We start from the raw sequence: 115,343 nt of genomic DNA on the forward strand, positions 1-115,343 counted from the left end.
CTTTTAGAGGTCATGGCTTTTTTACGTAAGCTACCTAAACCTTATTCCATGCTGTTTGACCTGCATGGCGTAGACGAGCGCTTACGCACCCACCGTCAGGGCCTTCCTGCGGCGGACTTTTCCGTGTTCTACCACCTGATTTCCGTTGAGCGCAACAAAGACATCATGCTGAAAGTCGCGCTGGCGGAAAGCGACCTGCACGTGCCGACGGTCACTAAGCTTTTCCCCAACGCGAGCTGGTATGAGCGCGAAACCTGGGATCTGTTCGGCATCGTTATCGACGGCCACCCGAACCTTCGGCGCATCATGATGCCGCTGACCTGGGAAGGGCACCCGTTGCGTAAAGACTACCCGGCGCGCGCCACCGAATTCGATCCGTTCGTGCTGACCAAGGCGAAAGAAGATCTGGAAATGGAGTCGCTGACCTTCAAGCCCGAAGAGTGGGGCATGAAGCGCGGCACCAAAAACGAAGACTTCCTGTTCCTGAACATGGGGCCGAACCACCCGTCTTCTCACGGCGCGTTCCGCATTATTCTGCAGCTTGACGGCGAAGAGATCGTCGACTGCGTGCCGGACGTCGGCTACCACCACCGCGGTGCCGAAAAGATGGGTGAGCGTCAGTCGTGGCACAGCTATATTCCGTTTACCGACCGCATCGAGTATCTGGGCGGCTGTGTTAACGAGATGCCTTACGTGCTGGCGGTTGAAAAACTGGCGGGTATCGAAGTACCGGATCGCGTGAAAACCATTCGCGTCATGTTGTCCGAGCTGTTTCGCATCAATAGCCACCTGCTGTATATCTCCACCTATATTCAGGACGTCGGCGCAATGACGCCGGTGTTCTACGCCTTTAGCGACCGCGCCCGTATCTATGACATCGTTGAAGCCGTTACCGGTTTCCGCATGCACCCGGCGTGGTTCCGTATCGGCGGCGTGGCGCACGATCTGCCGAAAGGCTGGGACAAGCTTTTGCGCGAATTCCTCGACTGGATGCCCAAGCGCCTTGACTCCTACGTGAAGGCCGCGCTGAAGAACACCATTTTGAAAGGCCGTACCGTCGGCGTCGCTCAGTACAGCGCAGAAGAAGCGCTGGCCTGGGGCGTTACCGGCGCCGGCCTGCGCGCCACCGGCGTGAACTTCGACGTTCGTAAGGCGCGTCCTTACTCTGGCTATGAGAACTTCGAGTTCGAAGTGCCCATCAGCTATAACGGCGACTGCTACGACCGCGTCATGCTGAAGGTGGAAGAGCTGCGTCAGAGCTTGCGCATTCTTGAGCAGTGCCTGAAGAACATGCCGGAAGGGCCGTTCAAGGCTGACCATCCGCTGACGACGCCGCCGCCGAAGGAAAGAACCCTGCAGCACATCGACACTCTGATTAACCACTTCTTGCAGGTGTCGTGGGGTCCGGTGATGCCGGCTAACGAGTCTTTCCAGATGGTGGAAGCCACCAAAGGGATCAACAGCTACTATCTGACCAGCGATGGCGGCACCATGAGCTATCGCACGCGGATACGTACGCCAAGCTTTGCGCACCTGCAGCAGATCCCCGCCGTCATTCGTGGCTGCCTGGTATCGGACCTTATCGTCTACCTGGGCAGCATTGATTTTGTTATGTCAGACGTGGATCGCTAACTATGACCGATAAAGAAATTTTCACGCTGAGCGCGGAAGAGCTCGACGCCATCGAGCATGAGAAGCACCACTATGAAGATCCGCGCGCGGCGTCCATCGAAGCCCTGAAGCTCGTTCAGAAGAAGCGCGGCTGGGTGCCGGACGGCGCAATAACCGCCATTGCCGAGGTGCTGGGCATTCCCGCCAGCGACGTCGAGGGCGTAGCGACGTTTTACAGCCAAATCTATCGTCGCCCGGTTGGGCGCCACGTTATTCGCTACTGCGACAGCGTGGTGTGCTACATCAATGGCTATCACGCCATTGAAGCGGCACTGCAGAAAAAGCTGAACGTCAAGCCGGGGCAAACCACGTTTGACGGGCGTTTCACCCTGCTGCCTACCTGCTGTCTGGGCAACTGCGACAAGGGGCCGAGCATGATGATCGATGAGGACACTCACGAACAGCTGAAGCCGGAAGATATTGATAAACTGCTGGAGCAATATCAATGAGCGGGCCAAATTTCCTGGGAACTCAACGCGTTCTTACCGAAGAGCAGCATCCGCTGACCTGGCGCCTGCGCGCTGACCATCAGCCGGTCTGGTTTGATGAATATCGCGCCAAGAATGGCTACGTTGGCGCAGAAAAGGCGCTAAAGGGCATGGCCCCCGATGAGATCGTGGCGACCGTCAAGGACTCCGGTCTGAGCGGCCGCGGCGGGGCGGGCTTCTCCACCGGTCTTAAGTGGAGCCTGATGCCGAAAGACGAAAGCATGAACGTCCGTTACATTCTGTGTAACGCCGACGAGATGGAACCGGGCACCTATAAGGACCGCCTGCTGATGGAGCAGCTTCCCCACCTTTTAGTGGAAGGGATGCTTATCGGCGGCTTCGCGCTGAAAGCCTATCGCGGCTATATCTTCCTGCGCGGCGAGTATATCGAAGCGGCGGAGAACCTGCGTCGCGCCATCGAAGAGGCCAAGCAGGCCGGCTTCCTCGGTAAAAACATTTTAGGCAGCGGCTTTGACTTTGAGCTGTTTGTCCACACCGGCGCCGGTCGCTATATCTGCGGTGAAGAAACCGCGTTGATTAACTCGCTGGAAGGCCGCCGCGCCAACCCGCGCTCCAAGCCGCCGTTCCCGGCGACCGTGGGCGCCTGGGGCAAGCCGACCTGCGTCAACAACGTCGAAACTCTCTGCAACGTGCCGTCTATCGTTCAGCACGGTCCCGAGTGGTATCGCGGGCTGTCTGCCGGCAAGAGCCAGGACGCGGGCACCAAGCTGATGGGTTTCTCCGGTCGCGTGAAGAACCCCGGCCTGTGGGAGCTGCCGTTCGGCATCACCGCGCGCGAGCTGCTGGAAGACTACGCTGGCGGCATGCAGGACGGCCTGAAGCTGAAGGCCTGGCAGCCAGGCGGCGCGGGCACTGACTTTCTAACCGAAGCGCACCTCGATCTGCCGATGGAATTCTCCAGCATCGCTAAAGCGGGCAGCCGTCTGGGCACCGCGCTGGCGATGGCGGTAGACGATAAGATCAATATGGTCGGGCTGTGCCGCAATCTGGAAACGTTCTTTGCGCGCGAGTCCTGCGGGTGGTGTACGCCGTGCCGCGACGGCCTGCCGTGGACGGTAAAAATCCTGACGGCGCTGGAGAAGGGCGAAGGTCAGCCGGGGGATATCGAAACCCTCGAGCAGCTGTGCCGCTTCCTGTCGCCGGGCCACACCTTCTGCGCACTGGCGCCGGGTGCGGTCGAGCCTTTGCAGAGCGCAATAAAGTATTTCCGAGAAGAGTTTGAGGCCGGCATCAAAGTGAAGACCTTTAATAACCTCAGCTCAATTGCCGGTATCCAGCCGAACCTGCTGAAGCAGCGCTGGTAAACGAATTTTTTTTAAGTTATCTGCCCGCGGTTGCGGGCTACAGGAAGCATGCTGACTATGGCAACGATTCATGTAGACGGCGAAGAATACGAAGTTGACGGCGCGGAGAACCTCCTGCAGGCGTGTCTCTCGCTCGGACTCGATATTCCTTACTTTTGCTGGCATCCGGCGCTGGGTAGCGTCGGCGCTTGCCGCCAATGTGCGGTTAAGCAGTTCCAGGGGCCTGACGATAAGCGCGGGCGCCTGGTTATGTCGTGTATGACCCCGGCATCTGACGGTAGCTATATTTCTATCGAAGATGAAGAGGCCGTTAAGTTCCGCGAAGCCGTGGTGGAATTCTTGATGGTCAACCACCCGCACGACTGTCCGGTGTGCGAGGAGGGGGGCAACTGTCACTTACAGGATATGACGGTCATGACCGGCCACAGTTTCCGTAAGTACCGTTTTAACAAGCGTACCCACAACAATCAGGATCTCGGACCTTTCATTAATCATGAAATGAACCGCTGCATCGCCTGCTACCGCTGCGTTCGCTACTATAAAGACTACGCGGGCGGCGAAGACTTCGGCGTCTACGGCTCTCACGACAACGTTTACTTCGGTCGTCCGGAAGACGGCGTGCTGGAGAACGAGTTCTCCGGCAACCTGGTAGAAGTGTGTCCGACCGGCGTATTCACCGATAAGACTCACTCCGAGCGCTATAACCGCAAGTGGGACATGCAGTTTGCTCCGAGCATTTGCCAGCAGTGCAGCGTCGGCTGTAACACCAGCCCCGGCGAGCGCTACGGCGAGCTGCGTCGCATCGAGAACCGCTACAACGGCACGGTAAACCACTATTTCCTGTGCGACCGCGGCCGCTTCGGCTACGGCTACGTCAACCTGAAAGACCGTCCGCGCACGCCGCTACAGCGCCGCGGCGAGGACTGGATTTCTCTGAACCCCGATCAGGCCCTACAGGGCGCGGCCGACCAGCTGCGCCAGTCTAAAAAAGCCATTGGCATCGGTTCTCCTCGCGCCAGCCTGGAAAGCAACTACGCGCTGCGTCAATTGGTCGGCGCGGAAAACTTCTCCACCGGCATGAGCGCGCAGGAGCTGGCTCGCGTGCAGCTGATGCAGAAGATCCTCAAAGAGAGCGGTCTGCACACGCCGTCGCTGCGTGAAATCGAAAGCTACGACGCGGTGCTGGTGCTGGGCGAAGACGTCACGCAAACCGGCGCACGCATCGCGCTGGCCATCCGTCAGGCGGTGAAGGGCAAGGCGCGCGACATCGCCGCCGCCCAGCGCGTAGCGGACTGGCAGATTGCCGCCGTGCAGACTATCGGTCAGCACGCCAAGCATCCGCTGTTCGTCACCGGCGTGGATAAAACCCGCTTAGACGACGTCGCCGCGTGGAGCTACTGCGGAAGCGTAGAAGAGCAGGCACAGCTAGGCTTCGCCATTGCCCACGGGCTGGACGCTTCGGCTCCGGCTGCGGACGTCTCTTCCGACCTTAAGAAGAAAATCGACATCGTCGTTCAAGCGCTGTCGGGCGCCAAGAAGCCGCTGATTATCACCGGCAGCGGCGCGGGCAGTGAGGCAGTGATTCAGGCCGCCGCCAACGTCGCTCTGGCGCTGAAAAAGCGCGAGCAGGACGTCGCGATTACCTTCGTCGCCGCCGAATCCAACAGCATGGGCGTCGCCATGATGGGCGGCAGCTCCATCGACGAGGCGCTGGCGCAGGTTGAGCGTGGAGACGCCGATACGCTTATCGTGATGGAAAACGACCTGTATCGTCACGCGCAAAAATCGCGCGTAGACGCCGCGCTGGCAAAGGTTGAGAACCTAATCGTTCTCGATCACCAGCGTACGGACGTGATGGAAAAGGCTAACCTGATTCTGTCAAGCGCGAGCTTCGCCGAAAGCGACGGTACGCTGGTCAACCAGGAGGGCAGGGCGCAGCGCTTCTTCCAGGTTTACGATCCCGATTTCTACAATAAAGATCCGGCTCATCCGGCCCATATGCTGGAAAGCTGGCGCTGGCTGCACTCGCTGGAAAGCGTCTACAACAGCCGCCGCGTTGACTGGACTCAGCTTGACCACGTGGTCGACGCCGTCGCCAAATCCTTCCCGGAAATGGCCGCCATCGTCGACGCCGCGCCGGACGCCACCTTCCGCGTGAAGGGGCAGAAGCTGGCTCGCGAACCTCACCGCTACAGCGGCCGCACCGCCATGATGGCGGACGTCAGCGTCCACGAGAAGCGTCAGCCGCAGGATAAAGACACTGCCTTTACGTTCTCGATGGAAGGCTATAACGCGCCGGAAGCGGACCGCCAGCAGGTTCCGTTTGCCTGGGCTCCGGGTTGGAACTCACCGCAGGCCTGGAACAAATTCCAGGCGGAAGTGGGCGGCAACCTGCGCGCAGGTGACCCGGGCGTCCGCCTGTTCGAGAAGGCGCAGGACGCGTCTCTTGGTTACTTTGACGCCACCGTGGCCGCGGACGCTCAAGGGCTGCGCGTCGCGCCTTACTATCACCTGTTCGGCAGCGATGAAACGTCGCAGCGTTCAGAGGTGATCCAAAGCCGCATGCCGCAGGCCTACGTCATGCTTAACGCACAGGACGCCGCCGCGCTTAACCTTGGCGCAGACGCCGTGGTCAGCTTCAGCTGCGCGGGAAGCGAGCTAAAGCTTCCGGTTCGCCTGAGTGATTCGCTGGGTAAAGGACTGGTTGGCCTGCCGCTGGGCCTGCCGGGTATTTCGCCGGCGCTTATCGGCGAGCGCGTTGAAAACCTGAAGGAGGCGACGCTATGAGTCTGATATCTCCGGAAGCCGTTGAGGTTTTAGCCTCGGTCGGCAAGGCGGTGGTCATCCTGCTGGTGGTCGTCACCTGCGGCGCGCTGATGAGCTTTGGCGAGCGCCGCCTGCTGTCTTTGTTTCAGGACCGCTACGGGCCAAACCGCGTAGGGCCGTTCGGCTCGTTGCAGATTGTTGCCGACATGATCAAGATGTTCTTTAAAGAGGACTGGGTCCCCAACTTCTCTGACAAGACCATCTTTACGCTGGCGCCGATGATTGCCTTTAGCTCCATGCTGCTGGCGTTTTCCATCGTGCCGGTCACGCCGACCTGGGGCGCGTCCGACCTGAACATCGGCATCCTGTTCTTCTTCATGCTGGCCGGGCTGGCGGTGTACGCCGTGCTGTTCGCCGGCTGGTCGAGTAACAACAAGTATGCGCTGCTGGGCGCCATGCGCGCCTCCGCGCAGACGCTGAGCTATGAGGTGTTCCTCGGACTTTCTCTGATGGGCATCGTCGCGGTGACCGGCTCTTTCAACATGCGCGACATCGTTGAAGCGCAGGCCGACGTATGGTTTGTCATTCCGCAGTTCTTTGGCTTCCTGACCTTTATCATCGCGGGCGTTGCGGTGACTCACCGCCACCCGTTTGACCAACCGGAAGCGGAGCAGGAGCTGGCGGACGGCTACCACATCGAATATTCCGGCATGAAGTTCGGCCTGTTCTTCGTCGGCGAATACGTTGGTATCGTAACCATCTCTGCGCTGATTGTGACGCTGTTCTTCGGCGGATGGCAGGGACCGTTTCTGCCGCCGGTGCTGTGGTTTGCCTTAAAGACCGGCTTTTTCATGATGATGTTTATTCTGGTGCGCGCCTCATTGCCTCGTCCACGTTACGACCAGGTGATGGCGTTCGGCTGGCGGGTTTGCCTGCCGCTGACGCTGCTGAACCTGCTGGTGACGGCCGCCGTTATTCTGTACAGAGCGCAGTAAGGGAGAGAGAACCATGACCTTAAAAGACATAGTGGTTGGGTTCGGCACCCAGGTTCGCAGCCTGTGGATGATCTTTACCCATGCGTTCCACAAGCGCGATACCCGAATGTATCCGGACGTGCCGATTTACGTACCGCCCCGCTATCGCGGCCGCATCGTGCTGACGCGCGACCCCGACGGCCAGGAGCGCTGCGTTGCCTGTAACCTGTGCGCAGTCGCCTGCCCGGTAAGCTGTATTTCGCTGCAAAAGGCGGAAACGGAAGACGGGCGCTGGTATCCGGAGTTTTTCCGCATCAACTTCTCTCGCTGCATTTTCTGCGGCATGTGCGAAGAAGCCTGTCCGACGACCGCTATCCAGCTGACGCCGGACTTCGAAATGGCGGATTTCAAGCGTCAGGATCTGGTGTATGAGAAAGAAGATTTGCTGATCTCCGGGCCGGGCAAATATCCCGACTATAACTTCTACCGGATGTCCGGTATGGCGATCGAAGGCAAGGGCAAAGGCGAAGCCGAGCACGAGTCCGAGCCGGTCGATCTTAAGAGCCTGTTACCCTAAAGGAGCCGAACGTGGAAATTGCATTTTATGTTGCAGCGGCCATTGCCGTTTTGGCGACGCTCCGGGTGATAACCCATACCAATCCGGTACACGCGTTGCTGTATTTAATCGTCTCTCTGTTGGCTATTTCGGCGACGTTTTTCTCGCTGGGCGCCTACTTCGCAGGGGCGTTGGAGATCATCGTTTACGCCGGCGCCATCATGGTGCTGTTCGTGTTCGTCGTCATGATGCTTAACCTGGGCGATTCGGTCGCCAATCAGGAGCGCGAGTGGCTTAAGCCCGGCGTTTGGATTGGCCCGGCCGCGCTGTGTCTGGTGCTGCTGGTCATTCTTGGCTACGGCATATTCAGCGTCTCCGGCCAGTCTATTACCGGCGAGCTGATTGACGCCAAGCGCGTTGGCGTGAGCCTGTTTGGCCCTTACGTGCTGGCGGTGGAGCTTGCGTCCATGCTGCTGTTGGCTGGTCTGGTGGTGGCTTACCACCTGGGCCGTGAGAACAAGAGCCTTGACGGCGCGCTTTCTAAAACGGAGGAACAAGCATGATCCCATTGGAACATGGTCTGATACTGGCCGCGATACTGTTTGCGCTAGGGCTGACCGGGCTGCTGATTCGCCGTAATCTGCTGTTTATGCTGATAAGCCTCGAAATTATGATCAACGCGGTAGCGTTGGCGTTCGTCGTGGCGGGGAGCTACTGGCAACAGCCGGATGGACAGGTGATGTACATTCTGGTGATAAGCCTTGCGGCGGCGGAGGCCAGCATCGGCCTGGCGCTGTTGCTACAGCTTCACCGTCGTCGTCAAACTCTGAATATCGACACAGTCAGTGAGATGCGCGGATGAATAACTTACTCTTTTTAACCATACTGTTTCCGCTGCTGGGCTTTTTGCTGCTGGCGTTCTCACGCGGCCGCTGGTCTGAAAACAACTCTGCCGTTATCGGCGTGGGTTCGGTCGGGCTGTCTGCGTTAACGACGGCGTGGATTGTCTATCAGTTCCTGTCTCAGGGCAGCCATACGGCGGTATCCCATCAGGCGCTGTGGACCTGGATGCAGGTCGACGGCTTCCACATCAGCGTTACGCTGACGCTTGATAGCCTGTCTGCTACCATGCTGTCCGTTGTGACCGGCGTAGGCTTCCTTATCCACCTGTACGCATCGTGGTACATGCGCGGTGAAGAGGGCTATTCCCGCTTCTTCGCCTATACCAACCTGTTTATCGCCAGCATGGTGGTTCTGGTGCTGGCCGATAACCTGATGCTGATGTACCTCGGCTGGGAAGGGGTGGGGCTGTGCAGCTACCTGCTGATTGGCTTCTACTACACTAACCCGAAAAACGGCGCGGCGGCGATGAAGGCGTTTATCGTTACCCGCATCGGCGACGTGTTCCTGGCCATTGGCCTGTTTATCCTTTACACCGAGCTGGGCACCCTCAACGTGCGCGAGCTGCTGGTGCTGGCGCCGCAGAAGTTTGCCGTCGGCGACAGCGCCATGTACTGGGCGACCCTGATGCTGATGGGCGGCGCGTTCGGTAAGTCGGCTCAGCTTCCGCTGCAAACCTGGCTGGCGGACGCGATGGCGGGCCCGACGCCGGTTTCTGCGCTTATCCACGCGGCGACCATGGTGACCGCGGGCGTTTACCTTATCGCCCGCACGCATGGCCTGTTCCTGCTGGCGCCTGACGTTCTGAACATGGTGGGCATCGTCGGTGCGGTTACGCTCCTGATGGCGGGTTTCGCCGCGCTGGTGCAAACCGACATCAAGCGCGTTCTGGCCTACTCAACCATGAGTCAGCTGGGCTACATGTTCCTGGCGCTGGGCGTACAGGCGTGGGATGCGGCGATTTTCCACCTGATGACCCACGCGTTCTTCAAGGCGCTGCTGTTCCTGTCGTCCGGTTCGGTCATTCTGGCCTGTCACCACGAGCAGAACATTTTCAAAATGGGTGGCCTGCGCAAGAAGATCCCGCTGGTTTATGCCTGCTTCCTGGTGGGCGGCGCGGCGCTGTCGGCGCTGCCGCTGGTGACCTCCGGCTTCTTCAGTAAGGACGAAATCCTGTTTGAAGCTTACGCATCCGGCCACGTTAACCTGATGCTGGCGGGCTTAGTCGGCGCCTTCCTGACGTCGCTGTATACCTTCCGCATGATCTTCATCGTTTTCCACGGCGAAGAGAAGACCCACGCGCACTCGGTCGGCGGCATTTCCCATACTCTGCCTCTGGTCGTGCTGCTGGTGCTTTCCACCGCGGTCGGCGCGTTCCTGGCCATTCCGCTGGACGGCGTGCTGCCGGTTCGCCACGTGCCGGAAGAGGGCAAGATGATGCTTGAGATGGTGTCCGGCGGCGTTGCGATTGTCGGTATCCTGCTGGCGATGGTTCTCTACCTCGGCAAGCGTCAGGCGGTCGAGTCCGTAGCGCAAAGCGCGCCGGGCAAGTTCCTGTCTACCTGGTGGTACAACGCATGGGGCTTCGACTGGCTGTATGACAAAGTGTTCGTTAAGCCTTATTTGGCGGTGGCGAAGCTGATTGCACGCGATCCGATGAACGCAATGATGAATCTGCTCGGCATGTTCGTCAGGCTGTGCAACCGTACGCTGGTCGTCAGTGAGAACGGTATGCTGCGCTGGTATGCCGCATCCGTAGGTATGGGCGCAGTGGTCGTATTGGCTCTGTTGTTGTTGGTTTAACTGAATAACTTAGATGAGTTTTTCAAATAAAGGATACAAAACGCCATGCTACTACCTTGGCTAATACTTTTACCCTTTATCGGCGGCTTCCTGTGCTGGCCGGGCGAGCGTCTGGGTAAACAGGCGCCCCGCTGGATTGCGCTGATTTCGATGGGGCTGACGCTGCTCCTTTCACTGTACCTGTGGATGGACTCAGGGTTTACCGTAACGTCCGCCCAAAACCTGTGGCTGGGCGAGCCGTTCCGCGTTAACTGGATCCCGAGCCTCGGCATCCAGATCCATCTGGCGCTGGACGGTCTCTCGCTGCTGATGGTGGTGCTGACGGCCTTTCTGGGCATTCTCGCCATCGTCTGTTCCTGGACGGAAGGACAGCGCTCTCAGGGATTTTTCCACCTGAACCTGCTGTGGATTCTGGGCGGCGTCATGGGCGTGTTCATGGCCGTCGACATGTTCCTGTTCTTCTTCTTCTGGGAAATCATGCTGGTGCCGATGTACTTCCTTATCGCCCTGTGGGGGCACAAGGGGTCTGACGGCAAAACCCGCATCAGCGCGGCGACCAAGTTCTTTATCTATGCGCAGGCCAGCAGCCTGTTCATGCTGATAGCCATCGTCGGCTTGGTGTTCGTTCACTTCAGGGCGACCGGCGTGCTGACCTTCAACTACGAAGACTTGCTCAATACGCCGATGTCTTACGGCATGCAGTATCTGCTGATGCTGGGCTTCTTTATCGCCTTCGCTATGAAGATGCCGGTGGTGCCGCTTCACGGTTGGCTGCCCGATGCGCACAGTCAGGCGCCGACGGCGGGCTCCGTCGACTTGGCCGGCCTACTGTTGAAAACGGCGGCCTACGGCCTGCTGCGCTTTACGCTGCCGTTCTTCCCGGAGGCCTCCCACGCGTTTGCGCCAGTGGCCATGTGGCTGGGCGTTATCGGCATCTTCTACGGCGCGTGGATGGCGTTTGTTCAAACCGACGTTAAGCGCCTTATCGCCTACACCAGTATTTCCCACATGGGCTTCGTGATGATCGCTATCTACAGCGGCAGCGTGCTGGCCTATCAGGGCGCGGTGGCGCAGATGATTGCCCACGGCCTGTCGGCGGCGGGGCTGTTTATCATCAGCGGCCAGCTGTATGAGCGCCTGCATACGCGCGATATGCGTGAGATGGGCGGCCTATGGAAGCGCATTCGCTATCTGCCCGCGCTGTCTCTGTTCTTCGCCGTAGCGACTCTGGGTATGCCGGGAACCGGCAACTTCGTCGGCGAATTTATGATTCTGTTCGGCAGCTTCCGCGTGGTTCCGGCCATTACGGTTGTCGCCACCTTTGGTTTGGTATTCGCATCGGTGTACTCACTGATTATGATGCAGCGTGCCTATTACGGCGCGCCTAAGTCAGACCAGCCGATTGCGGGATTGAATGCGCGCGAGTTCATCATGATCCTGCTGTTGGTCGTGCTGCTGGTTCTGTTAGGCGTTTACCCTCAGCCGGTTCTGGATACGTCACACTCCGCCGTCAGCACCATCTCTCAGTGGTTTAGCGCTGCGGCTCCCGTATCACCAGACATGTCTATAGGAAAGTAAATCGCCATGACACTCACTGCACAACATATGCTTGCTCTGTTACCGCTGTTAATCGTTGGATTGACCGTGGTGGTTGTGATGCTGTCCATTGCGTGGCGACGCGATCACTTCCTGAATGCGACGCTTGCGGTTATCGGCCTCAACGTCGCGCTGTTTTCGCTGTTCATCGTTGGGCAGCAGCCAGCCATGGATGTGACGCCGCTGCTGAAAGTGGACGGTTTCTCGGTCTTCTTCATCGCGCTGGTGCTGTTGGCAAGCCTTGCTACCTGCACCTTTGCCTATCCGTGGCTTGCGGGCTATCCGGACAACAAAGAAGAGTTTTACCTGCTGGTGCTGATTGCGGCGCTGGGCGGCGTGGTTCTGGCCTGCGCCAATCACCTGGCCTCGCTGTTTATCGGTATCGAGCTGCTCTCCTTGCCGCTGTTTGGCCTGGTGGGATATGCCTACCGCCAGCGGCGTTCGCTGGAAGCGTCCGTGAAGTACATGGTGCTGTCCGCTGCGGCGTCCTCCTTCCTGCTGTTCGGTATGGCAATGCTGTACGCCGGTACCGGCGCGCTGTCCTTTGAGGCGCTAGGCCGCAGCATGAGCGACGGTGCGATGCATCAGCCGCTTCTTATCCTCGGCTTGGGCATGATGCTGGTTGGCTTTGGCTTTAAGCTGTCTCTGGTGCCGTTCCAGCTGTGGACGCCGGACGTCTATCAGGGCGCGCCTGCGCCGGTATCGACCTTCCTGGCGACCGCCAGCAAAATCGCCATCTTCGGCGCGCTGATGCGGATGTTTATGTACGCGCCGGTGGCCGATAGCGAATCCGTACGTACGGTGTTGGCGATTATTGCTTTCTGTTCGATCCTGTTCGGCAACATGCTTGCCATCAGCCAGAGCAACATCAAGCGCATGCTGGGCTACTCTTCTATCGCGCACTTGGGCTACCTGCTGGTGGCGCTGATCGCGGTTCAGGGCAACCAGCTTTCCGTCGAAACGGTGAACGTCTATCTGGCCGGCTACCTGTTTGCAAGCCTCGGCGCATTCGGCGTAGTGAGTCTGATGTCCAGCCCCTATACCGGGCCGGACGCCGAGTCGCTGCACGCCTATCGCGGCCTGTTCTGGCACAAACCCATCCTGTCGGCGGTGCTGACGGTGATGATGCTGTCTCTGGCCGGCGTGCCGATGACGTTAGGCTTCATCGGTAAGTTCTACGTTATCGCCATCGGTGTGAGCGCAGACCTGTGGTGGCTGACGCTGACGGTCGTTGCGGGCAGCGCCATCGGCCTGTACTACTATCTGCGCGTTATGGTGAGCCTGTATCTGGAAGCGCCGCAGGAGCTTAAGCGCGACACGCCGAGCAACTGGGCATTGACGGCGGGCGGCGTGGTCGTTCTGCTGTCTGCGCTGGCGGTGCTGTTCTTCGGCCTGTATCCGGAGCCGCTGGTCGCATTGGCGAAATATGCGTTCCCTATGATGCTTTAATCAGGTATATGGCATAGAGGCTTTGGCCTGACGAATTATGCAATAACCACTCCTATGGCCGGTCAGTAAATACTGACCGGCTATTTTTTTATTTTAGCGTTTTCACTCTTTTACCTTCTAATTGCATCCCTACTTCAAGCCTATAAAACGCAGATTTTTTCCTTCGCGAATAGGCTTACTTGATTTCTGCTCAATGATTATCCATCGATCTATAATATTATTTAACGCAATAAAATTAGAATTTAAGCCATATTTAATGGATAATCCTAGAGATACGTTTCGGTAGCGAGCTAGGTCACTATGTATAACTTATCGTTTGCTGCCGCAAGAGTGAGACAACTTAGAAAAAGCATGGACGCTTGCCAATGAATTTACCTACCTTTTCACGTACTGCCGTTGCCGTATGGATGTGCCTGTTCTCGGCAGCGGGAAATGCTGCCAATGTCGACTGGAAATATAGCGAATCAACGGATTGGGGAAACCAAAATAACTGGAACGGCGGAGTGCTTCCCGGCGTTTCCGATTTTGTGCGCATTTCGGAAGATGGAGATAAGGGCCCGGCTATTGACGGCGGCGCATTTAATATTGGCGGCCTGTCCATAGGCAACGGCGGCGCTAACGGCGCGTTGAGCATTTTAAACGGCGGCGAGTTAACCAGCGGCGTCGGCTATCACATTAACTATATTGGTAACGATGAGGGTACTACCGGGAGCGTGACCGTTTCGGGCTCTGGCTCGACGTGGAATATCGCCGACGGCAGCGTGCTGTATTTGGGAGGCAGCGGCAGCGGGTCTCTACTCATCGAAAACGGCGCGTCGGTTAACCTGTTGCCCAGCGCCGCCCCGGTTGTCGGCGGGATTTATTCCAATATCTATATGGGCGCTAATAATCCTGGCGGTACCGACTCTTTAACCGTTACCGGCGCAGGTTCCAGCCTTAATATTGCCTCCTGGCTGCTGCTGGCCTACGGCGGCAACAACACCTTTCACAATACGACGTCTATCGTTAACGTCAGCAACGGCGGTGCCATTACGGCGGACGGTATCGACGTCGGCTATGGCGGCCACGGCATTATGACCATCAGCAGCGGAGGCGTCGTCACTACGGAGCACGGTCTGGTCTCGCCTTACGCTGGTTCCAAGGGGGAACTGACTATCACCGGCGCAGGCTCTCGTTGGACGGTGGCGCAGAAGATGACGCTCGCCAGCCAAGGGGATGCGACTTTAGTTATTAATGACGGTGGTCAGTTGATCGACAGTTCAAGCTTCGCTGCCGTGGCCTCTGGCTCGAACGCAAAGATGCTTGTTAGTGGCGCAGGCTCAAGCTGGCGCACCGCAAACGATCTGACCGTCGGCTACGGCGGTGATGCCCGCCTGACGGTCAGCAACGGCGGATTGCTTGAAAGCGGGCAGGGCTACGCGTCGCTCATGGCCGGCTCGACGAGCCAAATTATGGTGACCGGCGCCGGTTCCCGCTGGAACAACGACAGCCTGCTGGTCGTTGGCTATTACGGCGATGCGGCGCTGACCGTCGCCAACGGCGCGGCGGTTTCCGTGAACGGCGATTTATACGTTGCGGCGGCCTCCGGCAGCCGCGGCGTGATCAATATAGGCGCAGCGCAGGGGGATGCTCCAACGGCGCCCGGCACGTTGGAAGCGAAAAACCTCACGTTTGGTGACGGTGACGGCGCCGTGGCGTTTAACCACAGCGACGTCAGCGGCGCGTACCTGTTTGAAACCGCGATGGCGGGGCAGGGGCGGGTTGACGCCTACAGCGGTATTACCGTGATGTCGGGGCAAAACGAATACAGCGGCGAAACGACGATCTACGGTGGCGAAATCGCCGCTTCCGGCGCTCAAACGCTAAGCCCGAATTCCGCCTATGCGGTCAAATCGAACGGCCGCCTGAACCTGGCGGGATATAGCCATACGCTGGATAGTCTGGACAACGCCGGCGCAGTCGGGCTGATGGGCATACCGGGCGGCGGGGGCAATCGCGCTTTTTATAACGCCGCCGATGAGAACGCGATGCTTACCGTTGAGCACGACGTGAAGAACTCGGGCGCAATCTATCTCGGCGATACTGAAGGCCGCTCTCGCGTCGGCAACAGCCTTATCGTGAAGGGCAACTATCAGGGCGACGACGGCAGCCTGCATTTCAATACGACTCTGGGCGACGACAGTTCGCCGACCGATACCATGACGGTACAGGGCAATACCTCCGGGCTCACCTACGTCAGCGTCAGTAACGCGGGCGGCAGCGGCGCCAGCACGCTGGACGGCATTAAGCTGATTCAGGTTGACGGCCAGTCTGAGGGCGAGTTCGTTCAACGCGGGCGGATCGCTGCCGGCGCCTACGACTATACGCTGGGAAGAGGGCTGAACGGCAAAGAGAAAAACTGGTATCTGACCAACGCAGGCGTGCGCCCAGAGGGGGGCGAGTATGCAGCAAACCTGGCGGCGGCCAATGGCATGTTCGTTATGCGCCTGCACGACAGGCTGGGAGAAACCCAGTATACCGACGCATTGACCGGTGAGAAAAAGGTCACCAGTCTGTGGCTGCGCAACGTCGGCGGGCACAATCGCTCTCGCGACGACAGCGGGCAGTTGAAAACCCAAAGCAACCGCTACGTGGTTCAACTGGGGGGCGATGTCGCCCAGTGGGGCAACGACGGCGACTCGCGTTTGCATCTGGGGCTGATGGCGGGCTACGGCAGAGCGGAAAGCAGAACCCGCTCCGGCGTTCTGGACTATCGCGCCAACGGGACCGTGGACGGCTACAGCGCCGGGATGTACCTCACCTGGTACGACAATCAGCCGGATAAGTCCGGCCTCTACGTTGACAGCTGGGTTCAGTACGGCTGGTTCAATAACACCGTCAAAGGAGACGACGTTGCCGAGGAAAGCTACGATTCCAGCGGCGTGACCGCCTCTGTTGAAAGCGGCTATACCTTTAAGCTGGGTGAAAGGCAGCGCGGCCCTCAGAACAAAGAGCAGTTCTTCATTCAGCCGAAGTTCCAGGCGGTTTGGATGGGCGTTGGCGCAGACGACCATAAAGAAAGCAACAGCACCCGCGTGACGGGAGAAGGAAAGGGTAACCTGATGACGCGCCTGGGCGTCAGGCTTTATGCGCAGGGGCATCACGAAATAGATAACGGAAAAAATCGCCTGTTCGAGCCGTTTATCGAAGCCAACTGGATCCACAACACCAAGCAGTTCGGCGGAACGATGAACGGCGTGACCGTCTATCAGGCCGGTACCAAGAACATCGGCGAGCTGAAGCTGGGCGTAGAGGGAATGCTGAACCCTAACTTCAACCTGTGGGGCAACGTCGGCCAGCAGCTTGGCGATGACGGGTATAGCGATACGTCGGTGGTGTTAGGCGTGAAGTATTTGTTTTAGAATGACAGCTGCGTTTACGTTTAGAAGCTAGACCTGAACGCATTACTTGCTGTAAAAACGCCCAAATGCGCACAACCGCCGTTTGGGCATTTTTTTTACCTGTTTTTGTGCGCGAAGCGCCGTATAATCCGGTGTTTTAGTTTTTAGGCTCAAGAGGTCGTTGTGAAGCAAATATCTGAACTGGTCACGCAGCTGCATCAACGTTTACAGGACGTTGCTCGCCCTGAGCCGGGGTGGGATCGCGTTGAGCTGCCGCTGTCTTTTACGGCGCGCTCGCTGCTTGGCTGGCTGTCGGCCCAGTCTTTGTTTCCCCAGTTTTACTGGCGTCAGCGCGATGGCCGTGAAGAATTCGCCGTTTGTGGCGAAGTGGTGCGCTTTCACGACGCGCGCGCGGCCTATCGCTTTCTGGTACAGAGCGAGCGCTCTGACATGCGCGTCTGGGGGCTGAACGCCTTTGACCGGGTCGATGCGTCCGAAACGGCGGTGCCGAAGGGGGCACTGTTTCTGCCCCGCATTGAGCTATTGCGCGATGAGCTGGGTGTGCGGTTGGCGGTTAATCTTTACAGCGAAAGCTCGCTGGCCGACGACGTGAAGCGCGCGCAGCAGACGCTCGCTTCTCTGGTTTCCTCCAAACCTTTGGCGTCCTTAAGCGCTGCCGTGCTTGACGTCCACCATCAGCCTGAAAAAGAAGGCTGGTGTTCGCTGCTGCGTCAGGCCCTGTCGACTATTGCCGCCAAGCAGTTTGATAAAGTGGTGCTGGCGCGCAGGTCCACGCTGACGCTCAGCAAGCCGCTTAATCCGGCGGCGTTTTTAAACGCCAGCCAGAAGGTCAACCACCGCTGCTTTCATTTTATGATGCGCATGAATGACGAAACCGCTTTTTTGGGCTCGTCCCCCGAATGCCTGTTTTTGCGCGAAGGTAATCGTCTGACCACCGAAGCATTGGCCGGTACGGTAGCCGGTTCGCCGGACGACGAAAAGGCGAAGGCGCTCGGCGAATGGCTGATGCAGGACAAAAAGAATCAGCATGAAAACCTGCTGGTGGTCGATGATATCTGTCAGCGCCTGCAAGGGGGAACGGAAGCGATCGACGTGCTGCCGGCGGAAATCGTGCGGCTGCGCAAGGTGCAGCACCTTAAGCGCGCCATCCACGCGCAGCTTGCCGACGTCGACGACGCCGATACGCTGCAGCGCCTGCAGCCCACGGCGGCGGTGGCCGGCCTGCCGCGTGAAGCGGCCCGGCAGTTTATCGTACAGAACGAGCCGTTTACCCGCGGCTGGTATGCGGGCTCTGCGGGCTATCTCTCCCTTGGCCGCAGCGAGTTTGCCGTATCTCTGCGCTCGGCGCTGATTGAAGACGACAAAATTCACCTGTACGCCGGCGCGGGCATCGTCGCCGGCTCCGATCCTGAAGAAGAGTGGCTGGAGATAGAAAACAAGGCTGCGGGACTGAGGACGCTGCTGGAGCAGGAGGAGTAAGCGCACGCTTGCCGATATGAAAAAGGGATCGTTTCATTTCGCCGTACTCATTTCACTCACGCTGTTTGGCGTGCTTCCCGTGCGAGCGGCGTTTGAGGGCTATCTGCCCATGCCTCGCGCCGAGTTTGCTAAAAAGCGTGCGCTTAAACACCTGTTATTCGTTCCTATACCGGAAGACGGCCCCGAGGGGCCAACGCCGCTGTCTGGATGGCGTTTTCCTGAGGTTGGCGTCTCAGGCGTGACGCTGAAGCCCGTTAACCAGCAGGGCGATTACCCGCAAGAATGGGTGTTTGAGGGCCGCGACGGCAGTGGAAGGATTTGGACGGTCTATACCGGCGGGTTTTATTCTGCCGCCGGGAACGCGGAAATCTATCAGGCTGACCTCGACCGCAACGGCGTTCAGGATCTGATCGTCTTTGTTCCCAACGCGGGCAACGGCATGGCGCCCACATCACGGTTGGAAATCATCACCTTTGAGCGCGGCGGCAGGCCGGTGCTGTTGGAAACCTGGGGGTTTTATCGCGCGAGCGAAAAGGGCGTTGACGACCTGCTCGACCTCAAAAAAGACGGACGCGCGCAGCTGTTGACGATGAAGTTTAGCGACGGCTATTGGATTACCGATCTGTATCAGGTCAACGACGCCCGCTGGCAGCGCGTCAGCGGGCGATTTGGCCGCTTGACCTATCCTGCGCTTACGCGTTTTACCCATCGTGACAACCGGCGCGTTGTTCACACCATAAAACCGGGGATAAATCCCGTTGTGCCCGATTTGTCCAACGTGCGGGCGGTTAATTCGATGCGCTATCGCCTGCTGGACGCCGAAAATATGCGCTTTGAGGCCGATGACGGCAGCGTGCTGTCGGCGTGGGACCGCTCGCCGGTATTGGTGATAGACTCTCCTCAAGAGCGACAAATTTATAGCGGTTCGGCTGATGAGCAACGCCGTGAAGCAGCCCTGCGTCAACTGATGCAGGACAAGCGCACGGTGTGGCTTTACGGCTCGCCGCAGAACAGTAACGGCAATGAGCCTTTTACCCTTTGGGCAGGGCAGCTGGACGAGGCTTTGAGTTGTTCTGCTAAATAGATCGTTTTTGAGGCGCAGTATCGCTGCATTCGTAATTATCAATGCGTCATAACTCAATTTTAATAACATGAAGCGTCTGTTTAAATTTATAAGGCATAAAAACGGCCGCTGTTCGTTTGTCGGCATAGAGCTTGAGCGCATAGCGCCTGAAGAGGCTCTGCTCGTATGGAGAAAGAGGATAACTTTATGAATCTTACCTTCTTTGAACTCCGCGTTCTCCCGCCGATTATCTTTATTTTCTGCGCGCTGCTGGCGCTTTTCCTTAGCTGGCTTATCCCCGTTCATTTTCCGCTTGAGGCGCTAGCCTGGCTTTTATGCGCGCTCTGTTTCGTGGCATCCGGCGCTATCGGCATCGTTAGCCTGATTTCCTTCTGGCGAGCAAAAACGACGGTTAATCCAGTACGGGTGGACGCTGCAACCACGCTGGTCGAAGGCGGTCTGTATGCCTTTTCCCGTAACCCGATGTATCTGGCGTTTGCCTTGCTGCTGCTGAGCCTCTGTTTTTATCTCGCCAATCCCCTTACGTTTCTTGCCGTAGCGCTGTTTGTCGTCTATATCACCCGCTTTCAGATCGTGCCGGAGGAGCGGGCGCTGGAAGCGCGCTTTGGCGAGCGCTATCGCCTTTACCGGCAGCGCGTGCGGCGCTGGATTTAAGCTCGCTGTAATCGATTTTTCACCCGATCGTCATCAAAGAGAAATGTGATCAATGTTTAATTCTACGCGGGTAGACTTGATCTATCTACGCGAGTAGATACACTCGCATTAAAAACGTGTTGGTCGTTTAGCCGCGCTGAGCTGCCGAACGGTAGCCAGCGCATAGGTTGGATCAAAAGTAAGGATCGTAATAATGACAATAACGCATGATTCTGGCACCGCCGCTCAGTCCGAGCGGCTCGCTGCGGACGAACGCCTGTCCACGGAGGAGGGGCGCAAAGACTTTTGGCGAGCGACCCTTTCCTGCTGGCTGGGAACTACGATGGAATACGCTGACTTTGCGCTCTACGGCCTGGCGGCGGGGATTATTTTCGGCGACGTCTTCTTTCCTGACGCGACGCCGATAGTAGCGCTGATTTCCAGCTTCGCTACCTACTCGGTCGGCTTTATTGCCCGCCCGATAGGCGCTTTACTGTTCGGCTGGCTGGGTGACCGCAAGGGGCGCAAGCTGGTGATGGTGGTGACAATCACCCTGATGGGGGCATCGACGACGTTTATCGGGCTAATTCCCAGCTATGCGACCATCGGCCTGTGGGCGCCCGCCTGCTTGGCGTTTCTGCGCTTTATGCAGGGGCTGGGGGCCGGCGCAGAGCTTTCCGGCGGTGCGGTGATGCTGGGCGAGTACGCGCCTTCCGAACGCCGCGGGCTGGTTTCCTCTATCATTGCGCTGGGTTCCAACAGCGGCACGCTGCTGGCCTCGTTGGTATGGCTGCTGGTGCTGCAGATGGATCGCGAAACCCTGTTGGAGTGGGGCTGGCGGGTGCCGTTTCTTTCCAGCATTCTGATTGCCGCCGTGGCGCTGTTTATCCGCCGCCACATGCGCGAAACGCCGGTATTCGAACGCCAAAAGCAACTGCTGGCAGAACAGCGCCGCGCGGCGATGGAGGAAGGGCGCAAGCATGAGCAGGAGTCCGGCGAGCAGAAGAGCTTCTGGAAGCGCACTAAGGCCTTCTGGATCATGGTGGGGCTTCGCATCGGTGAGAACGGCCCGTCCTATCTGGCGCAGGGCTTTATCGTCGGCTACGTGGCCAAGGTGCTGATGGTCGACAAGTCGGTGCCGACGATGGCGGTGTTTATCGCCTCTTTGTTGGGATTTCTTATCATTCCTCTGTCGGGCTGGCTGTCCGATCGCTTTGGCCGACGCATTACCTACCGCTGGTTCTGCCTGCTGCTGGTGCTGTATGCCGTGCCCGCATTTATGCTGCTGGATACCCGCGAGCCGATTATCGTTATCCTGACGATTATCGTCGGCATGCTGATTGCCTCATTAGGCATCTTCGGGGTGCAGGCCGCATGGGGCGTTGAGCTGTTCGGCGTCACCAATCGCTACAGCAAAATGGCGGTCGCTAAAGAGCTGGGCTCGATAATGTCCGGAGGTACTGCGCCGCTGGTGGCGTCCTTCATGCTGTCGTTTGCCGGCCACTGGTGGCCGATCGCCGTCTACTTTATGCTGATGGCGGGCATTGGACTTGTAACCACGTTCTTTGCGCCGGAAACGCGCGGGCGCGATCTGAACCTGCCGGAAGACGCGATTTAAGCTCGCCATCTAGTGAAAAATGCCGACCGGAGCACGAGTTCTTGCTTTAGTCGGTATTTTTCAGCCCTGGGGTTCGGTATGCTGTACAACGGTTTGATTACTGGGTGTTTTGTACCCGTCATGCTTCGAGCTGCCTGTGCGTTGGCTTTGAATACTCGGCCCATCCGTGGGCCTCGCCCTTACGGGCCGCCGCAAGCGGCGTTCAAATCTGCTCCAGACAGATTTGTCGCTCACCCTAGTCACTTACTATTGTAAGCTCCTAGGGATTCGCTGCGTCGCCGCGTGATTCGGCCTGAAGGCCTCACCCTTACAGGGCCAGCGCAAGCGCTGTTCAAAACGCCACAGGCGTTTTGTCATACAACTCGAATTATTTAGGGTATATCTCTGTCCGTTAAGGTAGGTGGATACGCTGTGCTAAATCAACATCCTCGTCGCGTTACCCGCGCCGACGTCGCCAGGGAGGCGGGAACCTCCGTTGCAGTCGTTAGCTATGTGATTAACAACGGGCCTCGCCCGGTTGCTGAGGCGACCCGTCAGCGCGTTCTCGATGCGATTAAAAAGACCGGTTATCGCCCTAACGGCATCGCGCGCGCGCTGGCGTCGGGCACTACGCGCACCTACGGGCTGATTATCCCCAATATCGCCAACCCGTTTCTTTCCTCGATGGCGCATTCGCTTCAGCAGGAGGCCTTCGAACACGGTCAGGTGCTGCTTTTAGGAGACGCCGGCGACAACCGCCAGCGGGAGCTTGAGCTTATCAATAACCTGCTGCATCGACAGGTTGACGGCCTGCTGTATACCAGCGTCGACCGCCACCCCTATATTGAGTTGATTCAGGCGTCGGGTACGCCGTTCGTCATGCTGGACCGCGTCGATCCGGCGCTCAACGTCAGCGCTATCCGCGTCGACGAAAGGGCGGCGGCGTTCCAGGCGACCCGCCACCTGACGGAACACGGCTACCGCGATATCGCCATTATTTGCGGCCCCAGAGAGATGCTGAACACGCAGGACCGCATCAGCGGCTGGCGAGAGGCGCTGCAAACAGCCAGGCTTCCGGTGAAGGAGGAGTGGATATTCTCTACTACCTATACCCGAGAGGGCGGCTATCAGGCCGCCTGCCGAATGCTTGAAGGTACGCTTCCCAGAGCGCTGTTCGCCACCAACGAACTTCAGGCGCTGGGCTGCCTGAGGGCGCTTTCCGAGCGCGGCATCAAGGTTCCCGAGGAGGTGGCGCTGGTGTGCTTTAACGGCACCGTCGAATCGGAGTTCAACGTGCCTTCGCTAACTCATGTACGCCAGCCGGTTAAGGCGATGGCGAAAGCGGCGATTGAAATGCTTAAGAACTGGAACGGCACGCCGGAACTGAGGGAATTTTCGTTTGATTTGCTGATTGGCGAATCATGTGGGTGCTGCCCGACCTCGATAAAGTGAATCGACCAAGTGAAAAAACAAACTATGCGTTTAATAATTGATTGCGATCCCGGCAACGGCGTCGCCGGCGCCAACATTGATGACGGGTTGGCCCTGGCGGTCGCTATGGCCGCGCCAGAAATCAGCCTGGAGCTGATTACCACGGTGGCGGGAAATACGCCGAGCGAAGTGGGCTTCTCGGTGGCGCGCACGCTGACCGAGCGGATGGGGCTGGATATCCCCGTGCGTAGGGGAGCCTCCCGCGCGCTGGTGGAGCCTTCAGGGCCGTGGCGCGACAGGCTGGACAACGGCGCGGCGCGTGCGGGCCTGACGGACCTCTGGCACAACGTGCCGACGCCCTACGCGGTGAGCAGCGAATGTCCGCTGGCGGCTCACGCCATGGGCGAGCTTATCTGCAATAATCCCGGCGAGATAACCCTGATTGCTATCGGCCCGCTGACCAACGTTGCCCACGCGATGCACCTGTATCCTGACTTGGCGGAAAAGGTTAAAGAAATCATCATAATGGGTGGCGTATTCAACGTTGAGGGCTATATTAAAGATACTAACTTCGGCGTTGATCCCGAGGCGGCGCACGTCGTCTTGACCAGCGGCGCCAACGTTACGCTGGTGCCGATGGACGCCACCGTGCAAACCCAGATGGTGTTTGAAGATTTGGATCGGATTGCTGAAATCGGCTCGCCGCTGACCGACTATCTGGCGGAAACCGTTCGCCCCTGGATCCACTATTCGATGAAAACGCGCCGTTTGCCGGGCTGTTGGATCCACGACGTGTTGACAGTGGCCTGGCTATTGGATAAAAGCGTTGCAACAAGCCTGCATCAATACGTTGACGTTGCGCTGGAAAGGGGACTCGCGCGCGGAACGACCTGGCGCTGGGATCCCGATAGCTTGAGGCTGGACGTCGGCATTGCGCTCCCTCAGGGAAGGCCGGTAAAAATACTGCATCAGGTGGATAACCAAAAGCTGCTGTCCATTATTTATCATGCGCTGAGCCAGACTCGAGGTTAGTTGTATTTAATGTAGATTCTCCCTTCTGTTTCGTAACGAGGGGAAACGGGACGCCATTATGCTAACGCTGTTGCACTTACTCTCTTCCGTCGCTCTGCTGGTATGGGGAACGCATATCGTTCGTACCGGCGTAATGCGGATATTCGGCGCCGACCTGCGCCGCGCCCTCGGCGCCAGCGTGCGCCGAAAGGGGAGCGCCTTTGTGGCGGGGCTGGGCGTGACGGCGCTGGTTCAAAGCAGCAACGCGACGGCGCTGCTGGTCATTTCGTTTGTCGCACAGGGGCTGATTGGCCTGTCTCCAGCGCTGACCATCCTTCTCGGCGCCGACGTGGGTACGGCGCTGATGGCGCGCGTGCTGACCTTCGATCTTTCCTGGCTGTCTCCTCTGCTGATCCTGTTTGGCGTGATTGCCTTCCTAAGCCAAAAGAAAACCCGCGCGGGTCAGGTGGGCAGAGCGGGGATCGGCCTTGGTCTTATCCTGCTGGCGCTTCAGCTTATCGTCATTTCGGCCAAGCCGATGACGGAAGCCAGCGCGGTGCAGGAGGTGTTTTCATCGCTGGCGGGGGATGCGATCCTCGCGCTGCTGATTGGCGCGCTGTTCGCCATGCTCACCTATTCCAGCCTGGCGGCGGTGCTGCTGACGGCAACGCTGGCTGCGACGGGGTTGGTGCCGCTTAATATTGCGCTCTCGCTTGTGATTGGCTCTAATCTGGGCAGCGGCGCGCTGGCGGTGATCAGCAGCCGGGGGCAGGGTACGACCGCCAGGCGGCTGGTGTTGGGCAGCATGCTGTTTAAGGTTATTGGCTGCCTGCTGGTCGCCCCCTGGGTGACGATGCTGGCCCAGTGGGTGAAGCCCTATGGGCTGCCCGCTGCGGACGTCGTTATCTATTTCCACGTGGTTTACAACCTGGCGCGCTGCCTGGTCATGCTGCCGCTGGTGCAGCCGGTCGCTCGCCTGATGGAGCGCCTGTTGCCCGATGAGCCGACGACCGAGACGCGGCTTACGCCGCGCTATCTGGACCGCTCGGCGCTCGATACGCCGTCGCTGGCGCTGGCCAACGCAGTGCGAGAAACGCTGCGGCTGGGCGACGTTATCAGCCAGATGCTGGAGGGCTTTCAGCAGGTATTACAGGGCAACGCCCAGCACAAGCGGGTAGTGACCCACTTGAAGGACGAAAGCGACATGCTGTATGAGGCCATCAAGCTCTATCTGGCCCGGCTGCCGCAGGAAAGCCTGAGCGACAGCGACTCTCGTCGCTGGGCGGAAATTATCGGCACGGCGGTCAATCTGGAACAGGCGGGCGACATTATCTACCGCATGGCCGCGGAAGTATCGTCAAAATCGCTGAACGCCCAGCGCTTTTTCTCCCAAAAGGGCATTGAGGACTTAACCACGCTGCACGCGCGGCTGGTTAAAAACCTCGATTTAGCGATGTCGGTGTTCCTGTCCGGCGAGGTGGATAACGCCAGGCGCCTGCGTCGCGCCAAGCACAGGTTTCGCCTGCTCAATCAGCGTTATTCTTTGGCTCACGTCGAAAGGCTGCACCAGAATAATTTACAAAGCATGGAGACCAGCTCACTGCACATGGGGCTTTTGGCCGACATGAAGCGCCTGAACTCGCTGTTTTGCGCTGTAGCCTATTACGTGCTGGAAGTGCAGGACGAAGAGAACGCAGACGCGGAGGCGGGAACGGCCTGATTTGTCAGCTTTGTAAGCCGTGGGTAAAGGTTTGTTGCTCAGATTGAATTTACCCATTCAACCGGCTAATTTTATAGGAAATAACGGGATATCGCTTTGTAACGTGAAGGAGCCACAAAATGCGAGCAGACTACCCTACAAACTATGAAGTTGGCGACGTTGTCTTTACCTGTATCGGTCACCCCCTGTTTCGCCAGATCTCAGCGGCCTCTCTTTGTTGGAGCAACCACGTCGGCATTATCGTCGGCCACGACGGCAGCGACTATATCGTGGCGGAGAGCCGCGTGCCGCTGTCCTGTACCACGACCCTCAGCCGCTTTATCAATCGCTCCGTCGATGGCCGCTACGGCATTCGCCGACTGAGCGGCGGGCTTTGTGAAAAACAGAAGCAGGCGATCGTCGAGCAGGTGCCTTCCCGACTGTGGAAACTTTACCATACCGGATTTAACTACGACTCTGCGCGTCAGTTTTGCTCAAAGTTCGTATTTGATATTTATCGCGACGCGTTATCGATTCCGGTGGGCAAGATCGAAACTTTTGATCAACTACTCAACAGTAATCCAAACGCTCGGTTACAATTCTGGAACTTTTGGTTTCTGGGCTCGATTCCTTGGGAACGCAAAACGGTGACGCCGGCCAGCCTGTGGTTTTATCCCGAGCTTGAGTCGGTATACAGCAGCCACCCGGATGCAAGCGAAGCCGAGCCGGACTGGTATTATCATTAGGCCGCGTCCTGTAACTGCCCTCGGTGGCGATGCGGAGTCGACATGGCCTGGAGGAGTAACAACGTTGGGATATTATGCCGAAGAGACTGCCGACGAGATCGCGCAGTTTGTGAAAAATGAAGTCAGCCGTTTTGTTGAGGCGCATCCCAAAGAGATTTTTTCGGCCTTTGCGTTTGACTGCAATATCCATGAAGAGGTCGAGCTCAACCTGTGCTTGACCACTTCTGAACACCTGAATGAAATCCTGCATTATTACCAAACCGGCGCTAACGGCGCATACTACCTTTCCGATGAGGGCATCTTAAGCCTGAAGTACAACACCGGCGACTGGAAGTACCCATGTTTTAGCTCTATGAACTGCATTCGCGATGAGGAACATGACTACTTTTCCGTCAACGGTGAAGAGAAGTACCACTACTGGATAAGCCTGCTGTCGGGCATCATGGCTGACTTTATGAGGTCGCCGACGTTTGCCGCCATTCCCAAATGCGAGGACTTCAAAGTGCTGGTTTACGATCGCGAAGAAGAGCCGCACCATAGCCAGAAGCGCCTGAACGCCGCCGGCGACAGCGCCTTTTTCCGCCTTGACTAAGCGGTATCCCGCAACGGCCTCATTAAATTAAGTGTTTCTAACTGTGTCTAAAAATGCGAAAGAAAGCGCTTTTCGTTCTCTTCAGCAGATTTTCTTTGATGAAATCCCGCCATTTTTCTTCATAACTTTCTAATAAACAATGCGTTGTGGCTATTGGAGCCTCATCGGGCGCATTCATTGTCGCCTGGGCTGCCTTAGTGTAAAATAACTGCCGGTTATGAAACTTATCTTCATAAAAATCAAATAATTAATGGGTTTCGATAGGGCTATGTCAAATAGTGTGTTTAATCGCCGTTGGGCTTCGGTCGTGCTGGAAGCCTTAACGCGCCACGGAGTCGAACACGTCTGCATCGCGCCCGGCTCTCGTTCTACGCCGCTGACGTTGGCGGCCGCGGCGAATTCGAAACTGACCTGCCATACCCACTTTGATGAACGCGGTTTGGGCCATCTTGCCCTCGGCATGGCGAAAGTCAGCCACAGGCCGGTTGCGGTTATCGTCACGTCCGGGACCGCCGTCGCCAACCTTTATCCTGCGCTAATCGAAGCGGGCCTGACCGGCGAACGTTTGGTATTGTTAACCGCCGACAGGCCGCCGGAGCTTATTGACTGCGGCGCCAATCAGGCTATCCGCCAGACGGACATTTTTTCTCATCATCCTTCCGCGACGCTTTCTCTACCGCGCCCGACGCCCGATATTTCCGCCGCCTGGCTGGCTTCTGCGGTTGACGAGGCGGTGGCCGGGCTGTCGCAGGGGGCGCTACACGTTAACTGCCCGTTTGCCGAGCCGCTCTACGGCGGGGACGAAAGCGCCTATAGCGCGTGGTCCGACGCGCTGGGCGAGTGGTGGAATGAAACCTCTCCTTGGCTAAGTTTGCCCGGTGCGCTAGCGCTGCGCGCCGAACCCGACTGGGATTCGTGGCGCGTTCGCCGAGGCGTGGTGGTGGCCGCTCGCCTGACGGCATCGCAGGGTAGGGCCGTTGCCGCTTGGGCGCAAAAATTAGGCTGGCCTCTTCTCGGCGACGTGCTTTCCAGCTGCGGTCAGCCGCTTCCCTGTGCCGACCTGTGGCTGAATAATCCGCAGGCCAAGGAACGGCTGGCGCAGGCAGAGATCGTCATTCAGTTCGGCGGCAGCCTGACCGGTAAGCGCATGCTTCAGTGGCAGGCGGGGTGTTCTCCCAAAGAGTATTGGATTGTCGACGGCGTTCGCGGCAGGCTGGATCCGGCCAACCATCGTGGTCGACGCATCACGGGCGACATTGGCGAATGGCTGTCGATGCATCCGGCGACCGATGCCGCGCCCTGGGCCCCCGAGCTGGGAACGCTGGCTCAGAAAGCGCAGCGGCACGCGCAGGGCTATCTGGCCGAGCGCTTCGGCGAAGCGCAGTTTGCCAGCCGTTTACCTGAGCTGCTGCCCGAAGGCGGCCTGTTCTGGGCCGGAAACAGCCTGATCGTTCGCCTGATTGACGCGTTGGCGCAGCTGCCTGCGGGATATCCGGTTTATAGCAACCGCGGCGCCAGCGGCATTGACGGCCTGATTTCTACCGCGGCGGGCGTTCAACGCAGCGCGGATGCTCCGATGCTGGCGGTTATCGGCGATATCTCCGCGCTCTACGATCTCAACGCGCTGTCGTTATTTAGTCAGACCTGCCGACCGGCGGTGCTGGTGGTGGTGAATAACGACGGCGGTTCGATCTTCTCGCTGCTGCCAACGCCGGAAGTTGAGCGCGAGCGCTTCTACCGCATGCCGCACGGCTTCGGCTTTGAGCACGCGGCGGCAATGTTTGGACTGGACTACGTCCGCCCGGAAAGCTGGCAGGAACTAAAGCAGGCGGTCTCTGAACATTGGCGTCAGCCGAACGGAACGCTGCTGCTGGAGCTTCGCGTTGCGCCCCACGACGGCGCTCGGGCCTTGCAGCAGTTGGTATCCGACGCGGAGCGGCTTTAGTGCTGGGCTTGACGCGCTACCCCGCCGAACGTCCGTTGGACGACGACGCTCCTTGGCTGGTGTTTATTCACGGCCTGCTGGGGGACGGTCAAGACTGGGCAAAGGTGCTTCCTTACTTTAGCCGCTATTCCTGCGCTACGCTGGATTTGCCCGGCCACGGCGCATCCCGCTCCGTTGGCGTTGAAAGCTTTGACCACCTCGACCATTTACTGGCGCAAACCCTGCTGGCCTATAATATTAATCGTTATATACTCGTCGGCTACTCTCTCGGCGGCCGAACGGCGATGTATCATGCAGCCCTTGGCCAGAACGGCGGCCTGTGCGGCCTGGCCATTGAAGGCGGCAACCCCGGCCTTGACGACCTGGCCGAGCGAGACGCCCGACGGGCCCACGACGCCCAGTGGGCCGCACGCTTTCGGCAGCTTCCCTTCGATGAAGCGCTGGACGCATGGTATCGACAGCCGGTGTTTGCCGATTTGGACGACGATGCGCGCGGGCGCATGATTGAAAAGCGCATACAGAACAACGCCCTTACCGTTGCCGATATGCTTGAGGCCACTTCGCTTGGCCGCCAGCCCTGGTTAACGGCGCGGCTAAACGACGCGGTTGAAAAGCGGCGTCTCCCGTTTTGCTATCTTTGCGGCGAACGGGATCTCAAGTTTCAGCGCATTGCGTTGGAAAACCATTTTCCGCTGCGTATTGTCCCCGCGGCGGGTCATAACGCACATAGCGGCAACCCTGAGGGGTTTGCCAAAAGTTTGCTTACATTTTTAAAGGAATGCTAACCATGCTGTATCCAAGTGAAGAAGAACTGTACGCCCCGATCGAGTGGCAGGACTGCTCAGAAGGATTTCAAGACATTCGCTACCACAAGTCGGCCGAAGGGATTGCAAAAATCACCATCAACCGCCCCGAGGTGCGTAACGCATTCCGTCCGCTGACGGTCAAAGAGATGATCCAGGCGCTGTCTGACGCGCGCTATGACGACAACATCGGCACTATCGTCCTGACCGGCGAAGGTGAAAAGGCCTTCTGCTCCGGCGGCGACCAGCGCGTGCGCGGCGACTACGGCGGCTATAAGGACGACAGCGGCGTTCACCACCTCAACGTGCTGGACTTCCAGCGCCAGATCCGCACCTGCCCGAAGCCTATCGTTGCGGCGGTCGCCGGCTATTCCATCGGCGGCGGCCACGTGCTGCACATGATGTGCGACCTGACCATCGCGGCTGAAAACGCAGTTTTCGGTCAAACCGGCCCGAAGGTCGGCTCTTTTGACGGCGGCTGGGGCGCGTCCTACATGGCCCGCATCGTCGGCCAGAAGAAGGCGCGCGAAATTTGGTTCCTGTGCCGTCAGTATAACGCTCAAGAAGCGCTGGACATGGGGCTGGTCAACACCGTTGTGCCGGTCGCCGAGCTGGAAAGAGAAACCGTTCGCTGGTGCCGTGAAATGCTGCGCAACAGCCCGATGGCGCTGCGCTGCCTGAAGGCGTCGCTCAACGCCGACTGCGACGGTCAGGCCGGTCTGCAGGAGCTGGCGGGCAACGCCACCATGCTGTTCTACATGACCGAAGAAGGACAAGAGGGGCGCAACGCGTTCAACGAAAAGCGCCAGCCGGACTTCAGCAAATTCAAGCGTAATCCGTAATGCGCCGGGTCGAACTCTACCGCTTTAGCCTGCCGATGGAGGCAGGCGTTATCCTGCGCAATCAGCGGTTAAAAACGCGCGACGGCCTGCTGGTGTGTCTGGAAGAGAACGGCAGGCAGGGGTGGGGAGAAATCTCCCCGTTGCCGGAGTTCTCTCAGGAGACGCTGGATGATGCGGAAGCGGCCACCTTAGGTTGGCTGCACAGCTGGGTTAATGGCGAACAGGCGTTCGACTGCGCGCTGCCTTCGGTTTCTTTCGGCCTGAGCTGCGCGCTGGCGGAGCTTGAGGGGACGCTTCCCGAAAAGGCGGACTATCGAAAGGCGCCGCTGTGCAACGGCGACCCGGACGAGCTGTTTCCCGCCCTGGGCGCGATGCAGGGCGAGAAGGTGGCGAAAGTGAAGGTAGGGCTGTATGAGGCGGTGCGCGACGGCATGATCGTCAACCTGCTGCTGGAAGCTATCTCTGACCTTAAGCTGCGTCTGGACGCCAACCGCAGTTGGACTCGCGCCAAGGCCGACGGCTTTGTGAAGTACGTTGCCCCCGAGCTGCGTCCTCGCATCCAGTTTCTGGAGGAGCCCTGTAAAACTCGGGAAGAGTCCCGTCAGTTTACGCGGGAAACGGGGATCGCTATCGCGTGGGATGAAAGCGTGCGCGAACCGGACTTCGTCGTAGAGGCCGAGCCGGGCGTAGCGGCGATTATCATCAAGCCTACGCTGGTGGGTAACTTACAGCGCTGTCAGCGTCTGGTTCAGCAGGCCCATGAAGCCGGTATGATGGCGGTCATCAGCTCTTCCATTGAAAGCAGCTTTGGCTTAACCCAGCTGGCCCGCATCGCCGCGTGGCTGACGCCGAATACCATTCCGGGGTTGGATACGCTTTCTCTGATGCAGTCCCAGCTGGTTCGCTCATGGCCGGACAGCCCGCTGCCGATACTGGGCCTTGACTCGCTGGACGTCGTATGGCGCCGTTAGACTGCCCGGAGTTTTTTGACTGGCCGTGGCGGCAGTGGGCAACCCAGCGTCCTGACGCGATTGCCCTGATCCGCGGCCAACGGGAGATCTCCTGGCTGCGGCTGGCGGAGGAAGTCAACGCCCTGTGCGCTCGCTTTTACCAAAGCGGCGTGCGCGAAGGGCAGGGCGTCGCTCTGAGAGGAAAAAACGGCGAAGAGCTGCTGCTGGCCTATCTGGCCGTGCTGCAGCTCGGTGCCAGAGTTTTACCCCTTAATCCTCAACTGCCGGAATCTCTGCTGGCGGAGCTGCTGCCTTCTCTTGATATTCACTATGGCTGGTGCGCGCACAACGGCGTCTGGAGTTCAGATATCGCGCCGCTGTCGCCGTTTTCCGCCGAGCTTTTGAGCTGTGACTACCAGGATGAGCATGCCCCATGGCCGTGCGACAGCGCGCTGACCATGACGCTAACCTCCGGCTCCAGCGGCCTGCCCAAGGCGGTAGTGCATCGCCCTGGCGCCCACCTGGCGAACGCGAGAGGGCTGCTGCAACGGATGCCGTTTGAGGTCGGCGACCGCTGGCTGCTGTCTTTGCCGCTGTTTCACGTGTCCGGCCAGGGTATCCTCTGGCGCTGGCTGTTTAAGGGCGCGACGCTGGTTCAGCGAAATATGCACCCTTTGGGAGACGCGCTTTCGGGCTGTACTCACGCTTCGCTGGTGCCAACTCAGCTTTGGCGCCTGCTGGAGCAGCCCGCGTCCGGACTGGCGTTAAAGCAAGTATTACTTGGCGGCGCGACTATCCCCGTAGAGCTGACCACCCGCGCTATGAATGTGGGCATCAGCTGCTGGTGCGGCTACGGCATGACCGAGATGGCCTCTACCGCCTGCGCCAAGCCGGCGGACGCCAGCGCGGGCGTAGGCGTGCCGCTGCCGGGGCGGGAGCTTCGCATCGTGCGCGATGAGATTTGGCTTAAGGGCAGCGGTCAGGCGCTCGGCTACTGGCAAAAGGGGCACGTGCGTGAGCTTACCGATGCCGAAGGCTGGTTTCACACCCGCGATCGCGGTGAAATCAGAGACGGCGAGCTGTTCGTTCAGGGGCGTCTGGATAACCTGTTCTTCAGCGGCGGAGAGGGCATCCAGCCGGAAGACATCGAACGGGCGCTGGCCACGCATCCCGCCGTTCATCAGGCTTTTGTTGTACCCATCGACAGCGCTGAGTTCGGCCAGCGGCCGGTAGCGGTGATCGACAGCGACATCGGTTTTGATATCGCTAAGCTGTCTACCTGGCTTGAGGGTAAGGTTCCGCGCTTCCAAATTCCCGATGCGTACTATCTGTTGCCGGAGCGCCTGAAACAGGGGGGGATTAAGATCTCCCGGCAGGCGGTGAGGGAGTGGGTGAGGTTGGGGGCGGGGAGTTAATTCAAACGAAAGATATAGTAATTTTTCTCAATTAATCAGCTTGTTACATCAATAAAATATTGCCAAGCCTACCACTTATTTAAAGAGGGTGAAAGATGTCGTCATACCAATTGTGTGACCAAACCCTCTATTCCTTTTCGACCTTCGTGATACTGTTTCTATTATATAGTTGTATTATGCAACCAATAAAAACAATAAGAGACTCCCATAATGGCGAGCAACACAAACCTGGTCGAAAAAATACGTTCCGCTTCCCGCCTGATGGTGCGTGAATTGGGCTTCATGAACGCAACGCTGGCGGCGACGGACTACTCTCCCTCTGCGGTGCATGCGCTGCTTGAGATCGAATCGAACGAGACCATGACGGCGGCCAGGCTTGCACAGGCGCTCTGCCTTGAAAAGTCCAGCGTGAGCCGGATGCTTGGCAAGCTGATTAAAGCCGGGGAGCTTGAAGAGTTGCCCGTCGACGGCGACGGCCGGTTTAAGCAGCTGCGCCTGACGGCCAAGGGCCAGCGTACCGTTGAAGAAATCCACGCTTACGGACGCATGCAGGTGGAAACGGCGATGCAGCGCCTTAATCCTGCCCAGCAGCAGGCGGTTGCGCAGGGCATTTTCTGCTACGCCCAGGCGCTTAAATCTCGCCGAACGGGGGAAGCAGGCGCAGCGCCCAGCGAAATAAGAATTGAAGCAGGCTACCGCCCCGGCCTTATTGGTCGGGTAGCGGAAATGCACGCGGCGTATTATTCAACGCATTCCGGCTTCGGCCAGTATTTTGAAAGCAAGGTCGCTTCCGGCATTGCCGAATTTGTCGGTCGTCTTGATGAACCCTGCAACGGCGTTTGGGCTGCGATGCTTAACGACAGGATCGTCGGTTCCATTGCGATCGACGGTCAGGACTTGGGCAACGGCGAGGCGCATTTACGCTGGTTTATTCTGGACGACGGATGCCGCGGTAGCGGCGTGGGAAAGATTTTGATTGAGACCGCGCTAGCGTTTTGCGATAGGCACGAGTTCAAGGCCACCCAGCTTTGGACGTTTAAGGGGCTGGATGCGGCAAGGCGTCTGTATGAATCGCACGGGTTTGTTCTCGTTCATGAGGAAGAGGGCAGCCAGTGGGGGAGCGTGGTGACGGAGCAGCAGTTTACGCGCAAGAGGCCGTGATGCGTTTATCGTTCTCGAACGAGGACACGTTAAATCGAAGTCAATCCACCGGAGAGAGGCGTTTACTCCACCCACTCCACCTCTCTCCATCCCCTAACGCTGTTAAAAAACGCCACCCCCCGCGCCTGCGCAAGCAGCCTACGGGGGATGACCGCTTCTTCAATCTTCCCCGCCGCAAGCAGCGCTTCACGCTCCGTGCCCGGCAGCAGGCCGCAGGTAAGCGCGGGCGTTAGCCAGCGGCCATCGAGCAGCAGCGCGACGTTGCCGTTGACGAACTCGGTGATTTCGTCGCGCTCGTTGTACAGCAGATATTCATCGTCCAGAGAGGCCTTGGGATAAGCGTCCCGCAGGATGGTTTTATGGTAGAGCAGCCGGTTTTGGCTGTTGACCGGGAAGGGCGACCAGCGGGCGGACAGCGGAGTCGTGAGCGGCGTGACGGCTTCTGCACTGAGTTCAAGCTCACCGTCGGCGTCGAGCAGCAGCCGAACCTTATGGCTGCCATCAGCGTTGGCTGAAGCCAGTTCCCGCAGGGCGCGTTCTGTTTCTTTCTTATCGAAACAAAAGTTGAAATAGCGAGCCGAAGCGGCCAGCCGGCTAAGGTGTTTGTCCAATAGTGTGTAGCCGCCGTTTTTCAACAACAGGCTTTCCAGCAGTTGCTCAGGCTGCTGGAGGCCTTTAAGCACGCGCGTTTTGTCGATGACTTCCTGATACTCGTTTTCCGCGCTGGAGTCCCAGGTGATGCCGCCTCCTACGCCGTAGCGGGCGACGGAGGTCTGCGTGTCGATAACCACGGTACGGATAGGTACGTTAAACAGCGCTTCACCCTGTGGCGTAACGTAACCAATGGCGCCGCAGTAAACCTCTCTCGGCAGCGGTTCAAGCTCGGCGATAAGCCTCATGGTGCTGGCTTTGGGCGCACCGGTGATAGAGCCGCAGGGGAACAGGGCGCGAAAGACGTCGGTCAGCCCAACGTCGCTACGCGTTTTGGCGGTAACGGTAGAGGTCATCTGCCAGACGGTAGGGTACTGCTCAACGTCGAACAGGCTAGGGACTTTCACGCTGCCCGGTTCGGCTATCTGGCTCAGGTCGTTACGCAGCAGGTCGACGATCATGACGTTTTCCGCCCGATCCTTTTCCGATTCCATGAGCTTCGCGCGCTGAGCCAGATCGCCCTCGGCGTCCAGCCCTCTGGCGGCAGTGCCCTTCATCGGACGCGTGGTGATGCTTCCCGCTTTCCAATGGAAGAACAGTTCGGGTGACGCGGACAGGATTTTAAAGCGGCCGCAGTTCAGAAGCGCGCAATAGTCAGCACGTTGAGCGTCTTTTAACTGTGAGTAGAGCGCGTTAAGCGCCGCCTCGTCGCATCCATCCAGACAGCTTTCAAGCCTAATGGTGTAGTTGGTCTGATAGGTGTTACCGGCCCAAATCTCTTGCTTAATGCGCGCAATGGCGCTGCGGTAGCTTTCAACGTCGGTTAACGGCGACCACGCAAGCGGCGGGGCGATGGCGCTTTTATCCTTTTCGTCGTCCGACTCTGCGTTCTGATAAATACCGAACCATAACAGAGGCATCTCTCCCTGCGGCGGCGAGCGATAAAACGGCTGAAAGGCCGGAGCGGCCTCATAGGCGATAAAGCCTGCGGCGTAATAGCCTTGGGCAACGGCCTGCTCCACGTCATGCAGGCATCCAACGACTTCATCTACGCGGGACGTTTGAATAATGCGAATGGGGCGACGAAACAGCGTTGTCCGTTGGTCAAAGTCAAAGCGCAGCGTCACGTCAAACAACCTCATTCGTATAGTTGGCCAGAAAGTTGTGGATTATTTGCTTTCCGCTGTCGGTCAATATGGCTTCCGGATGAAACTGTACGCCCTCAATCGGCAGTTCGACGTGGCGAAGCGCCATCACGATACCGTCCTGCGTTTGGGCCGTAATGCAAAGCGCGTCGGGCAGTGTGGCCGCGTCTACCATCAGCGAGTGATAGCGCGTGACGCGAAGCGGGTTTTGCAGGCCGTGAAACAGCGTTTGCCCATCGTGGTCGATAAGCGCCGTTTTGCCGTGAGTCGGCGTCGGGCAGGACACGATGCGGGCGCCTAAGGCGCTGGCGATGGCCTGATGGCCTAAGCAAACGCCGAGCAGGGGGATATGCCCAGCGAACCGTTTAATCACTGATAGCGTAATCCCTGCGCCTTCTGGCCTGCCGGGGCCGGGGGACAGCACGATGGCCGATGGCGCAAGTGCGGCGATTTCACTGAGCGACAGCGCGTCGTTTTTACCGATATGCACCCGTACGCCGGACTGGCGCAGGTAGTCGTACAGGTTATAGGTAAAGGAGTCGTAGTTGTCGAGAAGCAGGATCATACCGGGCCGCTTTTGCTTAAAAGAGCGGTCATTCTAGCGAATAGGAGATGAATGGAAAGTGGAAAATGCCCCGCCGAGCGGCGGGGCGGGCAGAGGTGAGGGATTACATCATCTCTTTTACGGCTTTGGCGACGCCGTTGCCGTAGTCAGGATGCACCTGTGTAAACAGGTCTATCTGACGCTGGCGGATGTGCTCTGGCACCTGAATCAGCTCGCCGGCGATGCGTTTAAACATGCGCTCGTGCTCCTGCGGGCTAAGCAGATTAAACAGCGCTCTCGGCTGGCTGAAGTAGTCAGTATCTTCCCGATGGTTCCAGTGATCGGCTGCACCTTCCAGCGTCAGCGGCGGCTCTCTGAAGTCCGGCTGCTCTTTGAACACGCCGAAGCTGTTTGGCTCGTAGGTTGCGCCACTGCCGCTGTTGCCGTCCACGCGCATCGCGCCGTCGCGATGATAGTTATGGAACGGGCAGCGCGGAGCGTTGACCGGGATTTGGTGATGGTTAACGCCTAAACGATAGCGGTGCGCGTCGCCGTAGGAGAACAGGCGGCCTTGCAGCATTTTGTCCGGCGAGAAGCCGATGCCGGGCACGACGTTGGCTGGGTTCATCGCGACCTGCTCCACTTCGGAGAAGTAGTTTTCCGGGTTGCGGTTGAGTTCAAGCACGCCGACTTCAATCAGCGGCGCGTCTTTATGCAGCCAGACCTTGGTCAGATCGAACGGATTGTAAGGCAGCTTGCTTGCGTCTTTTTCTTCAATGACCTGCACGAACAGCGTCCAGCGTGGGAAGTCGCGTTTTTCAATGGCTTCGTACAGATCGCGCTGAGAGCTTTCACGGTCTTGGCCGATAAGCTTTTCCGCCTCGTCGTCCATCAGGTTTTTGATGCCCTGCTGGGTGCGTAGATGGAACTTCACCCAGTAGCGCTTGTTGTCTGCGCTGATAAAGCTGAAGGTGTGGCTGCCGAAGCCGTGCATGTTGCGATAGGAATAGGGCAGGCCGCGGTCGCTAAAGTCGATGGTCAACTGGTGCAGCGATTCCGGAAGCTGAGAGAAGAAGTCCCACTTGTAGGTCGGATTGCGCAGGTTGGTGCGTGGGTCGCGCTTAACGACGTGGTTGAGATCCGGGAACTTCAGTGGGTCGCGTAGATAGAAGACCGGCGTATCGTTGCCGACCAGGTCCCAGTTGCCCTCTTCGGTATAAAACTTGATGGCAAAGCCGCGGATGTCGCGCTCTGCATCAGCGGCGCCGCGCTCACCGGCAACGGTTGAGAAGCGGATAAAGAGATCGGTTTTTTTGCCAATCTCTGAAAAAATCTTGGCTCGCGTGTACTTGGTAATATCGTGCGTTACGGTAAAGGTGCCATAGGCGCCGGAACCCTTAGCGTGCATACGGCGCTCGGGGATCACTTCACGGTCGAAGTGGGCCAGCTTTTCGAGAAACCAAACGTTTTGCAACAGCATCGGGCCTCTGGGGCCAGCGGTCATTACGTTGTTGTTATCAACGACCGGGGCGCCAGATCCGGTTGTCAGTTTTTTATCGCTCATCATTTTCTCCTGTAGAAGTTACAAGTCCTGGGTACGCCTAATCTCGGTGTACCCCTTTATTGTTATGCCTATCGTTCTTTTATATCCAATCGCTAGGTTCTATTAACTCAATCAGATAAACCGATGCATAGCGGTTTGGTCTCCCGTCGGTCTCAAAAGGCCAATGAACGGGCCAAGCGCGGGTTTAAAGAAAAAGATGAATGTCTTATTTATTATTTTTTCTCCGAGCAAATGCGCTGTTTTAATTAGAAAATTTCTGGAATGGGCTGCGAATCGGATAATGATAAGCATTAAATCACTGTTCCTATTGAATGATAAGTCCTTATCAATAGCAGTGGCTTTATAACAAGAGGGATTTCTTCAGATAAGCCGGTCGGCTCACAGTTTAGGAATATTTATGACGAAAGTCCGTGGCGAAATGCAGAAGTTTGGTCTACGCACTTGAGGTGCAGGCGACGTACGGGCCGCAGGGGCCCGTACGGTAAGGATATAGGCGGTTAGCCGACCTGCGGCAGCCAGCCGAACACGATGCCGAACTGGATGACGATAATCGCCACGCCGAAGACCAGTGCGGTCATTACGCCGAAGTTCCCACCCGCGACGCGGTAGGTTTGCTGGTGCAGCTTTCGCGTTTGAAGCACCAGCAGAGCGGGAAGCAGCAGCGCCAGAACGGATAGCGCGATAGCCGCAAAGCCAAGAGCGATAATGAATCCCTTCTGGTAAAACAGCGCAAACATCAGCGGTGGTAAAAAGGTCACGAGGCCGGTTTGCAGCCGTCCTGAAGCGGTGTTGCTGCGCTTTAAAATATCGGCCAGATAGTCAAACAGCCCCAGCGCAACGCCGAGGAACGAGGTGGCCAGCGCAAGAGCGGAGAACAGGCGTACCGAGATCTCCACGCTCGGCGTGCTGACCACTTCTTTCACCGCCTGCAGCAGACCGTTAAGGCCGGACTCGGCGGCGATGATGCCGACGAAGGTGTTGGAATCAATCGAGCCCAGAGTGGCAAGCTGCCACAGCACGTAAGCAACCAGCGGAATACCGCTGCCGATGATGAAAATCTTGCGCAGCTTCGCGATATCGCCGTTCATGTACTTCACGACGCTAGGAATGCTGCCGTGAAAGCCGAAGGAGGTAAAGATGAGCGGAATAGCGGAAATGGCCAGCCCCTTTTCTAACGGCAGCGTCAGCAGGTTGACGCTTTTCACGTGCGGCAGCATCAGCGCCAGCATAATGACGAGAAAAACGATTTTGGCGCTGAACAGCATGCGGTTGATTAAATCCACCGTATGGGTGCTGATGCAAACGATGCCGCCGCCGATAACGGTAAAGGCCAGCGGGCCGAATACGTGGGGCAGGTTAAGGCCGAGGCCGTCGTTAAGGCTAATCAGCAGCAGTTCTCCTCCGCCGCTGATATAGGCGGCAACCAGCGCGTACATCAGGAACATGACGACAAAGCCGGTTACCAGATTGCCGCCTGCGCCCAGATAGCGCTTAGCCAGTGTGCCTAGACCGTCGTCGGCGCTGTTATGCTGGTAAACTTCTACCAGCAGCAGAGCGGTGTAGCACATCATAAGCCAAAGGATAACCAGCATGGCGAACGTAACGCCGAAGCCTACGCCAGCGGCGGCCAGCGGCATGGCGAGCATGCCGGCGCCGATAGTGGTACCGGCCACGATAAGGATACTGCCTAAGGTGCGATTTCTCACACGGACCTCGTTCTTATTCATTATGTTATGTGGGGGCGGTAAACGCGTAAGTCGGCGCTTGCCTGCGACTTAGCGGCTGCCTTTCATCCAAACGGAAACGGGACGAGAGGGCCGGAATGTTCGCTAGGGTATGTGAGATAGTTATGGCTGTCAAACTATTGATACATGTGTAATTTTTAATTTACACGCGAGCGAAAAATAGACAGGTCGTGCTGAATCGATACGTGAAGATAATACCTGCAGGCCATACTCTTTTAGCTGATTATCAATAACAAGCGGCGTAACATAGCAACGCGGATAAAAACGGATGGGAGTGGCACATGCTGGTAGTTGAGATGATGAGTACGGGAGATGAGGTTCTGCACGGCCAAATCGTGGATACCAACGCGGCCTGGCTGGCGGACCTCTTTTTTCAACAGGGGCTGCCGCTGTCGACGCGCACGACGGTAGGGGATGACCTCGATAGTCTGGTTTCCACTCTGCTGCAGCGCAGCCTTTACGCCGACGTGCTGATCGTTAACGGCGGCCTGGGCCCGACCAGCGACGATCTGAGCGCGCTGGCGGCAGCGACGGCGGCAGGCGTGACGCTGGTGGAACACCCGGAGTGGATAGCCCGCATGGAGAGCTACTTTGCCGATCGCGGGCGTCCGATGTCGGACGCTAACCGCAAGCAGGCCATGCTTCCGTCCAATGCCGAGATGGTGGACAACCCGGTGGGCACCGCCTGTGGGTTTTCGCTGGTGATTAACGACTGCCTGATGTTTTTTACCCCCGGCGTGCCGTCCGAATTTAAGGTGATGGTGAAGGACCAAATCCTGCCCCGACTGCGCGAGCGCTATACGCTGCCCCAGCCTCCGCTGTGTCTGCGCTTAACGACCTTCGGTCGGACGGAGAGTGGCCTTGCCCAGCAGTTTGACGCGCTGCCGCTGCCGGAAGGCTGTGTGATGGGCTATCGTTCCTCGGCGCCGATTATCGAGCTGAAGCTGACCGGCCCGGCCGAGCATAGAGAGGATATGGAGGCCGCCTGGCAGCTGGTAAAGCAGGGCGTTGCCGACAATCTGCTGTTCGAGGGAACGGAAGGGCTGCCCGCTACCGTCGCCCGCAGGCTGAAAGATCGCGGGCTTACGCTGGCTCTGAGCGAGCGCTTTAGCGCCGGGCTGCTCAATTGGGCGCTATCATCGGCCAACGCGCCGCTTTGCGGCGGCGAGGTGGTTCATAACGTCGAGCAAAGCGCACTGGAAGCGCTGCTGGCGAAGGCAAAAAGTTTTGCTGACGCCCGTGGCGCTCAGATTGGGCTGGCGGTTGGCGAATATGAAAACGGCGAACTGTCGGTCGCGCTTCATACGCCGGCGGGCGCTTTTGCGCAGCGCGTTCGCTATATGCCACGCAATCACAGCGTGAAGGTGCAGCAGGAGGTTAGCGTTACGCTGGCGCTGGACATGCTTTCCCGCTGGCTTTTGGGGCAGAGCGCGTTTGGCAACCACGAATGGCTGGAAAAGCAGGAAACGATTTCCCGCTGATGTCCTTCGGGCCGTACTGGCGACGGTGCGGCCTTGCTCTTGCTTTACAGGTTTTTAATCTCTTCCGGCATGCCGCTCTTCAATATGTTCCAAAAGTGTTCTGCGGTTTTGTTCAGGCGGGTGTCCATTCTGTACACGTAGGCCTGGATGGGGATCGTCAGCTCCGGCGTATCCAGACACACCAGCCGTTTTTCCCTCAGTTCGTTAACGATAGAGTAGATGGGCAGCCAGGCGACGCCGTGGCCGTCCAGCGCCATGTTTTTCAACAGCTCGCTCATCGACGACATAAACAGCGTTTTCGGATCGATGGCCTTCACCTCGCCCAGGCGGCGGTTGACCAGCCGCCCCATGTAGGAGGCGCTGGTGTAGTTGAGCAGCGGCACCTGAGGCTGATAGATGTCAAAACGGGGAAGCCCGTATTTATCGGTCGCGCACACCGGGTACAGCTCCGACTCAAAGATTTTCAGGTGGCAAAAGGGGGACTGCATCAGGTCTTCGTCATAAAAGGAGATGCTGAAGTCGTTCTTTCCTTCCCTCAGCGTGCTGACCACTTGCACCACGTCGATCGCCTCGACGTGGTAAACGAATTCGCCGCCAACGCCTGAGAGCGAGTGGATAAGCTTAGGCATCAGGGCGGTTGCCAGCGAGTGGGCCGCGGCGATTTTAATGTTGGGCAGGCTTAACAGGTTGCGGCCGGACAGTTCGTTGAGGTTGCATTCCAACTGCTGGAGCAGGCTGCGGGTTTGGGAATGAAACAGCTTTCCCTCTTCGGTAAGCTGCAGCGGCGTAGTGGTGCGATCAAACAGCTCTACGCCCACGGCGGACTCCAGCGCCTTGATGCGGCGGCTGAAGGCCGGTTGAGAAATATTTCGCTCTTCGGCAGCGTGGGAGAAATGACGGCTGGCTTCGAGCGTCAAAAAATCGTACAGCCACTTTGTCTCTATATTTTTCATTTTTCTGTTTCCGTTGTTCGCTATTTTTCCAACGCCTAAGTTTCTTGTTTATTTCTTCTTGGATTTATTTTTATTCATGAAAAGAAAATAAGCGATCGCTGCCGTAGAGTGATTAAGAGGCCGCACCTTAATCCCATTCGCTACCTGCCTTTAGTTTTACACCGCTATTTGATTTTTGCATAGCCCCTTCGTTTCCGACATCGTAACTGAATGCATTGCCAAAGCCGCAATGGCAGTGAGGTTGCCTAGCCTTGAGGTCATATTGCCACAGGTTTTTTCCTTCGTTGAGCCTCTTAAACGCAGAGTGTGATCGATGGTTATGCAGATTTTGCATCGACCCATACATACTTGCATTTCTTTTCCCGAATGGGCGTAGTTATATAGTCGACAGTGAATTGAGTAATTCAGCTATGCAGTAAATAGGCATTAATTCAGCGATAAAAGAAAAATTAATGTTAACAAGGTTAATTGATGTGGTGCTTTTCTTCATTATTAAGCATCAGGGGATCCTTTATATCCAAATTAAGGAAGCCAGCCCCGTTCTCATTAATTAATTGCGTTATCTGGAGGCGTTAACGTGAAAGGTTTAATAGGCGTTCTGGGCGGCATGGGGCCGGCGGCAACGGTGGATATGTTCAATAAGTTTGTGACGTTTACCTCGGCCGGAAGCGATCAGGAGCATATCCCATTAATTATCTCCTCTATCCCCGATATTCCTGACAGAACCACGGCGCTGATGCACGGCGGCGCGTCGCCGTTCCCGGTCATGGCCGACTACATGAAGCGGCTGGAGGTGGCAGGCGCCGAGTGCATCGTTATCCCCTGCAATACCGCTCATTACTGGTTTTCAGAACTGAAAGACGCCTGCGACGTGGAGCTATTAAGCATCGTAGAAACCACCATGGATGAAGTGGTGGCTTCCGGAAAGCGGCGCATCGGGCTTTTGGCGACCAACGCCACGCTCTATATGGGGCTTTACCAGAAAGGCATTGAGGAGCGAGGACTTGAGTGCATCCGTCCTGATGAAGAGAGCCAGAAGCAGGTGATGGAAAGCATTTACGCTCTGAAGGCGGGAGAGCTTCCCCGCGCCAAGCAGATGATGGTTGAGCAGGCGAATGCGCTTTTTGCCCGCGGGGCGGAAATTATCGTGCTGGGCTGTACGGAAGTGCCGGTGATCCTGGCGGACGCCGTGTCGGCCAATCCGGAAAAATACGTCGACTCTACCGGCGCTTTAGTCAGGGCGGGGATTCGGTGGTACGAGGAGCGGGTGGGGAAGCGCTGTTTGCTTACGAAGTAGAACAATAAAGAAAGACCGATACGCACTAACGTTTTTATTTTCATCATATTAATAACATTACAAGGTGGAGTTCGTTATGGTTTGGTTAGAGATAATCGTTGTTCTGGGTGCGATATTTTTCGGCATCCGCTTAGGTGGGATAGGCATCGGTCTGTGCGGCGGGCTAGGGCTGGCGATACTGACGCTGGGCTTCGGCCTTCCTATCGGTTCGCCGCCGGTTGACGTTATTCTGATTATTATGACGGTAGTGGTCGCCGCGTCCGCTCTACAGGCCGCAGGCGGTATGGACTACCTGGTTAAGGTCGCCGGCGCGTTTATGCGGCGCAACCCGAAGTACATCAACATCATTGCGCCTATCATCACCTGGACGATGACCATCATGGCGGGCACCGGCTTTATCGTGTTCTCTACGCTGCCGGTGATTGCCGAGGTGGCGAAGGAGTCCGGCATTCGTCCGTCAAGGACGCTGGCCGGCTCTGTCGTTGCTTCGCAAATCGCCATTTCCGGCTCGCCCATCAGCGCTGCCATGGCGGCTATGCTGACCATTATGGAAGGCAACGGCGTCACCTTTATTCAGGTAATGGCGGTGTGCCTGCCCGCATCGTTCGTTGCGGCGATGGTAGCGGCGTTTATCGCTTCACGTCAGGGCTGTGAGCTGGAGGATGATGAGGTCTACCTTGAGCGCCTGCAAAAAGGGCTGGTGCGCAAGTATGAAGAGAAGCAGGACTGCGGCTCGCCGAGCGCCAAGCTTTCCGTCGCGCTGTTCCTGCTGGCGACGGTGGCTATCGTGGTGCTGGCCGCGTTCCCGTCCCTTCGTCCGGGCTTTGACATCGGCAAACCGATGGGAACGCGGGATATCATCATTATCTGCATGATGTCCGCCGCCTGCCTGATGGTGGTCTTTTGTAAAACCTCGACCGACTCGGTTGTGTTAGCGCCCACTTTCCGTGCCGGCATGAGTTCGGTGGCGGTTATTCTGGGTATCGTCACGCTGGGTACGACCTTTGTTGATGCCCACATGGTGGAGATCAAGGCGATCGCCGGCGACGTGCTTGCTGCCTATCCGATGCTGCTGGCGCTGGTGCTGTTTGGCACCTGTGCGCTGCTGTACTCGCAGGGCGCCACCACGCCGTTGATTATTCCTCTGGCGGTTGCGCTCGGCGTGCCGACCTGGGCGATTCTGGCGTCCTACGTGGCGGTGACCGGGGTGTTTGTGCTGCCGACCTACCCGACGTCGCTGGCGGCCATGGAGTTTGACACCACCGGCACGACGCGGGTCGGTAAGTACGTGCTTAACCATCCGTTTATGCTGCCGGGCCTTGGCGGGATTGCGGCAGGCGTGGCGTTCGGGTTCCTGCTGGCGCCGATGGTGGTGTAAAGCAGAATTAGAGAGCGTTATACTGACGGGCCTCGCGATTTATCGCGGGGCCTTTTTTGTATATTTGGTCTCGTTGGTTTGAACAGGAACCTTGATGAAAAGAGCGTTTTGCGGTTTTCTGGCGCTGGCGGCGCTTTTATTGCTTGGCGGCTGTGGCGATAAAGACATTAGAAGCCCTGAAAGCAAAGTGTTGCAGTCATCACCGGAGCAGCGGGAAAAGGCGAGAAATCTTCCCCACAGGTTTGAAGATAAAGACCTGCGCTATGAGGTTCGCTATGCGGACAATTGGGGCGATGCGACGGTTGACGACGGTGACCTTATTTTATACCGACTGGATGACGAGGGTGAAAAATACGGCCCCGTCGTTTTGGTGTCGATAAGCGATTATGACTCTTTGCTTTTTACGTCTGCTGCTTCCTTCGGTAAAGAGGTTAAAAAGTCACTGCAGGCAGAGCATGGATTCAAAGCGGTTAAACTGCTGACTTCAGAAAGCGTCAGCTGGTATTCAAGCAAAGCTATTCACTTGGAATATACGGCCATTCAGGACGACGACCCTCTGAAGTATTTTGAACAGATGTATATTAATGACGATAAAAACAAGAAGTCAGTGATATTAGTCTTCACGTGTCAGGTGGATGAATGCGATGCGGCCAGGGATGAGGCGATGCTGATCTTTCATTCGTTTCGGTTTATTAGGTGAGCAGTACAAATACCGAATAACGACGGATCGAGATAATATCCACTAACGGAGGAACGGCATGAATTATAAAGTCATAAAGCCTCATCGGAGCGAATTCCCAAACCCTATCACCTTTTCCAAGGGCGACAGGCTAGCCGTAGGGGAAAAATATGAGGGAGATGAAGGCTGGGAAGATTGGTATTACTGTGAAACAGCATTGCAAATCGCAGGCTGGGTGCCTAAGCAGGTTATTCGCTGGGTGAGCGACAGTGAAGGCGAAGCGCTGGAAGACTACACGGCGAAGGAAATGGACGTCGATGAAGGGGACGTTTTGACGGGGGTAAAAGAGCTTAACGGCTGGGTATGGTGTCGGAATGATTCTTCCAAGGAGGAGGGGTGGGTGCCGGTGGAGAATCTTGTTCCGGTTTGAGCTTCGCTATGTCTAATAGGGTAAAACCAATGACTGTCGAATTATATCAGGGAACGTACTCTCCGCTTACCGCTGAAATTGGTTTTCTGAAATGCGATCTTAACGTTGCTGCTAATGCCTATATTCAATGGATGAAGAAAGTTCACCAGCCACGGGGCGTTGATATTTCAGGCGTTTTCATGTCTAAAGATTCGCTCGATATGCTGTTGCCGGAGCTGCTGCCGTTAACAAGCATTGAGAGGCGAAGAATACTGTTTGTATCTACTGTCGGTGGTTGGACCGCCTATTTTGACAACGGATGGAGAGGTGCAGATGCGTTCAGTTCAGTGAGCTATCTTGCCAAACTTATTGGATGTACCGGCGTGCGCATGCATTATTCTCCTGATTTACCCGGTAAATTTGGGGCCGTTATTATGGAAATTTATTCCGGAAATAGTATCGATATTCCCAATACGCTGCGTTCTATCGCCGCTGTCAATGAAGGTACAAAATGGACCTTTGATGCGGGCGGGGAAGTACAGCAGTTTGAAGATATACGGCAATATAAAAACAGGACAGTAAAAAGCCGATTTACAGCCGCTATGTTGGAAAGTTACCTAAGTTCGCTGGATATTCAGGCGTTTGATGAAAAATTTTACGATGCAAAGAACGCCGTATTGGTTCACAAGATTGGCCCTATGGTAAAAGGCGCAAAGGAGTATAGCCTTGCTGAAGTACGGCAGGCGTGGAGATAACTGGCTCTTTTCTAAAATATATAAATCCATTCAAGGGAAGGAAATATGTATAAGTTTTTAATAATCTTTTTTATTTTATCAGGAGCAGTGAGCGCTCAGGATAAGCTGGAGGATTTTAACCACTCGCCAACATGGGCTGATTCAGCGGGTAGAATCAATCCAGATACGGGGCTGCTGAAGTATTTCCAGAATGAAAAATTTGTTTGCCAAAATGAGTCTGAATTCACGCCGAAAGAGAGTCCGGCGGCTGCAAAAGCGTTCAGCGATTTTATTCAGTATGCCTCGAAAGGCGATCAAATAGAGGGATTTTGGGGCGATGCTAAACATAGACAGCAACGCGAAGATTTGCTCGTTGCGGCGGTAAAGGCGGGGAGCTGGAAGGCGACCTATGTGAATAGCGTTTGGGCAATAAAATATCCAAGCGCAGAGACGCCGGCGGACGTTGCCGCCACCTGGCTTCGAGAGCTTGTTGCGAAGGGCATACCTATTGCCGCATACAAATATGCGACGTATTTGTACGGTCGAGACGATATGGCTATGTATTACTTGCTCGCGGAGGCCGTTAAACGCGGCAGCCCGGAAGCCATGTCGTTAGTGGGAGGGACAATTGTTATTCGCGCTCAGGAACTGCATCCTTTGGGGAAACGTCTGATTGAATGCGCTATAGAACAAGGCGACGCGAATGCCTACAATCACCTCGGCGTTCTTGCCGATATGGAAGGTCGGTGGCTGGATGCTTACCGTTTATGGGAAAAGGGTGTGAATGCAGGGTGCGAAGAGTGCATTGTCAAAATGAGCAATCTGGCTCAGGTCCGTCAGGGCTATGGCGTAAATGTGCCAATGATGGAGCTAATGCCTGAGCTTACGGCGATTAAAGCATTTTATGAAAATAATTTTTTCTATGAATTAACCGAGTTATCGGATTTTCGGCGCAGTTTACCTAATGCTATGGCATTTCATATGAAAGATGCTGAACTATTAGATTTACTCAGGTTAGAGAAACGTTTTCGCCAGCAGCCTTGAGATTAAATGCGCCGTTGTTGAAACGGCGTGGGAAATAAACATTAAAGGTTAATTTGGCCTATCACAATAGCGAGAAGGCCAAATCTCCTGTGGCGGGACGTTCAGCGCCTGCGTAATAAGCCTCTCTCCCTGTGGATAAAAGAGAGTTTGGAAGAACCCGCCGTTTGATAGGGTGGATTATGATTTGAAAATGATAGGGGTTCTCTTGTCTAGATATGATTTATTCAACAAAGTCAAGCCAGCTAATCTTTCTTATATAAAGCGTCATAACATCTTTCTGTAGAAAACAGGTCATATCGGTAAAAGCAATAGTCTGAAAATTGCTTAAGCTCTTTTTCATTTAAATCATTAAACGCAGGCGTATCACAACCAGCATTACAATTTGTTGGGTCTATAAAGAAAACCTGTGTACTTGCATGTTTTTTAATAAAAAAATCATATTTTTTATCCTCTTTGAATTCACCATGAATTATCTCAATACCAATAAAAATCCAAGTCAGGATCGCTATTAATACAATCATGATAAAACTCAAAAAACACTTGTTTTTAATAATATTATCCATAATATACCTCTAAGGCCTTTGATGTTCTTTAGCACATCTGCCCAAATTATTTCCTTATTTTCACCAAACTAGGTAATGTAAAAATACCTAAGTAGAGTGGAGATAAATTTTCTAGATGTTACTTCATTATCTGTATCATATCAGTTTCTCAGGATTACATGTAACTTTCTGAAAATGATAAAGGTCTAGGTTATGATCAGTACACCAGATGAATTTATAAAATTAATAAACAGTAATTGTCCTAATGAATATAATCTAGCCGGAAGGAAAGAGGCGCCTGTTCCCGTGTGGCTTGAACTCATTAAGGGATATCCCGACATGAGAGTGTGGGTTGCGCGAAACAGGACAATCCCTAGAGAAATAATGGATTATCTTTCTAAAGATGACAATCCTGTCGTTCGGGAAGCAATATCTGCTAAATATCCACTTGATGTAGATATGTATCTTCTATTTTCTAGAGACTCCGATGAGGGGATTCGAGCCAGGCTAATCTTTAACAAAGGACTGCCAGTCTTCATTTTGAAGCACATGGCTGAAAACGATCCTAGTGATTTTGTTAGGGAGAAAGCGTTAGAAAAGTATAAGCAGATAAAAATAGGGGAGTGACTATGCTAGATATCTCATATTTATCAGATAGTAATGGTAGTAAATCTTCATTTACTATTCATGATAGCGATATGAAGCTGTTTGTCACTGCTTTTGAGGCGCTTAGGCAAAAAACAGGGGTCCATATAAACCCCTATGGAAAAGCGCGAATTTACCCTGAACACCAGAAAGTTTTGATTTATTATCTTTTACAAAGTCAGGATGTTAAGGTCATTGAGTTTATCATTTTCCTTGAAATGGCCATCAAGGATGATGAAGTTTTGATCGCTGACGGTGATTAGGTATAGAACGTAGAATGAAGCAGGAGAAAATTAACATGTCAGATAAAGAGCTACTCGATTATTTCGGTAAAAAATTTATTAAACATGCCAGAGATCAAGCCATTTTTATATTTGAATCCACGTTATCGGGAAAAATGAAATCAGAAAGATTGATTACATTAAGTAATGAACTGAAATGCTTCGATGAAAACCAAATTGATATTTTAAGAAAAGCCATTTTCATGTCTATTGATGAAGTTATTTATAACACTCTGGATATGCTGGAACAAAATGAAGAAAGCATGAAGCTATTCATCTCGAAAGAGGGCAACGACAACGGTGAAAGAAACGCCGTTAAAATTAGCGATGGCTTATCCGGCGAGCTTTTCAGTGAAGATGGTTGGATAGCGAAATTTAGTAAATACAGGGAGTATGAATAAAGCATAGAGGCGGATCCCACTTCCGAAGATGCGAGTAGTTAGCTATGAATAAATTCGATAAAGAAATACAGCGCCTTATAAAGAAAGAAGGGTTAGACGATCCATCGATTTTTTTCGCTGACTACGAAACTTTTGAAGAAATTCCCCTGTTTTCAAGGTGGAAACATATCTCTTTTTTAGAATCCCTTTCTTTTCATGAGAAAAACAAGGTATTGATAAAAGCATGCATTGACTTAATCACTCACTGCTATTCTTTATCCGATCGCTACCTTAATAGCGAAAACGCCAAGGACTATCTTATTTGCCTGAGCCTGACCGACTGGGATGATTGCGAAGAGATAAACTGCTTAACGCCAAACATATTTGTTTCTAGAAGAAAAAAATGGCTTCTTTCTCATTTAAATCATAGGGAGACGCAGTCTGCCGAAGAAAACCTAACGAGAGAGTATTTGTTTTCTCTTGGAGTATCGGATTGTGATGTGCTTATCTCTGGCGGTTTTGAAGAAAATAAGCGGGTGTATGTTATGAACAAAGCGATATATTGATTTAGTGCCAATAAGTCCCTATTAACCGTTTTTGCTTCCGGTATTGGGTGATTTCGGTGGTAAAAGAGAACGTCTTTTCTTTTTATAACGCATCATTTTAAAAAATTCTCCGCCAGTTTCCAAAAACTTGATTTCCCCAAAAGAAAACCACCGCGTCCTGCATTACCTTATCCCCTCAACCAACAATCCAACGCGACACCTAAAATGATAAAAAAGACGCTCACCTCCGCTGCGCTGCTGCTGTTAACCGCCTGCCAAGCCCATAAAGCGCCCGTGGCACCCTCTACCGACGAGGCTGACGGCGCGCTCAAGTCGGCATTTTTACTCGACGCGCAGAAAAACGATACCCTGGAAGCGAGGGATGAAATCCAGCAGGACGTCAGCCACCTGCGCGTAACGAAAGTGAGTGCGTGCTCTCCACAGGGGGAGGAGAAGCTCGTTTGTAGCGTCTATTCTGAATTCCGACCGGCGGGCTCCGGCGAGGTGCAGTACAATCTCGATCAGGTCGCCTTTTCCCATACCGGCGGCGAATGGGTGGCGACGTTTAGTAAGCCGTAGGTGCGTACCGCCTCGCACCCCGATGAATCGTTTATACTCAGGCGCGTTCTTTTCTGAATAGGTTACGCAGTATCAAGAATGCCCAACGGCTGCCACACCTGATTCCGGATACAGTTCTCCCATTGAGTCAATCCAGTGATGAACTGCCATGGAAAAGGTGACTACCTCCACTCCGCATGATGCGGTATTTAAAAAGTTTTTATCTCACCCCGATACGGCGCGAGATTTTTTAGACATCCATCTTCCTCCTGCGCTACGGCAGCTTTGCGATTTAAATACGTTGAAACCGGAACCCGCCAGTTTTGTTAAACAGGATTTGCGGGCATATCATTCCGATATGATCTGGTCGGTGAATACCGCAACGGGTCAAGGCTATATTTACGTGGTGGTTGAGCATCAAAGCTCACCCGACAATCTTATGGCCTTCCGGCTGATACGTTACGCAATGGACGTGATGCAAAGGCATTTGGATAAAGGCCATAAAACGCTGCCGTTAGTAGTACCGATGCTGTTTTATCATGGGCTGGAGAGCCCTTACCCACATACGCTATGCTGGTTGGATATTTTTTCCGATCCGGCGCTGGCGCGGCAGCTCTATTGCCAGCCGTTTCCGCTGGTAGATATCACCACTACGCCCGATGAAGAGATTATGCAGCACCGGCGCATAGCGCTGCTTGAACTGATACAAAAGCATATTCGTCAGCGGGATTTGATGAGTCTGGTGGAGCAGCTAGTCTCGCTATTGGCGATGGGATACACTACCAGCATCCAACGAGAAACGCTGTTTAATTACATGCTACGCTGCGGCGATGCGCCTGATTTCAACGAATTTATCCAGCAGATTGCCAAGCGTTCGCCGCAACATAAGGAGGAGTTGATGACTATTGCAGAGAGGCTACACGCCGCAGGTTGGCAGAAAGGCCGACAAGAGGGGCGACAAGAAGGTCGACAAGAGGGCTGGCAACAAGGTCGTCAAGAAGAGGCGCTGCGTATTGCCCGCACGATGTTGGAGAACGGGCTGGAACGTGATGATGTACTGAGGATCACAGGGATTTCAGCACAGGTATTGTCGACTATCAATTTTTGAAAAATCGGATGAGACGCATTGCCTCCGCTTTCTGAAAACTCGATTTCCCTAAAATGTTAACAGCCTGTCAAACCCATAAGGCGCCCGCATTGCCCACCGCAGAGGAAGCCGACGGCGCGCTCAAATCGGCGTTCTTGCTCGACGCGCAGAAAAACGACAGGCGTGGGATACGCTACCAGCACCCAACGGGAAACGCTGTTTAATTACATGCTACGCTGCGGCGATGCGCCTGATTTCAACGAATTTATCCAGCAGATTGCCAAGCGTTCGCCGCAACATAAGGAGGAGTTGATGACTATTGCAGAGAGGCTACACGCCGCAGGTTGGCAGAAAGGCCGACAAGAGGGCTGGCAACAAGGTCGTCAAGAAGGTAAACAGGAAGGCTGGCAACAGGGTCGTCAAGAAGAGGCGCTGCGTATTGCCCGCACGATGTTAGAGAACGGGCTGGAACGTGATGATGTACTGAGGATCACAGGGATCTCACCGCAGGAATTGGCCACTATTGATTTTTGAAAGAGAGCGGGACGCATTGCCCCGCTTTTATCTAAATTAACAGTTTAAAGCTCAAAATCACTCAAATCGTCCGCATTCACCTCAGAGTCAATCTGCCCCACCAGATAGGAACTGACCTCTACCTCCTGCGGCGCGACCTGAACGTTGTCAGACACCAGCCAGGCGTTGATCCAAGGGATTGGATTAGAGCGGGTTTCAAACGGCAGCGCCAAGCCAACCGCCTGCATGCGGATGTTGGTGATGTATTCCACGTACTGGCACAGAATGTCCTTGTTCAGGCCGATCATGGAGCCGTCTCGGAACAGGTAGTCCGCCCATTCTTTTTCCTGCTGAGCCGCCAGAACGAACAGATCGTAGCACTGCTGCTGGCACTCTTCGGCGATGTCGGCCATTTCCGGATCGTCGTTGCCCGAGCGCATCAGGTTGAGCATGTGCTGGGTGCCGGTCAGGTGCAGCGCTTCGTCGCGAGCGATAAGGCGGATGATCTTGGCGTTGCCTTCCATCAGCTCGCGCTCGGCGAAGGCGAAGGAGCAGGCGAAGCTGACGTAGAAGCGGATGGCTTCCAGTGCGTTGACGCTCATCAGGCACAGATACAGCTTCTTCTTCAGCTCGCGCAGGCTGATAACGACCTTTTGGCCGTTGACGTTATGGGTGCCTTCTCCCAGCAGATGGTAGTAGTTGCTGGTGGCAATCAGATCGTCGTAGTAGTGCGAGATGTCCTTCGCGCGCTTTAAGATCTCTTCGTTGGAGACGATGTCGTCAAATACGATAGAGGGATCGTTAACAATGTTGCGAATAATGTGGGTGTAAGAGCGCGAATGGATGGTTTCCGAGAAGGACCAGGTTTCCACCCAGGTTTCCAGCTCGGGGATAGAAATCAGCGGCAGCAGGGCCACGTTGGGGCTGCGGCCCTGAATGGAGTCCAGCAGCGTCTGATACTTCAGGTTGCTGATGAAGATGTGCTTTTCGTGGTCCGGCAGCGCCTGATAGTCGATGCGATCGCGCGAAACGTCAACCTCTTCCGGGCGCCAGAAGAAGGAGAGCTGCTTTTCAATCAGCTTTTCAAACAGCTCGTGCTTTTGCTGGTCGTAGCGAGCCACGTTGACCGGCTGGCCGAAGAACATCGGTTCTTTAAGCTGATCGTTTTTTTTCTGTGAAAACGTCGTGTAGGTATGCGGCATTGGTATATCCCCGTAATTGTCCCTTTATCGTTCAGCAAGCCGCGGCTTTTGGGCCGGGCGCGGAAGTCTAACGGGCATAGGGGAGCAAAGGCTCCCCCAAAAGCGTCATTAAATTTTGCAGGCGCCGCTTTCGCAGCCGTCGTCTTCCGCCTTGGCCGGCATCAGGTCTTCCTGTGCGTCCTCAGCACCGTCGCGGGTGTTCTGGTAGTAGAGCGTTTTCACGCCGTACTTATAGGCGGTGAGCAGGTCTTTAAGCAGCTGCTTCATCGGTACCTTGCCGCCAGGGAAGCGGGTCGGGTCGTAGTTGGTGTTGGCGGAAATCGACTGATCGATAAACTTCTGCATCAGGCCGACCAGGTGCAGGTAGCCGTCGTTGCCCGGCATGTCCCACAGTAGCTCATAGTTGCCGTGCAGCTTTTCGTAGTCGGGAACGACTTGACGAAGGATGCCGTCCTTTGACGCCTTAATGCTGATATAGCCGCGCGGCGGCTCAATGCCGTTGGTGGCGTTGGAGATCTGGGACGACGTCTCTGACGGCATCAGCGCAGACAGCGTAGAGTTGCGCAGGCCGTGGGTCTTGATCTCCTGACGAAGCGTTTCCCAGTCGTAGCGAAGCGGCTCGTTGCACAGACTGTCCAGATCCTTTTTGTAGTTGTCGATAGGCAGAATGCCCTGCGCATAGCGGGTTTCGTTAAACCACGGACAGGCTCCCTGTTCTTTCGCCAACTCGTTGGACGCCTTCAGCAGGTAATATTGAATGGCTTCAAACGTCCTGTGGGTCAGGCCGTTGGCGCTGCCGTCGGAATAGCGTACGCCGTGCTTGGCCAGATAGTAGGCGTAGTTGATGACGCCAATGCCCAGCGTACGGCGGCCCATGGAGCCTTTTCTGGCGGCCAGAATCGGGTAGTCCTGATAGTCCAGCAGGGCGTCAAGAGCGCGTACCGCAAGGCTTGCCAGCTCTTCCAGGGAGTCCAGGCTGTCGATAGCGCCCAGATTAAATGCGGAGAGCGTACACAGCGCGATTTCGCCGTTTTCGTCATTGATGTCTTCCAGCGGCTTGGTCGGCAGCGCGATTTCAAGGCACAGGTTGGACTGACGAACGGGCGCAACCGTCGGGTCGAACGGGCTGTGGGTGTTGCAGTGGTCGACGTTCTGAATATAGATACGGCCGGTAGAGGCGCGTTCCTGCATCATCAGCGAGAACAGCTCGACGGCTTTCACCTGACGCTGGCGAATCGACGCGTCCGCTTCGTACTTCACGTACAGGCGCTCAAACTCGTCCTGATCGGTAAAGAAGGCGTCGTACAGCCCCGGCACGTCGGACGGGCTGAACAGGGTGATGTTTTCGTTCTTCAGCAGGCGCTGGTACATCAGCTTGTTGAGCTGAACGCCGTAGTCCATGTGGCGCACGCGGTTTTCTTCTACGCCGCGGTTGTTTCTCAGCACTAACAGGCTTTCGACCTCAAGATGCCACAGCGGGTAGAACACCGTTGCCGCACCGCCGCGCACGCCGCCCTGAGAGCAGGACTTCACCGCGCTTTGGAAGTGCTTGTAGAACGGAATACAGCCGGTATGGAACGCTTCGCCGTTGCGAATAGGGCTGCCGAGCGCGCGGATGCGGCCGGCGTTGATGCCGATGCCGGCGCGCTGGGAAACGTACTTCACGATGGCGCTGGAGGTGGCGTTGATGGAGTCCAGACTGTCGCCGCACTCGATCAGCACACAGGAGCTGAACTGGCGGGTCGGCGTGCGCACGCCGGACATAATTGGCGTCGGCAGCGAAATTTTGAAGGTGGAAATTGCGTCATAAAAGCGCTTCACGTAGCCCAGACGCGTCTCGCGCGGGTAGCGTGAGAACAGGCAGGCGGCGACCAGAATGTATAGGAACTGGGCGCTTTCATACACTTCGCCGGTGACGCGGTTTTGCACCAGGTATTTGCCTTCCAGCTGCTTCACCGCTGCGTAAGAGAAGTTCATATCGCGCCAGTGGTCGATAAATTCGCCCATCTGCTCGAACTCTTCCAGGGTATAGTCCGTCAGCAGGTGTTCGTCATAGCGGCCCATCTCAACCATCTTTTTCACGTGGTCGTACAGCGCGGGCGGCTCAAATTGCCCGTAGGCTTTTTTGCGCAGGTGGAAAATGGCCAGGCGGGCGGCCATGTATTGATAGTCCGGCGTGTCGCGGGAGATAAGATCGGCTGCGGCCCGAATGATGGTTTCGTGAATATCGGACGTGCGGATGCCGTCGTAGAACTGGATGTGGGAGCGCAGCTCAACCTGGGAGACGGAGACGTTGTTCAGTCCTTCCGCCGCCCAGTCGAGAACCCGGTGGATCTTGTCGAGGTTGATGCGTTCCTTGCGACCGTCTCGTTTAGTAACCAATAAGCTTTGATTCATAGCGTAATACTACCTTTCCGTGAAAAAAGTGTGTCTTTCAAAACGTTCAAGACACCAACCATCGCTCAGCGGGAGATTCCGACGCTGGCGACAAAACACAATATATAGGGGGGCTAATAGCAATAAGCTACAAGATAGTGTTATTAGGGGGCGTTTGCAAGTGAACAAAAAAGGGAAAAGCTGTGGATAACCTTTGGGATAAATGGGCTAAGTCACCGTATCACTGTAAGTTCTTCGCGCGCTATAAAAGTGATAAAAAAATGCTGAATTTTAGTAAAAAAATGAATTGTCTTTTTGTTCTACAGAGAGTACTAACGCGTTGACCGCCGGTTTTTTCCGGCGGCCTGAAGCCTTACTCTTCCCGTTCGCAATGTAACATATAGTTAACGTCAACGTTAGGCCCCAGCCAGAAGCTTTGGCGCAGTGGATTATAGTGTAGCCCGATGATGTGCTTCTCACGCAACGGCGTGTGGCTAACCCAGTCGATAAGCTCTGAGGGTTTGATAAACTTGTCGGCATCGTGGGTACCCTTGGGCACCATTCGCATCACGTATTCGGCGCCTACTACCAGCATCAGCCAGGCCTTGGCGTTACGGTTGATGGTGGAGAAGAAGACCTGTCCGCCGGGTTTGACCAGCAGAGCGCAGGCGTTAACCACCGACGCCGGATTGGGGACGTGCTCCAGCATTTCCATACAGGTAACGACGTCATACTGACCGGAGCGCTCCTGGGCGAGGCTTTCTACCGTCTGCTGGATATATTCCACCTCTACGCCGCTCTCAAGAGCGTGCAGGCGAGCGACGGACAGCGGCTCAGAGCCCATATCGAGGCCGGTGACCTTTGCGCCTTCCTTCGCCATGCTTTCGGCCAGAATGCCGCCGCCGCAGCCGACGTCGAGCACGCGTTTGCCGAACAGACCGTCAGCGCGACTTTGAATGTAGTCCAGACGCAGCGGGTTGATCTGATGCAGCGGCTTAAATTCACCGTCAAGATCCCACCAGCGTGAAGCCATGGCTTCAAACTTGGCTATCTCGTTACGGTCGACGTTTTCTGTGGCGCTCATGACTCGATACCTGAATAAACTATGGGGCCGACAGTATACCCGCAATTTCCCGCGGAGGGGAGTTAGGCTGTGCAGAGAGGAAAAATGGGGAATATTAGAAACCCCCTGCGGGATGTGATATAATTTTGCACCTTTTCGAGGCTAATAAATTAGAGGGATAGCGGCTTCATGAGCGACCTTGCCAGAGAGATAATGCCGGTAAATATCGAGGACGAACTAAGAACGTCGTACCTCGACTACGCGATGTCCGTTATTGTCGGACGCGCGCTGCCGGACGTTCGAGATGGACTTAAGCCGGTACACCGTCGCGTACTGTATGCGATGAGCGTGCTCGGCAACGATTGGAACAAACCTTATAAGAAATCAGCGCGCGTTGTCGGCGACGTTATCGGTAAATATCACCCTCACGGCGACAGCGCGGTGTATGACACCATCGTCCGTATGGCGCAGCCTTTTTCTCTGCGCTATATGCTGGTCGACGGTCAGGGGAACTTCGGTTCCATCGACGGCGACTCCGCGGCGGCGATGCGTTATACCGAAATTCGCATGTCGCGCATGGCGCACGACCTGCTGGCGGATCTGGATAAAGAGACCGTCGACTTCGGGCCGAACTATGACGGCACCGAGCAGATCCCGACCGTGCTGCCGACCCGCGTTCCCAACCTGCTGGTTAACGGCTCCTCCGGCATCGCCGTGGGCATGGCGACCAACATTCCGCCTCATAACCTGGTTGAAGTGATTAACGGCTGTCTGGCCTATATCGACGATGAGAACATCACCCTTGAAGGGCTGATGGAGCACATCCCGGGGCCGGACTTCCCGACGGCGGCGATCATCAACGGTCGTCGCGGCATTGAAGAGGCCTACCGCACCGGCCGCGGCAAGATTTATCTTCGCGCTCGCGCCGAAATCGAAACCGATGAGAAGAGCGGTAAAGAAACCATCATCGTTCATGAAATTCCCTATCAGGTCAACAAAGCGCGCCTGATTGAGAAAATTGCCGAGTTGGTGAAGGATAAGAAGGTTGAAGGCATCAGCGCGCTGCGCGACGAGTCCGATAAGGACGGTATGCGTATCGTGATTGAAACCAAGCGCGACGCGGTCGCTGAAGTGGTGCTGAATAACCTTTATTCACAAACTCAGCTGCAGGTGACGTTCGGCATCAACATGGTGGCGCTGCACAACGGCCAGCCGAAGCTGCTGGGCCTGAAGGACATGCTGGAGGCGTTTATTCGCCACCGCCGCGAAGTTGTTACTCGCCGCACCATCTTTGAACTGCGCAAAGCCCGCGAACGCGCCCATATCCTTGAAGGTCTAGCGATTGCGCTGGCCAACATCGATCCGATCATTGAGCTGATTCGCGCCGCGGCAACCGCTGCTGAAGCGAAAGTCGCGCTGCTGGCTCGGCCTTGGGAGTTGGGTAACGTAGCCGCAATGCTTGAGCGCGCCGGCGACGACGCCGCTCGCCCTGAATGGCTGGAGCCTGAATACGGCATTCGCGACGGTCAGTACTACCTGACCGAACAGCAGGCCCAGGCGATCCTTGAGCTGCGTTTGCACCGCCTGACTGGCTTAGAGCACGAAAAGCTGCTGGACGAATACAAAGAGCTGCTGGTTCAAATCGCAGCGCTGATTCTGATTCTGGAAAGTCCGGAGCGCCTGATGGAGGTGATCCGCGAAGAGCTGACGGCTATTCGCGATCAGTACAACGATCCTCGTCGTACCGAAATCACCGCCAACACCGCCGATATCAATATCGAAGACCTGATCGAGCAGGAGAACGTGGTTGTGACGCTGTCCCATCAGGGCTATGTCAAGTACCAGCCGCTGTCCGACTACGAGGCTCAGCGTCGTGGCGGCAAGGGTAAATCGGCTGCGCGCATTAAAGAAGAAGACTTTATCGAACGCCTGCTGGTGGCCAATACGCACGATACTATTCTGTGCTTCTCCAGCCGCGGCCGCCTGTACTGGCTGAAAGTGTATCAGCTGCCTGAGGCAAGCCGCGGCGCTCGCGGTCGACCCATCATCAACATTCTGCCGCTGGAACAGGATGAGCGCATTACCGCCATTCTGCCGGTTCGCGAATATGAAGAGGGCCGCAACGTCTTTATGGCGACCGCCAACGGTACCGTGAAGAAGACCCAGTTGACCGAATTCAGCCGTCCGCGCAGCGCGGGCATTATCGCTATCACGCTGAATGACGGCGACGAGCTGATCGGTGTTGACGTCACCGGCGGTTCCAACGAAGTCATGCTGTTCTCCGCTATGGGTAAAGTGGTTCGCTTCTCTGAGGCGGCGGTTCGCTCCATGGGCCGCACCGCTGCCGGCGTTCGCGGTATCCGTCTGGCCGACGGCGACAAGGTGGTTTCACTTATCGTTCCTTACGGCAGCGACAAGCCGCAGGTAGCGGGCGATGAGGCGCTGGAGGACGACGAAGCGCTGGTTAACGACGACCTGCCGGAAGATGACGACGATGACGGCGTAGAGGAAGCCACCTCCAGCGGCATCGGCGATATTCTGACGGTGACGGAAAACGGTTTCGGCAAGCGCACCAGCCTGAGCAGCTATCCGACCAAGTCGCGCGGCACCAAGGGGGTTATCTCCATCAAGGTGAGCGAGCGCAACGGTCAGGTAGTCGGCGCAGTGCAGGTCGATGCCTGCGACCAAATCATGCTTATCACTGACGCCGGTACGCTGGTTCGTACGCGCGTGGCGGAAGTCAGCGTCGTGGGCCGTAATGCTCAGGGCGTAACGATTATCCGTACGGCGGAAGACGAGCGCGTCGTTGGCCTGCAGCGGGTTGCCGATGCGGAAGAGGATGACGAAAACGTCTGTGACGAAGAGGCGCTGGAGGGGGATACCGATACGGTATCGTCTTCTGACGAAGAGTAAGCCGCCTTACCGTCAGTGAATAGAAAAAGCCGATGCGAAAGCGTCGGCTTTTCTTTTACATGGAGTGCGTAAGACAATGCGGTCCGCTACTGATAGGCATCAAACCAATCGTCGGCGCTTTCCCAGGTTTGCTGAAGGATTTCGCTCACCAGCTCCTTATCCGACTTCATTCCACCTAGAACCGTAATGTCATTAGCGCTGCCGCGCCGCACTCTGACGCGCACGTCGGCAAAATGGCAAAACAGCCGCTTTTCCAGCTCTTCCTTCAGCGCGGCTTCGGCTCCGTTAGGGAGAACGTCTTCTTTGCGTATAGAGATTTCAACCTGCATGATTGACCTCGAGATTAAAAAATACTGTATATTTATATAGTATATTAAGCCGAAAAATAAGGCAAACGTCCTTTATTACTCATTTTTGCGGATATTGGGAAAATTACATAAACTTATAGTTGCAATGCGTTACTAGTTTGCTTTGTATTATGCATTACTTTGTTAAATAGAATTTTTCAAATTTTTTAGGGGGATAGAATCACTTAAACGGAGGTATAAACATGCCTGATGTCCTTATCGTGAAAGAAAGCCGTTCCGTTTTTTCTGGAAAAATCACTCCTCTGGTCGCCCATGAGGGGCTTTCGGTATGCGTTGTGAAGAACGTTTGTGACGTCGAACGATGCATCAAGCGAGAATGCCCGTCTGTCATATTTTTTGATATGAATATGCTGCACGGCCAGCACATTGACTTTTCTTTGCTGAGAAGCGCCAGCGTTATTATGCTTACGGATCATGCTGCTACCGGGTCAACGCTGAGAGCGATACATATTAACGGCCCTGAGAATCGCATTGAGGCAGTGGGTGAACAGCAGCTGCGAGGCCTTCTGTCTCAGGTCAAACGTACGGCAAGATCGGCCGATAGGGCTAGAAACGGCGCCGCGAAGATGAGGACGTGCGATCGCTTCGGTTCGCTTTATGGGCGCTCTCCTTTGATGCGTCACGTCTATGAACAAATTGCCTGCGTTGCGCCAACGAATGCGACGGTCCTTATCGTTGGCGAAAGCGGTACGGGTAAAGAGCAGGTTGCCCAGACTATTCACACCTTGAGCGCTCGCGCTCAGCAGGGCTTTATTCCGATAAACTGTGGCGCAATCTCTGCACAATTGGTAGAAAGCGAACTGTTTGGCCACGAAAAGGGAAGCTTTACCGGCGCGGACTCCCTGCGCCGGGGACTGTTTGAGCAGGCCAATGGCGGAACGCTTTTTCTGGACGAAGTGACGGAGATGTCGAGCGAGCTGCAGGTAAAGTTTCTACGGGTGCTGGAAACGGGAAGCTTTATGCGCGTCGGTTCGTCCGGCCTTCGCGACGTTGATGCGCGCATTATCGCCGCGACGAACGCACAGCCTGAAAAGGCGGTCGCTTCAGGGAAGCTGCGGGAGGATCTGTATTATCGCCTGAACGTTTTCCCCATTCAACTGCCCCCGCTGCGCGAACGGCGTGAAGATATACCGATTTTGGCAGAGCATTTTCTTCAGCAGGTCTGTAAGCGGGAAGGGCGCACGAAGCGCTTTCTGCCCTCCACGATTATTCAAATGTGTGACTATGACTGGCCAGGTAACGTTCGTGAACTGCGTAACGCGGTACAGCGTGGATTTATCATGAGCCGCGGCGATAGCATCGGCAGCGAGTGGTGGGTACAGGCTTTTCAGGAGCCGGATAAGCGCCTGCTAATTGACGCCGAGCGAGAGCTTATTTTTGCGACGCTTGAACGTTTTCACGGGCACAGAGAGAAAACCGCTGCGGCGCTGGGGGTGAGCCTCAAGACGCTCTACAACCGCTTAAAAAAATATGGTACTGGGCCTGACGGCGGCGAACGTCGGTAAAATTTACCGGAAGATCGGTAAAAAGCGCGTTCCTTTCTCGCTGAGCTTTGTTTTCCCCCTTAAATAGCTCTTTTTTGTTTTCCCTTAATAAATAGCGTGATACGCAAATATCCTTTTGGATATGTCTTCTCCCTACGCGTTGGCACGCCCGTTGCTTAATGGTAGAGGCGCGGCGGCGTTTTTGAAAACGACGCTGCGATGAATTGATTCTATTTCTTAGGCTTATTCGAGGAGGAAACCATGACTCAGACAAAAAGGCCGATGCCTGAAGATTGTCAAAACGAGACGTTTCAGGATGAGAAAGAGAGAAGGAGAGACGACGAAATGGGTGCTCAGCTGCGGGAGAAGGAAGAGGCGTGTAACGATAAAAAACGGGAAAAGCCGTGAGGCGGATGGAGGCAGCGATGAAAACGATAAACGTAGTATCTAACGTGCTGGCGGTAGTATTTTTTTCCGGCTTCGTCCTGTGGGTACAGGCTGCCGAGTCGGAAAAGAATCCGTTCGGCGAAAGCGCTCAGACGACGAAAGAGACGAAGAAAAATAGCGACGATAGCTTTATTGACGACGCCGGGCTGACGGCCAAAGTGAAAAGCGCATTGGCCGGTGAGGCGGGGCTGAAAACGTTGAAGCTCAACGTTGACAGCCATAATGGCAACGTCATCGTTACAGGGACCGTGAAAAGCGTGCGCGATAAAGAGGCAATAGGGCGCGCCGTAAGTGGCGTAAAGGGCGTTGAATCATTTAATAACGCCGTCACCATTCAACCATAGCGAGCGGTTACAGAGGGTAATCTATGAACTGGGATATTGTGGAAGGCAATTGGAAACAGTTGAAGGGCGCCGTTAAGGAGAAGTGGGGAAAGCTGACCGACGACGAGCTTGACCAAATTGCCGGGCGGCGGGAGCAACTGGTCGGAAGAATACAGGAAAGTTACGGCATCTCTAAAGACGAGGCCGAAAAGCAGATTAAAGAGTGGGAAACGCGTAACTAGTACGCGTCTCTCTTCGGTGAGCAAAGAGGAGGGCAATAAGCCGCTGTGCTTATTGCCTTTCTCTAGGCGACGTTTCATCACGACGTATCACTTGATCTTGTGCAGAGTGGATATTACGGGGGAATTCATATGCTTTATTACGCCCTGCTGTTTTTTGTCATTGCCCTAGTTGCCGCCGCGTTTGGCTTTGGCGGCATCGCCACCGGGGCGGTGGGGATTGCAAAGATTCTCTTTTTTGTCTTCCTTGCCCTGTTTGTCGTCGCGCTATTTGCGGGGCTGCGGCGCTGATTTCCGATTTGCTTGGCTATCAAGGGGCTTAAGCAAAAAGCCGAACGCCCCGATTTTTGATAGCTGCGTGGGATTGGCCTAGGCGTCGATATGTATCGAAAACCCGGATTGCTCTGGCATGATGTTGGCACTTAAGGTTAAGCTGGGAATGACGTAGTCCCCATCGTTTTGTCGCCGAAATGCGATGGGGGGTATGTTCCATAAATTATCCAGCTTTTGGCCCAGTTCGTCCTGAATATGGGCCATTCTTTTTGGGTCCATTTTTCCCGTCCGATAGATAACTGACGGAGGGAGAACGTCGAATCCCGGATACCAAAGAACGCCGTGGTGTATGGGAAACAGGAGGTCGTCCATAGGGCCGTTAATGCCTCTGGCGCTGTAGTGGGGTTCCCAGCCGCCGACGGTGACGAGCAACATGGCGCGCTTTCCCTTCATAACGCCGTCGCCCCAGTGCGTATCCGATTAGCTGCGGATATCCCAAACCTTGTAACCTATGAGCCGCCGGTTGAGGTTCCCCCTATGGAAATGCTGATGCTGTGGCATGAACGTTTGCATAGGGATCCTGCACACCAGTGGCTGAGAGAGTTTATTGCCGGTGTGGTTTAACCCTTGGTTTTAAGGCCTTTTGCTTCTCTAAGCGATTGGAAAAATTCAGCAACATGAATTTTTTTCATGCCCCGTGAAATTTCCTCATTTGCCAGACAGTGGCCTGCATGTCAATAATTAGCTATCCGGACGTTTGGCCGTCTATTTTAAATTGCGAATCAAATGGAGATAGCTCATGCAGCGACATACCGCCCCCTACCGCGCCGACATCGTCGGCAGTTTTCTGAGACCGGACGCGATAAAAGAGGCCCGCGAGCGGTTTTCTCGCGGAGAAATTGACGCCGCAGCGCTGCGCCAAGTTGAGGATGACGCTATTCGGATTTTGGTTGAGAAGCAGTGCGCCTGTGGCCTTCACGTGGTAACCGACGGCGAGTTTCGCCGCGCGTGGTGGCATCTTGATTTCTTTGCTGGCCTGGAGGGCGTAGAGCTATACGGTGCCGAACGCGGCATTCAGTTTAAGGGCGTTCAGACCAAGGCCCAAAGCGTGCGGATAACCGGTAAGGTCGCATTCGGCAACCCCCCGATGCTGAAGGACTTTCTCTTTCTGAAAAGCGTCAGCGGTAACGCCCAGCCCAAAATGACCATTCCCAGCCCCAGCGTGCTGCACTTTCGTGGCGGCTCTGCGGCTATCGATCGTTCGGTTTACCCCGACCTGAGCGACTATTTTGATGATTTGGCAACGACGTGGCGAGATGCGATCCGCGCATTTTATGATGTGGGCTGTCGTTACCTGCAGTTGGATGATACCGTTTGGGCTTACCTGTGCTCCGAAGAACAGCGGGCTGAGGTTCGTGCAAGGGGGGAAGATCCGGACGAGTTGACCCGAATTTACGCCCGCGTGCTGAATAAGGCGCTGGAGGGAAAGCCGGAAGATCTTACGGTAGGTTTGCACGTTTGCCGCGGTAATTTCCGTTCGCGCTGGATCTCCGAAGGCGGCTATGAGCCGGTGGCGGAAGTGCTGTTCGGTACGGTTAACGTCGACGCTTTCTTCCTTGAATACGATAACGATCGCTCCGGTGACTTCTCGCCGCTGCGCTTTATTCGACCGGGAAAGCAGCAGGTTGTCCTGGGCCTGATTACGACAAAAAACGGCGAGCTGGAAAATCCGCAGAGCATTAAGGCCCGACTAAGGGAGGCATCGCAGTATGTCCCTCTGAGCCAAATTTGCTTAAGCCCTCAGTGCGGCTTTGCCTCAACGGAAGAGGGAAACACGCTGAGCGAAGAACAGCAGTGGCATAAGGTACGGCTGGTGGCCGAGGTCGCCGCTGAAGTGTGGTGAGAAGGTCTTTTTCGACAGAAGGCGAAAAGACGTAAATCGCGCTATTTACTCGATCCCTGCAATCGCGGCTCTGTAATCAGAGCCGCGTAGTTACTTAAAATGCGGCGTATTGGTACCTCTGTTAGTTCTGACAGGTGATTGCCTAAGTTCTTGTTGATATGATGGGGAGACAAACTTAAAAAGGGCATAAAAATGAAAAAGATAGTTTTTGGCTGTTTGGTATCAGTTCTTTTAACTGGATGTACATCCCCTACATACAATTATGTTCCAAAAACTGAGTTTGTCAGTAAACCATCCGTAGGTAGTGTTAATACGGCTTTTGTTGGTGATGAATTGGTGAGGCAGGGGACGGTAAGTCAATATGAGGGAATAAAAGTTACTGCTTTGGCTAAAATTGGGATGGCTTATAGCATTATGCCTGGCTTTTTGGCTAAGAGAGGTGAAGATGAAAACAGTGAGTTCTACTTGCCAACTGGTGGTGCTGATTCGGCTATTATTGATAAGTCATTTCTTGCTGATCCATGGCAGGCTGTAATGGTAAAAAAAGATACAAAAACTCTTTGTGTCATTACTGCTTTTAATATTTCTACATGTGCAGACAATATGCCATTTGAAAAAATATCACTATCGGTTTCTAGTGATAGTAGCTTTCAACAAACATTACTCTATAACGGTAGGGTTGGTAATAAAATTAATATTGGTTATAGGGAGTTATCTAATAATATGGCTAGACCGGCCTTTAATAATGATGTCGAGTATGATTTATCTGCGTCAAGGTTAATTGGCTATAAAGGCGCTCGTCTTGAAGTTATTGAAGCTACGAATCAAAGCATAACATATAAATTACTTGGTAATTTTAACTAATCAAACTGACATTTAGTTAAACGACTATAAAATATAACTGGCGGCCAATATTGGCCGCCTCTATCGTTTTTATGCCCTCTTAAATGTGTACTACTTTTGACGTAGTATCACTTTACTCCAATCTCCCACTAACAGATTATTTCTATCCTTTCTATGATGTTACACTAATACTTGTGGTGACCGATGAGGATGTACCAGTGATACTTTGGGCAATATGCTATTGGCTGATAAATCGTCATAAAAGTAAATGGTTATTTGATTTAACTTTGTCAGAATACCGTCTCAATGCATCACCGGGATGCAGAGTGCCATCATAAAAAAGGACATATGTCCTTTCTAAGTAAAATTTAATAATATTTTTGTTAATAAGTGTCTTTTGAATTTCTTAATTATCACTATTAATGGTGGTGTTTTTTAGAGCTTACATTACGGTTTGAAATTCACAGGAACTAGCATCGGTATAGTAGCAACCGCTATTTCTAGTTCTGTGACTGGTCTGTTCTTTGGTATAAAAATAAAAGAAAATTAGTCAAAAAGGAATGTACTATTTTTAGGGGGTCAACAAGTCCTATTAGTGTGTTTTTTCTTCATATACTATATTTTTACTAGGTAAAAGCATTTTTATTCTACGCGTAATGAATCTATTAAATTAAGGTCGCTTATTATATTCTTTATTGATTCTATAAAACAGTGTGATTTCATTTCTGAGTGGTTAGATTTTTTCACTTTATTTGTGTTAATTTACTGAGTAAAAAGAAAAGCAACGCAATTAAATTTAAAAGAACAAGGCGGTCATCTGCAATCTGAACAAGATGTTTTATCGCGGATACCGCTGTATATCCGCCGAGGTAGTTTTTCAAGAACTCAGTTGTATGAGATCGCGTTTGAGTGCATGCGTAAGCTTGAAGTGAGTGAGAAAGTGTAGAAGACAGAAACGATCCACATTTGAGCCGCCATGTTTTAGACTTGTAAAGTTGGCTGTCGTAGATGACTAGATCTGGTTAATGATGAATTAGACGGTTTCGCCATCTTTTTACCATAGTTTCACCACTACCAAACTCAGAACAAAAAAAATCAGCCGCATTGGGCTGATTTTTTGGGGAAATTTGGTCGGCACGAGAGGATTTGAACCTCCGACCCCCGACACCCCATGACGGTGCGCTACCAGGCTGCGCTACGTGCCGAACTAGTGGGCTAATACTACCCTTTATTTGCGTTAATGCAAGAGCGTAAAAGCGCGTTTGCTTTTGTTTTAATCAGTTATTGCACAAATCTTGGTACGCTTTCTACGTTTTACACTCGTCCGGATTGGTTTTTGACCAACCGGAACGATAGGCAACGGGTTTTCTACCTCTTTTTACGTATTTTGACAAATTCCCGTAGCGCCTTGTATTTCAATGCTATGGACTTTTCTGCAAATACTTTACAAAGTAAATTATTTAATTTGTTTATATGTGACGTAATGTGTTGCTAAAATTTACATGTAGCATGCTATTCTCTTCTGCTTCGCCGCTTGGGTAAAGCATCAGCGAAGGGGAATTACTCTGGTCTATTTTTTGGAGGAAGCTTAATGAAGCAGAGAAAACATCTGACTCGTCATGAGGTTGAGCAGATTCTTCTGGCGACGGAGCAGGGAAAGCATTTTGAGAGAGACTACTGCCTGATTAAGATGTGTTTTATCCACGGGCTTAGGGTCAGCGAACTGTGTGGTTTAAAGCTGTCGGATATCGATCTGGACGGACGTGCTATCTTCATTCGACGGCTTAAAAACAGCCTGTCGACGATGCATCCGCTGTTTGATGATGAGATCCAAGGGCTGCTTCGTTGGCTTAACGTTCGGCGAGGATGGAGAGATGCAGATTCAGATTGGTTGTTTTTATCTCAAAAAGGGGGGCCGTTGACGCGACAGCAGGTACGTAGGCTGTTAGTTCAATACGGTTCGGAAACGAATATCAGCGTTCGCCCTCATCCACACATGCTTCGGCACGGGTGCGGATTTGCGCTGGCTGATTTGGGGAAGGATACGCGCCTGATACAGGACTATTTGGGGCATAAAAATATCCGACATACTGTGCTGTATACCGCCATCAATACACAGAGATTTGTGAACGTGTGGGGAGGAAAGGTAGGTGAAAATGTTACAAATAGGACCAAGTTGTAGTATAGTTTACTTAGAAATTAATATGAGTCAAATAATTTTGTTATAAAACTTTCTAAATATGGATATCATCATGAAATATAAATGGATTAATAGAAATGAGTGCTTTCTCCAACCAGTATGAACTGGCAATAATACAAAAGTAATGTTGCCAGTCCATACGCTCCCTCTCTTTTGGTTATCCTTTTTTTGAAGCTATCCTCCACGCGTTCGTAAAAAATCCTCTTTTCACTCTGTATGTTCCTCTAATTCCGGCGAATATTCCCCTCTTTCCACTTTGGTCCTAAAGGGGTTGTTTGCTGCTTATTATTTAAACAATTGGCCGCGATATGATTGTGGGCGAATCGGGCATAGCCCGGTCGCTTTTATGTGAGGAAAGTGAAGTCTAAGGAGATGTCATGGATAAGAAAGTGTTATTGGGAATAGCTATCGCCGCCGGTTCATTATGCAGTGCAGTTCAAGCTTCCGATGGTACGATCAATTTTACCGGTTCAATTACCGATAAAACGTGCACCATCGATAGTGGCTCTAAAAGTCTTAACGTTCCGTTGGGGAACGTGTCTAAAGCGTCGCTTCACGGCGCCTCCGGTATGAAGTCATCACCAACAAGCTTTCAGATTGGGTTGAGCGGCTGTCCGGAAACGGCAAAAGCGGCCACCGTAAAGTTTGACGGTAAGGCTACCGGTTCGGATCAAAGCCTGCTGGCGTTAAACGGTGTGGATGGCGTTGCAACGGGTGTTGGCATTGAAATTTCTGATGTGAATAACAATCCTATTGCGCTGTATACGGCATCGCCAGAATTTACTCTGGTTCAGGGCGCTAATACGCTGAAATTCGTCGCACGGTACGTTTCTACCGGTCCTGTAGTAACCACGGGCCCTGCGGACGGAACTTCTCAGTTTACTATCGTCTACAAGTAATTTTGTTTTCTCGGGATGCGTTCTAGGTCCTTTCTTAACTTTTACTCATCCCGTGTTTGAAATGCGTCATAGCAAGGATTATCCGTAATACCATCTGGAGCAAAAAGTGATACTTCGCATTTCCATTTTACGCCGTTTGGTTATTTGTTCCGTTCCGCTGATTCTGCTGACATTTTTTATCGCCCAGGTCCGTGCGGATATAGCCATTGGCGGGACGCGAGTTATTTATCCTGGGAATAAAAAAGAAACAGGCGTTTCAATAAGCAACTTGAAGGGAAACGACGTCTATTTAATCCAAAGTTGGATTGAAGATGGGGATGCTAATAGAAAAGCGCCGTTTATCGTCACCCCTCCGCTTTTTCGTATCAACGCAGGTGAAGAAAATCAGCTGCGTATAATCCGCACCGGCGGCGAGCTGCCGCAAGACAGAGAATCGCTATTCTGGCTAAGCGTCAAAGCAATTCCCGCTATGACGGAGAGCAATTCGGTAAACGTCCTACAGGTAGTCGTTAAGTCAAGGTTGAAAATGTTTTATCGTCCTGACGGGCTTTCCGACGAGCCGACAAGCGCCTATCGCCAATTAAACGTTTTTTCTGAGGGAAAAAAGCTCCGAATTGAAAACCCGACGCCCTATTTCGTTACGTTTTTTTCTTTAAAAGTAAATGGAGTAGAAATTAAAGAGGCGGACATGCTGCCGCCTAAAAGCCACATATATTTTACGCCGCCTGGCGGCCGCGTTTCGACGGTCAGTTGGCAGACTATTAACGATTATGGTGGCATCAGCCGAGAAGAACATCGCCAACTATAGGGACGTAAGGAAAGAATATGGACCGTTTCTTTTTACGACGAGAGCGTTTGCTGCTGCTGTTTTCATTCTCCCTGGCGTTGGCGGAAGAGTGCGATGCGCGCGAGATTTTTAACATGAGCGCGTTGGAAATTGACCGTGAAGAACAGTCCGTGGTCGACCTGTCGTATTTTTCTGAGGATATGGGCCAGATGCCCGGAACCTATCGCGTTTCCATTTTCGTTAACGGCGAACCTCTGGACAGCGAACAGGACGTTGATTTTGTCGCTGGCAAAAACGGGCTGACGGCCCTGATAACGCCAGAGATGCTGTCTCAATGGGGAGTAAGGATTGACGCATTTCCAGAGCTAAGCGCGCTTCCTAAAAACGGCGCGATTGAGGATCTTAGCCGATATATTCCTATGTCGAGCAGCAGCTTTAACTTTAATTCACTGAGGTTGGACGTCAGCATTCCGCAGGCGGCTATCCGTTCTCACGCGCGTGGATGGGTTGACCCAACTCAGTGGGATGAAGGCATCCCCGCTGCGGTCGTAAGCTATATGTTCAACGGTTCACGGACGCGACGGGACGATGAAAAAAACGCTCAGGATGACTACTTCCTTAGTTTGCAAAGCGGCTTGAATGCGGGTAGCTGGCGCCTGCGTAACTATTCGACCTGGAATTACGCGTCGAGAGACGGTGGACGCTGGGATTCCATTAACACTTATCTTCAGCGCGACGTTAAGTCGCTTAAGGGGCAGCTGACGCTCGGGGACGGCTATACGCCTTCGGACGTTTTTGACAGCATACAGTTTCGCGGCGCACAGCTGGCGTCTGACGATAACATGCTGCCGGACAGCCTGCGCGGCTTCGCTCCCGTCGTTCGCGGTATTGCGCAGTCCAATGCGAAGGTGAGCGTTAGGCAAAATGGCTACGTTATTTATCAAACCTATGTGGCGCCGGGCGCATTTGAGATTAACGATCTTTATCCTACTTCCGGTAGCGGGGACCTAACGGTGACGATTGAGGAGTCGGACGGCAGCGAGCGCTCCTTCGTCCAGCCTTTTTCCGCCGTTCCTATCATGCAGAGAGAAGGGAGATTGAAGTATGCGCTCACCGCCGGGAAATATCGCGATTCCGTCTCGGGGAGCGCTGAGCCTAATTTTACTCAGGCGACGGCGATTTACGGTCTGCCTAAGGGCGTCACGGGCTACGGCGGCGCACTCTATTCTGAAGACTATCGCTCCGGCGTCACGGGGCTTGGATTTAACCTGAGGACCTTGGGATCTGTTTCTACGGATATGACCGTTGCCCGAAGCACAATAAATAATAATCAGTCACGGCGCGGTCAGTCATACCGGTTTCAGTACTCTAAAGACGTTCGCAGTACGGGAACGACCTTTACGCTGGCCGCTTATCGTTATTCCACTTCCGGGTTTTATACCTTTCAGGAGGCTAACGATTCTTCGATAAACGGTTCAAATAGCGGGCAATCCGTTGCCCACAAGCGGCAAAAATTTCAGTTGGATATCAGCCAGAACCTGGGCGATCTTGGCTCATTCTATATTTCCGGCTATCAGCAGAACTATTGGAACCTCGACGGCTATGAGCGCACGATAAGTACCGGTTGGAGCAGCGTGTGGAGGAGTATCAACTACAGCCTCACCTATAGCTATAGCGATAATCCGGGAGGCATTCGGGGAGACGACCAGCGTTTGGCATTTTCCATCCAGGTCCCGCTTGGCGGCCATACATCCAACGTTTGGGCAAACTACAGCGCAAACGCCAGCAAAGGAGGAAAGGTTAATCACCAGATCGGGATTAACGGCCTGCTTCTGGAGGGGAATCGCCTCAGCTATGGCGTTCAGCAAAGCTACGCTAATCAGGGCGGCGGCTATTCGGGCAACGCAAGCCTTAATTATAAAGGAACCTATGGTGAACTCTCCGGCGGCTATAACTATGACGAAGGTGGAAATCAGGTTACCTATGGCGTGAAGGGGGGAATGGTATTTCATCAGTACGGTCTGACGCTTTCCCAGCCTCTAGGAGAGTCGATTGCCGTTGTCAGAGCGCCGGGCGCTAGCGGCGTGCGGCTTCAAAATGGTACCGGTATTTATACCGACTGGCGAGGATACACCGTCATTCCCTACCTCAATCCCTATCAGAAAAATCGTATTGGATTAGATTCAGATACGTTTGGTGATGATGTTGATGTAGATACGGCTGTGCGTACCGTAACGCCGACTCGGGGCGCGGTTGTGTTGGCCGATTTTAACGCCCGCGTTGGCTACCGGATACTTATGACGATGAAATTTAGAGGAAAATCGGTACCCTTTGGCTCAAACGCGAGGATTTCCGGCGGAGGCAGCGGTATCGTTGGTGAAGATGGGCTGGTGTACCTATCGGGCGTGCCGGAGGTGGGCGAAATAGCCGTATCCTGGAACGGAAGTCAGCAGTGCTTGGTTAATTATCAGCTGCCGGAACGGGAAGCCGGCGTCTCGGTGGTTGTGACCGAACAGGAATGTCAATAGTTGGATTAACGCGCCAGATATAACAGAAGGATATTGCGGCACTTAATATTGATAAGGAGTCGGATAGTGAAGAAAGGGCCGTTTTCTATTGGGCTATGGTCTACCGTCGGCCTGGTGCTGTTTGCTAACGTGCCGCCAGCGCAGGGGGCCGAATTATACTGTATGCCGGTGAGTTCATTTTCCATCAATGTTGGCAATGTCTCCGTGCAAAGGGATATTTCCGTGGGGCAGCCAATAGGTGATTGGATAGAGTCAAGTTCAGCGGTCTCCTACGTTGAATGCAATTACGACTATTATCCCAGCGATCCCATCGTGTCCGGCATTAAAAGTTACAACAGCTTTGCTGGCATTACGTACAACGGCCACGCCGTATTTAATACCAATCTGACGGGCGTCGGTTTTATTATTGAAGGAAAAGCCTACTTTAACACCACCTCGTCATGGTCATCTTGGGCGGGCGTATCGGCCGGTACGGATCAAAGGGATCTTTTAGCTACGGGCCATAGAGTGGGCTTTCACCCACATATAATGAATCAGGCAAGAATCAGACTCATAAAGACTGGCGATGTTACGAGCGGCGACCTGTCGGGGGCTATCGGCTCTTTTTATGCTGGTTTACGAACCAGAGGCTGGTTCAGTAGCGAAGTGCCTATTACGTTCTCCGGTGGGAAGGTGACTGCGCTGTCGTGCAGCGTAGCGCAGTCTCGAATTAGCGTTCGGCTGGGGGAGCAGGATAAAAGCCAGTTTAGCGGCATCGGCAGCGGAACGGAGTGGCAGGATGTCAATATTATGCTCAACTGCAATCAAAATGCGCGTATCAACGTACGTATAGACGCCTTGGCCGATCTTTCCAGATTGCCGGGCGTGTTAAAAATTGATGATCAACAGGAAGATATGAAAGCCGAAGGCGTTGGCATTCAGCTTTACTATCGGTTAAGCAATCAGCCGGTCCAGTTTGGACAAGAGGCGTTCTACTACCAGTCACCATACGGCGGCCAGGAAATCGTTCAACTGAAGGCGCGCTACTGCCAGACGAAAGAAAAAATTACCGCCGGCAGGGCTAACGGGACAGCGACGTTTACTCTCACGTACAAGTAGAATGTTTTCATAAAGTTATGTGATATGCCACTATAGCCCTGATTGAGGGAGAATATTATGTACATAAAGAAAGGTCATGGCGTAACGTGGCGTTTTCTTTTCGGGATATTTTTAACCACGTTGGCACCATATATTCACGCAGGCTGTACGCCCATCAACGGCTGGAACTATAAGCGCACGATAGTTAATTTACCCAACCGAATTATTATTCAAGCCGGCGCGCCTTTAAGCGTGCCTTTTTATGAGTCAACCATTAATGGTACATCTGGTGGCGAGCAGTATGCTCGCTGCAGTGGCTCAATAACTACCGGCACAAAGTATGTAAACGGTTGGTCGACCGACGGTTCCGGCATTGCGGCAACGAACGTAGCAGGCGTAGGAGTTCGCCTCTATTGGATGGCCGATGGCGTTCGCCCCTACGCTGTGCCGTACGATCCCATGAGTACTTTTAATACTGATGAACAGCATCCTTTAGCCTGGAGAAATGGCGAACCCTCATGGCGAATTCAACTGATTAAAACGGGTAACATTAACGGTGGAACCTTGAGAACAGGAGACTATGCCGTTTTTGGCGCAGGAGGGGCTTTAATTACGGTGTTAAGCATTGGCGGAGGCGGGGAGATTGTGCCTGCCGGGTGCACAATCATGAAGTCAAACATCCTTGTGCCAATGGGAAAACGCGACAAGTCTGACTTTCAGGGCGTTGGTTCGTCAACCGCGTGGGAAAACGTTGATATTCCTCTGAACTGCAGCCAGTCCGCAAAAATTAACGTTCGTATTGACGCGGTTGCCGATGGAAGCGCGCCGGGATTGATGAAGCTGGACGGCGCGCCGGGAGATATGGCGGCTTCAGGAGTGGGCATCCAGCTTTATTATCGTTCGGATAATAATCCGGTTGCGTTCGGTCAAGAGCGTTTTTATCAGCAGTCAGCGAACGGAGGAAACGAGAGCGTTCAGCTAAAGGCGCGCTATTACCAAACGCACGAGCGTATTGTTCCCGGAACGGCCAACGGGACGGCGACGTTTACGTTGACCTATAAGTAATGCGTTAATGAGCGTGCGATTGCGCTCTCTCCATTGTTCCAATATCGCTAATGGTTCCGTGACTTCTTTCCCCACGCCTATAATTTAAATCGAATTTTTTCAAATGAGACTTACTTTCAATAGCTATTGATTTGCATTATCATTTAATGAGGAATAAAACATCCGGCTAATAGTTATAAAAACGAGTCTTGGCTAAGTAGGCTGCAAATTTATGCTTAATATTAAATGCATCATTACCACCTTTACCACCCTTATGCTTTTTTTCGTTAGTTCATCCTGCTGGTCTGAAGAGAACGTCGGCTATCCGATTTCGATCCAGCACGCATTTGGCACTACGGTGATAAAGCAAAAACCCGTGCGGGTTGCGACCGTCGCTTGGGCTAATCATGAGGTTCCGTTGGCCTTAGGGATTGTGCCGGTAGGTTTTGCTGCCGCTAAATTTGGTGATGATGATGGCGATGGCGTATTGCCGTGGGTGAGTGCGCGTTTAAACGAGTTGGATGCAAAAATGCCGACGCTATTCGATGAAGGCGACGGTATCGATTTTGAAGCCGTCGCCGCAACGCAACCTGACGTGATCCTCGCTGCGTACTCAGGTTTAACCCAGTCGGATTATGACACTTTGAGTATGATAGCCCCCGTCGTTGCCTATCCTGATTCTCCTTGGTCAACCGATTGGCGAAGCATGATCCGCATTAATAGTGCTGGTTTAGGGCTGGCTAAAGAGGGGGAAGCGCTGATCGCGACAATTGAAGGCGATATTGCTGAACGCGTGGCCAGCTACCCGGAATTGCGTAATAAAACGGCGATGTTCATTACTCATTTGGATCCAACAGACCTAAGCGTTTTACGTTTTTATACTGCGAATGATTCCCGAGTGAAATTCTTTAAGGATTTGGGCCTGGCCTCGCCGGAAAGCGTAGAAAAATTAAGCCGCTCCGGCGTATATTCCGGCGAAGCGAGTATCGAACAAATCGACGCATTTAATGATGTTGATATTTTTGTGACTTATGGTGGGAAAGAGCTGCTTGACCCGCTGTCTTCTAATCCACTGATGACAAAAATGCGTGCAGTAGAGCAGGGCTCTATCGTCATGTTAGGCAATAGCCCTCTTGCCACGGCGGCGAATCCAACGCCGTTATCGATACCCTGGGTATTGGACGACTATCTTAAGGCGCTGTCTACCGCGGCTCGCAAAGCAAAATGATGGTCATTGTCTCAAAACAAGACTGTCAGCCGAGTAAAAAACGACGTATTTCTCGCCCTGTGAGCTTAGCGGCACTAATAGCTATGTTGCTGTTACTGTGTTTGCTCTCCGTTGCGCTGGGTACGCGCGACGTTTCTTGGCAGGAGATCGTCGGGGCTTTGCAAGGCCATATGGATACGGTTGGTGAAGCCGCCGTTACGATGCGTATCCCTCGCACCGTATTAGCCGTTGTTGCCGGGGCTTCTTTAGGCCTGGCGGGAGCCGTCATGCAAGGGGTTACGCGTAATCCTTTAGCAGATCCGGGGATTCTCGGGGTGAACATTGGCGCTGCGTTTTTTGTCGTCGTTGGGCTCGCATGGTTAGGCATTAATCAGATGCAAAGCTATGTGTGGATGGCGATTTTAGGATCTGCGGTTACGGCTGCTTTCGTCTACACCATCGGCTCAATGGGGCGGGGTGGGGCAACTCCGCTAAAGCTGGCCTTGGCGGGGGCAGCTACGTCCGCGGCTTTAGCGTGTTTTACCATAGCCGTTGTGTTACCCCGCAATGATATCGCTGGTGGCGTTCGTTCGTGGCAAATTGGCGGCGTAGGCGGGGCAACTTTTGAGGCTTTACTGCTCGTTCTTCCCTTTATGCTGGTCGGGTTAATTATCACCGTTCTTACGGCAAGAAAGCTCAATACGCTTGCTTTGGGCGACGATCTGGCCGCAGGTTTAGGTGAAAACGTTGTTTGGGCCAGATGCGCCGCCGGGCTAGGAGCGATATTGCTATGCGGAGCAACGACGGCAATCTGTGGCCCAATCGGGTTTGTAGGACTGGTTGTGCCGCATTTTTGCCGCCTGTTAGTAGGGGTTGACCACCGATGGCTGCTGCCATTTTCCGCTTTGGGGGGCGCAAGCTTATTAGTGCTCGCTGATATTTTAGGACGCCTCATTGCGCGGCCTAGTGAACTATCCGTCGGCGTCGTGACCGCTTTTATCGGCGCGCCGTTTTTTATTTGGATTGTGCGCCGTCAACGGGTTAGAGAGCTGTAATGAATGAACCAGTGAGTTTGTACACGCAAGTTAGACACGTACGTTTGCAGCGCTTTCGTCGTTGGATGGGAATTACCATTGGGTTACTGCTGCTCAGCATTGCCGGATGGTGGTTGACTCTACTCCTAGGACAATCGTACACGCCTCCGCCCGTGGTGTGGCAAGTGCTCAGCGGGGAGAATGTTCCCGGAGCAAGCTTTACGGTTGGACATTTACGATTACCGAGAGCGATAGCTTCGTTATTGGCCGGCATGAGTTTTGGCATGGCGGGCGTTGCTTTTCAAACCATGCTGCGTAATTCGTTAGCGAGCCCTGATATTGTCGGCGTCTCTTCCGGGGCAAGTGCGGCAGCGGTCTTTGCTATCATTGTTTTAAAAATGGATGGTTCATCGGTAGCGGCCTTTTCGATTGCCGTAGGCCTATTTGTTGCACTGCTGGTGTACGGGCTTTCCTATAGAAACGGCATTGCCGGAACTAGACTGATTTTAGTGGGTATCGGTATATCCGCGATGATAGAAAGTTGTATAGCTTACTTATTGTCTCAAGCAAACTCTTGGGACCTGCAAGAAGCGATGCGCTGGCTAACCGGCAGCGTCAATTCAGTACAAATCCATCAAACGTTGCCTTTACTGGCGTCGCTTGTTCTTTTTGGTGGCTTACTGCTTTGCCGTAAAAGAGATCTTGATGCGCTGCGCATGGGGGAAGATACCGCCGCTGCATTAGGCGTTAATATTAGATTGACACGTATTACCGTCATTGTGTGTGCCGTAGGGCTGATTGCGGTTGCGACGTCAGTGACCGGCCCCATTGCCTTTGTTGCCTTTTTATCCGGACCAATTGCCGCCCGCATATTGAAAGGAAGCGGCTCGTTGTTAATTCCTTCGGCTCTAGTAGGGGCGGGCTTAGTTTTATTCAGCGACTATATCGGGCAATTTTTGTTACCAAGTCGTTATCCGGTGGGAGTTGTGACGGGCGCTTTGGGTGCGCCGTATTTAATCTATTTAATCATACGCGTTAATCGGAAAGGGGGCTCTTTGTGACAAAAGCTCATGAGCTCGTTATCGAGCAACTGTCTGCCGGATATGGTGAAAAAACAATCTTACAAGACATTAGTCTAAAGATAGCGGCAGGAAAAATAACCTCGATCGTTGGCGCTAACGCGTGCGGTAAGTCTACGTTGCTACGCACGATATCTCGACTGTTGCCACCGTCACAAGGGCAAGTGCTGCTTGATGGTAAGTCGGTACACCATAGCCCAACTCGCATCTTGGCGCGCACGCTTGGCCTATTGCCTCAGTCCCCCATCGCGCCCGAGGGCATCACGGTTGGTGATTTAATCAGTCGAGGGAGGCATCCTCATCACGGGCTGATGTCTCGTTGGAATATCAAAGATGATGAAGCCGTTGCTAACGCGCTAAAAATGACGAAAACCGCTGAGCTGATTGATAGAGACGTAGACAGGCTCTCCGGCGGACAAAGGCAAAGGGTATGGATAGCCATGGCGTTGGCGCAAGAAACCGATATTTTACTGTTGGACGAGCCGACCACTTTTTTGGACGTTACTCATCAGGTTGAAGTATTGGATTTGCTTGTGGATCTTAACCTGCAGCGCGGCATCACAATTGTCATGGTCTTGCATGACCTCAATTTGGCTGCGCGCTATTCGGACTATCTTCTGGCGATGATCAACGGTCGAGTTCACGCACACGGCAATCCACATGAGGTTTTAACGAATGATATGATCCAAGCCGTTTTCGGTTTGAATAACCATATCATTCAAGACCCAGTATCCAGCATCCCCATGATGATCCCAATAGGGCGCCATAAGCTAAAGGGAGCCGCATAAGCGGCTCACCGCATTTTGCCTGATATAAGATTTAAAAACGCCTTTAGCGCCGGGTTATTGGACGTATTTTTATATATAAAGCTCAGCGGAATCGTGTTTGGTAAAATATCGAGCGTGGTATAGGAAACCATGTTGGAGCTGCGAACAAAATGGCGTTCATTGACAATTGCAACGCCATTACCTGCTGCAACTAAACCTAGTATCGTGCTTTCACCGTGTGCCCACTGGGTCATTTCCGGCTTCCACCCCATATTTTGGAATAGCGTTTCCTGCCAGTCATAATAGTGCGGGTCAGCGCTTCTTGGGAGGCGAATGGATGGAAATGCGTTGAGTTCTTCAATAGTAGTTGAAGATGAAATTTTCCCTTCCCAACCGGTCGGATAAGCCAGAACCAGCTTATCTTCAGCAACATGCTGAATTGAATATTCCGCAGACAGTGGAGAGAAATAATACAAAAAAGCGCCATCAATTTGTTCTAACTCTAGCCTCTTCAGCAACACCGTTGGCGTGTCTGAATATGCTTCTAATTCAATCAATAAATTGGCGCGGCAAAATTGACTGATACACTGCGTCACTTCCCCTTCCCATAACACAAAGTCTGGCGCACCAAGGGATAAAGAACCGTATTCAGTATTCGATAGCTGACGCACCTTCGCATTCGCATCTTCTATTTGCTTCATGATTGTCCCCAACCGCTTCTGGTATACCTTGCCAGCTCTGTTCAGGCATAGCCCCTTAGGCAAACGGTCAAACAGTTGAATGCCTAATTCACTCTCTAGTTCTTTGATTTTACGTGAAATAGCAGGTTGGGTAACGTGAACCTTCTGCGCGGCTAAACGGATATTTTGCGTTTCAGCAACGGCAAGAAAGTATTTTAGGTGACGTAAGTCCATCTCTTTACTACTCAATATAGGCATCGATTGATAACGATATATCAATTCAATTAATTGCAAATAGGACTCATTATCATTATTTGTGGTAAAAAGATCAATCCGTTGATGCTTTCGGCGACTGTCGGCTGTAAGGCCCTTTGCTAAAAGCGATGCGGCACATACACGCTTAAACCTGATGGTGGTACTAAAAGTGGATTAAAGAGCAAAATTTTACTCACATAGATTGCACGGTAAAAACGGGCAAGTTTTCTATGAAAGATAAATAACGAGTTGATTAATATTATTTCAATGCAAGGACTATTAGAATTTTAAGGGTTAGGATCTCTATGAACATTAATAGAAATGGTATGTGTTTCCCTAAGACGCGCCGTAGCGCAAAACACATGCTCTTATTCTGTCTGCCCGTCTTTACCTATTCGGGGTTAGCGTATTCTCAAGACCAAAATAGCAACGAGGAAAAAGAAGCTCATCGCGTTAATACGATAACCGTTTATGGTCAAGTGCCATCTGATGATGCAAATACGACGGTTGCAAAAGAGCTTTGGGTTGGCGGTAAAGTAGCTACTAGCGTTTTAGATACGCCGGCCTTGGTCTCGGTAATTACAGAAAAAGAAATAAATCAAAGAAACGCGTCCACAACGGAAGAAATTCTTCAATATACTCCGGGATTAATTACTGACTATTATGGATCAGATGACCGTAACGACTATTTCAAGATTCGGGGGTTTCAGGCAACGACCTATCGTGACGGCATGACCCTAGGATCTATGCGGGGCGTACGTGAAGATCCCTATGCCTATGAGCGCGTGGAGGTTATTCGAGGCGCCAACTCAACGCTGTTTGGCCCCGCCGATCCCGGAGGTTCAGTCAACTTTGTCAGTAAAAGGCCTAAATTCGGAAGCTTTGGCAATAGCTATGTGTCATATGGTTCGTTCGATCATAAAGAGGTGGGTTTGGATTTTGGCGATGCGCTTGATGAAGGAAAAACCATTGCCTATCGTTTGACGACGAAAATAAAGGATAGCGATTTAGAGTATGATTATTCGAAGGATAACTCTCAGTTTGTAATGGGAGGGATCACTTGGCAACCTTCGATAGATACGACGGCGACCTTAATCGTTGACTACTTGGGGCAAGACTCTACGCCCAACAGCGGCGGCTATCCATTGGATAAAGAGTATGACCGCAGCGATTTTTACGGTGAGCCTGACTACAACAAGCACGACGTTGATCGTACAAACGTGACGGCGCAGGTCGCGCACTACATTTCTGACAGCATCAAATTTAGCGGTAACCTACGCTATAGCCATTTAAAAGACAACTATGGGTATGTCTATCTGTATGACTATGCGGGACGTAAAGGCAGTGATTTATCCCGCTATTATTTCGGAACGGACACGTCTTCGAGAGAGCTGATTGGTAATACCATCATTCAATATGATACAAGTTTTGCGTTAGTCGATAGCAGTACGCTGGTTGGTTTGGAATATCGCGATGCTTCAAGCCATGATAAGTCAGTTTATGGCTTAGCCAATAGCATTAATATCGATAATCCTGTTTACAGCGGCACTCCGAATATAGGTGCGCCCTATAGCAAGAATGACCAGGATTACACGACGAAATCCGCCTTCTTACAGCAAAATCTCTCATTCGACGATCGCTACATCGTGACTTTTGGTGCGCGCTATGACTATCTGGATCTCTCGAATCGCGACATTAACGGTATACGCACCAGCGATAATTTCTCAGAGACTTCGCTGCGTGCCGCGTTTACGTATAAAGTGACGGAAGAGTGGTCATCTTATATCAGTCAAGTAGAGTCAGTTGCGCCTCCTTCAATAGGCGTAAAGCCTGAACGAGGCGAGCAAATAGAATTCGGCGTCAAATACGCCCCACAGAGCGTTAATGCGCTGTTTTCTGCCGCGGTGTATGACCTGAAGAAGAAAGACGTGACGATGGCGGTCGTTCAGCCAAATGGAACGATTGAGCGAGAAACGGTCGGTGAAACCCGGGTTAAAGGGTTTGATTTCGAGATGAAGGCTGAACTAACGGAAAACCTTAGCTTGACGGGCGGCTATTCCTATATGAAATCTGACGTGGTTCGCGGTAGCACCAGAACGGGCGCTTCGCTGGAAGGGAATGAGTTTGCCAGCGCGCCAAACCACACCGTATCCCTGTGGGGTTATTATACGTTGCCTAACCAAAGTATGGATGTGGGATTAGGGACTCGTTATGTTGGCAGTTACTACTTTGATGCGGATAATACCTCAAAAAGTGAAGCGGCAATGCTTTTTGATGCGGCATTCTCGTATCGAATTACAAAATCGGCGAATCTGTCCGTCAACGTCCATAATATAACGGATAAGCAATATGTCGTAGGCTCCGGTACGGCAAATTACTACAATCCAGGACGTTCGGTTAACGCCGTTTTACATTATTCTTGGTAAGCAAGGAATATAAACAAAAGAGCTGCAGTTTGCAGTTCTTTTGCTTTAAGCGGAATGCTCGCCTCAGATAGCGCATGGATGCCGGGTCAGAACGTAAAACGGGATACGGTGATGACGTCGCCGTATCCTGTTTTTGATCAATTCGCCATAAAGCGTCGAACTTCGGTCAATACCTGCAGCAGCATCGTCAGGCTGGGTTTTTCTTCCAGCCGCTGGTAGTCTGCGTCGTAAGTGCGGTAGCGGCCGTTGTCGCCGATGATGGTGGTTTGCTGCGGCGTAATCACGACCAGCTGTTTGTTGTCGCCTGCAGTTATCCACGGCTGGCGGCGCTGCGGCAAGAACAGGTCTTCGCCCTGCGTATAGGTGTTGGTGGCGTTTTTAACGTACAGCAGGCGCTGCATCAGCGTCGCCATAACGTCTTCATGGCCGGTGAGCTTATTGATTTTTTGCGCCGGCGTGCCGGGCCAGTGAACGACCAACGGAACCTGCAGCTGATAGCGGCTGTAATTTTGACCAAATCCAATGGCGTTCTTGCCGGTGTCATTAAACTCGACGCCGTGTGCGGCAGTGATAACGACGATGGTATTGTCCAGCAGCCCTCGCTGGGCGAGCGTTTTCATCACCGTATCGATTTGCGTATCAATATCCGCGGCAGACTGGCGGTAATACTGCTTAAAGGCGTTCAGAGAACCATCTTGCGCCGCCGCAGCCAAATCGCCGTTGCTGTATTGAATATAGGAGAACCAGACGTCGCCTTCAGTACGTTTCTCTAGCCATTCTTGCCACTGGGCCGTCGTCGCCTGATTGCTTTGGGCAATAGGCTGCGGCAGTGAGAAGTCGGCCAACAGCGCCTGACGGTAAAGCGGCGCGTCAAAAGCCGAAGAAGAGAACAGACCGAACTGGTAGTTCCGATATGTCAGCGACGCAATCAGCGCCGAGGGCTTTCTGCCCGCCAGCACGCCGTCGATATAGGTCGGAGAGATACCGTAAAACAGCCCGAACAGTCCGGTATCCTGCCGGTTTCCGCTGCTGTAGTGCTGAGTAAATTGGATATTCTCGTCGGCCAAAGCGGAAAGCTTCGGCATGTCCTGCGCTATGCTTTGGCTGCGAAGGCCGTCGGCGACGATCACCAGCAGATTATGGCGCGGCGTCTCATCCAGATAGCTGAGCCTGGCCAATGGATACTCCACTTCGACCGCTTCCGGATTTCCCCGCGTGGCAAGTTTGTCCTGATAGGCCTGCGCGTCCAAAAGGCCGTGCTTTTCAAGGAAGCGCCTGGCGGTCATTGGATAGGACAGAGGCAGATTGGCGCGCTGCATGGTGATCGGACGATAGAAGTTAGCGTCGGCCCAGATGTAGGCCAAATGGGTGAACATAAAGGCCAATATGAATATGCCCGCCAGCGGCCGCCCGAAATGACGTCGGTTAAGGCTGCGAAGCTTTTGCCAGCTCCAGGTGCTAAACAGCATCTGGACTAAAAAGATGATGGGGATGCAGATGAAAAGCAGCTGCCAGTCGCGGGACAGCTCGCTTTCTTCCGGATTAATCAGCAGGCTCCAGACCGTCGGATTCAGGTGCAGCCGGAAGCGGAAGAAGACCTCGGTGTCGATAATCAGCAGCGTCAGCCCTGCGGTAGCCAAAATGGCGGACAGCACCCGCATAAGCCGCTGGGACATCACGACAAACGTTAATGGGAAAAGGATCAGCAGATAGGCGGAAAAAGTCAGAAAGCTGAAGTGGCCAAGCCAGCTTATCAGCGCATAGACGCGGCCAAAGAGCGTAGAAGGCCAGTCCGTTACAAACAGATAGCGGCTGCTCAGCGCCAGGCTGAGAATGATGTTAAAGAGAGCGAACCAGTGCCCCCAGCTAATCATCTGGGAGACTTTCTCTTTATAGGACTGACGGTTTATCACCATGTTCACGTTAATTTCGTTCTGTCAACAAACGCCTAGTGGGCTTTATCTTCTCTGATAGAGGCCTGCAGAGCCTCAATAAAAGAGCGAACGATAGCCGGGCGAGCAGCGGGGGCTATGCTGGTATTAATCAGGTTGGTCACCATATTGCCCAGCACCATCAGCGACAGGTCGGTTGGCGTTTTTTGCTTTTCGAGGACCTGAACCAGCTCGGCCAGCAGTTTTTCTACGTGTTGATCGCTATAACGGGACGCTTGTGGCATAGGTTTGCGCTTATCTACTCATTAATGCATTAAGGCCGGATATCTTACCGTATTGCCCGATGATTTTCTGTAGTTTATGCAGAAAATATTCCGTTCTTGTCTTTGCGTGCGGTGAGTCGTGCACGGCCTGTTAAAAAACATATAGCCCATAATTTGCTGTGATGCGAAGCTGTCCGCGCGACCTGCATTTTTTAATAGAAGCGCGCCGCAACCCGTACTATCATGCACAGCCTGGGCTAACTGACGACATATTGCATGGAAAACGTGCGTTGAGGAGTATCTATGAGTCTGGATATCGACCAGATTATTTTGCACCAGCTGATTAAACGCGATGAACAGACGCTGGAGATGGTTCTACGGGACTCCCCCCTTGATGCGAACGCGGCGACGGAAGAGATGGTTGCGGAGCTTCACCGTATCTATACCGGCAAAAGCAAGGCGTTCGGGCTGTTCAATCAGGAAAGCGCTTTTGCCGACGCGTTGAAAAACTACCGTCATGGAGATATGCCCTTTTTAGACTTCACGCGCGACAGCACCCAAAGGCTGCGCGACGAGCTGGCCAAATATCCGTTTGCCGAGGGCGGCATCGTCGTTTTCTGTCAGTATCGCTATCTGGCGGTGGAGTATTTGCTGGTGGCGGTGCTCAGCAGCTGTAGCAGCATGCTGGTTAATGAACAGCTGGATATTACAACTACGCACTATCTGGACCTGGACAGGGCAGACATCGTCGCCCGTGTCGATCTGACCGAGTGGGAAACCAATCCTGAGTCGGCACGCTACCTGACATTTTTAAGAGGCCGGGTGGGCAGGAAAGTGTCTGACTTCTTTATGGACTTCCTGTCCGCCGCAGAAGGGTTAGACGCTAAAGCGCAAAACCGCGGGCTGCTGCAGGCGGTCGACGACTACTGCGCGGAAGGGCAGCTTGATAAGAGCGAGCGCCAGTCCTATCGCCAGCAGGTGTATACCTACTGCAACGGCCAGCTGCAGGCCGGTGAAGAAATTGAGATAGACGCGTTGGCGAAAGAGCTGCCGCCGGTAGGGGAGAAAGACTTCCGCCAGTTTACGCAGGACAACGGCTACCAGCTGGAGGACCACTTCCCGGCTGACCGAAGCACGCTCAAGCAGCTAACCAAGTTTAACGGCAGCGGCGGTGGGGTGACGATAAGCTTTGACGCGCTGCTGCTCGGCGAACGCGTTTTCTGGGATCCGGCGACGGACACTCTGACGCTGAAGGGGCTGCCGCCGAACCTGCGTGACCAGCTCCAGCGCCGTATGAGCGGGGGCGATAGCTGATACGCCAGTTAAATAAAAACGCCGCGCATATGCGCGGCGTTTTTACGTTTAGAACCGGTTGAGCTAACCGGACTCGGCGTTTAATGATTAAACGCGAACGAAGTCCATGTGGCTCAGCTTCGGCTTGAACGGGTGACGCTGTACTGCTTGTACTTTGACTTTAACAGACTTACCGTCGATAACCAGAGTCAGACCGTCTTCGTAGAAGCCAGGCTTTTCCTGCATGTTCATAACGATGTCGTGGTCCAGTTCGATGGCAATTGCTTTCTCAGTTCCGCCATAAACGATGGCCGGGAACTTGTTAGCATGACGCAGGCGGCGGCTCGCACTCTTTCCCTGCTCGGTACGTACTTCAGCGTTCAGTGTAAACATAGCTTTTTCTCTTTTAAAAAAATGATACCCGCTACAGGCGACCCAGCAGCGGGTTTATACGTTCTGCTTATAAAAGCGGGGCCGATTCTAGCGAAATTTTAACCGCACGGCAAATAAAACCGTTATCCACGCAGCTCGTTGGCGCGACGGTAGCGCCCCTGATAGTCGAACATCTTTTCACGCACCCGCCAAAACTCGCCGTGCAGATAGGCAATGACGAAGTCCGGGTGGCGAAGCTTGTCCTGTTGGGCGATAACGTCCAACGCATTGTTCCAAAGAAAGGTGACACCCGGCGCCCTCTGATGCGGCAGAATAAACTTTTGCGTAAAGGCGGCCCGCTGCCCCGGCGTTTTTAGCCTGAACCGCTCGCTGACGTCGGCGCCGTCTTCGTCATAGTAGGTGACACCAAGCCATTCGCCTTTGTCGTCTTGCCCGCGCTTAAGCGCCATGCCGGAACAGCGTAACACCTTGGCGTTCTTGAGGTTCAGGGCGTCTTTGAGCATGTCGTCAGGGTCGACCAGCACTTCCTGACACTGGTGACAGCGGCGCGCGGCGATGTCGTTTTCCGCCCCGCAGTGGGGGCAACTTTTAAAGCGAAAGCGATAGTCGCACTGTTCGCGATGGCCTTCGTCGTCTTCGAATATTCCCTGGCAGCGCCTGCCGTAGTGCTCAATGACTTCTCCGCCAGGGCCGCTCTTGCCCCAAAACGTATTGGCAAACCCGCAGGCAGGGCAGAAAACCTGAACCGGCTGGCTGTCGCCTGCGGGCTTTCGGCCTCCCACTTCCGGCGTATAGAGGTCATAAGGGTTGCCCGCGTAGTCCAGAATCAAACAGTCGGTTTTTCCCGGCGACAGCCGCAGCCCGCGGCCGACGATTTGCTGATATAGGCTAACCGATTCTGTTGGGCGCAAAATTGCAATCAGATCGACGTGAGGGGCATCAAAGCCGGTAGTGAGCACCGCGACGTTAACCATATAGCGCAGGCGCTGCTGCTTAAACTCGTCGATGAGCCGGTCCCGTTCGGCGGGGGGCGTATCGGCGCTGATAAACGCGGCGCTGCCGGCGGGCAGCAGTCCGTGAACTTCTTTGGCATGCTCGACGGTGGCGCAAAAGATCATGGCGCCTTTACGCGCGTTTGCATATTCCTCTATCTGGCTGACGATATGGGGCGTGATGCGTCGCTGGCGCTTGATTTCCCGATTAAGGTCGACCTCACGAAACAGGCCGCTGCTTCCCGCCTCTAGGCGGCTGAAGTCGTACTGAACGATAGGCATATCCAGCCGGTTTGGCTCAACCAGAAACTGGTGCTTTATCATGTAGCGCAGCGGCAGCTCGTAAATGCAGTCTCGAAACAGGCAGCTTTCGTCACCGCGCACCATGCCGTGGTAGTGGTATTGATAAATCCAGCCCTTGCCCAGGCGATAGGGGGTAGCGGTCAGCCCCAGCAGGCACAGCCTGGGGTTTTTATTTCGCAGGTGGGTCAGGATTTGCAGGTACTGACTGTCTTCATCGTCGCCAATGCGGTGGCACTCGTCGACAATCAGCAGAGAAAAGCTGTCATTAAAGGCGTCAAGGCTGCGAGCTACTGACTGCACGCTGCCAAAAACCACTTTGGCCGAGCTCTGTTTCTGATTCAGCCCTGCGGAAAAAATGTCGGCCTCAAGCCCGTAGGCGCGGTACTTGGCGTGGTTTTGCGCCACCAGCTCTTTGACGTGCGCCAGCACCAGCACCTTGCCGCGCGCCAGCCGGGCCAGCTCGGCAATGACCAGGCTTTTACCCGCTCCGGTAGGCAGCACGATAAGCGCCGGATCCTGACGCTGGCGAAAATAGCGCAGCGTCGCCTCTACGGCTTCCTGCTGATAGGGACGTAGGGTAAACGCCATCAGTGGTTACAGATTTTTTCCGGCCGGGTGGTGAAGCCCTCATCGACGGGAACAAACTTCCCTTTTTGCGCCAGAAAGCCCACCAGCTCGGCGGCGGTTAAGTCCTGCTTTGAGCAGGTGTGGAAGCGGGCTTCCTGGCCGAATCGGGCGTCGATAGCGGCAATCAGGCTTTCCGTCGAATAGGCTTCGTTAGAAGCAATCATCATTTCCAGAACTTGGTGGCCGTGAATGGAAGACATAGTGAAATTCTCTTTGCTAAATAAACTGAGGCTATTATGCCTTTACGTTCCGTTTGGCGCGAGCCCCTGTCGGTTTTATACTATCCCAAATTAATTTTTGGAAAGCACCATGCGTTTAGACAAGTTTATATCTCAGCAGCTTGGCATCAGCCGCAACCTGGTCGGCCGTGAGCTGCGGGCGGGAAGGGTCACTATTAACGGCGACGTTGTTAAGACCGGGGCCAGCAAAATCCTGCCCGACGATGAAGTTGCCTATGATGGAAACGTCCTTCAACAGCTTAACGGACCGCGCTATTTCATGCTGAATAAGCCCGAGGGCTATGTGTGTTCGACGGACGATCCGGTTAACCCTACCGTGCTCTACTTTATCGATGAGCCAGTAGCGGAAAAGCTTCACGCGGCGGGAAGGCTGGATATGGATACCACAGGGCTTGTTCTGCTGACCGATGACGGGCAGTGGTCCCATCGGGTGACGTCGCCACGCCATCACTGTGAGAAGACTTATCTGGTGACGCTGGCGGAGCCTCTGGCGGCGGGAACGGCGGAAAGGTTTGCCGCCGGCGTGCAGCTGCACAGTGAAAAACACCTGACGAAGCCGGCCACGCTGGAGGCTATCGATGAAATCTGCGTTCGCTTGACCATTTCAGAAGGGCGCTATCATCAGGTTAAGCGGATGTTTGCCGCCGTAGGAAACCACGTTAGCGCGCTGCACCGTGAGCGCATTGGCGATATCGTGCTGGATCCTGAACTGGCTCCCGGCGAATATCGGGCGCTGACTCAAGAAGAGGTTGACTCCGTTTACGGCGATACTGCCGGATGTTGTTTATGAGCGGCGCTTCAAACTGCGTTAAACACATTTCATTAACTAAAGTTTAAACTCTGACATGGTGGTATGCTGACCTCATCGTTTGTGCGATGAGGTCGTCATTTTTCCACTTTTCCCGCTCATTTTTCCCTTTATTTCACTCCGCCCGGGCAGCGTGGAATCGTATGTCGCACGCGCCATAAAGGCATAATCTTCTACCCTTTTGCCTTTTTTCCCATATTCTGTTTTATCTTGCCGAGGCTTTTCACCGTATTGGAGGATCGCTTGTGGTTGAATCGAAAAAACTTTGGCTTTTTGTGCAAATTGAGAGGAAATAAGAGGAATAGAGGGGAAGCCTCTTTACGATGTGACTTATTTGTGAAAAAATTGTTTTATCGTAATAAAGGATTTTAAGTGAATACTATGAAGTTATCCGTTCTTCAGCGTTTGCCTCAGTTTTACCATTGGTACGGTGGCGAAGTCGGTAGCCGCGTTGAGGCTTCCGATCTGCCTTCCCAGCTTGACGGAGATCGGGATAGAAACAATTTATTAGGTTTAAAGCTGCTCAGCTATAGCAACGCGAGAGCGTGGGACGTCATGTACAAAATCAGCCTCTATCTCAAGGGGATTGATATTGAAAACAGCGTGATTGAAGTGAGCGGCGAGCCCTGTCTATTTATTCGTTCTCAGGACGAAGCCGTTGCGCTGTGCCGCCTAAAAAGCATGGGCATTGCGATTGCCGACTTTATTCCCCATCAGCCGTTTTGCTAGCCAGTGGCTGGCGGGTGCACTGCATCCTTTTTCTTGTTTTATTCATAAACCAATAGCCAAAGACTTACCGAGCTTTCTCCATCTAGGGGCCGTGCGCCTTGGTGATTAAAGCCTCGAGCTACCGTGCGTCCTCCAACAGGGTTTTGGTATAGGAGTGCTTGGGCGTCAGGAATACCTGCTCACATTCCCCTTGCTCAACAATTTCACCGTGGCGCATCACGATAATGCGATGGCACAGCGAACGGATCACCTGCAGATCGTGACTGATAAACAGGTAGGTCAGGCCGTGTTCACGCTGTAGCGCTTTTAGCAGCTGCAAAATCTGCGCCTGTACCGAGCGGTCCAAAGACGAGGTGGGTTCATCGAGGATCAGCATTTCCGGTTCCAGAATCAGCGCCCGCGCGATGGCGATGCGCTGGCGTTGGCCGCCGGAGAACTCCGTCGGGTAGCGGTGGCGGCTTTCGGGATCGAGCCCCACTTCCTGCATGGCCTTGATGACGCGCTCTTCCCGTTCTTGTTTCGTCAGTTGGTGGTGAACCTCAAGCCCTTCTTCAATAATCTGCGCGACCGTAAAGCGCGGATTCAGCGCCGAGAATGGGTCCTGAAAGACGACCTGAATTCGGCTGCGGTAGGGCAGCATTCGCTTTGAGGAGAGGCCGTGCAGCGGCTGACCGTCAAACCAGATCTCGCCTCTGGCCTCCAGCAGGCGCAGCAGCGCCAGCCCGGTGGTGCTTTTACCGGAGCCGGATTCGCCGACCAGCCCCAGACTTTCCCCTTTACGGATAGCGAAGCTGACGTCTTTTACCACGTCGTTAGGGATCTTGCGGCGGAGAAAGCCTCCCGAACGGGGAAAGCCGATGGTCAGGTGCTTGATGTCCAATAGCGTATCGGCATCAGGGGGCAACGGAATGGGGCTGCCCTTGGGTTCTGAATCGAGCAGCTTTTGAGTATAAGGATGCTGTGGATGGCTAAACAGCGCCCGGCATTCGTTCTGCTCAACGCACCTTCCCTGATTCATCACTGCGACACGGTCTGCCAGCTTGCGGACGATGTTAAGGTCGTGGGTGATGAACAGCATGCTCATGTTCAGCTCTTGGCGCAGTTCGGCAAGCAGGCGCAGGATCTGCGCCTGAACGGAGACGTCCAGCGCGGTCGTTGGTTCGTCGGCGATAAGCAGTTTGGGTTTGGTCAGGATCGCCATGGCGATCATTACCCGCTGTCGTTCGCCGCCGGAAAGCTGGTGAGGGTAGGCGTTCAGCCGGTTCTTGGCATCCCGAAGGCCTACGCGCTGTAAAACCTCGATAATTTCGTCTCGGGCCGCCTGCTTGGTCATTCCACGGTGAATAAGCAGCACTTCTGAAAGCTGTTTCTCTATCTGGTGCAGCGGATTAAGAGAAACCATCGGCTCCTGGAAGATCATGGAAATGTCGTTGCCTCGGTATTGACGCAGCGTTCGCTCGTCAGCCCGCAGCAGCGATACGCCGTTAAACAGGATGTCGCCGCTGGGATAGACGGCCAGCGGCGTGGGCAGAAGGCGCAGTACGGACAGCGCCGTGACGCTTTTGCCCGAACCTGACTCGCCGACCAGCGCCAGCGTTTCACCGGCTTCAATCGCCAGAGATAATCCTTCGACGATGCGCTTTTCCTGACCGCCCTGACGAAAGGCGATGCTGAGGTCTTGGATGTCCAGTAACGGCGTGGTTGTCATCATATCAATGGGCCTTTGACGGATCGAAGGCGTCGCGCACGGCTTCACCAATGAAAATCAGCAGCGTCAACAGCACGGAAATCACGATAAAGCCGCTGATGCCAAGCCAGGGCGCCTGCAGGTTGTTTTTCCCCTGCAGCAATAAATTACCCAGCGAAGGAGAACCCAGCGGCAGACCGAAGCCGAGGAAGTCCAGCGAGGTCAGCATCGCGATGGAGCCGCACAGGGTAAACGGCAGATAGGTCAGAGTGGCGACCATGGCGTTGGGCAGAATGTGGCGGAACATGATTTTGGCATCGCTGACGCCCATGACCTTAGCCGCTCTGACGTAGTCAAAGTTGCGCGTGCGCAAAAACTCGGCCCGAACGACGCCGACCAGCGTCATCCAGCCGAACAGCACGGTAATGCCCAGCAGCCACCAGAAGTTGGGCTGAATGACGCTTGAGAGCAAAATGATAAGAAACAGCGTCGGCATGCCGGACCATACCTCAATAAAGCGCTGGCCGAGCAGATCGACCTTTCCGCCGTAGTAGCCCTGAGTCGCCCCGACGGCAATGCCTATCAGGCTTGAGAGCAGCGTCAGCGACAGGCCGAACAGGATCGAGATGCGAAAGCCGTAAATCAGGTTGGCCAGCACGTCCAGCCCCCGGTCGTCGGTGCCCAGCAGGTTGGCCGACGAGGGCGGCGCGGGGAAGGGCGACGGGCTTTGGTAGTTAATCGTATTATAGCTAAATCGGATCGGCGCCCAGAGGGCCCAGCCGTTTTGATCTATTTGCGAGGCAATCGCCGGGTCGCTGTAGTCGGCTTCGGTTTGCAGCTCGCCGCCGAAGGTTTGTTCACTGTAGTTCACCAAAAACGGGGTGTACCATTCGCCCTTGTAGCTGACCAGCAGCGGCCTGTCGTTGGCGACCAGCTCGGCGGCCATGCTGATGACAAACAGTATGGCGAAAATCCACAGGGAGTAGTAGCCGCGGCGGTTGTGCTTGAACTTCTGCCAGCGTCGCTGATTCAGGGGGCTGAGCTTTCTCATCGGCGGGCCTCGAAGTCAATTCTTGGGTCGACCAGCGTGTAGGTAATGTCGCTTAAGATGTTAAACACCAGCCCAATCAGGGTGAAAATGTAGAGCGTGCCGAACATGACCGGATAGTCGCGCTGAAGCGTGGCGTCATAGCCTAAAAGCCCCAGTCCGTTGAGCGAAAAAATCACCTCAATCAGCAGCGAGCCGGTAAAGAACATGCTGATGAAGGCGGACGGGAAGCCGGCGATCACCAGCAGCATGGCGTTGCGAAACACGTGGCCGTACAGGATGCGCTTTTCCTCCAGGCCTTTGGCCCTGGCCGTTATCACGTACTGTTTGTGGATTTCGTCTAAAAACGAGTTTTTAGTCAACATCGTCAGGGTAGCGAAGCCGCCGATGGTGGTGGCGCAGACCGGCAGGACGATGTGCCACAGGTAGTCAAGCACTTTGCCGGACAGGCTCAGGCTGTCGAAGTTGTTGGATATCAGGCCGCGCATCGGGAACCAGTCCAGATAGCCGCCGCCGGCAAACAGGATAATCAGCAAAATGGCGAACAGGAAAGAGGGGATCGCATAGCCGACGATAATCAGGCTGCTGGTCCAGACGTCAAACGGCGTGCCGTTTTTTACCGCCTTTTTGATGCCTAGAGGAATGGAAATCAGATAGATAAGCAGCATGCTCCACAGTCCCAGCGTGACGGAAACCGGCAGCGACTGCTTGATGAGCTCCACTACCGATGCGCCGCGAAACAGGCTGTCGCCGAAGTCGAAGCGGGCGTAGCTCCATAGCATGTCAAAATAGCGTTCGTGCATTGGCTTATCGAAGCCGAAGCGCTTTTTAATCTCTTCAATCACTTCGGGATCCAGCCCGCGTCCGCCCTGATACTGCCGGTCGGCAGCGGGAACGGCTGAGCCTTTATCCAAACTGGCGACGTTTGGGCCACCCGCGCCAAAGCCGCTTTGGTGGCCAAGTTCGATAGTGGCGATGGCCTGTTCTACCGGCCCGCCGGGCGCGATTTGAACGATAAAGAAGTTGAGGGTGATAATCGCCCAGAGGGTTGGGATCAGCAGCAACAGTCTGCGAAGTATGTATGTCGTCACGGAACGTCCTTAGCGTCGCTGCTCGGGCAGAGCGGCCGCTTTATTAGCGTCGTACCACCAGGTGTCGAGGCCCAGCGCGCTTTTGGGCCGCACGGCCGGCATGGAAATCTTGTTCCAATAGGCAAACCTGTCGCGATCGCTGTACCACAGCGGGATCATCAGGCGATGCCAGGTCAGCACGCGGTCAAACGCTCTGCCTAAAGACAGCAGCGGCTTTTCCTGCCCCTGATAGTCGGCAATTTTCTGCGTCAGTTCGTCGACCGCCGGGGAGATCAGGCCCGGCGTGTTGTAGGTCGACTTGATATAGCTAGAATTCCAGAAAATCAGCAGGCTGTTTGACGGATAGTCCATGGCCGGATATACGCGGGGGATCATATCGAAATCCCGGCTGCGCAGGCGGTTGATAAACTGGGAGCTGTCCACCGAGCGTACGGTCATGGTAATGCCGAGTCGGCTTAGCGCGTGCTGAAAGGGCAGGACGTACAGGCTGTCGCTGCCGCTGAGCAGCAGAAGCTCAAAGGTAAACGGCTGCCCGGTCTTGGCGTTAACAAGCTTGCCGCCTTTTATTTCCCAACCGGCCTCTTTTAGCAGCTGCGTCGCCTTCAGCAGGTTTTGGCGGTTATAGCCGCTGCCGTCGCTTTTCGGCGGCTGATAGGCCTTGGTAAAGACCTCATCGGGGATTTTTCCCTTCAGCGGCGTAAGCCAGGCCAGCTCGTCCTTATCGGGCAACCCGCTGGCGGCGTAAACGGTGTTTTGAAAGTAGCTGTCGGGCTGCCGGTAGGCGCCGTAGAACAGCGTTTTGTTTATCCACTGAAAGTCGAACGCCAGCGTGATGGCCTCACGCACTTTCGAGTCGGAAAAGAGAGGGCGCTGAACGTTGAACGCCAGCCAGCGGGTATCCTGTGCGCTCTGATTTTCCCACTCCTGTTTGACGATGTATCCCTTATCAAAGTATTTGCCCTGATACTGGGTGGCCCAACTTTTGGGCGAGTTTTCCAGACGCAGGTCGTAGGCGCCCGCTTTGAAGGCTTCCAGAGCGACCTTGTCGTCGAGGTAGTAGTCGTAGCGGATGGTGTTAAAGTTGTAGCGCCCGCGGTTAACCGGCAGGTCTGCCGCCCAGTAGTTTTCCAGGCGCTGATAGATGATGTACTGCCCTAGCTTGTAGCCGCTGATGCGGTAGGGGCCGCTGCCCGGCGGCGGCGCGTTAAGCGGCTCGCTCAAGTTGTGATGCAGCCAGAAGCTTTTTGGGAAAACGGGCAGCCCGCCGACCAGGGAAATCAGCTGCGACTTGTCTGGCTTTGGAAGCTCTATGCGTACGACCAGCGGAGAAGCGGCCTTAATCGTAATGCCCTTGTAGATGATTCGAAACTGGGGGACGCCCTCAGTCATGAATTTTTCGAACGTATAGGCGACGTCTTCAGCCGTAATGGGAGTACCGTCCTGAAAGCGGGCCTTCGGATTGATATTGACTTCCATCCAGCTGTAGTCGTCGGGGTAGCGAACCGATGAGCCGATAAGCGGGTAGAGGCTGCTTGTTTCGTCCAGCGAGGAGGCAAACAGCGTATCGGTCAGCCTGTCGGTGCCATCGGGGCGATTGCCGCGAGAAGCATAGGTATTGAAGTTATCGTACGTTCCGATAGCGGATAGCGTGAGCTGCCCGCCCTTAGGGGCATCAGGATTGACATAGTCAAAGTGGGTAAAGCCGCTGGGATACTTAGGCTCGCCGAGCAGCGCAAGCCGGTCGGTTTCAATGACGGTAGCGGCTACGGAACTGAAAGAAACAATGGCGCCTGCAAGCAGGAAGAACAGGGGCAATGAAGAGAAAAACGCGTCGAGCCGACGCAACGTTGACCGCAATATGTTCATGTCGCCTTTCTATCCATTTCTAACCGAGCCTCTTCGCGCTGATTCTTTGTAGAGTATATCTCACGCGGCCTCATATGTTTGATATGGAATTATAGATATTTTTGGCATGGAAGCGATACTAAAGGCAATGAAAACAACGCTTTTACCCAACGAATGCGGGTAAAAGCGAGTTGAAAATAGCGGTTAGCCTTTGTTTAAAACGCGGCGGGCCTGATGGTAACGAGTATTCCAGTATTTTTCGTTCATGCTGGAAATCATGACGCCGTTGCTGGTCGACGCGTGGACAAAGTTATCGTTGCCGATGTATATCCCCACGTGACGGCCGGTAGAACCCGCGCGAAACAAAACCAGGTCGCCGGGGCGCAGCTTGGCGCGCTGAATGGGTTTGCCGATGTTTTGTTGCATAGACGTAGAGCGCGGGAGCGTCAGGCCAAACTGCTCGTGAAACGTGATTTGAACGAAGCCTGAACAGTCGACGCCTTTTTTGGTGCTTCCACCCATGCGGTAACGGACGCCTTTCCAGCCTGCGTATTGATTAAGAATGCGCGACTTGATGTCGACGTTCTTAACCATGGATTCGAATTCATCCTGAGTGGATTGAAACGCCAGTCCCTGCTTTTCATCTGAGCTGTGTGAGCTTTGTGCGGAAGTTTGGCCACTTCTCGCGTTCGACGCCTCTGCCGTTGAGGAGAGGGTGCCGCAGCCTGATAACATTACGATTGCGGCTACGGCCGGCGCAAATCGTAGAACGTATCTCAGAATTGGTTGAGATTTGACCATGTTGATGAAATTCCCGTGTAGTCCTTAACGACGCTGTCGCTATAAAAATCAAAAGTCGCAACCCTGTGCGGTAACCCTATTCGTAACGGTAACCCACAGGCAACGGGCCCGGCAGTTTGAGCGGGGTAAAATATTCCCCAAAAACCTGCCCTTATCCGCAATAGCGCGCACAAACGGAAAAAGACTACTTTATCTATTGCTTGATTGCGAGAACTTTCTGCCTCGATATCGTCACGCTCTAAACCTTTTTGCCTATTTTGTGAGCTAACTCTGATGCACGGCTAAAGGGCGTCACGGCGGCTTTTGGCGCGGTGTCGCCCCGGTACGGTGCGGTTTATCGCATTTATCAGGATATCGCTGGCAGGCGTCAGCAGGCACCAGCTTAGGCCTACGCAGGCGATGCTCAGAGAACCGACGTAGATATCAGTAAACCAGTGTGCGCCGACCATAATGCGCGGCAGCGAGAAAACGATGACGTAAAGGGTGGCGACGGCAAACGCCCAGCGGGCAAAGTAACGCAGCATAAAGGCGGCGAAAATCATCAGCATCAGGCCGTGATCGCCAGGAAAGCTGTCTTTTGACGCGTCTTTGGTAGGAATGCCTGAGAGTTCCGTTACCCGATTGATGCCTTCAAAGCTCAGCGTCGGGCTTGGACGCACGACGGGCAGCAGGTGTCCGGCCTGATTAAGCACTACCGCGGTTATCAGCATGACGATGCCCATGATGATAGTCCAACGCCTGCCGGCGGCGTCCTGCTTGAGAAAAAAGTAAAACAGTAAAAGCCCCATTGCCAGAAGCGAAACGGAGTCGAAGGCGCGGTTGTTGGTGACGGCGACCAGCTTAAGATAGGCCGGACTGGCGGCCAGATAGGCGTTGAAGTAGTGAAACAGCGCCGAATCAACGGTAAACCAAAAGCCGTGGTTTTCTGGTAAGTACCAGGAAAGAAAAAGCGCTATTCCAAATGCGTTTAGCAAAAAAATAGCGGTGAAGCGACAGCGGGACATCAAAATACCTTTGAAAAATAGCAGTAAAAAATAGCTTTATTAAGCACGCTATCAGGCGACTTAGCCTTATGGTTTTGGAATTCTGGCCTTTAGCAGCGCGCTTTGCAACTCATTCCACGGCGCATCGCCCGAATTGATAAGCTCTACTCGGCTGTCGACGGGGGCAACGGCCTGCGTTTCTATTTTCAGATCGAACCCCTGTCGGTTAAATACGATGGTGCCTTCCACAATGCGCATGACTCCTTTAACGCGCTCTACGGGCGCAAGCCGCACCCAATCGAGCAGGGCTGCTGTAGAAAAGCAGGTATCGGCGTCAAAAATCCAGCCGCAGCTCACGTAGCCTTGGCCCTGGTTGAGCGCTCTGCGCCACCCTTGGGCGTTCGGCAGGCTGAGCGCCGCCAGCCCGCTCTGCGCTTTTGGCGCATGTGCGTGGTGGACGCTGTCCGGAAGCTCCGGCAGATTAAGGCGCGGCACGTCTAGTACATCAAGAGAGACTGCGCCCCGTTGAATAAATTCATAAGGACGCTCGGGCGCGTTGGCCTGGCGCCACTGGAAAAAGGCGCTGCGGTCTTCTTCCTGATAGGTATCCGTTTTATTCACTAAAATGAGGTCGGCGGCGGCGAGCTGATCGCGAAAGTTATCATTTTGCGCATAGTGAGGCTCCGACAGCTGGCGGGCGTCCAACAGGCAGAGCGTCGCGCCGACGGTGAGTAACGGCTGATAAACGTCTGAGGTTAAAAGCGCCAGAACCTGCTTGGGATGGCCTAGTCCGGTCGGCTCGATCAGTAATCTGTCTGGTTTTGCCTGTTTGAGCAGCATATTGAGGCCAACCTGCATCGGTAGCCCGTTAACGCAGCACAGGCAGCCGCCGGGGATCTCTTTCATCACCGCGCCGCGATTTTTGAGCAACGCGCCGTCGATACCGATCTCGCCGAATTCGTTGACTAAAATAGCCCAGCTCTCGCCTTCCGGCTTTTGGCTTAAAAGATGTTGAATCGTAGTGGTTTTGCCACTGCCGAGAAATCCGGTAATCAAGTTAACGCGCGTCACTGTAATTTCCTCGCGGTAGGCCGATGAAAGATACAAAAATATGGCAATAAGCAGTTAATAATCTAGCCTAGAAAGTATTTAGGTCAATTTTCTGCTAAATTATTCGGGTATTATTGCATTGAGTGAAAATAAAAAAAAGCAGTCTATACTTGGGGTAAGGGGCGAGAGATAAAGACTATTTCCCGCTTAAAATCAATATCTTTTGGCATAGAAGGGAAAGGAAAATACGACTGGCTGTGGGAACGCTCGTGCTAAAGGTCGGTACCGATAAGGCAGCTTCTTATGGCATATCAAACCGTCAGCTCAATTCAGACTTTATTTAAAGCTTCTCTGTTACTTCTTCCCTTTTCCTTTTCCCTAATGCCGGTACAGGCGGCGAGCAGTGGAACAATCAATTTCCTTGGGCGGATTGTAGAAGCGGGATGTGAGACAACGTATAGCACGAATCAGTTAACACAAACGTGTATGGACGGTAACAAGTCGGTTAAACAGCAGATGACGCTGCAGGCAGCGGCTAACGGCGCAGTCATTCAAGGAAAAAATCAGCCTAATCAGGTGTCTTTCCGCTGGATAGACAAAGAGAAAAAGCTGGGTATTGCTGAAATTACCTATAACTAACTGAAATACAAAAGAAACGCCGGGTCTTTGCCCGGCGTTTCTTTTGCCTATACGTTTCCTACGCCTAGTCGGCGCGGCTCATATAGCGACGCTCCGGAATGTGAATGCGGATTTTTTCGCCCGACTCCAGATACTCCGGTACCTGAATAATAAGCCCGGTGCTCAGCGTTGCCGGCTTGTTGCGGGCACTGGCCGAAGCGCCTTTGATTCCGGGGGCGGTCTCAATAATTTCCATATCGACGGTCTGCGGCAGTTCAAGCGCCACGACCTGGCCTTCGACGGTCAGTACCTGAATGCCGGGAATACCGCCTTCGGGGATAAACAGCAGCTCTTCTTCAATCTGATCTTTTTTGAAGATGTAGGGCGTGTAGTCTTCATCATCCATGAAAACGTATTCGTCGCCGTCAATATAAGAAAACGTCACCTGGCGACGGCTCAGATTGATTTCATCAATAATGTCGTCGCCCTTGAAGCGCTCTTCCACTTTCAGGCCGGTGAGGATATCGGAGAAGCGCATTTTGTACAGCGTGCTGGCGCCGCGCGCGCTTGGGCTTTGTACTTCAATATCGCGAACCAGCAGCATTTTGCCGTTGTAGCTAACGGCCATGCCGCGCTTAATTTCGTTTGCTCTTGGCATAGTAAACAGGGATCCATTTTCACGGGTTGAATGATTGGCGACAAATTACTCGCGAGCGGCAAAACAGGCAAGCAGAATCCGCAGCCGGAAATAAAAAAAGCGTGAAAGGCGAAAAAGTGCAGGCCCGCGCGGCGGCGGGCCTAAGAAGCGTTGTATTAGCGATAGACCGGCAGCAGATTCAGCGTTGAGCCGACGTGAGCAAGAATGTTGAGTATGCCGAACAGAATAACGAAATAGATCATCAAGGCGCCGCCAGGCGCACGATACTCGGCCTGAGGGAATTTTTTACGGCTGGCGCGGGCCAGAAGCGCGGGCACGATCACCGCCCAAACGGTGGCGGCCAGACCGGCAAAGCCGATGGCGTATAAAAAGCCGTCGGGATACAGCAACGCCGCAACCGTAGGCGGGGCAAACGTAATTAGCGCGGATTTGGCACGCCCGGCCGGGCTGTCTTCAAACTTGAAGAAGTCGGCGATGTAGTCCAAAAGCCCCAGAGAAACGCCCAAAAACGAGCTGGCCAGCGCCATGTAGGAGAACGCATTGAGAAGCTGCTTCACCAGCGGCGTCACCGTACCGTTATCGAGCTGCGCCAGCAGGTTGCCGATGTTGCCGCCCTCAGAGATAACTTCTTTAAACGCCGGGCGAGGCACGTTGCCCTGAATGACGAACTGCCACAGCAGGTAAATCGCCAGCGCGATGAGGGTGCCTATCAGCAGGCTGCGAACGACGGACTTTGCGTCCTTTTGATAATATTTCGCAAGCCCCGGGACGTTGCCGTGATAGCCGAACGAAGCCAGAAGGTAGGGGAGTGCGGCTAACGCATAGGGCAGGTATTCCGGATTGGATTCGGTTCGGTTAAACAGGATTGTCGGCTGCACCTGAGTGAACATATCGCTGACGGAAAAAACGAAGGTAATGACCATGCCGCCTATCAGAATCGTATTAATTCTGTCGACCGCACGCGTCGACAGCCAGACGATAAACGCGACCAGCAGGGCAAAGACCAGACCGGCGACGGTTTGGTTTATAGAAAAGGTGGAAGAAAGCGTATGGCTAATGATGGAACCACCGGCGGAGATGTAGGCGTAGGTCAGTATGTAAAGCACAAACGCGACCGATAGCCCGTTAATGGCGTTCCACGCGTTGCCTAACAGCCCTTTGACCACGGTATTGAAGCTGGCGCCGGCCTCATAGTTGAGGTTGGCTTCCAGCAGCATCAGGCCGGAAAAGAACATACAAAACCAGGTATACACCAACATCAGGGTGGAGCCGCTGAACCAAACGCCGGAGGTGACAATAGGAATGGAAAACATGCCGGCGCCGACCGCCGTTCCTGCAATAATCATGGCGCCGCCGAAGACGGAAGGGCGCTTTTGTGTTTCGGTTTGAGACATTTCTCTTTATTTCCGGATGTAAGTGTATTTTGTACTAGTGGAATGATACGTTATTACCGTCGTTTGTAAACTCGTTTTTTATCAGGATAAATCGACAGCTATCGATAAATAGATCGCTTTTTTTCCCATATCACGTAGCCTGATGCCTTTATATCATCCGAGACGAGAGCATGATGGAGTGTCGAACGAAGTGCGGGGCCTGCTGTATCGCTCCGTCTATTTCCAGCGCAATACCGGGCATGCCAGAGGGAAAGCCGTCCGGCAGGCCCTGCATTCATCTGGATGACGACTTTCGCTGCGGTATTTTTCATCATTCCGATCGTCCCAGCGTGTGCGCAAGGCTCCAGCCGTGCCGGGAAATGTGCGGCGACAGTCGCGACGAAGCCCTGCATTATCTGGAAAACCTTGAGCGTCTAACCGCGCCGTAGAAGAGCCGATAGCTTTTCTGATAGCCGTTCTAACTTACCGGCGGTCTTTCAAACGATCGTGTTGATTTTAATCCGTTATCAATAATTTTCTCCTGAATAGAGCAATTGTGTAAAAATAGCGCTAGAATCGCCTGAAACGATCCACCTCCCGCAGTCAGGGGATGCGCCGGTTTTTCCGACGGCAAAAAATGTAGTCATGTAAGTAAAAAGAAGACATCAATGAACAGACGCGTAGCGACCATAACCCTTAACCCCGCCTATGACCTGGTTGGTCACTGCCCTAGCATTACGCTGGGAGACGTCAACCTGGTGAGAACGGCCGGGCTGCATCCTGCCGGTAAAGGTATCAACGTCGCCAAAGTTCTGAAAGACTTAGGGATTGATGTCACTGTGGGCGGATTTTTGGGGAAAGACAATCAGGACGGCTTTCAGCAGCTGTTTAGCGAGTTGGGCATCGCTAACCGTTTTCAGGTGGTGCCAGGGCGAACGCGTATTAACGTAAAGCTGACGGAAGCCAATAACGAAGTCACCGACTTTAACTTTTCCGGATTTCAGGTAAGTCCTACCGACTGGCAGCGTTTTACCGCCGACTCCCTGTCGTGGCTGGGGCAGTTTGACATGGTGGCCGTAAGCGGAAGCCTGCCTTCGGGGCTCGATCCAGAGGCCTTTAGCGAATGGATGCGTCAGCTGCGCGCCGTGTGCCCATGCATCATTTTTGACAGCAGCCGGGAGGCGTTTGCCGCAGGCCTGAAGGCGTCACCGTGGTTAGTCAAGCCCAACCGCCGCGAGCTGGAGATATGGATGGGGCATCCGCTGCCTACTCTGGAAGACGTCGTCTACGCGGCCCACGCCCTGCGCGAGAGCGGCATTGCCCACGTGGTTATTTCTCTGGGCATTGAAGGGGCTATTTGGGTTAACGCATCGGGCGCTTGGCTAGCGAAGCCGCCGTCCTGCGACGTTGTGAGCACCGTTGGCGCAGGAGACTCGATGGTCGGCGGGCTGATTTACGGCCTGCTGATGCGCGAGTCCAGCGAGCATACGCTCAGGCTGGCGACCGCCGTGGCGGCATTGGCGGTAAGCCAGAGCAACGTGGGTATTAAAGACCGCATGCAGCTGGCGTCAATGATGGCACAGGTGGAGTTGAAACCTTTCGCTTAAAAAAAGAGCGCATCGATAGAATGCGCTCTTCTCTTCTTCATTTTTCGTCAGGCCGGTTCTTCAACCCGCTGTTGGCTTTTCAACCAGGCGATTTCGTCTTTCCAGATGTCAGGATTGGTGGTTTCCAGTACAAGAGGAATGCCGTCAAATCGGTCGTCGGCCATAATGTAGCTAAACGGGGTTTTCCCGATATTACCCATCCCTAGGCTGTTGTGGCGGTCAACTCGGCTGCCGAACTCGCTTTTGGCGTCGTTTAGGTGCATTCCCCGCAGGTATTTGAAGCCTACGGTGCGCTCGAAGCAGGCGAAGGTTTTCTCGCAGTCTTCTTTTGTGCGAAGGTCATAGCCCGCCGCAAAGGCGTGACAGGTGTCGATGCAGACGCCGACCCGGGTTTTATCCTCTACGCCGTCAATGATGGCGGCCAGGTGTTCAAACTTATATCCCAGATTGCTGCCTTGACCTGCGGTATTTTCAATCACGGCGGTTACGCCCTGGGTGCTGTCCAGCGCAATGTTGATGGATTCGGCAATCCTCGCCAGACAGGCGTCTTCGTCGATTTGCATGAGGTGGCTGCCGGGGTGGAAGTTTAACAGCGTCAGCCCCAGCTGCTGGCAGCGGTACATCTCGTCAATAAAGGCCTCTCTGGACTTTTGCAGCGCCTCTTCGACGGGATGGCCGAGGTTAATCAGATAGCTGTCGTGGGGCAGGATTTGCTGCGGGCGATAGCCGTACTGTTCGCAGGCGCTGCGAAAGTTGGCGATAACTTCATCCGTAAGGGGCGCCGCCTTCCACTGGCGCTGATTTTTAGTAAACAGTGCCAGCGCGGTGGCTTCAAGCTCATGGGCTCGGATAATGGCCTGATCCAGACCGCCGGATGCGCTGACGTGCGCGCCGATATATTTCATCTCAGTTTCTCCTTCATATTGGCCAAAGTATCGCACAACTTGGTTTACTTCGGCCAACGCGTTTTAGGCTGTGTCCCGTAGTTGTCGAAGACAGCTACGGGACACAGCCTGGCAGAGGAGATGCGTTTAGAGGCTTAGCAGATGGACGGCCTTGTTAATCAGGGCTCCGCCAACGATGAGCCAAATGAACAGCAGGGCGGCCAGCAGCAGCGGCTTGACGCCCGCCTGCCGAATGGCGCTGACGTGGGTGGTCAGCCCCAGTGCGGCCATCGCCATGCATAGCATTACCGTATCAATGTCGATAATAACGCTGACGGCCTTAGTCGGTAACAGGCTTAATGAATTGAAGCCCGCAACGACGATAAACAGAACCGCAAACCACGGAATAACGATAGGTGAACGCTTCTGCGCAGCGCCAGCCGGAGTCGAAGCGCTTTCGCTGCGGTTCAGGTAACCGGACAGTAGGATAAGGAACGGCGCCAGCATCATCACTCTTATCATCTTGACGATGACTGCGCCGTTGGCCGCATCGTCAGAAATAGCGCGACCGGCGGCAACCACCTGGGCGACTTCGTGAACGGTAGATCCGATATAGATACCGAACTGGTTGTCGGAAAAGCCCAGCAGGTGAAAGGCGCCGTCCAGCTGGTGTAGCCAGGGATAGAGGAACATGGCGATAGTACCGAAGATGACAACGGTCGCTACGGCGACGGCTACCTTACTGGATTCCGATTTTACGACCGGGTCGGCCGCCATCACCGCCGCCGCGCCGCAAATGCTGCTGCCCGCACCGATAAGTATCGTAGTTTGTTTATCGATACCCAGAACGCGGTTCCCCAGCCATAGGGCTAAGAGAAACGTAGATCCCAGCGTTAGCGCGTCAATGACGATGCCGCTGGCACCGACGTCAATAATCTGCTGAAAGGTCAGGCGAAAGCCGTACAGGATGATCCCTAAGCGCAGCAGCTTTTGCTTCGCTAACTGAACGCCTGCGTTGCTCGGGGCAGAAATGCTGGGATAAACCGTGTTTCCTAATACCATACCGGCCACGATCGCCAGCGTCAGCGCGCTAAGCCCAAGCTGCGAAAAAGATGGCAGCGTGGCGGCATACATTGACAGGGCGGTAATAACGCCAGTGAGTAAGAGCCCCGGTAGAAGAGCGGCGAGCCTGTTACTGAGCGGGGCGGTATCTATCATGTGTCGGTGACTTAGTGACATAAAAAAGGGTCCACATCGTGTAAATCATGACGGCAAGAATAAATCTATTGGCTATAAAAGAGAAATTGATTATATATTTATAACTAACCGGAATAAGTGGTAAAAGGTGAACCATGCACGTAACGCTAAGGCAGTTATCGATTTTTGTTGAGGTGCTTAAGAGCGGCTCGACGACGCAGGCCTCATCCGTATTGGCGCTTTCTCAGTCTGCGGTGAGCGCGTCCCTGTCCGATCTTGAAGAGCAGCTAAAGGTCTCTTTGTTTGACCGTGTCGGCAAGCGGTTGGTCGTCAATGAAAACGGCAGGCTGCTTTACCCTAAGGCGCTGGCGCTGCTGGAGCAGGCGACGGAAATCGAGCAGTTGTTTAACCATTCAGACGGAGCGCTGAGAATTGCCGCCAGCACTACCATCGGCAACTACATTCTCCCGGAGACGCTGGCGATTTATCGCCAGGACTTTCCCCACACGCCTCTGGAGCTGACGGTAGGAAACAGTCGAGAGATTATTCAGGCTGTCGCTGATTTTCGCGTCGATCTGGGGTTTGTTGAAGGTCCCTGTCACCACCCTGACTTAATTACTCGACCGTGGCTCAGCGACGAGCTGGTAGTGTTTGCCGCACCGGGCAGCCCGCAGGCAGAGGCCGGCGAGGTATCTCTTGAGGCGCTTATCGCCGCGCCCTGGATCCTGCGTGAAACCGGATCCGGTACGCGGGAAGTTTTGGAGCATAGCCTGATGCAGCATTTGCCCGGCGTTCGTCCGATCCTTGAATTAGGGAACTCAGAGGCCATTAAGCACGCCGTCAGGCATGGAATCGGCATTAGCTGCCTGTCTCGACGCGTGGTGGCGGAGCAGCTGGCCAGCGGTTCTTTGGTTGAACTTGTCACGCCCTTTGGTACGTTGGAACGTACGCTTTTTCTGATTTACCACCGACAGAAGCACCTCTCGGCCAGCCTGTTGCGATTTCTGTCCTGCTGCCGCTTTCCCGTTGATTTAATCGAAAAACGAGGGAAATAGAGGGTTACGACGCCTATTATGACCGCCAGCTTATAACTTTCCGACAGTTATGAACGAATCTTATATTGCGAGCTGAGCGGTTATCGCCGGATCTATCATTTGCTACAATCGCGCACCTTTAATATTGTGAACAAATGGGTTTTTAATGGCTCTGGCAGATACAAACACATCAACGGCAAAAGACGGCCACCGGCTTCGCCGTTCGCTAAAGGCCCGCCACTTAACGATGATCGCCGTCGGCGGCTCAATCGGAACGGGGCTGTTTGTCGCCTCAGGCGCGACTATCGCGCAAGCGGGGCCAGGCGGCGCGCTGCTGTCCTATGCGCTTATCGGCCTGATGGTCTACTTCCTGATGACAAGCCTCGGGGAGCTTGCCGCCTATATGCCGGTTTCCGGCTCTTTTTCTACCTACGGCGCCAATTACGTTGAGCCGGGATTCGGCTTTGCGCTGGGATGGAACTATTGGTACAACTGGGCGGTGACCGTCGCGGTTGACCTGGTTGCCGCGCAGCTGGTAATGCAGTACTGGTTCCCGGAAACGCCTTTTGGTATGCCGGATTGGATTTGGAGCGCGCTGTTCTTAACGCTCATCTTCTTCTTGAACTTTTTGTCGGTCAAAGGATTCGGTGAAGCGGAATTTTGGTTTGCGCTGATTAAGGTCGTTACCGTCGTTATCTTCATCGCGCTGGGCGTTTTGATGATCTTTGGCATTCTGAAGGGCGGCGAAAACTCCGGCTGGCACAACTGGACGATCGGCGATGCGCCGTTTGCCGGCGGCTTCTCGGCTATGATAGGCGTGGCGATGATCGTCGGCTTCTCATTTCAGGGCACTGAGCTTATCGGCATTGCCGCCGGTGAGTCAGCCGATCCGGGTAAGAATATTCCTCGCGCGGTGCGGCAGGTCTTTTGGCGTATTTTGCTGTTCTATATTTTCGCCATTCTTATCGTCAGCGTGCTTATCCCCTATACCGATCCGAGCCTGTTGCGCAACAATGAAACCGACGTCAGCGTGAGTCCGTTTACTTTGGTGTTCCAGCACGCCGGGCTGCTGTCTGCGGCGGCGATAATGAACGCGGTTATTTTGACTTCGGTACTGTCTGCGGGTAACTCCGGCATGTACGCCTCAACGCGCATGCTGTATGCGCTGGCGGCGGAAGGAAAGGCGCCGAGAATTTTCGCCAAGCTCTCTGCCGGTGGCGTACCGCGCAATGCGCTGATTGCGACGACGGTAGTCGCGGGGCTGTGCTTCCTGACTTCTCGCTTCGGTAACCAACAGGTCTACCTCTGGCTGTTAAACACTTCAGGGATGACCGGTTTTATCGCCTGGTTAGGCATTGCCGTTAGCCACTATCGCTTCCGTAAAGGATACGTTTCTCAGGGGCGTTCGCTGAGCGATCTGCCGTATCGCTCAGGTTTCTTCCCGCTGGGGCCGATTTTTGCCTTTGTCCTGTGTTTGATTATTACGCTTGGGCAAAACTATCAGGCGTTCCTTGAGGATAAAATTGACTGGACGGGCGTGGCCGCCACCTATGTTGGTATCCCGCTGTTTTTGGTCATTTGGTTTGGCTATAAGCTTGCTAAAGGAACTCGGTTTATAAAGTATAACGAGATGGAGTTTCCCAAACATATCGATCGCAATGAATAACGATCGTAGTCCCTCTTTTTAAGGCGGAAGTAAAAAGGCGTTTAACGGATAATGTTAACGCCTTTTTTATTTTCATTATAAGTTAATGCGTGAATGAATATAATCAGCATCGTGGTTTTAATAAAGCACATCTGCCATAAATATAAATATTTACTTATATAGAAATAAGTAATTGGTCATTTTAGGTAAATAATAACTTTTATTTATGATCTTTTTTATCCGTTAAAATAAGTCATACGTTGCATGTTTTCTCTTTTTAATTGTATTTATTGATTTTTTTGTGAACTTCTTCATGTTGTTTCTTATGCGGAACTGGCCGCCGTTAGTATCACATATTAACCACTCTTGATCGGGGGTATGGCTTTCGTGTTATGCTTAATGCCTTGGTGAAATGTAAACTAATAATAAATTAATGTAGCCGATTTCTTATTCTATTCGGTTGGAACTTGGTCGTTTTTATATTGGTCTTATGCTCTATTTCTCATCTGTTTTAAATTCAGCCCTTCAGGATGTTAAGGTAAGAAAAGAATGAAAAGGATACTGCTGTTATCTGTTTTAAGCGCTTCACTATTGTTAGGAGGCTGTGCGTCATTACAGCCCGGCACGGGCCGCTCTCAAAGTTCCACACAGAATAGTTCCGCATCTTATTCCAAACAGTTCCAGTCATGCTTAACGCGCTTAGACACGGTAAGAACGCTGGATGCCAACGTTTATCATCAATATAAACAACAGTTGGATAAAGATATGGAAGAGGCGACGCGCTATTTGAACGTGCGTTCCTCTTTGTCTGATGATATGTCGGGCGTTATGGACAGCATCTATCAGGCGAATCTTTCGCGAACCTGCCAAAAGATTGACTCTCAGCTAATGAGCCTGCTCATTGAGCGTGCCGACAGGAAGTGACACCATGAAATTACGCAGCTACCGCTTTATAGGATTACTGAGCGTCCTGGCGCTGATGGGATGTGAAACGCTAAAGCCGACAGCGCCGGGGCAAGATGAGTTTGCGTTCAGCGCCCAGGGAAATGCCGTTCAACAGGGAATGCTAAGCGGCTTGCAGGGATATCTGGTTCAGCTACAGGCTCAGAGCAACGACGGCGATTTGATTTCACAGCGCCGACTGGGAGAGCTGCTGAATGCTTCGGGCCAAGAACATCAGGGAAGGGCGCTGCTTTTGAAAGCCGCTAACGGCGGCGATCTCGATCTTCAGGTACGTCAGGGGGATGAGGACTTTAGCCGCGCGGACTATGCCAAAGCGTTTTCCTGGTACAGCAAGGCGGCCGAGCGGGGCAACGGCCATGCGCAAAGCCAGCTGGCGTATCTTTATCTCAACGGGCTAGGTACGGTGAAAAGCCTTTCTCAGGCCGTTTATTGGGACAGGCTGGCGGCGGAAAAGGGAATCGCCCGATCCCAAAATAACCTCGGGGCGGCCTATACGCGCGGCGAAGGCATTGAAAAGAGCCCTGCTCAGGCCTTCTATTGGTATTCCAAAGCCGCAGAGCAGGGGACTACGGAAGCCCAGTTCAACCTTGCGGGTTCTTATTATCTGGGGCACGGCGTGGCGAAAAATGACGAGCTTTCCTACGTTTGGTACTCCTGCGTAGCGCACGGCGATGATGAGAAGCTTGCTGCAAGGGCAAAAGAGATGATGAAGAAAATTGCTCCTGAGCTTAAACAGATGGGGAAGTACGCTTCGTCTCAGAGGCTGGCTGAAGAATATATGGGGAAATACGGCGAACGGAGCTAGCCGCCGGGCCGTTTCTCATTTTGCGTAATAAGCGTGACGCTCGATCCTACATGCCGGTAGCCGTTCGTCTACCGGCCATTTTCTCTCCGACGACGCTCCTCCTTTTTTATATCATTTGTTGATAATCATTCTCCTTTGCATTATTGTTTGCATTCTTTTAGGCCACGGGAAAGGGGCTTTGTAATGAAGCTATTTAAACGTACATTGACGAAATGCGTAGGGGCTTCCCTCTTGCTGGGAAGTTCTTTGCTGTTAAGCGCGGGCGCATGGGCTGAAACCATTACCGACGTGGCGGGGCGCCAGGTTGAGTTACCAAAAAAAGTTGACCGCATCCTTCTCGGCGAAGGCCGCCTCATTTATGCCGTCGCGCTGTTGGAAGGCGATAAGCCGCTTGCCCGCATTGCCGGTTGGCAGGGGGATTTCCGCAAGCTCGATCCGCACGCTTATGCCGCCTATAAGGCGAAGTTCCCTGAAATAGACGATATTCCTTTGATTGGCAACACCACCGCCGAAAGCGTCAGCGCGGAAAAGGTGCTGACGCTGCGCCCTGACGTTGCGGTGTTTGGCCTGTCCGGCCACGGGCCTGGGCGCAACAGCGAGCTGGTGGCCCAGTTGGAAAAGGCCGGCGTGCCGGTGGTCTTTATCGATTTCCGTACTTCTCCGTTGAAAAATACCGTTCCCAGCATGCGCATTTTGGGTAAAGCGCTGCATCGCGAAGCGCAGGCCGAACGCTATATCCAGTTTTATGAAGAAAACGTCGCCAAAATCACGAATGTGACGAAAGATATTGCCGAAGAGAACAAGCCTAAGGTGTTTATTGAGCTTAAAGCGGCGATGACCGGCGACTGCTGCAGCACGGCGGGCAACGGCAATATGGGCGATTTTATCGATCTGGCCGGCGGCAGGAATATGGCTAAAGGGCTTTTGCCGGGCGTGTTAGGCACGGTGAACCTTGAGAAAATCATTGCGACCAACCCTGACGTTTATATTGCCAGCGGCTCGCGTGCTGCCGACGCTAAAGATCCCGGCGTGAAGCTGGGGGCGGACGTACCCGAAGCGATTGCGCGCCAAAGCCTGCTTTCTATCCTTGACCGTAAGGGCATCAGCGCGCTTCCTGCGGTAAAAGAGGGAAGGACCTACGCCATTTGGCACAGTTTCTATAATTCGCCTTATAACGTTCTGGCGATCCAGGCGTTTGGCACCTGGTTCTATCCGGAGCAGTTTAAAGACGTCGATCCGAAAAAGACCATGGACGCGCTGTACAAAGAGTTCCTGGCGATTGAGCCTTCGGGGACCTACTGGGTAGCCCCTCAGCCAGAAAATAAATAACTTCTAATTAGAAAAATATCGTAGCAATGGTCGTTAATGAATGAGCGTAAGTACAGATTTGATGAAAGCCGAAACGCCAAATGAACAAAGCGTAATGGGGCGCTACCGCCACATTTTGCGCAGGCGCCTGATGGTTCTACTTTTAGTCACGTTGGCTATTTTAGGATCGGTGGTGTTGGACTTTATTATGGGGCCTTCGGGCCTGACGATAGGGGAACTGTGGCAAACGCTATGGCAACCGGAAACCGTTGACGCCGGTATTCAGGTTATCGTTTGGGATATCCGCTTGCCCTATGCGCTGATGGCGGTTGTCGTCGGCATGGCGCTGGGGCTTGCGGGCGCGGAAATGCAGACGATTCTCAATAACCCGCTGGCCAGCCCGTTTACGCTTGGGGTGTCTTCCGCCGCGGCGTTCGGTGCGGCGCTGGCCATCGTATTGGGGATAGGCATTCCCGGCGTCGATCCCCAGTGGTTTATTTCGGTGAACGCCTTTATCTTCGCTCTTCTTGCGGCCTTTATGCTGGACGCCGTTACCCGCTGGACTCGCGTAGCGACATCCGGCGTGGTGCTGTTCGGCATTGCGTTGGTATTTACCTTCAACGCGCTGGTGTCCATGATGCAGTTTATTGCTTCTGAAGATACGCTTCAGGGGCTGGTGTTCTGGACGATGGGCAGCCTGGCGCGGGCAACCTGGATCAAGCTTGCTATTTTGCTGGCCGTTTTTCTGGTGCTGTTTCCGTGGTCTATGCTCAACGCGTGGCGCCTGACCGCGCTGCGTCTGGGCGAGGATCGTGCGATTAGCTTCGGCATTGATGTGCGCCGCCTGCGCCTGTCAACGCTTCTGCGCATCAGCATTCTGTCCGCGCTGGCGGTGGCGTTCGTCGGGCCGATAGGCTTTATTGGCCTGGTTGCGCCGCACATTGCTCGCCTGATTTTTGGCGAGGATCACCGCTTCTATCTTCCCGCCAGCGCGCTTATCGGTGCGTTAGTGCTTTCTATGGCCTCCGTTGCCTCTAAGAACCTGATCCCCGGCGTGATTATTCCCGTTGGCATCGTGACGTCGTTGGTCGGCGTGCCGTTCTTCCTGAGCATTATTCTGCGGCACAGGGGGCAAGTATGACGGGCGGACTACAGGCCAAGCGCTTTTCTGCTGGCTATCCCAGAAGGCCGATTATTACCGACCTGGCTATTCCTCAACTGGAAAGAGGGGAAATTACGGTGCTTCTTGGGCCGAACGGCAGCGGGAAGTCGACGCTGCTGCGCGCTTTGGCCGGTTTGAATCAGGCTAGCGGCCAGCTGCTGCTGGACGGGCAGGATCTGATGCAGCAGCCCTTCTCCGAAAGGGCCAGACACGTCGTATACCTTCCCCAAACGCTACCGGCCGGCGTTCATCTTCACGTTCTGGAATCGATCGTGGTCGCACAGCGCGCATCCGGCGGCGTAAACGCTGGGCAGGGCGAGGCGGAAGTAATGGCGTTGCTGACGCAGCTTGGCATCTCGCATCTTGCTTTGAGCTATCTGGATCAGCTTTCCGGCGGCCAAAAGCAGCTTGTCGGGCTGGCCCAGTCGCTAATTCGTCAGCCTTCTTTGCTGCTGCTGGATGAGCCCCTCAGCGCTCTTGACCTTAACTATCAGTTCCACGTGATGGATTTGGTAAAGCGGGAGACGCAGCGCCGCAACATCATTACGGTGGTAGTGGTTCACGATATCAATATCGCTTTACACCACGCCGATCGGGTCCTGATGTTGAAAAACGGAGGCCTGGTCGCAAACGGCAGGCCGGAAGAGGTCATTACGCCGGAAAGCCTTGCGGAGGTTTACGGTGTGAGAGGGCGCATTGAGCGCTGCTCTCAGGGGCGGCCTCAGGTCATGATTGACGGCCTGGTTGGGCAAATCGTCAGCTGAGTTACCGCTTCCTTATCGATAAAAAACGCGCTAATGGCCGAGCCATTAGCGCGTTTTTGCTTATATGGCTATATCACGCCGTGGGGGCTCTTCTCGCCCGTTCCTGAACCGCCTGGCTTAGTAGCACATAGGCGCAGGCCACCATAAAACCGAGCATCGTTGACAGCGTGAGGATAATAGCCTTTCCGGGGCCATCCTTTTTAACCGGCCAGGAGGGGGTCATTTGATATCTGTAAGGCTGAAGCTTTGCGCCCCGAATGCTGATCCTTTCCATTTTATTCAAGCGCATTTCGCGGTTTTGAATAGAGGCGTTGAGCTGGGCGACGTCGGTAATCGACTGCTCTATTTTTAACTTTTGCGCCAGTCCGTCTGAGCCCAGCGCAACGGAATAGTCTGGGTCGTCTTTTACAGCCTGGCCATTGCTGTATACGGGCTGCTTGATCCCTGCGGCGTTGGCGACTTCCAGCGAGTAATTGAGGCGCTGAATGTTGATGTTGTGCTCATTTTCCAGCGCTTGGCGATCCAACCTGAGGCTGTCTTTTTCGGCCCCAATCCGAAGCTCCAGCGCGCTGATAAGATTCCTGATAACGTCTCTTTCTACCGCGTTGGACACGTAGTCGATGTACCCTTCCAGAACGGACTGTGCGTCTTCCGAGTTATCGGCGGTAAAGCTGAGCGTCCAGGACGTATATGGGAGTGCGTCCTTTTTATTGGTCGAGTTATTGGAGATAAGCTTGAGCCTTTCCATCGCGCTAACCATCAGATGACGTCGTTCGATGGGCGTGGCCTCTTTTTCGCCGAACGCCTTCTTTATATATAGCGACCGGCTTAAATATTTTTCCTGCAGCGCAGGGGAGTCGAAGCGTTTTATAAACTGCTGAAAAAGCGTCGCCGAGTCGATATCAGCCTTGATGTCCAGAACCTGAAGTTCAATCAGCTCTTTTCTAAGCTGGATAAGCTCGGGCATTTCAGGAGGAACGACGATGGCTTGGCTTGTCCACTTTTGCGGTAAAACAAACGTGGCGACTAAGCCGATAACGGTGAAAGCAAAGGTAATGGCAATCAGGCTTTTTTTGGCCGAGAGAAGGGCCTCTAATAGAGTAAAGAGATCTATTTCATCCTGCTGTGGCGCAGGGGCCGGGTATTTGTTTAGCGTATTTTCTATAACTGACATATGTAGTCCCTTTGCCAAACATAAGACAGAAACAGTTTTGTCGGCAAGATTGTTAGGCGTAGCGCGTTGTTTAATCCGTTTCTTAATCGCACCTAATTTACTTCTTTATAATTTCCCATACAAATAGTTACTTTGTGAAAATAAATATTAAATAATAGCCTGCATCTATTGACGTGTGCGGCACTTTGCCGATATTTAACTTTTTGGTACTTTTATTGAGGTCGAAGGCCCGCGCCGAAACGTTTCTTATAAAACGGATTAAGCAACAAAAAACGAAATTTGTTTCTAAAACGTTATCGCCTGACAAACGTATTGAATAAAGCCAAGCGCCCAATATGTATACGATTCGTCGAACAATATAATTATAAATTTTTTATATAACAAATAGTTACTTCCTAAAAAGAGAGAACTAACAATAGATAAAATCTATCATAAAAACAAAAATGATCGTTTTTAACGATCAATTATCTATTGTTTATCTTATTGATTATTAATAATAAAAATGGAGTCATTGCGTTGTGTTGAGATAAAAATATCGTGATTACAAAGTGTTGCTGCAACGCGATGGATACGGTCTGGTGTTGAAAAATTATTTAGCGAAAAGCGTATGCGGGAGGATTAAAAAAGAAATGGCAAATATAAAAAATCTCCCCTGAACGCGCGATTGAGTTAGCGCTCAGGGGAGATTAATGGCGTTGGAGACCGAATTGTCTAATTCAGCCGCACCTCTATTTTACCGACATTCCCGGTTTTGCGCCGCTGTCCGGCGTTAGCAGGAAGATGTCGCTGCCGCCGGGGCCTGCGGCCATCACCATGCCTTCTGATACGCCAAAGCGCATTTTTCTCGGCGCCAGGTTGGCGACCATCACGGTCAGGCGACCTTCAAGCGCTTTAGGATCGGGATAGGCGGACTTGATGCCGGAGAAGACTTGACGAGTTTCACCGCCCAGATCTAACGTCAGCTTCAAGAGTTTGTCCGAGCCTTCCACTTCCTCCGCCTGCTGAATCAAGGCAACGCGCAGATCGACTTTCGCAAAGTCGTCAAAGGTGATGGTGTCAGCGATCGGTTCATCGGCTAAAGGGCCTGCTGCGGGCGCTTTGGTCGCGCTTTGCATCGCCTGAAGGTCGGCTTTTGAGGACTCGACCATGGCGTCGATTTGCGTGCTGTCGATGCGGTTGAACAGCGCTTTAAACGCGTTGACCCGATGGCCCAGCAGCGGCTGCTCGATGCCGTCCCAGTGCAGCTCTTGATTTAGGAACGCTTCGGCGCGCTCGGTCAAAGAGGGGAGCACCGGCTTGAGGTAGGTCATCAGCACGCGGAACATGTTGATGCCCATCGAACAGATTAGCTGAAGGTCTTCATCTCGGCCTTCCTGCTTGGCGACGACCCAGGGCGCCTGTTCGTCAACGTAGCGGTTGGCGATATCGGCCAGCGCCATGATTTCGCGGATAGCCTTGTTAAACTCCCGCTGCTCATAGTATTCCGCAATCGTCGCCGCGGCTTGGGTAAATGTCTTATACAGCTCGCTGTCGGCCAGCTTATCCGCCAGCTTGCCGTCGAAGCGTTTGCTTATAAAGCCCGCGTTGCGAGACGCCAGGTTGACGACCTTGTTGACGATGTCGGCATTGACGCGCTGGACGAAGTCTTCCAGATTCAGGTCGATATCATCAATGCGGGAAGAGAGCTTCGCCGCGTAGTAATAGCGCAAGCAGTCCGGATCGAGGTGCTTCAGGTACGTGCTGGCCTGAATAAAGGTGCCGCGAGATTTGGACATCTTCGCGCCGTTGACCGTCACATAGCCGTGAACGCACAGGTTGGTCGGCTTGCGGAACTGGCTCCCTTCCAGCATGGCAGGCCAGAACAGGCTGTGGAAGTAAACGATGTCTTTGCCGATAAAGTGGTAAAGCTCGGCCTCAGTGCCTTCGCGCCAGTATTCGTCGAAGCTCAGATCGGGACGTCGGCTGCACAGGTTTTTAAACGAACCCATGTAGCCAATCGGCGCGTCCAGCCAGACGTAAAAATATTTGCCCGGCGCGTCGGGGATTTCAAAACCAAAGTAGGGAGCGTCACGCGTGATGTCCCACTGCTGCAGGCCTGCGTCAAACCATTCCTGCATCTTGTTGGCCACCTGCTCCTGCAGCGCGCCGGAGCGAGTCCAGGCTTGCAGCATTTCTTGAAATGCCGGCAGGTCAAAGAA

Annotated in this window: 102 protein-coding genes, 1 tRNA gene and 3 pseudogenes (2 of these 106 only partly in view); 74 read left to right on the forward strand and 32 right to left on the reverse strand. The window is 53.9% G+C overall.

Features of this window, described 5'->3' with window-relative positions; all coding sequences use genetic code 11:
• The 27 genes from nuoC to V8L73_RS06990 all read left to right on the forward strand — a co-directional run.
• Window positions 1-1,632, forward strand: the 3' portion of a protein-coding gene (nuoC, locus tag V8L73_RS06860) for an NADH-quinone oxidoreductase subunit C/D (protein ID WP_347254467.1). It extends 165 nt beyond the left edge of the window; the window shows 1,632 of its 1,797 coding nt (coding positions 166-1,797); its start codon lies beyond the left edge, outside the window; the stop codon is at window positions 1,630-1,632.
• 2 nt (window positions 1,633-1,634) lie between these two features.
• Window positions 1,635-2,120, forward strand: a complete 486-nt coding sequence (gene nuoE, locus V8L73_RS06865) for an NADH-quinone oxidoreductase subunit NuoE (RefSeq protein WP_027274366.1) — start codon at window positions 1,635-1,637, stop codon at window positions 2,118-2,120.
• Window positions 2,117-3,484, forward strand: a complete 1,368-nt coding sequence (nuoF, locus tag V8L73_RS06870; protein ID WP_027274367.1) for an NADH-quinone oxidoreductase subunit NuoF — start codon at window positions 2,117-2,119, stop codon at window positions 3,482-3,484. Before nuoE ends, nuoF begins: the two co-directional genes overlap by 4 nt.
• A gap of 57 nt (window positions 3,485-3,541) precedes the next feature.
• Window positions 3,542-6,271 (forward strand): NADH-quinone oxidoreductase subunit NuoG, encoded by a 2,730-nt coding sequence (gene nuoG / locus V8L73_RS06875; RefSeq protein WP_347254468.1) that lies wholly within the window; start codon window positions 3,542-3,544, stop codon window positions 6,269-6,271.
• Window positions 6,268-7,245, forward strand: coding sequence for an NADH-quinone oxidoreductase subunit NuoH (nuoH, locus tag V8L73_RS06880; protein WP_027274369.1), 978 nt, complete (start codon window positions 6,268-6,270; stop codon window positions 7,243-7,245). Before nuoG ends, nuoH begins: the two co-directional genes overlap by 4 nt.
• Window positions 7,246-7,258: 13 nt before the next feature.
• A complete protein-coding gene (gene nuoI, locus V8L73_RS06885) occupies window positions 7,259-7,801 on the forward strand; it encodes an NADH-quinone oxidoreductase subunit NuoI (protein ID WP_027274370.1) in 543 nt (180 codons plus the stop codon).
• 11 nt (window positions 7,802-7,812) lie between these two features.
• Window positions 7,813-8,343 carry an NADH-quinone oxidoreductase subunit J gene (gene nuoJ, locus V8L73_RS06890; RefSeq protein WP_027274371.1) on the forward strand — a complete coding sequence of 177 codons (531 nt, stop codon included), beginning with the start codon at window positions 7,813-7,815 and terminating at the stop codon, window positions 8,341-8,343.
• On the forward strand, window positions 8,340-8,642 hold the full coding sequence (gene nuoK / locus V8L73_RS06895) for an NADH-quinone oxidoreductase subunit NuoK (protein WP_027274372.1): 303 nt from the start codon (window positions 8,340-8,342) through the stop codon (window positions 8,640-8,642). The genes nuoJ and nuoK overlap by 4 nt, the downstream gene beginning before the upstream one ends.
• Window positions 8,639-10,483: an NADH-quinone oxidoreductase subunit L gene (gene nuoL, locus V8L73_RS06900; protein ID WP_261831534.1), complete on the forward strand. Its 1,845-nt coding sequence runs from the start codon at window positions 8,639-8,641 to the stop codon at window positions 10,481-10,483. The genes nuoK and nuoL overlap by 4 nt, the downstream gene beginning before the upstream one ends.
• Before the next feature lie 45 nt (window positions 10,484-10,528).
• Window positions 10,529-12,061 (forward strand): NADH-quinone oxidoreductase subunit M, encoded by a 1,533-nt coding sequence (gene nuoM / locus V8L73_RS06905; protein ID WP_347254469.1) that lies wholly within the window; start codon window positions 10,529-10,531, stop codon window positions 12,059-12,061.
• Window positions 12,062-12,067: 6 nt separating this feature from the next.
• Window positions 12,068-13,528, forward strand: coding sequence for an NADH-quinone oxidoreductase subunit NuoN (gene nuoN, locus V8L73_RS06910; RefSeq protein ID WP_027274375.1), 1,461 nt, complete (start codon window positions 12,068-12,070; stop codon window positions 13,526-13,528).
• A 365-nt stretch (window positions 13,529-13,893) separates the two neighbouring features.
• On the forward strand, window positions 13,894-16,929 hold the full coding sequence (locus V8L73_RS06915; RefSeq protein WP_347254470.1) for an autotransporter outer membrane beta-barrel domain-containing protein: 3,036 nt from the start codon (window positions 13,894-13,896) through the stop codon (window positions 16,927-16,929).
• A gap of 162 nt (window positions 16,930-17,091) precedes the next feature.
• Window positions 17,092-18,408 (forward strand): isochorismate synthase MenF, encoded by a 1,317-nt coding sequence (gene menF, locus V8L73_RS06920; protein WP_027274377.1) that lies wholly within the window; start codon window positions 17,092-17,094, stop codon window positions 18,406-18,408.
• Window positions 18,409-18,424: 16 nt separating this feature from the next.
• A complete protein-coding gene (locus V8L73_RS06925) occupies window positions 18,425-19,492 on the forward strand; it encodes a hypothetical protein (RefSeq protein ID WP_347254471.1) in 1,068 nt (355 codons plus the stop codon).
• A gap of 186 nt (window positions 19,493-19,678) precedes the next feature.
• On the forward strand, window positions 19,679-20,146 hold the full coding sequence (locus V8L73_RS06930) for an isoprenylcysteine carboxylmethyltransferase family protein (protein ID WP_347254472.1): 468 nt from the start codon (window positions 19,679-19,681) through the stop codon (window positions 20,144-20,146).
• Between the two features lie 193 nt (window positions 20,147-20,339).
• Window positions 20,340-21,743 (forward strand): MFS transporter, encoded by a 1,404-nt coding sequence (locus V8L73_RS06935; protein ID WP_027274380.1) that lies wholly within the window; start codon window positions 20,340-20,342, stop codon window positions 21,741-21,743.
• Window positions 21,744-22,154: 411 nt separating this feature from the next.
• Window positions 22,155-23,174 (forward strand): LacI family DNA-binding transcriptional regulator, encoded by a 1,020-nt coding sequence (locus tag V8L73_RS06940; RefSeq protein WP_261831540.1) that lies wholly within the window; start codon window positions 22,155-22,157, stop codon window positions 23,172-23,174.
• A 24-nt stretch (window positions 23,175-23,198) separates the two neighbouring features.
• Window positions 23,199-24,185 (forward strand): nucleoside hydrolase, encoded by a 987-nt coding sequence (locus V8L73_RS06945; RefSeq protein ID WP_347254473.1) that lies wholly within the window; start codon window positions 23,199-23,201, stop codon window positions 24,183-24,185.
• A gap of 58 nt (window positions 24,186-24,243) precedes the next feature.
• Window positions 24,244-25,884: a Na/Pi cotransporter family protein gene (locus tag V8L73_RS06950; RefSeq protein WP_347254474.1), complete on the forward strand. Its 1,641-nt coding sequence runs from the start codon at window positions 24,244-24,246 to the stop codon at window positions 25,882-25,884.
• A gap of 119 nt (window positions 25,885-26,003) precedes the next feature.
• A complete protein-coding gene (locus V8L73_RS06955) occupies window positions 26,004-26,609 on the forward strand; it encodes a YebB family permuted papain-like enzyme (RefSeq protein WP_347254475.1) in 606 nt (201 codons plus the stop codon).
• A 64-nt stretch (window positions 26,610-26,673) separates the two neighbouring features.
• The gene (locus tag V8L73_RS06960) at window positions 26,674-27,201 is read left to right on the forward strand and encodes a DUF4303 domain-containing protein (protein ID WP_051155674.1); all 528 of its coding nucleotides are present in this window, start codon (window positions 26,674-26,676) and stop codon (window positions 27,199-27,201) included.
• 268 nt (window positions 27,202-27,469) lie between these two features.
• A complete protein-coding gene (gene menD, locus V8L73_RS06965; RefSeq protein ID WP_347254476.1) occupies window positions 27,470-29,146 on the forward strand; it encodes a 2-succinyl-5-enolpyruvyl-6-hydroxy-3-cyclohexene-1-carboxylic-acid synthase in 1,677 nt (558 codons plus the stop codon).
• Window positions 29,146-29,931, forward strand: a complete 786-nt coding sequence (menH, locus tag V8L73_RS06970; protein ID WP_347254477.1) for a 2-succinyl-6-hydroxy-2,4-cyclohexadiene-1-carboxylate synthase — start codon at window positions 29,146-29,148, stop codon at window positions 29,929-29,931. Before menD ends, menH begins: the two co-directional genes overlap by 1 nt.
• Before the next feature lie 2 nt (window positions 29,932-29,933).
• Window positions 29,934-30,791, forward strand: coding sequence for a 1,4-dihydroxy-2-naphthoyl-CoA synthase (gene menB, locus V8L73_RS06975; protein WP_027274387.1), 858 nt, complete (start codon window positions 29,934-29,936; stop codon window positions 30,789-30,791).
• A complete protein-coding gene (menC, locus tag V8L73_RS06980) occupies window positions 30,791-31,762 on the forward strand; it encodes an o-succinylbenzoate synthase (protein WP_347254478.1) in 972 nt (323 codons plus the stop codon). Before menB ends, menC begins: the two co-directional genes overlap by 1 nt.
• Window positions 31,750-33,156 (forward strand): o-succinylbenzoate--CoA ligase, encoded by a 1,407-nt coding sequence (gene menE / locus V8L73_RS06985; protein WP_347254479.1) that lies wholly within the window; start codon window positions 31,750-31,752, stop codon window positions 33,154-33,156. Before menC ends, menE begins: the two co-directional genes overlap by 13 nt.
• Window positions 33,157-33,366: 210 nt before the next feature.
• A complete protein-coding gene (locus tag V8L73_RS06990; RefSeq protein ID WP_347254480.1) occupies window positions 33,367-34,317 on the forward strand; it encodes a bifunctional helix-turn-helix transcriptional regulator/GNAT family N-acetyltransferase in 951 nt (316 codons plus the stop codon).
• Window positions 34,318-34,379: 62 nt separating this feature from the next.
• On the opposite strand, the gene pabB is transcribed toward V8L73_RS06990, so the two are convergent.
• From pabB to tyrP, 4 genes are all read right to left on the reverse strand, one after another.
• Entirely contained in the window at window positions 34,380-36,110 is a 1,731-nt protein-coding gene (gene pabB / locus V8L73_RS06995) for an aminodeoxychorismate synthase component I (protein ID WP_347254481.1), read from the reverse strand.
• Entirely contained in the window at window positions 36,097-36,678 is a 582-nt protein-coding gene (locus tag V8L73_RS07000) for an aminodeoxychorismate/anthranilate synthase component II (RefSeq protein ID WP_347254482.1), read from the reverse strand. Before V8L73_RS07000 ends, pabB begins: the two co-directional genes overlap by 14 nt.
• A gap of 103 nt (window positions 36,679-36,781) precedes the next feature.
• Window positions 36,782-38,221: a catalase gene (locus V8L73_RS07005; protein WP_347254483.1), complete on the reverse strand. Its 1,440-nt coding sequence runs from the start codon at window positions 38,219-38,221 to the stop codon at window positions 36,782-36,784.
• A gap of 497 nt (window positions 38,222-38,718) precedes the next feature.
• A complete protein-coding gene (gene tyrP / locus V8L73_RS07010; RefSeq protein WP_347254484.1) occupies window positions 38,719-39,927 on the reverse strand; it encodes a tyrosine transporter TyrP in 1,209 nt (402 codons plus the stop codon).
• A 320-nt stretch (window positions 39,928-40,247) separates the two neighbouring features.
• Here tyrP and V8L73_RS07015 point away from each other — a divergent pair, with 320 nt between their 5' ends.
• Complete coding sequence (locus tag V8L73_RS07015) at window positions 40,248-41,447, forward strand: nicotinamide mononucleotide deamidase-related protein YfaY (protein ID WP_347254485.1); 1,200 nt, start codon at window positions 40,248-40,250, stop codon at window positions 41,445-41,447.
• 44 nt (window positions 41,448-41,491) lie between these two features.
• On the opposite strand, the gene hypT is transcribed toward V8L73_RS07015, so the two are convergent.
• Complete coding sequence (hypT, locus tag V8L73_RS07020; protein ID WP_027274398.1) at window positions 41,492-42,400, reverse strand: hypochlorite stress DNA-binding transcriptional regulator HypT; 909 nt, start codon at window positions 42,398-42,400, stop codon at window positions 41,492-41,494.
• A 577-nt stretch (window positions 42,401-42,977) separates the two neighbouring features.
• Between hypT and V8L73_RS07025 the strand changes: the two genes are divergently transcribed.
• The 6 genes from V8L73_RS07025 (at window position 42,978) to V8L73_RS07050 (ending at window position 47,941) form a co-directional block, all read left to right on the forward strand.
• Window positions 42,978-43,697: an aspartate/glutamate racemase family protein gene (locus V8L73_RS07025; RefSeq protein ID WP_347254486.1), complete on the forward strand. Its 720-nt coding sequence runs from the start codon at window positions 42,978-42,980 to the stop codon at window positions 43,695-43,697.
• A gap of 76 nt (window positions 43,698-43,773) precedes the next feature.
• Window positions 43,774-45,075, forward strand: coding sequence for an anaerobic C4-dicarboxylate transporter (locus V8L73_RS07030; protein ID WP_027274401.1), 1,302 nt, complete (start codon window positions 43,774-43,776; stop codon window positions 45,073-45,075).
• Between the two features lie 94 nt (window positions 45,076-45,169).
• A complete protein-coding gene (locus V8L73_RS07035; RefSeq protein WP_347254487.1) occupies window positions 45,170-45,775 on the forward strand; it encodes a hypothetical protein in 606 nt (201 codons plus the stop codon).
• A 58-nt stretch (window positions 45,776-45,833) separates the two neighbouring features.
• On the forward strand, window positions 45,834-46,184 hold the full coding sequence (locus tag V8L73_RS07040; RefSeq protein ID WP_347254488.1) for an SH3 domain-containing protein: 351 nt from the start codon (window positions 45,834-45,836) through the stop codon (window positions 46,182-46,184).
• Window positions 46,185-46,213: 29 nt separating this feature from the next.
• Complete coding sequence (locus tag V8L73_RS07045; protein ID WP_347254489.1) at window positions 46,214-46,918, forward strand: hypothetical protein; 705 nt, start codon at window positions 46,214-46,216, stop codon at window positions 46,916-46,918.
• 45 nt (window positions 46,919-46,963) lie between these two features.
• Window positions 46,964-47,941 (forward strand): hypothetical protein, encoded by a 978-nt coding sequence (locus V8L73_RS07050; protein ID WP_347254490.1) that lies wholly within the window; start codon window positions 46,964-46,966, stop codon window positions 47,939-47,941.
• A 48-nt stretch (window positions 47,942-47,989) separates the two neighbouring features.
• On the opposite strand, the pseudogene V8L73_RS19835 reads toward V8L73_RS07050, so the two are convergent.
• Together V8L73_RS19835 and V8L73_RS07055 are read right to left on the reverse strand one after the other, a co-directional pair.
• Window positions 47,990-48,118, reverse strand: a pseudogene (locus V8L73_RS19835) (helix-turn-helix domain-containing protein); the annotation flags it as partial.
• A 65-nt stretch (window positions 48,119-48,183) separates the two neighbouring features.
• Complete coding sequence (locus V8L73_RS07055) at window positions 48,184-48,504, reverse strand: hypothetical protein (protein ID WP_347254491.1); 321 nt, start codon at window positions 48,502-48,504, stop codon at window positions 48,184-48,186.
• 192 nt (window positions 48,505-48,696) lie between these two features.
• Here V8L73_RS07055 and V8L73_RS07060 point away from each other — a divergent pair, with 192 nt between their 5' ends.
• The 7 genes from V8L73_RS07060 to V8L73_RS07090 all read left to right on the forward strand — a co-directional run bounded on the left by V8L73_RS07060 (window position 48,697) and on the right by V8L73_RS07090 (window position 52,513).
• Window positions 48,697-49,110 carry a hypothetical protein gene (locus tag V8L73_RS07060; protein ID WP_347254492.1) on the forward strand — a complete coding sequence of 138 codons (414 nt, stop codon included), beginning with the start codon at window positions 48,697-48,699 and terminating at the stop codon, window positions 49,108-49,110.
• 2 nt (window positions 49,111-49,112) lie between these two features.
• Entirely contained in the window at window positions 49,113-49,391 is a 279-nt protein-coding gene (locus V8L73_RS07065) for a hypothetical protein (protein WP_347254493.1), read from the forward strand.
• A gap of 35 nt (window positions 49,392-49,426) precedes the next feature.
• A complete protein-coding gene (locus V8L73_RS07070) occupies window positions 49,427-49,810 on the forward strand; it encodes a hypothetical protein (protein WP_347254494.1) in 384 nt (127 codons plus the stop codon).
• A gap of 44 nt (window positions 49,811-49,854) precedes the next feature.
• On the forward strand, window positions 49,855-50,355 hold the full coding sequence (locus V8L73_RS07075) for an Imm15 family immunity protein (protein ID WP_347254495.1): 501 nt from the start codon (window positions 49,855-49,857) through the stop codon (window positions 50,353-50,355).
• Between the two features lie 204 nt (window positions 50,356-50,559).
• On the forward strand, window positions 50,560-50,913 hold the full coding sequence (locus V8L73_RS07080) for a hypothetical protein (protein ID WP_347254496.1): 354 nt from the start codon (window positions 50,560-50,562) through the stop codon (window positions 50,911-50,913).
• Window positions 50,914-51,061: 148 nt separating this feature from the next.
• The gene (locus V8L73_RS07085; RefSeq protein WP_347254497.1) at window positions 51,062-52,000 is read left to right on the forward strand and encodes an Rpn family recombination-promoting nuclease/putative transposase; all 939 of its coding nucleotides are present in this window, start codon (window positions 51,062-51,064) and stop codon (window positions 51,998-52,000) included.
• Window positions 52,001-52,162: 162 nt separating this feature from the next.
• Window positions 52,163-52,513 carry a hypothetical protein gene (locus tag V8L73_RS07090; RefSeq protein WP_347254498.1) on the forward strand — a complete coding sequence of 117 codons (351 nt, stop codon included), beginning with the start codon at window positions 52,163-52,165 and terminating at the stop codon, window positions 52,511-52,513.
• Window positions 52,514-52,557: 44 nt separating this feature from the next.
• Here the strand turns inward: V8L73_RS07090 and nrdB are convergent, their stop codons facing one another.
• The 3 genes from nrdB to ubiG all read right to left on the reverse strand — a co-directional run bounded on the left by nrdB (window position 52,558) and on the right by ubiG (window position 57,154).
• Window positions 52,558-53,694, reverse strand: a complete 1,137-nt coding sequence (nrdB, locus tag V8L73_RS07095) for a class Ia ribonucleoside-diphosphate reductase subunit beta (protein ID WP_027274410.1) — start codon at window positions 53,692-53,694, stop codon at window positions 52,558-52,560.
• Between the two features lie 108 nt (window positions 53,695-53,802).
• Window positions 53,803-56,091, reverse strand: coding sequence for a class 1a ribonucleoside-diphosphate reductase subunit alpha (nrdA, locus tag V8L73_RS07100; RefSeq protein WP_347254499.1), 2,289 nt, complete (start codon window positions 56,089-56,091; stop codon window positions 53,803-53,805).
• 352 nt (window positions 56,092-56,443) lie between these two features.
• Complete coding sequence (gene ubiG / locus V8L73_RS07105; protein ID WP_027274412.1) at window positions 56,444-57,154, reverse strand: bifunctional 2-polyprenyl-6-hydroxyphenol methylase/3-demethylubiquinol 3-O-methyltransferase UbiG; 711 nt, start codon at window positions 57,152-57,154, stop codon at window positions 56,444-56,446.
• A gap of 168 nt (window positions 57,155-57,322) precedes the next feature.
• On the opposite strand from ubiG, the gene gyrA reads away from it, so the two are divergent.
• Window positions 57,323-60,046, forward strand: a complete 2,724-nt coding sequence (gyrA, locus tag V8L73_RS07110) for a DNA topoisomerase (ATP-hydrolyzing) subunit A (RefSeq protein WP_027274413.1) — start codon at window positions 57,323-57,325, stop codon at window positions 60,044-60,046.
• Window positions 60,047-60,132: 86 nt separating this feature from the next.
• On the opposite strand, the gene V8L73_RS07115 is transcribed toward gyrA, so the two are convergent.
• A complete protein-coding gene (locus V8L73_RS07115; protein ID WP_027274414.1) occupies window positions 60,133-60,375 on the reverse strand; it encodes a DinI-like family protein in 243 nt (80 codons plus the stop codon).
• A gap of 221 nt (window positions 60,376-60,596) precedes the next feature.
• On the opposite strand from V8L73_RS07115, the gene V8L73_RS07120 reads away from it, so the two are divergent.
• The 5 genes from V8L73_RS07120 (at window position 60,597) to V8L73_RS07140 (ending at window position 63,198) form a co-directional block, all read left to right on the forward strand.
• Complete coding sequence (locus V8L73_RS07120) at window positions 60,597-61,919, forward strand: sigma-54 dependent transcriptional regulator (protein WP_347254500.1); 1,323 nt, start codon at window positions 60,597-60,599, stop codon at window positions 61,917-61,919.
• A gap of 240 nt (window positions 61,920-62,159) precedes the next feature.
• Window positions 62,160-62,306, forward strand: coding sequence for a hypothetical protein (locus V8L73_RS07125; RefSeq protein ID WP_261831569.1), 147 nt, complete (start codon window positions 62,160-62,162; stop codon window positions 62,304-62,306).
• Between the two features lie 17 nt (window positions 62,307-62,323).
• Window positions 62,324-62,689, forward strand: a complete 366-nt coding sequence (locus V8L73_RS07130; protein WP_051155675.1) for a BON domain-containing protein — start codon at window positions 62,324-62,326, stop codon at window positions 62,687-62,689.
• A 23-nt stretch (window positions 62,690-62,712) separates the two neighbouring features.
• Complete coding sequence (locus V8L73_RS07135; protein ID WP_027274416.1) at window positions 62,713-62,910, forward strand: CsbD family protein; 198 nt, start codon at window positions 62,713-62,715, stop codon at window positions 62,908-62,910.
• A gap of 129 nt (window positions 62,911-63,039) precedes the next feature.
• On the forward strand, window positions 63,040-63,198 hold the full coding sequence (locus V8L73_RS07140) for a DUF1328 domain-containing protein (RefSeq protein ID WP_347254501.1): 159 nt from the start codon (window positions 63,040-63,042) through the stop codon (window positions 63,196-63,198).
• Window positions 63,199-63,276: 78 nt separating this feature from the next.
• On the opposite strand, the pseudogene V8L73_RS07145 reads toward V8L73_RS07140, so the two are convergent.
• A pseudogene (locus V8L73_RS07145) lies at window positions 63,277-63,660 on the reverse strand (NAD(P)H-dependent oxidoreductase); the annotation flags it as partial.
• Between V8L73_RS07145 and V8L73_RS07150 the strand changes: the two are divergent.
• From V8L73_RS07150 to V8L73_RS07160, 3 genes and pseudogenes are all read left to right on the forward strand, one after another.
• A pseudogene (locus tag V8L73_RS07150) lies at window positions 63,640-63,804 on the forward strand (LysR family transcriptional regulator); the annotation flags it as partial. The pseudogenes V8L73_RS07145 and V8L73_RS07150 overlap by 21 nt on opposite strands.
• 175 nt (window positions 63,805-63,979) lie before the next feature.
• Window positions 63,980-65,083, forward strand: coding sequence for a cobalamin-independent methionine synthase II family protein (locus tag V8L73_RS07155; protein WP_347254502.1), 1,104 nt, complete (start codon window positions 63,980-63,982; stop codon window positions 65,081-65,083).
• A gap of 192 nt (window positions 65,084-65,275) precedes the next feature.
• Window positions 65,276-65,947 carry a hypothetical protein gene (locus V8L73_RS07160; RefSeq protein WP_027274421.1) on the forward strand — a complete coding sequence of 224 codons (672 nt, stop codon included), beginning with the start codon at window positions 65,276-65,278 and terminating at the stop codon, window positions 65,945-65,947.
• Window positions 65,948-67,054: 1,107 nt separating this feature from the next.
• On the opposite strand, the gene V8L73_RS07165 is transcribed toward V8L73_RS07160, so the two are convergent.
• A tRNA-Pro gene (locus V8L73_RS07165) sits at window positions 67,055-67,131 on the reverse strand.
• Window positions 67,132-67,517: 386 nt separating this feature from the next.
• Here V8L73_RS07165 and V8L73_RS07170 point away from each other — a divergent pair.
• From V8L73_RS07170 to V8L73_RS07215, 10 genes are all read left to right on the forward strand, one after another.
• Entirely contained in the window at window positions 67,518-68,108 is a 591-nt protein-coding gene (locus V8L73_RS07170) for a tyrosine-type DNA invertase (RefSeq protein ID WP_027274422.1), read from the forward strand.
• Between the two features lie 395 nt (window positions 68,109-68,503).
• Window positions 68,504-69,025, forward strand: coding sequence for a fimbrial protein (locus tag V8L73_RS07175; protein WP_027274423.1), 522 nt, complete (start codon window positions 68,504-68,506; stop codon window positions 69,023-69,025).
• A 106-nt stretch (window positions 69,026-69,131) separates the two neighbouring features.
• Window positions 69,132-69,833 carry a molecular chaperone gene (locus V8L73_RS07180; RefSeq protein WP_347254503.1) on the forward strand — a complete coding sequence of 234 codons (702 nt, stop codon included), beginning with the start codon at window positions 69,132-69,134 and terminating at the stop codon, window positions 69,831-69,833.
• A 17-nt stretch (window positions 69,834-69,850) separates the two neighbouring features.
• A complete protein-coding gene (locus V8L73_RS07185) occupies window positions 69,851-72,340 on the forward strand; it encodes a fimbria/pilus outer membrane usher protein (protein ID WP_347254504.1) in 2,490 nt (829 codons plus the stop codon).
• Window positions 72,341-72,406: 66 nt separating this feature from the next.
• Window positions 72,407-73,438 carry a fimbrial protein gene (locus V8L73_RS07190; protein WP_347254505.1) on the forward strand — a complete coding sequence of 344 codons (1,032 nt, stop codon included), beginning with the start codon at window positions 72,407-72,409 and terminating at the stop codon, window positions 73,436-73,438.
• 120 nt (window positions 73,439-73,558) lie between these two features.
• Entirely contained in the window at window positions 73,559-74,482 is a 924-nt protein-coding gene (locus V8L73_RS07195) for a fimbrial protein (protein ID WP_347254506.1), read from the forward strand.
• 211 nt (window positions 74,483-74,693) lie between these two features.
• Window positions 74,694-75,689 carry an iron-siderophore ABC transporter substrate-binding protein gene (locus V8L73_RS07200; protein WP_347254507.1) on the forward strand — a complete coding sequence of 332 codons (996 nt, stop codon included), beginning with the start codon at window positions 74,694-74,696 and terminating at the stop codon, window positions 75,687-75,689.
• A gap of 83 nt (window positions 75,690-75,772) precedes the next feature.
• Entirely contained in the window at window positions 75,773-76,723 is a 951-nt protein-coding gene (locus tag V8L73_RS07205) for a FecCD family ABC transporter permease (protein ID WP_347254508.1), read from the forward strand.
• Entirely contained in the window at window positions 76,723-77,763 is a 1,041-nt protein-coding gene (locus V8L73_RS07210) for an iron ABC transporter permease (RefSeq protein WP_347254509.1), read from the forward strand. Before V8L73_RS07205 ends, V8L73_RS07210 begins: the two co-directional genes overlap by 1 nt.
• Window positions 77,760-78,569: an ABC transporter ATP-binding protein gene (locus V8L73_RS07215; protein ID WP_027274430.1), complete on the forward strand. Its 810-nt coding sequence runs from the start codon at window positions 77,760-77,762 to the stop codon at window positions 78,567-78,569. The genes V8L73_RS07210 and V8L73_RS07215 overlap by 4 nt, the downstream gene beginning before the upstream one ends.
• A 5-nt stretch (window positions 78,570-78,574) precedes the next feature.
• Here the strand turns inward: V8L73_RS07215 and V8L73_RS07220 are convergent, their stop codons facing one another.
• Window positions 78,575-79,522, reverse strand: coding sequence for a LysR family transcriptional regulator (locus V8L73_RS07220; RefSeq protein WP_347254510.1), 948 nt, complete (start codon window positions 79,520-79,522; stop codon window positions 78,575-78,577).
• Window positions 79,523-79,788: 266 nt separating this feature from the next.
• Here V8L73_RS07220 and V8L73_RS07225 point away from each other — a divergent pair, with 266 nt between their 5' ends.
• Window positions 79,789-81,909 carry a TonB-dependent siderophore receptor gene (locus V8L73_RS07225; RefSeq protein ID WP_081650773.1) on the forward strand — a complete coding sequence of 707 codons (2,121 nt, stop codon included), beginning with the start codon at window positions 79,789-79,791 and terminating at the stop codon, window positions 81,907-81,909.
• 137 nt (window positions 81,910-82,046) lie between these two features.
• Here V8L73_RS07225 and yejM read toward each other — a convergent pair whose 3' ends face one another.
• Window positions 82,047-83,825 carry an LPS biosynthesis-modulating metalloenzyme YejM gene (yejM, locus tag V8L73_RS07230; RefSeq protein WP_347254802.1) on the reverse strand — a complete coding sequence of 593 codons (1,779 nt, stop codon included), beginning with the start codon at window positions 83,823-83,825 and terminating at the stop codon, window positions 82,047-82,049.
• A gap of 32 nt (window positions 83,826-83,857) precedes the next feature.
• Window positions 83,858-84,085: a YejL family protein gene (locus tag V8L73_RS07235; RefSeq protein ID WP_261831577.1), complete on the reverse strand. Its 228-nt coding sequence runs from the start codon at window positions 84,083-84,085 to the stop codon at window positions 83,858-83,860.
• Between the two features lie 282 nt (window positions 84,086-84,367).
• Here V8L73_RS07235 and yejK point away from each other — a divergent pair, with 282 nt between their 5' ends.
• Window positions 84,368-85,378 (forward strand): nucleoid-associated protein YejK, encoded by a 1,011-nt coding sequence (yejK, locus tag V8L73_RS07240; protein ID WP_347254511.1) that lies wholly within the window; start codon window positions 84,368-84,370, stop codon window positions 85,376-85,378.
• 87 nt (window positions 85,379-85,465) lie between these two features.
• Here the strand turns inward: yejK and rplY are convergent, their stop codons facing one another.
• The 3 genes from rplY to V8L73_RS07255 form a co-directional block, all read right to left on the reverse strand.
• Window positions 85,466-85,750, reverse strand: coding sequence for a 50S ribosomal protein L25 (gene rplY / locus V8L73_RS07245; RefSeq protein WP_347254512.1), 285 nt, complete (start codon window positions 85,748-85,750; stop codon window positions 85,466-85,468).
• A gap of 122 nt (window positions 85,751-85,872) precedes the next feature.
• Entirely contained in the window at window positions 85,873-87,633 is a 1,761-nt protein-coding gene (locus tag V8L73_RS07250; RefSeq protein WP_347254513.1) for a DEAD/DEAH box helicase, read from the reverse strand.
• Window positions 87,633-87,872: a YecH family metal-binding protein gene (locus V8L73_RS07255; protein ID WP_347254514.1), complete on the reverse strand. Its 240-nt coding sequence runs from the start codon at window positions 87,870-87,872 to the stop codon at window positions 87,633-87,635. The genes V8L73_RS07250 and V8L73_RS07255 overlap by 1 nt, the downstream gene beginning before the upstream one ends.
• A gap of 109 nt (window positions 87,873-87,981) precedes the next feature.
• Between V8L73_RS07255 and rsuA the strand changes: the two genes are divergently transcribed.
• Together rsuA and V8L73_RS07265 are read left to right on the forward strand one after the other, a co-directional pair.
• Complete coding sequence (gene rsuA, locus V8L73_RS07260; RefSeq protein WP_347254515.1) at window positions 87,982-88,701, forward strand: 16S rRNA pseudouridine(516) synthase RsuA; 720 nt, start codon at window positions 87,982-87,984, stop codon at window positions 88,699-88,701.
• Window positions 88,702-89,091: 390 nt separating this feature from the next.
• Window positions 89,092-89,448, forward strand: a complete 357-nt coding sequence (locus tag V8L73_RS07265) for a hypothetical protein (RefSeq protein WP_027274440.1) — start codon at window positions 89,092-89,094, stop codon at window positions 89,446-89,448.
• A 118-nt stretch (window positions 89,449-89,566) separates the two neighbouring features.
• On the opposite strand, the gene yejF is transcribed toward V8L73_RS07265, so the two are convergent.
• The 7 genes from yejF to V8L73_RS07300 all read right to left on the reverse strand — a co-directional run bounded on the left by yejF (window position 89,567) and on the right by V8L73_RS07300 (window position 97,974).
• Window positions 89,567-91,156: a microcin C ABC transporter ATP-binding protein YejF gene (gene yejF, locus V8L73_RS07270; RefSeq protein WP_027274441.1), complete on the reverse strand. Its 1,590-nt coding sequence runs from the start codon at window positions 91,154-91,156 to the stop codon at window positions 89,567-89,569.
• 4 nt (window positions 91,157-91,160) lie between these two features.
• Window positions 91,161-92,186 carry a microcin C ABC transporter permease gene (locus tag V8L73_RS07275; protein ID WP_347254516.1) on the reverse strand — a complete coding sequence of 342 codons (1,026 nt, stop codon included), beginning with the start codon at window positions 92,184-92,186 and terminating at the stop codon, window positions 91,161-91,163.
• Window positions 92,183-93,274, reverse strand: a complete 1,092-nt coding sequence (locus V8L73_RS07280; RefSeq protein ID WP_027274443.1) for a microcin C ABC transporter permease YejB — start codon at window positions 93,272-93,274, stop codon at window positions 92,183-92,185. The genes V8L73_RS07275 and V8L73_RS07280 overlap by 4 nt, the downstream gene beginning before the upstream one ends.
• 9 nt (window positions 93,275-93,283) lie before the next feature.
• Complete coding sequence (locus V8L73_RS07285; protein ID WP_347254517.1) at window positions 93,284-95,140, reverse strand: extracellular solute-binding protein; 1,857 nt, start codon at window positions 95,138-95,140, stop codon at window positions 93,284-93,286.
• A 183-nt stretch (window positions 95,141-95,323) separates the two neighbouring features.
• Window positions 95,324-95,920, reverse strand: coding sequence for a bifunctional murein DD-endopeptidase/murein LD-carboxypeptidase (gene mepS / locus V8L73_RS07290; RefSeq protein WP_027274445.1), 597 nt, complete (start codon window positions 95,918-95,920; stop codon window positions 95,324-95,326).
• A gap of 281 nt (window positions 95,921-96,201) precedes the next feature.
• A complete protein-coding gene (locus tag V8L73_RS07295; protein ID WP_347254518.1) occupies window positions 96,202-96,924 on the reverse strand; it encodes a phosphatase PAP2 family protein in 723 nt (240 codons plus the stop codon).
• Window positions 96,925-96,990: 66 nt separating this feature from the next.
• Window positions 96,991-97,974 (reverse strand): GTP-binding protein, encoded by a 984-nt coding sequence (locus V8L73_RS07300; protein ID WP_347254519.1) that lies wholly within the window; start codon window positions 97,972-97,974, stop codon window positions 96,991-96,993.
• A gap of 282 nt (window positions 97,975-98,256) precedes the next feature.
• Here V8L73_RS07300 and V8L73_RS07305 point away from each other — a divergent pair, with 282 nt between their 5' ends.
• Entirely contained in the window at window positions 98,257-98,592 is a 336-nt protein-coding gene (locus V8L73_RS07305; RefSeq protein ID WP_134389012.1) for a hypothetical protein, read from the forward strand.
• Window positions 98,593-98,656: 64 nt separating this feature from the next.
• Here the strand turns inward: V8L73_RS07305 and yeiP are convergent, their stop codons facing one another.
• Both yeiP and mtr read right to left on the reverse strand, forming a co-directional pair.
• The gene (gene yeiP, locus V8L73_RS07310; RefSeq protein ID WP_027274448.1) at window positions 98,657-99,229 is read right to left on the reverse strand and encodes an elongation factor P-like protein YeiP; all 573 of its coding nucleotides are present in this window, start codon (window positions 99,227-99,229) and stop codon (window positions 98,657-98,659) included.
• Window positions 99,230-99,384: 155 nt separating this feature from the next.
• Window positions 99,385-100,623: a tryptophan permease gene (gene mtr / locus V8L73_RS07315; protein ID WP_027274449.1), complete on the reverse strand. Its 1,239-nt coding sequence runs from the start codon at window positions 100,621-100,623 to the stop codon at window positions 99,385-99,387.
• A 173-nt stretch (window positions 100,624-100,796) separates the two neighbouring features.
• Between mtr and V8L73_RS07320 the strand changes: the two genes are divergently transcribed.
• Together V8L73_RS07320 and fruK are read left to right on the forward strand one after the other, a co-directional pair.
• The gene (locus tag V8L73_RS07320; RefSeq protein ID WP_347254803.1) at window positions 100,797-101,051 is read left to right on the forward strand and encodes a YkgJ family cysteine cluster protein; all 255 of its coding nucleotides are present in this window, start codon (window positions 100,797-100,799) and stop codon (window positions 101,049-101,051) included.
• 219 nt (window positions 101,052-101,270) lie between these two features.
• Entirely contained in the window at window positions 101,271-102,209 is a 939-nt protein-coding gene (gene fruK / locus V8L73_RS07325; RefSeq protein ID WP_261831593.1) for a 1-phosphofructokinase, read from the forward strand.
• 47 nt (window positions 102,210-102,256) lie between these two features.
• On the opposite strand, the gene nfo is transcribed toward fruK, so the two are convergent.
• Both nfo and V8L73_RS07335 read right to left on the reverse strand, forming a co-directional pair.
• A complete protein-coding gene (gene nfo / locus V8L73_RS07330; protein WP_347254520.1) occupies window positions 102,257-103,114 on the reverse strand; it encodes a deoxyribonuclease IV in 858 nt (285 codons plus the stop codon).
• Between the two features lie 126 nt (window positions 103,115-103,240).
• On the reverse strand, window positions 103,241-104,332 hold the full coding sequence (locus tag V8L73_RS07335) for a YeiH family protein (protein ID WP_027274453.1): 1,092 nt from the start codon (window positions 104,330-104,332) through the stop codon (window positions 103,241-103,243).
• Between the two features lie 113 nt (window positions 104,333-104,445).
• Here V8L73_RS07335 and yieE point away from each other — a divergent pair, with 113 nt between their 5' ends.
• The 7 genes from yieE (at window position 104,446) to V8L73_RS07370 (ending at window position 111,971) form a co-directional block, all read left to right on the forward strand.
• Window positions 104,446-105,345 (forward strand): DNA-binding transcriptional regulator YeiE, encoded by a 900-nt coding sequence (yieE, locus tag V8L73_RS07340; RefSeq protein ID WP_027274454.1) that lies wholly within the window; start codon window positions 104,446-104,448, stop codon window positions 105,343-105,345.
• Window positions 105,346-105,490: 145 nt separating this feature from the next.
• The gene (locus tag V8L73_RS07345) at window positions 105,491-106,990 is read left to right on the forward strand and encodes an amino acid permease (RefSeq protein WP_027274455.1); all 1,500 of its coding nucleotides are present in this window, start codon (window positions 105,491-105,493) and stop codon (window positions 106,988-106,990) included.
• Window positions 106,991-107,518: 528 nt separating this feature from the next.
• On the forward strand, window positions 107,519-107,893 hold the full coding sequence (locus V8L73_RS07350) for a hypothetical protein (RefSeq protein WP_027274456.1): 375 nt from the start codon (window positions 107,519-107,521) through the stop codon (window positions 107,891-107,893).
• 4 nt (window positions 107,894-107,897) lie between these two features.
• Window positions 107,898-108,737 carry a tetratricopeptide repeat protein gene (locus V8L73_RS07355; protein WP_347254521.1) on the forward strand — a complete coding sequence of 280 codons (840 nt, stop codon included), beginning with the start codon at window positions 107,898-107,900 and terminating at the stop codon, window positions 108,735-108,737.
• 183 nt (window positions 108,738-108,920) lie between these two features.
• Window positions 108,921-110,066 (forward strand): ABC transporter substrate-binding protein, encoded by a 1,146-nt coding sequence (locus V8L73_RS07360; RefSeq protein WP_027274457.1) that lies wholly within the window; start codon window positions 108,921-108,923, stop codon window positions 110,064-110,066.
• 40 nt (window positions 110,067-110,106) lie between these two features.
• The gene (locus tag V8L73_RS07365) at window positions 110,107-111,186 is read left to right on the forward strand and encodes a FecCD family ABC transporter permease (RefSeq protein WP_027274458.1); all 1,080 of its coding nucleotides are present in this window, start codon (window positions 110,107-110,109) and stop codon (window positions 111,184-111,186) included.
• Window positions 111,183-111,971: an ABC transporter ATP-binding protein gene (locus V8L73_RS07370; protein ID WP_347254522.1), complete on the forward strand. Its 789-nt coding sequence runs from the start codon at window positions 111,183-111,185 to the stop codon at window positions 111,969-111,971. The genes V8L73_RS07365 and V8L73_RS07370 overlap by 4 nt, the downstream gene beginning before the upstream one ends.
• A 73-nt stretch (window positions 111,972-112,044) precedes the next feature.
• Here V8L73_RS07370 and wzz(fepE) read toward each other — a convergent pair whose 3' ends face one another.
• On the reverse strand, window positions 112,045-113,145 hold the full coding sequence (gene wzz(fepE) / locus V8L73_RS07375) for an LPS O-antigen length regulator Wzz(fepE) (protein WP_347254523.1): 1,101 nt from the start codon (window positions 113,143-113,145) through the stop codon (window positions 112,045-112,047).
• Between the two features lie 728 nt (window positions 113,146-113,873).
• Window positions 113,874-115,343: the 3' portion of a methionine--tRNA ligase gene (gene metG, locus V8L73_RS07380; protein WP_347254524.1), read on the reverse strand. The gene runs 573 nt beyond the window's last position; only the last 1,470 of its 2,043 coding nucleotides appear in the window; its start codon lies off the right edge, out of view — the gene reads right to left on this strand; it ends in the stop codon at window positions 113,874-113,876.

Source organism: Leminorella grimontii (assembly GCF_039789245.1).
GTDB lineage: Bacteria > Pseudomonadota > Gammaproteobacteria > Enterobacterales > Enterobacteriaceae > Leminorella > Leminorella grimontii.

Coding starts and splice junctions, on each gene's coding strand:
- nuoE (WP_027274366.1), top strand. CDS start 1,635: ATGACCGATAAAGAAATTTTCACGCTGAGCGCGGAAGAGCTCGACGCC.
- nuoF (WP_027274367.1), top strand. CDS start 2,117: ATGAGCGGGCCAAATTTCCTGGGAACTCAACGCGTTCTTACCGAAGAG.
- nuoG (WP_347254468.1), top strand. CDS start 3,542: ATGGCAACGATTCATGTAGACGGCGAAGAATACGAAGTTGACGGCGCG.
- nuoH (WP_027274369.1), top strand. CDS start 6,268: ATGAGTCTGATATCTCCGGAAGCCGTTGAGGTTTTAGCCTCGGTCGGC.
- nuoI (WP_027274370.1), top strand. CDS start 7,259: ATGACCTTAAAAGACATAGTGGTTGGGTTCGGCACCCAGGTTCGCAGC.
- nuoK (WP_027274372.1), top strand. CDS start 8,340: ATGATCCCATTGGAACATGGTCTGATACTGGCCGCGATACTGTTTGCG.
- nuoL (WP_261831534.1), top strand. CDS start 8,639: ATGAATAACTTACTCTTTTTAACCATACTGTTTCCGCTGCTGGGCTTT.
- nuoM (WP_347254469.1), top strand. CDS start 10,529: ATGCTACTACCTTGGCTAATACTTTTACCCTTTATCGGCGGCTTCCTG.
- nuoN (WP_027274375.1), top strand. CDS start 12,068: ATGACACTCACTGCACAACATATGCTTGCTCTGTTACCGCTGTTAATC.
- V8L73_RS06915 (WP_347254470.1), top strand. CDS start 13,894: ATGAATTTACCTACCTTTTCACGTACTGCCGTTGCCGTATGGATGTGC.
- V8L73_RS06925 (WP_347254471.1), top strand. CDS start 18,425: ATGAAAAAGGGATCGTTTCATTTCGCCGTACTCATTTCACTCACGCTG.
- V8L73_RS06930 (WP_347254472.1), top strand. CDS start 19,679: ATGAATCTTACCTTCTTTGAACTCCGCGTTCTCCCGCCGATTATCTTT.
- V8L73_RS06935 (WP_027274380.1), top strand. CDS start 20,340: ATGACAATAACGCATGATTCTGGCACCGCCGCTCAGTCCGAGCGGCTC.
- V8L73_RS06945 (WP_347254473.1), top strand. CDS start 23,199: ATGCGTTTAATAATTGATTGCGATCCCGGCAACGGCGTCGCCGGCGCC.
- V8L73_RS06950 (WP_347254474.1), top strand. CDS start 24,244: ATGCTAACGCTGTTGCACTTACTCTCTTCCGTCGCTCTGCTGGTATGG.
- V8L73_RS06955 (WP_347254475.1), top strand. CDS start 26,004: ATGCGAGCAGACTACCCTACAAACTATGAAGTTGGCGACGTTGTCTTT.
- menD (WP_347254476.1), top strand. CDS start 27,470: ATGTCAAATAGTGTGTTTAATCGCCGTTGGGCTTCGGTCGTGCTGGAA.
- menB (WP_027274387.1), top strand. CDS start 29,934: ATGCTGTATCCAAGTGAAGAAGAACTGTACGCCCCGATCGAGTGGCAG.
- menC (WP_347254478.1), top strand. CDS start 30,791: ATGCGCCGGGTCGAACTCTACCGCTTTAGCCTGCCGATGGAGGCAGGC.
- menE (WP_347254479.1), top strand. CDS start 31,750: ATGGCGCCGTTAGACTGCCCGGAGTTTTTTGACTGGCCGTGGCGGCAG.
- V8L73_RS06990 (WP_347254480.1), top strand. CDS start 33,367: ATGGCGAGCAACACAAACCTGGTCGAAAAAATACGTTCCGCTTCCCGC.
- pabB (WP_347254481.1), bottom strand. CDS start 36,110: ATGAGGTTGTTTGACGTGACGCTGCGCTTTGACTTTGACCAACGGACA.
- V8L73_RS07000 (WP_347254482.1), bottom strand. CDS start 36,678: ATGATCCTGCTTCTCGACAACTACGACTCCTTTACCTATAACCTGTAC.
- V8L73_RS07005 (WP_347254483.1), bottom strand. CDS start 38,221: ATGAGCGATAAAAAACTGACAACCGGATCTGGCGCCCCGGTCGTTGAT.
- V8L73_RS07015 (WP_347254485.1), top strand. CDS start 40,248: ATGCTGGTAGTTGAGATGATGAGTACGGGAGATGAGGTTCTGCACGGC.
- hypT (WP_027274398.1), bottom strand. CDS start 42,400: ATGAAAAATATAGAGACAAAGTGGCTGTACGATTTTTTGACGCTCGAA.
- V8L73_RS07030 (WP_027274401.1), top strand. CDS start 43,774: ATGGTTTGGTTAGAGATAATCGTTGTTCTGGGTGCGATATTTTTCGGC.
- V8L73_RS07035 (WP_347254487.1), top strand. CDS start 45,170: ATGAAAAGAGCGTTTTGCGGTTTTCTGGCGCTGGCGGCGCTTTTATTG.
- V8L73_RS07040 (WP_347254488.1), top strand. CDS start 45,834: ATGAATTATAAAGTCATAAAGCCTCATCGGAGCGAATTCCCAAACCCT.
- V8L73_RS07045 (WP_347254489.1), top strand. CDS start 46,214: ATGACTGTCGAATTATATCAGGGAACGTACTCTCCGCTTACCGCTGAA.
- V8L73_RS07050 (WP_347254490.1), top strand. CDS start 46,964: ATGTATAAGTTTTTAATAATCTTTTTTATTTTATCAGGAGCAGTGAGC.
- V8L73_RS07055 (WP_347254491.1), bottom strand. CDS start 48,504: ATGGATAATATTATTAAAAACAAGTGTTTTTTGAGTTTTATCATGATT.
- V8L73_RS07060 (WP_347254492.1), top strand. CDS start 48,697: ATGATCAGTACACCAGATGAATTTATAAAATTAATAAACAGTAATTGT.
- V8L73_RS07065 (WP_347254493.1), top strand. CDS start 49,113: ATGCTAGATATCTCATATTTATCAGATAGTAATGGTAGTAAATCTTCA.
- V8L73_RS07070 (WP_347254494.1), top strand. CDS start 49,427: ATGTCAGATAAAGAGCTACTCGATTATTTCGGTAAAAAATTTATTAAA.
- V8L73_RS07075 (WP_347254495.1), top strand. CDS start 49,855: ATGAATAAATTCGATAAAGAAATACAGCGCCTTATAAAGAAAGAAGGG.
- V8L73_RS07080 (WP_347254496.1), top strand. CDS start 50,560: ATGATAAAAAAGACGCTCACCTCCGCTGCGCTGCTGCTGTTAACCGCC.
- V8L73_RS07085 (WP_347254497.1), top strand. CDS start 51,062: ATGGAAAAGGTGACTACCTCCACTCCGCATGATGCGGTATTTAAAAAG.
- nrdB (WP_027274410.1), bottom strand. CDS start 53,694: ATGCCGCATACCTACACGACGTTTTCACAGAAAAAAAACGATCAGCTT.
- nrdA (WP_347254499.1), bottom strand. CDS start 56,091: ATGAATCAAAGCTTATTGGTTACTAAACGAGACGGTCGCAAGGAACGC.
- ubiG (WP_027274412.1), bottom strand. CDS start 57,154: ATGAGCGCCACAGAAAACGTCGACCGTAACGAGATAGCCAAGTTTGAA.
- gyrA (WP_027274413.1), top strand. CDS start 57,323: ATGAGCGACCTTGCCAGAGAGATAATGCCGGTAAATATCGAGGACGAA.
- V8L73_RS07115 (WP_027274414.1), bottom strand. CDS start 60,375: ATGCAGGTTGAAATCTCTATACGCAAAGAAGACGTTCTCCCTAACGGA.
- V8L73_RS07120 (WP_347254500.1), top strand. CDS start 60,597: ATGCCTGATGTCCTTATCGTGAAAGAAAGCCGTTCCGTTTTTTCTGGA.
- V8L73_RS07125 (WP_261831569.1), top strand. CDS start 62,160: ATGACTCAGACAAAAAGGCCGATGCCTGAAGATTGTCAAAACGAGACG.
- V8L73_RS07130 (WP_051155675.1), top strand. CDS start 62,324: ATGAAAACGATAAACGTAGTATCTAACGTGCTGGCGGTAGTATTTTTT.
- V8L73_RS07135 (WP_027274416.1), top strand. CDS start 62,713: ATGAACTGGGATATTGTGGAAGGCAATTGGAAACAGTTGAAGGGCGCC.
- V8L73_RS07140 (WP_347254501.1), top strand. CDS start 63,040: ATGCTTTATTACGCCCTGCTGTTTTTTGTCATTGCCCTAGTTGCCGCC.
- V8L73_RS07155 (WP_347254502.1), top strand. CDS start 63,980: ATGCAGCGACATACCGCCCCCTACCGCGCCGACATCGTCGGCAGTTTT.
- V8L73_RS07160 (WP_027274421.1), top strand. CDS start 65,276: ATGAAAAAGATAGTTTTTGGCTGTTTGGTATCAGTTCTTTTAACTGGA.
- V8L73_RS07170 (WP_027274422.1), top strand. CDS start 67,518: ATGAAGCAGAGAAAACATCTGACTCGTCATGAGGTTGAGCAGATTCTT.
- V8L73_RS07175 (WP_027274423.1), top strand. CDS start 68,504: ATGGATAAGAAAGTGTTATTGGGAATAGCTATCGCCGCCGGTTCATTA.
- V8L73_RS07185 (WP_347254504.1), top strand. CDS start 69,851: ATGGACCGTTTCTTTTTACGACGAGAGCGTTTGCTGCTGCTGTTTTCA.
- V8L73_RS07200 (WP_347254507.1), top strand. CDS start 74,694: ATGCTTAATATTAAATGCATCATTACCACCTTTACCACCCTTATGCTT.
- V8L73_RS07205 (WP_347254508.1), top strand. CDS start 75,773: ATGTTGCTGTTACTGTGTTTGCTCTCCGTTGCGCTGGGTACGCGCGAC.
- V8L73_RS07210 (WP_347254509.1), top strand. CDS start 76,723: ATGAATGAACCAGTGAGTTTGTACACGCAAGTTAGACACGTACGTTTG.
- V8L73_RS07225 (WP_081650773.1), top strand. CDS start 79,789: ATGAACATTAATAGAAATGGTATGTGTTTCCCTAAGACGCGCCGTAGC.
- yejM (WP_347254802.1), bottom strand. CDS start 83,825: ATGGTGATAAACCGTCAGTCCTATAAAGAGAAAGTCTCCCAGATGATT.
- V8L73_RS07235 (WP_261831577.1), bottom strand. CDS start 84,085: ATGCCACAAGCGTCCCGTTATAGCGATCAACACGTAGAAAAACTGCTG.
- yejK (WP_347254511.1), top strand. CDS start 84,368: ATGAGTCTGGATATCGACCAGATTATTTTGCACCAGCTGATTAAACGC.
- rplY (WP_347254512.1), bottom strand. CDS start 85,750: ATGTTTACACTGAACGCTGAAGTACGTACCGAGCAGGGAAAGAGTGCG.
- V8L73_RS07250 (WP_347254513.1), bottom strand. CDS start 87,633: ATGGCGTTTACCCTACGTCCCTATCAGCAGGAAGCCGTAGAGGCGACG.
- V8L73_RS07255 (WP_347254514.1), bottom strand. CDS start 87,872: ATGTCTTCCATTCACGGCCACCAAGTTCTGGAAATGATGATTGCTTCT.
- rsuA (WP_347254515.1), top strand. CDS start 87,982: ATGCGTTTAGACAAGTTTATATCTCAGCAGCTTGGCATCAGCCGCAAC.
- yejF (WP_027274441.1), bottom strand. CDS start 91,156: ATGACAACCACGCCGTTACTGGACATCCAAGACCTCAGCATCGCCTTT.
- V8L73_RS07275 (WP_347254516.1), bottom strand. CDS start 92,186: ATGAGAAAGCTCAGCCCCCTGAATCAGCGACGCTGGCAGAAGTTCAAG.
- V8L73_RS07285 (WP_347254517.1), bottom strand. CDS start 95,140: ATGAACATATTGCGGTCAACGTTGCGTCGGCTCGACGCGTTTTTCTCT.
- mepS (WP_027274445.1), bottom strand. CDS start 95,920: ATGGTCAAATCTCAACCAATTCTGAGATACGTTCTACGATTTGCGCCG.
- V8L73_RS07295 (WP_347254518.1), bottom strand. CDS start 96,924: ATGTCCCGCTGTCGCTTCACCGCTATTTTTTTGCTAAACGCATTTGGA.
- V8L73_RS07305 (WP_134389012.1), top strand. CDS start 98,257: ATGGCATATCAAACCGTCAGCTCAATTCAGACTTTATTTAAAGCTTCT.
- yeiP (WP_027274448.1), bottom strand. CDS start 99,229: ATGCCAAGAGCAAACGAAATTAAGCGCGGCATGGCCGTTAGCTACAAC.
- mtr (WP_027274449.1), bottom strand. CDS start 100,623: ATGTCTCAAACCGAAACACAAAAGCGCCCTTCCGTCTTCGGCGGCGCC.
- V8L73_RS07320 (WP_347254803.1), top strand. CDS start 100,797: ATGGAGTGTCGAACGAAGTGCGGGGCCTGCTGTATCGCTCCGTCTATT.
- fruK (WP_261831593.1), top strand. CDS start 101,271: ATGAACAGACGCGTAGCGACCATAACCCTTAACCCCGCCTATGACCTG.
- nfo (WP_347254520.1), bottom strand. CDS start 103,114: ATGAAATATATCGGCGCGCACGTCAGCGCATCCGGCGGTCTGGATCAG.
- V8L73_RS07335 (WP_027274453.1), bottom strand. CDS start 104,332: ATGTCACTAAGTCACCGACACATGATAGATACCGCCCCGCTCAGTAAC.
- yieE (WP_027274454.1), top strand. CDS start 104,446: ATGCACGTAACGCTAAGGCAGTTATCGATTTTTGTTGAGGTGCTTAAG.
- V8L73_RS07345 (WP_027274455.1), top strand. CDS start 105,491: ATGGCTCTGGCAGATACAAACACATCAACGGCAAAAGACGGCCACCGG.
- V8L73_RS07350 (WP_027274456.1), top strand. CDS start 107,519: ATGAAAAGGATACTGCTGTTATCTGTTTTAAGCGCTTCACTATTGTTA.
- V8L73_RS07355 (WP_347254521.1), top strand. CDS start 107,898: ATGAAATTACGCAGCTACCGCTTTATAGGATTACTGAGCGTCCTGGCG.
- V8L73_RS07360 (WP_027274457.1), top strand. CDS start 108,921: ATGAAGCTATTTAAACGTACATTGACGAAATGCGTAGGGGCTTCCCTC.
- V8L73_RS07365 (WP_027274458.1), top strand. CDS start 110,107: ATGAGCGTAAGTACAGATTTGATGAAAGCCGAAACGCCAAATGAACAA.
- V8L73_RS07370 (WP_347254522.1), top strand. CDS start 111,183: ATGACGGGCGGACTACAGGCCAAGCGCTTTTCTGCTGGCTATCCCAGA.